Here is a 113169-nt window from a genome sequence, read left to right as displayed (position 1 = left end):
CAGTGCAGGGTGGTGGCGTGCGGGCCGGCCGCGGCGATGGTGCCGTAGCCGACGTCGTTGCCCTCGACGCGGGCGCGGCGCCAGAAGGTGCCCTCGATCCAGCGCTCGGAGGTGGCGACGGCCTGGCCGAGTTCGCGGACGACGTCGGTGAAGCCCTTGACGGTGGCGTCGCAGGCGGCGCGCAGCTCGCCGATCTCCCACTCGTCCTTGACCAGGCGCAGGCCGCTCAGGAACTCCTTCAGCTCGGCGTCCCGGTCGGCGTCCAGCACCTCGGCCAGCGCGGCCTCCAGACCGGCGTCGTAGCCGCGGACGATGCGGGTCGGCACGGCGGAGTCGGCGGCCCGCTCGGCCAGCTCCTCGGCGGCCTTGCGGACGTCGCGGGCGGCCAGGCCGAGCAGCTGCTCCTGCTCGGTGAGGCTGTGCCGGCGGCCGACCCACAGCTCGCCGTAGCCGTCGAGCCAGAACTCGCCGTTCTCGCGGTTCGAGCGGGGCAGCAGGTAGAGGGTGAACGCGTGGCCGGCGTCGCCGGTCGGCTCGGCGACGAGCACCGCGTCCTCGGTCTGGTCACCGGTGAGGTGCACGTACTCGCTGGCGGCACGGAAGCTGTAGTCGGTGTCGTTCGCGCGCACCCGCAGGTTGCCGGCCGGGACGACCAGGCGCTCGCCGGGGTAGGCGGCGGACAGCGCGGCGCGGCGCTCGGCGGCGTAGGGGGCCTGCGCGACCGGGGTGAGGCCGTGCAGCTCGGTGTCGGCCCAGCCGGACTGCATCGAGGCGGACAGCGCGTCGGAGATCTCGCCGTAGAGCCCGTTCTTGCGGCCCTTGAACTGCTGCGGCTCCTCGCCGCCCTCGGCCTCGGGGTTCTCGGCCACCGCGGGGGTGCGGTCCTCGGTCACGTGCAACGCCTCCTTGGGGGGTGGTACCGCCGCCCTCGGGGGAGGTGTCGGGTCGCGACACGCGCGGGCGGCCGTTCGTCCATGGTACGGACGCCCGGCCGCCCACCGGTTCGGGGTTCGTGCGCCTACTCGAACCGGGCCGCCAGCAGCATCAGGTCGTCGGTGGCCGGCGCGGTGTCCGGGCGGGGGCAGACGGCCAGCAGGTGGGCGCAGAGCCGGCCCGGGTCGATCCGCACGTCGCGCGGGGCGCCGGCGGCGGCCCGGCGCAGGTTGGCCTGCCCGGCGTGCAGGGTCGGGCCGCAGCGGCGGGCCAGGCCCTCGGTGTAGAGCAGCAGGGTGTCGCCGCGCTCGGCGGTGAACTCGACCCCGGGCGCCTCCCAGCAGGCGAGCATGCCGAGCGGCGCGGAGAGCGAGGTCTCGACGAACTCGGCGCCGTGCCGGCCGACCAGGACCGGCGGGCAGTGCCCGGCGCCGGCCAGGGTGATCCGGCGCTCCCCGGGTTCGACCCAGGCGTAGACGGCGGTGGCGGTGCGGGTCGGCTCGGTGGTCTTGAGCAGCAGTTCCAGGTCGCCGAGGACGGAGACCGGGTCCTCGCCCTCCAGCACCGCGTACGCCCGCAGCGCGGCCCGGACCCGGCCCATCGCGGCGGCCGCGCCGGGGGCGGAGCCGGGACCGGCCCCGGGGCCGTCGCCGGAGACCGAGCCCACGGTGAGGCCCATGGTGCCGTCCGGCAGCGGGATCGCGTCGTACCAGTCGCTGCCGCTGGAGCGCTCCAGGCCGGCCGGGACGAGCCGGGCGGCCAGCCGCAGTCCGGGGGTCTGCGGGAGGTGGTCGGGCAGCAGGCCGCGGCGCAGCGCCTCGGTGGTGCGCCGGGTGCGGTCGGCCTCCAGCTGCTTGGCGAGCAGCGGGGCGGCGATCTCGCAGTAGTGGCGGGCGAGTTCGCGCCGGCACTCGGTGGGCTCGGCGGGCTCGTCCCAGAACCAGACGACGGCGGCGAGCGGGCCGTCCTCCTCGGTGGCCAGCGGCAGGCCGTAGCAGCCGCCGAGGCCGAAGTGGCCGGCGAGCTCGCGCAGCCGCTCGCCGATGGCCGGGTCCGCGGTGAGGTCGGTGGAGTGCAGCCGGGCGGGCCGGTCCCGGTCGCGCAGCAGCCGGGCGAGCAGGCTCTGCTCGGGCGGGACGGTCTCCAGGGCGCCGAGGCTGGCCCGGTCGAGGCCGAGGCCGACCGGCTGGCCGGTGCCGCCGCCGGGCAGCCGGGTGACGAGGACGCCGCGGCGGGCGCCGAGCAGGGCGGCGCCGGAGGCGAGGACGGTGTCGAGGGTGGCGTCGAGGCCGCGGGCGCGGGCGAGCTGCTCGGTGTGCTCGTGCAGGCTGGTGATATCGGACAGGCGTCCGGCCAAACGGTCCTGCAGCGAGGCGGACTGCGCGGCGCGGTCGTCCGGCGCGCCCTCCGGCGTGTCGGCGGGGCCCGGGAGGCCCGGCGGGTCGAGGACGGTGAGCCCGCCGGCACAGCCCGGTTCAGCGGGCTCGGAGGGTGTCGTCGACGGGTGGGACTCGGTCATGCCGCCACTCCTGACGCGGTGCTACGTGCCATGCGAAACCCCCAGATAAGGCCAATGTGGAGCGAGCACGGCCTTAGGGCGCGTTTCGCCTCGATTCGCTACTACTCGTCATTGATCGACAGCAATGCCACCACTTCTACACAGGCCATTCGGGGCATGTCCAGATCCAGGACGACGCGGTGGCCGGTTCCACGGCGTTCGCGACCCGGTCGGAGGGCGCGCGCGGAACGCGGGCGCGCCGGTCGGGCCGCGAGGCATGGAGCGGGCATGGAGCGGGCATGGAGCGGGCAGAACCGGGAGGACGGACCGGGCGGCCGTCCGGATCGTATGTCCGCGCCGCCCGCGCACCGGGTCGGCCGGAACTCTCTCACTCGTACGGTGGAACCAATCGCGCCCGGGCGGCGTCCATCCGGTCGCATACGGGATTCTCGTTCCATGGGCTGTGCTGGTCCGCGGCCCTTCTCATGTCGTGCCCCACCCCGTGTCCCATCCCGTGCTCCACGTCGTGGCCGAGCCCGTCCGCAGTGCCGCCCGCCCCCGCAGTTCCGCGTCCGGGGCCGTGCCGCCGCAGGTCCGCGTGGTGAGTTCCGAGGGGCCGTCCCGGTGGGCGAACCGAGCGGTCAGGGAAAGGAACGAGCGCCATGCGTGAGAATCCGAAGGCCCGGTCGGACGATGACTCCGCCCGGCTGGCCGCGGCCCTGACGGCCGCCGTCGACCACCGCTGGCCCGTGGTGCCGGGCGCCGTGCTGTGCGGCGGCCGCTGCTCCTGCGGCGACCCGGACTGCACCGTCCCCGGCGCGCACCCGCACGACCCGTCCCTGCTGGCCGCCACCACGGACGCCCGGATGGTGCGCTGGTGGTGGGAGCGGCAGAGCCCGGACGCGCCGGTGCTGGCGGCGACCGGTACGGCGGTCTCGGCGGTCAGCCTGCCGGCGGCGGCCGGTGCCCGGGCGCTGGTCTACCTGGGCGCGCTGCGGCTGCCGCTCGGCCCGGTGCTGGCGATGCCGGGCCGCTACGCGCTGTTGGTGGCCCCCTACTCGCTGGACTCGCTGGGCGAGATGCTCGCTCAACTCCCGTGGGTGCCGGGCTCGTTGCGCTACCACGGGCCGGGCGGCTTCCTGCCGTTGCCGCCCGGCGGCGGGGCCGGCCGGGTGCGCTGGGTGCTGGCGCCCCGCCCGGCGGCGGACGGCGGCGTCCGGCTGCCCCAGGTCGGGCCGCTGCTGGGCGAGTTGGTGGAGGCGACGGTCCGTCTGGACAGCGGGCGCTCGGCGTACTGAGGGGTGCGCCGTCGTGCGCGGAGGTCCGGGGGCGCGTGGGCGGCGTGCGCGAAGGCCCGTTCCGGAAAACAAAAAGATCCGACCGCTGGCGACGGGGGATGCACCAGCGGCCGGACGCTTTAGACAGTAACAAGGATCGGCGCCCGCGCCAATTTCCAAGACGCCCTGTACGCCGGGAAATTGCGCTTCCCGGCGACAATGTGACGCGTATCACCCCGATCCTGCGAGGCTTTAGTTCAAGGTGACCTGACGGTTCACCAGGTTTGCGCGGGCGCGCCGCTCCTCGGCGGTGAGCGGCGTTCCGTCGGCGAGCGTGGCGGCGAGTCGCTCGGCGAACTCGGCGGCGGGCTTCTCGCAGTCGGCGGCGGTCATCGTGAGCGGCAGGTCCCACACCGGGACGGTCAGGCCGTGCGCGCGGAACGAGCCGACCAGCCGGGTGTCCGCGCCGAGCGAGGCCTCGCCGGCGGCGTTCAGCCGGGCCAGCGCGTCGAGCAGCTGCTCCTCGGGGACGGTCATCACCCAGCGCAGGTGGTTCTTGTCCGGGGTGCCGCACCAGTAGGCGGCGTCGACGCTGCCCAGCTTCTCGGTCGGGATGGCCGAGGCGTTGGCGCGCTCCAGCGAGGCGGCGACCTCGCCGGTGGCGGTCTCGGCGTCCTCCAGCCAGAACTCGAAGCCGGTGTGCACGGTGGGCGCGAACGCGGCGGAGGCGTCCAGCAGGTCCTGCAGGCGGCGCCCGCCGGGGACGGTCCGGCGCGCGGGGACGGGGCTGCCCGGCTCGGTGGCCAGGGCCAGCTCCAGGGCGTCCGCGAGGTCGCGGCTGAGGTCGCCGGAGGAGGACTGGGTCTGCAGGCCGAGCAGGATCGAGCCGTCCTGGCGGCGCAGCGCCGGCCAGGCCAGCGGCAGCACGGTGGCCAGGGTCACCGACGGGACGTCACCGGTGGCGCCCTCGGCCACCCCGGCGGCCAGCGTCAGCGGCACCGTGGCGGCGGGCACCAGCTCGCGCAGCGCGACCCAGTCGGCCTCGCCCGGCAGGCCCTCGAACGGGCGGTGCACCAGCTCCTGGACGGCGTGCGAGGCCTCCCGGCCGTGGCAGGCCTTGTAGCGGCGGCCCGAGCCGCAGGGGCAGGCCTCGCGGGCCCCCACCACGGGGACCTCGCCCGTGACGGCGGTGGTGGACTGGCGCTGCGGCGCCTTCTTGGCGGCCTTCTTGCCCATGCTGCGGCTCTCCCGGGGACGTGGTCCTGTTGCTCGGGAGAGCCTACTGACGTTCCCCGGGCGGGCGGGAACGCGCCGGGGCGGGCCCGGTGCGATCCGCCGCCCGGCCCGGGCGGCAGGGCCGGGCCGGCTGCCGCCCGCGCGGGAGACGGACCCTAGGCCGAACGGGCGTCGCCGCCGGTGCGCCGGGCGTGCCGGGCGCGCGCGGGCAGCGCGGCCCAGACCGTCACCTCGCCGGGCGCGTCGCGCACGCCCCAGTCGCTGGCCAGCTGGTCGACGATGCTCAGGCCGCGGCCGCCGCGCGAGGTCAGCGAGGGGCTGGCGGGCAGCGGCCGGGTGGCCGCGCCGCCGTCGGTGACCTCCAGGGTCAGCACGCCGTCCGTGTGCATCTGCCAGCGGACCAGCACGCCGCCGGCCGGCTCGTCCCGGTCCTCGCCGTGGCCGTCCGGTCTGCTCTCGCCCCGGCCGTCCTCGTGCTCGGTGGCGCCCGGTGCGGGGTGCTTCCCCGAGGGGACGCCGACCAGCACCTGGTCCACCACCTCCGCGCGGGCGCCGCGGCCGAGGGCCGTCAGCGGGCCGAGCGGACGGGCGTACCGGCAGGCGTTGCTCAACAGCTCGGAAAGGATCAGTACGGCATCATCAATGACCGGTTCCGGTATCTGCCGGTCACCCAGATCTCGACGCAGTCGGCGCCGTGCGACCCCGACACTCGCTGGGCCGTGCGGCACTGCCATGGTCGATGAAGTCGGCACTTCGCGCGCCACCATCAACGCCACCCCCGGACCTCCTTCAGCGTATGCCGAGGGAGAGATGCCCCTTGGTAATGCGTCGGAAACGACCGTCCGGCGATCCCGGCGGCCCATTTCCGGCGGCACGACGGACGGTGGACGAGAGGTCATTCCGCGCTCACCCTCCGTCGCCCGCGCGGAAGAATTCCGGCAATAACGTGCCCGGAAGGTTTGACTGCCGACCGAAACGTTCAGGTTGGCCGAGGACGTCGTTCCCGGCCCGGCGGATCACCGCCGGCGCGCGGGCCCGGACCACCCCCGCGCGGCCCGGCTCAGCGGCCGAGCTGCTTCAGCACCTCGGCCGGCCGGTTGGTGATGATCGCGGACACCCCGAGCTCCAGGCACAGCTCGACGTCGGCCGGCTCGTCCACCGTCCACACGTGCACCTCGTGCCCCAGCTCGCGCAGCCGCGGCACCAGGTCCGGCCTGGCCCGGATCAGGTCGATGCCCGGCCCGGCGATCCGCGCCCCGCCCGGCAGCGGCCTGCCCTCGCGCAGCCGGCCGAGCAGCGGCAGCATCCGCTCGATCAGGAAGACCCGGCGGTAGTCCGGCGCGGCCTCGGCCACCCGGGTCAGCGCGATCGAGGAGAAGCTCATGATCCGGGCGGACGGGCGGTCGCCCTCCCGCTCCGGGCCGATCTTGAACCGCTCCAGCATCGCCAGCAGTTCGGCCTCCACCCGGCCGCGGAAGCGCACCGGGTGCTTGGTCTCGATCGCCAGGTCCACCGGGCGGCCGCAGTCCACCACCAGCTCCAGCAGGCGCTCCAGCCGCAGCACGCCGCGCAGCTCCGGGTCGGTGCTGGGGCGGCCGGTCTTCCACGCGCCGAAGTCGTACGCCTCCAGCTCGGCGAGGGTCATCGCGGAGACGGTGCCGCGGCCGTTGGACACCCGGCCGATCCGGCGGTCGTGCACGCAGACCAGGTGGCCGTCCGCGGTGACCCGGACGTCGCACTCGACCGCGTCCGCGCCCTCGTCCAGGGCGCGCCGGTAGGCCGCCAGGGTGTGCTCGGGCAGGGCGTGGGAGGAACCGCGGTGGGCGATCACCTGGACGGGCGGCGCGGTGCGCGCCGCCGCCGAGGGCAGGTCTTTGCTGGTCACAGCGCTAACGATAGGCGGCGGAAGTGAAGCGGAGGCGAAGACGGTCCCAACCTGCGGGGCCGTCTTCGCCTCCGGACGCCGTGCCCGGGGTCAGCCCCGGCCGGTGCGGCGGGTGAGCGGGGTGAGCGCCCAGGTGGCCAGCGCGGGCACCAGGAAGGCGAACAGCGAGGCCGAGGTCCACTCCTGCGGCGTGAAGTGCAGCGTCTCCTGGGCCGAGGTCCAGAAGCCCGTCCACCAGTCGGCGACCTCGGTCGGCGCGAGGAACTGGTAGACCGCGAAGCCCAGCACCCACGGCAGCAGCATCAGCCAGCGGGACGGCGCGTCGGCCGCGAGGTTCCAGCCGGACCGGCCCGCGCCGAAGAAGTAGTCCACCGCCAGCACGGCCAGCAGCGGCACGAACACCGAGCCGATCAGGCCGAGGAAGTTGCTGTAGGTGTCGGTGAACCGGTCGATCCGCAGCGCCAGCACGGTGGTCAGCAGGCCGATCGCGCCGCTCAGCACCCGGCGGTCCACCCGCGGCAGCAGGTTCTGCACCGACATCGCCGTCGAGTAGACGTTGGCGAAGGACTGGTCGGTCTCGCGCAGCACCAGCACCAGCAGGAACAGCCATCCGAACGACACCCCGAGGAAGGAGTCGAAGATCTTGTTCGGGTCGCCGTCCGACTGCAGCAGCGCCATCAGGCCGAGCACGTAGCACCAGACCTGGGCGACCGTGTAGCCGGAGAAGCTGCCCCAGAAGGCCGACCGCGCGGTGCGCGAGTGCCGGGTGTAGTCGGCGGCCAGCGGGACGAAGGAGATCGACACCGCGATCATCGTGTCGGTCGCGTGCAGGAAGCCCGTCCAGTTCCCGGCGCCCGGGTCCGGCACGCCCTGGCGGCCCAGCTGGACGGTGAAGTACACCATCGCCACGGCCACCGCCCCGGCCACGAACCGGCGCAGCACCGCGATCGAGCCCAGCGGCCAGATGGTCAGCGCGGTGGTCAGTGCGCCGGCGAGCAGCACGAACAGCCAGCGGTAGCCGCTGGTGTGCGCGACGGTCTGCGCGCCGGCCGAGATGGTCAGCAGCTCGAACACGCCCCAGCCGACGCACTGGACGATGTTCAGCACGGTCGGCAGGTACGACAGCCGGGTGCCGAACAGCCCGCGCAGGTTCGCCATCGCGGGCGCGCCGGTGCGGGCGCCGATCAGCGCGGCCACGGCGAGCATCGCGGTGCCGACCGCCGTCCCGGCCACGATCGCGGTCACCGCGGCGGCCAGCGACAGCTCGCTGTCCTTGGCGCCGAGCACGGTGGCGGCGGTGGAGAAGCCGATCAGGCTGACGCCGAGGTTCATCCAGAGCGCGAAGTGGTCCCGGAAGCGCAGCGTGCGCGGCGGTTCGGTGTCCAGGACGAGCGGGGCCTCGGCCCGTCCCGGGTGGTCGAGCACGGCGGTCGGCGCGGCGGCCGGACCGGGGAAGTCCTTGGACGCGGGCGCGCCCTCGGAAGGGGATGGCGAAGCAGGCGGCACGGCCGATACTCCCTACGCCGGCATTACCCGGACAGGTTCCGGCGGTCAGCGCCCCCTCGACGGTTCGCCGTCAGTCCAGTGGCGTACCGTCGACATGCGCACTCTCAGCCTGGTGGGTCCAAGCTCCCGCGTGTCAGTTTGGAGCGACAGGCTAACCGGCGCCGGGGGGTGAACACCAAGGCCAGGGGTGCGCGACCCGCATTGCGGGACGCCCGCCGGGGTGGGGGAGCGGCCGGTCGCCCGAGGTCAGCGGGCCCGAACGTCGGTGGCGGCTAAGGATTCTTATGAGTTCTTCAGAGGGGTCCTTACGGCGATCGAATCGGCGGTGCGAAAAACTATGGTCCTTGGTCCTGTCAGCTATGGAGGTCGTCCGTGAGCACCGAGCGCGAGGTTGGGCCCACCGGGCCGCAGGGGGAGCAGCCCTCGGGCAGCCAGGGAGCGGACGCTCCCGCTGCCGACGCCCCTGCTCAGGGCGGCGGGCACAAGCCGACCATGGCGTTCAGCCGGATCCCGGACCCGGCGGCGAAGGCCGGGCCGGAGCCGGCGGCCGAGCCGGTCGAGGCCCCCGCGGCCGACGCCGCGGCCGCGGCCCCCGCTGACGGCGGGCACAAGCCGACCATGGCGTTCAGCCGGATCCCCGACCCGGCGGCGAAGGCCGAGCCGGCCGAGGCCGCTCCCGTCGCGGCCGCTCCCGTCGAGCCGGCGCCGGCCGAGGGCGGGCACAAGCCCACCGTCGCCTTCACCAAGGTCCCCGCGCCGGAGGCCCCGGCGGCGCCCGCCGCCGAGCCCGTCACCGCGGCGCCCGCGGCGGCCGAGTCGGCCGAGCCCGCCGTCGACCCCGTCACCGGCTACCTCGACGCGCCGCCGCCGGTCCTGCCGCCCGCGCCGCCCGCCGCCGCGTCGGCCGCCCCCGTCCCGGCCGCGCTGCCGCAGGGCGACAACCCGTACGCCACCCCGACCCACGGCGTCCCGGCCGCCGGCGCGCAGGACCCGTACGGCGCCGCGCCCGTCCCCGGCGCGGACCCGTACGGTGCGGCGCCCGCGCCGATGACCGGCGGCCCGGCCGCGCACGCCCACCACCCCTTCGGCGCCGGCCAGCCGCTCGGCGGCTGGGGCGCCCACGACGCCACCGGCGGCCCCGGCCACCCCGGCGGCCCGGCCGGCCCGCTCGGCTACCCGGCCGAGTACCCCGGCGGCCCGCAGGGCCCGTCCGGCCCGCGCAAGAAGCGCGGCGCCCTGGTCGCCCTGGTCGCCGCCGTCGCGCTGGTCGCCGGTGTGGCCGGCGGCGCGATCGGTGTGACCGTCGCGAAGAACGACGACAGCGGCAGCTCCGCGAACGACCACCGCAGCACCACCGTCCAGGCCAGCAACACCCAGAAGACCGAGCCCGCCCCCGGCTCGATCGCCGGCATCGCGCAGAAGGCGCTGCCCAGCGTCGTCACCATCAAGGCGCAGGGCAACGGCGAGTCCGGCACCGGCACCGGCTTCGTCTTCGACACCGAGGGCCACATCCTCACCAACAACCACGTGGTCGCGCCGACCCTCGGCGCCGGCGGCGGCAAGCTGACCGTCAAGTTCGCCGACGGCACCTCCTACAACGCCTCGGTGCTGGGCAACGCGTCCGGCTACGACGTCGCCGTGGTCAAGATCGAGAACCCGCCGAAGAACAAGCTGGCGCCGCTCCCGCTGGCCGACTCCGACAAGGTCAACGTCGGCGACACCACCATCGCGATCGGTGCGCCGTACGGCCTGGAGTCCACCGTCACCAGCGGCATCGTCAGCGCCAAGGACCGCCCGGTCGCCTCCGGCGACGAGACCGGCTCGCAGGCCTCGTACATGAACGCCCTGCAGACCGACGCCTCGATCAACCCCGGCAACTCCGGCGGCCCGCTGCTCGACGCCAGCGGCGCGGTGATGGGCATCAACTCGGCGATCCAGTCCAACGCCTCCGCCAACGGCCGGGCCGGCAGCATCGGCCTGGGCTTCGCCATCCCGATCAACCAGGCGAAGTGGGTGGCCGACACCCTGATCAAGACCGGCAAGCCCGTCTACGCCAAGCTCGACGTGCTGCGCAACGACGACTACAAGGGCGACGGCGCGCAGATCCAGACCCGCGACATCCAGGGTCAGCCGCCCGTCACCCCGGGCGGCGCCGCCGACAAGGCCGGCCTCAAGGCGGGCGACGTCATCACCAAGCTCGGCGGCGCGCCGATCGAGAACGGCCCCGCCCTGGTCAGCCGGATCTGGACGCACAAGCCCGGCGAGACCGTCGACGTCGAGTACACCCGCAACGGCCAGCCCTTCTCCACCAAGGTCACCCTCGGCTCGCGCGAGGGCGACCAGTGACCTCCGGCCACTGACCCCGGCCACCGGTGAAACCGTGTGCACCGAACCCCCGCGAAACCGTTAGGCTGACCTCCGCCTGGAGAGCTGCCCGAGCGGCCTAAGGGAACAGTCTTGAAAACTGTCGCATGGTGACCCCATGCCGTGGGTTCGAATCCCACGCTCTCCGCCGGTAGGAGAACACCTGCTCAGGGCGGGTGCCGAGAACATTCGGCACCCGCCCTCGGCGTTTGCGGGTGGGCCGGCCGCGAGCCTCCTGCGGGCCCGCCGCAGGCCGGAGTTGACCCTGACACCGTGGCAGGCGGTGGAGTGGAGACACCATGTTGACCATCGGAGACTTCGCCAGCCACGGCCGGGTATCGGTACGGATGCTGCGCCACTACGACGCGATCGGACTGCTGCGGCCCGCCCGGGTGGATCCGGTCAGCGGCTACCGCTCGTACGAGGCGGCCCAACTCACCCGGCTGAACCGGGTGATCGCGCTCAAGGAGCTCGGCTTCACGCTGCACCAGGTGAAGGCCGTGCTCGACGAGGAGCTGGGCGCCGCCGAACTGCGCGGGATGCTGCGCCTGCGGCGGGCCCAGCTCGCCGAGGCGATCGCGGCGGACGAGCAGCGGCTGACCCGGGTGGAGGCGAGGCTCCGAACGATCGAGAGCGAGGGACAGATGTCCGAGCACGATGTCGTGGTGAAGCCGGTGCCGTCCGTCCGAGTGGCCCAACTGACCGCCGTGGCAAGGAGTTACCAGCCCGAGGACATCGGGCCGGTGATCGGCCCGCTGTTCGCCGAGCTGTGCCGCCGGGTCGCCGAGGCCGGGATCGAGGAGACCGGCCCGTCCGTCGCCTGCTACCAGGACGGGCCGGACGGCGACGGCTCGGTCCTGGTCCGGGCCGCCGTACCGGTCGCGTCCTCGGTGCCGGGCGGCCGCGACGACTTCGAGGTCGTCGACCTGCCGTCGATCGCGGCGGCGGCGTCCGTCGTGCACCGCGGCCCGATGGACGCGGCGGTGGGCAGCTTCCAGGCACTGGCCCGCTTCATCGAGGAGAACGGCTACCGCTCGGCCGGCTACGCCCGGGAGCTCTACCTGGAGTGCCCCGAGGACCAGGCCGGGTGGGTGGTCGAGCTGCAGGAGCCGGTGGTCCGCCGGTAGCGGCGCGGCTTGCCCTCGACCTGGTCGAGGGTCCTAACGTCGCCCGGCGTGACCACCGCGACCGCTCCCGCCGGGGCCCCGCCGCACGCCGCGCTGCCCCGGCCGTACCTGCTCTGGCTGGTCGGCACCCAGGCCGGGCTGCTCGGCGACGCCGCGCTGTACTTCGCCCTCGGCTGGGCCGCCTCCGCGCACGGCGGCGGCGCGGCCGGGCTGGTGCTGACGGCGCTCACCGTGCCGCGCACCGCACTCGTCCTGCTGGGCGGCGCGGTAGCGGACCGGTACGGCGCCCGGCGGGTGATGCTCGTCGGGGACGCGGTGATGCTGGCCGCGACCGCCGCCCTGGCGGTCGCGGCCGGTGGCCGGGACGTGTCGCCGGCACTGCTGGTCGCGGCGGCGGCCGTGATCGGGACGGTCGACGCGTTCTACCTCCCGGCGAGCGGGTCGATGCCGCGCCGGCTGGTGCCCGCCGAACAGCTGCCCCGGGCGCTCGCGCTGCGGCAGGCCGGCGGGCAGAGCGCCGTGCTGCTCGGGGCGCCGCTGGGCGGCCTGCTGGTCGCCGCCGGCGGGCTGTCCGGCGCGGCGGCCGTGGACGCGGTCAGCTTCGGCGTCCTCCTGCTGGTCCTGCTGCGGGTCCGGCCGCCGATGCGCGCGGCGGGCCGGGAACCGTCCACCGGGCGTACCGGCGCTCTGCTGCGCGAGGCGGCGTCCGGGGTCCGGCTGGCGCTGCGCGACCCGCTGCTGCGGGCCGCGCTGCTGCTCACCGGCGCCGCCGCCGGGGGCGTCCTGCCGGTCGTGTCGCTGCTCGCACCGCTGCTCGCCCGGTCGCACGGCTGGGCGGCGGGAACGGCCGGGCTGGTCACCGGCGGACAGGCGGCCGGAGTGCTCGCGGTCGCGGGCCTGGTCGCCTGGCGCGGCACGCTGCCCCGCACGGGGGTCGGGGCGGCGGCCGGGCTCTGCGCGGCGTCGACGGGCATCGCGCTGCTGGCCCTGGCCTCGGCCCCGGTCGTCGCGGTGACGGGCGGCGCGGTGGCCGGCGCGGGATCCGGGCTGTTCGCGAGCCACCTCGGGCCGCTGGTGCTGGGTGGCGCCCCGGCGTCCCATCTCTCGCGCGTGCAGGCGCTGTTGACGCTGGTGCAGAGCCTCGCGCTGGTGCTCGCCAACGGCCTGCTCGGCCTGCTCGCCGACCGCACGGGCGCCGCCCTGCCCACCCTCCTGTGCGCCGTCGCCACCGCGGCCACCGGCCTCGCCGCCCTCGCCACCCCGGCCCTGCGCCGCGCCCGAGCCGGCGGCCGGGCGAGGCCCACTTGCCCGCCCCCTCCCCTCCGGGCAGAGTGCAGAGGCGGGGCGGCGGACGGTGAGCGGAGGCGGCGATGAGTGACCTGACGGACCGACTGGCGCAGGGCCTCCCGGCGGAGGCCGTGGTGGTGGATCCGGACGTGACCGCCGCGTACCGGCACGACATGGCGGGCTTCTGCGCCGCCGGCACGCCCGCCGTCGTCGTCTTCCCCGAGTCGGTCGAGCAGGTGCGGCACGTGATGCGCACCGCCACCGAGCTGCGCGTCCCGGTGGTGCCGCAGGGCGCCCGGACGGGGCTGTCCGGGGCCGCGAACGCCGTCGACGGTTGCGTCGTGCTGTCCACGGTGAAGCTGGACCGGATCCTGGAGCTGGACCCGGTGAACCGGATCGCGGTGGTCGAACCCGGCGTGGTGAACGCCGAACTGTCGCGCGCGGCGGCCGAGTTCGGCCTGTCCTACCCGCCGGACCCGTCCAGTTGGGAGTCCTGCACGATCGGCGGCAACATCGGCACCGGCGCGGGCGGGCTCTGCTGCGTGAAGTACGGCGTCACCGGCGAGTACGTGCTCGGCCTGGACGTGGTGCTGGCGGACGGGCGGCTGCTGTCCACCGGGCGCCGGACGGCCAAGGGCGTCGCCGGGTACGACCTGACCCGGCTGCTGGTGGGCTCGGAGGGGACGCTGGGCGTGGTGGTCCGGGCGGTGCTGGCGCTGCGTCCCGCGCCGGAGCCGCAACTGGCGCTGGCGGCGGAGTTCCCGAGCCCGGACGCGGCCGGGGAGGCGGTCTGCGCGGTGATGGCGAGCGGTCTGACGCCGTCGCTGATGGAGCTGATGGACGCGGTCTCGGTGCGGGCCGTCAACGAGCTGGCGCGGATGGGCCTGCCGGAGTCGACCCAGGCGCTGCTGCTGGTGGCCTTCGACGGGCCGGACCGGGCGGCCGAGTCGGCGCGGGTCGCGGAGCTGTGCCGGGCGGCCGGGGCGACGGAGGTGGTGCCGGCCGAGGACCAGGCGGAGTCGGACCTGCTGCTGGAGGCCCGACGGCTGGCGCTGCCCGCGATGGACCGGCTGGGCACGACGATGATCGACGACGTGGCGGTGCCGCGCTCCCGGCTGGCCGAGATGCTGAACGGGGTCGCGGCGATCGCCGAGCGGCACGCGCTGACCATCGGGGTGGTCAGCCACGCCGGGGACGGCAACACCCATCCGATCGTGATCTTCGATGCCTCGGACGAGGACCAGACGGTACGGGCGCAGCGCTCCTTCGACGAGATCATGGCGCTCGGTCTGGAGCTGGGCGGCACGATCACCGGGGAGCACGGGGTGGGGCTGCTGAAGCGGGAGTGGTTGGCGCGCGAGCTGGGGCCGGTGGCGCTGGACCTGCAGCGGCAGCTGAAGGCGGTCTTCGACCCGCTGGGAATCCTCAACCCGGGCAAGATGGTCTGATGTTCAACGCACCGGCGAAGCCTTCTTTTCGCACAGTCACACCCTCCCTTTCGGTATGACTTTCTGATCGTACAGAAATGGCTGGAAATATCGACACGGAAGGGTGATCGAACTTTTTGGGGGCGCATTCGCGAGGGCAGTGCGCCGGGGTGGTGCGCCCGGCGGCTTGCGCGGTGTCGGCGTGCCGCTCGGCGGGCGTCCCCGGCGTGGTCGCCGTTCGGGTGAAGTGCCAGCTCGGCGGCGGTGTGTCGGAGCGCTGTCCGTTCCCGTCGCCGTTGTTCGCCGGCCGGGTGGATATCACGCGAACGGGCGAAAAGAGTTCCGGGAACTCGCGCTTTGTCGATTTGTTGCGGAAGTCTGTCCCTCGGCGTCGCAGCCGTAGGCGTTCGTCTGGCCGGCGAACTCCCGCATATTCTGCTCGACCATTGCACGATTAACTGCTTCTTGGAGGCTTTCATGGATCGCATCCACACCCGCCGGGCGGCCGGGTTCCTGCTCGCCGCCCCGCTCGCGGCGGGGCTGCTGCTGGCGGGCCCCGGGGCCGCCGCCGCCGACAACGGCGCGGGCGCCGCCAGCGGCTCCAACGCCGGGGTGGTGTCCAACGTCGGCACCGGCAACGTCTTCGGCGGCGTCGACGGCAACTACGTCTCGACCCAGCAGACCGCGACCGGCTCGGGCGCCTCGAACCAGAACAACACCCTCGGGGTGAAGGACAACGCGGGGAACGTCCTGGCCGGCCAGGGCAACAAGAACATCAACGTCATCCTCGCCCCGGACTTCCACTGACCGCCCCGGGCACCACCGAGGGCGGGGGCGCCCGAGGTGGCGGGTCGCGGGTGAGCTGAGCACCCGCGGCGGGCCCGGAGCAGTCGCTCGGAGGACCGAGGACGAACCCAGGACGACCGTGGACCACGGAGGACGACCAAAGGACCTCGGAGGACACCGGAGGACGACAGCGGACGACGGAAAGACGACAAGCGCATGACCGGCCGGCGGAAAGGGTCTCCGCGAACCGGTTCCGTGGGCGGTGCCGACACCGGCACCGCCCGCCAGCGCGTTCCGGGCCCGCCCCACCCGCCCCCGCCTGCCCGGACGCGCCCAGCGAGGGCCCGGGCCCGGCGGCGTCGGCCCTCGGCGGTACGGTTGCGCTCCGACAGCGCACCGCGCGCCCGGGCCGACAGGACGGCCCGGCCGGGGTGGCGACCGCGGCGACCGGAGGGAAGGGGCACGCGATGGCTGAGGAGGAGGGCCTGACCGGCCCGCGCGCGGACCGGCCCGCACCGGAGCCGTACGCGCGACCGCTGCAGTCCGAGCGCACGTCCGGCCCGGGTTCCGTCCCCGAGCTGCTGCTCGGCCGCCCGCCGATGGCCCGCCCGCTGCCGAGCTTCGACCACGAGGCCGCCCCCGCCGAGCCCGGCCCGCTGTTCGTGCAGTGGCTCGCCACCGCGCTGGACGCCGGAGTGCTGGACCCGCAGGCCTTCACCCTCTCCACCGTCGACGCGGACGGCATGCCGGACGCCCGGGTGCTGGTGCTGCGCGACGTCGACGCGGTCGGCACCGGCTGGAACTTCTCGGCCACCGCGGACAGCCCCAAGGGCCGCCAGCTCGCCGACCACCCGGCCGCCGCGCTGACCGTCTACTGGCCGCAGCTGGGCCGCCAGGTGCGCGTGCGCGGCACCGTCGAGCGGGCCGCCGACCTGGTCGCCGCCGCCGAGTTCGCCACCCGCTCGCCCGCCGCCCGGGCCACCGCGATGGTCGGTCGGCAGAGTGAGCAGCTGGGCGCGCTCGGCGAGTTCGACGAGGCGATGGAGGCCGCCCAGCGCCGGCTGGAGGCCGCCCCGGACCTGGTCGCGCCGGGCCACGCGGTCTACACCCTGTGGGCGCACGAGGTGGAGTTCTGGCAGGGCGACACCCGGCGCCGGCACGTCCGGCTGCGCTACACCCGCACCGGCCCGGTCCGCACCCCGGAGTGGACCCGCACCCTGCTCTGGCCGTAACGCCGTAACGCCGTAACGCCGTAACGCCGTAACGCCGTAACGCCGTAACGCCGTAACGCCGCAGCGCCGCGGCGGCCCCTACCGCCGCCCGGTCAGCGTGGCGCCCACGCTGGCCGCCACCACGCAGCCGATCCCGGCCAGTTGCGGCAGCCCCAGCAGCTGGCCGAGCACCACCAGCCCGACCAGCGCGCTGACCGCCGGCTCCAGGCTGACCAGCACGCTGAACACCCGCTGCGGCATCCGGCGCAGCGCCGTCATCTCCAGCGCGTACGGGATCACCGGCAGCAGCACCGCGACCCCGGCCACCGCGGCGAGCAGCAGCGGCGGCGAGGCGCCGGGCGCGGTCAGCCCGTCCCAGGCCTCGCCGAGCCCGAACGGCGCCAGGGCGAGCGCGCCGACCGTCATCGACACGGCGAGCCCCTGGAAGCCCTCGAACACGGCGCCGACCCGGTCGGTGAACAGGATGTACGCCGAGTAGCAGGCGGCCGCCCCGAAGGCGTACAGCAGGCCGACCGGGTCCAGCGAGCCGCCGTCGCCGCCCTCGCCGAGCAGGGTCAGCAGGACGACCCCGGCCGCCGCGAGCAGCGCCCAGAGCAGGTGGCTGGCCCGCCGGGCGAAGAACAGGGCGACGGCCAGCGGGCCGAGGAACTCGATGGTCGCGGCGGTGCCCATCGGCAGCCGGTCGATCGCCCCGGCGAACAGGTAGGTCATCCCGGCCGAGGCCACGCCGAGCAGCGCGGCCGCGGCGAGGTCGCGCGGCCGCTTGCCGCGCAGCCTGGGCCGGGTGGCGGCGAGCAGGATGACGGCGGCGAAGCCGAGCCGCAGGAAGGTCGTGCCGCTGACCCCGAGCGGGCCGAACAGCGGCTTGGACAGCGCGATGCCGGTCTGCACCAGGAACATCGCGGCCAGACACAGCAGCGGCGCCGGGATCCTCTCCGGGCGCCGCAGGATCGTGCCGATCCGGCCGGTCGACCGGCCGGGGGCCGCCCCCGGGGGCGCCGCGGAGCCGGGCTCCCCGGCTCGTCGCCAGCTGCCCCGCTCGCCGGCGGGCTCGCCCTTGGGGGCGGGCGGCATGGCCAGGGCCTCGGCGACGGCGGCGGCCGACGTCGGGGCAGCGGTTTCGCTGGGACGGGAGGTGGGCATGCTGACGAGTTTGCCGTAAGGAGTGAGGGGCGAGCAAGCTCGTTACAAATATCGGGACGGATGCGGACGGGTGCGTCCGAAAGGGTGGACTCGCGGAGGCCCTGCGGCGTGGTTGCGGCGTTCGTCCGATGGTCCGTCAGTATCAAGGCCGGGTGCGCTATCTCCGCCCCGCGGCCCTGCTCGCCGCCTCCCTCGTGCTCCTGCTGGCCACCGGCGGGACGGGCGAGAGCGCCGAGGCCACCGCCCCGGCCGCCGCCGCCGTCCCGCGCATCCGGGCCGTCACCCTGCCCGACCGGGTCGGCCCGCCCAAGGTCCGCGACACCTGGTCCGGCCCCGCCTTCGACGCCTGCTCCGCACCCGCGCTCGACACCCTGCGGGCCTGGCGCGGCACCTCCCCGTACGGGGCGCTCGGCATCTACGTCAGCGGCGGCCAGCGCGGCTGCACCCAGCCCCGGCTCAGCGCCGACTGGGTCCGCCAGGCGCGGGCGATGGGCTGGCGCTTCCTGCCGGTGCACGTCGGGCTGCAGGCGCCCTGCGCCGACCCGACCCACAAGCCCAGGCGGATCGACCCGGCGAACGCCGCCCGCCAGGGCCGGGACGAGGCGGACGAGGCGGCGCACGCGCTCCGCTCGCTCGGCTTCGGCCGAGGCGCCCCGGTCTACCTGGACATCGAGTCCTACCCGGTGCGCGATCCGGCCTGCGGCCAGGCCGTCGTCGAGTTCACCCTCGGCTGGACCCAGGCCCTGCACGCGGCCGGCTACCGCTCCGGCTTCTACTCCAGCCTCGACTCCGGCGTCGCGGACCTGGCCGCCGCCGCCCGGGCCGGCAGCTCCCCGCTGCCCGACGCACTCTGGTACGCCCGCTGGGACGACCAGGCCGACACCGCCGGCTCCGGCCGGCTCGCCGCCGACCTCTGGGCCTCCCACCAGCGCGTCCACCAGTACCGGGGCAACGTCGAGGAGACCTACGGCGGCGCCGCCCTCACCATCGACCGCGACCAGGTGGACGGCCCGACCGCCGACTGACCGCCGGGCCGCGCCCGGATTGGGTGACTCCCCGTTCAGCGCAGACCGAAGGGGGACAGGCATGCCGCACGGCCGGGATCCGGGCGGCGCCGAGGGGTACGGCGCCGCACCGCGGCACAACCCGTACGCGCAGCCGGTGCCGAACAACCCGTACGCGCAGCCCGTACCGCCGCAGCCGTACGGCCAACAGTCTTACGTCCCACCGCAGTTCGACGCTCCGCCGGACCCGCGGCCGGCGCGGCCCGGCGGCTTCCCCGGCCCGCTGCCGCGCCGCAACCGCGCGCTCGTGCTGCTGCAGTTCGTCCTGCAGTGGATCTACGCCCCGCTCTGGATCCTCGGCCTGGTGCTGGTCTTCGTCGTCGTGCTCATCGCGGCCGTCGCGGACGCCGCGAGCATCGACGGCCCCAGCTCGGACGGCTGGCTCCGGGTCAACCGGAGCTTCATCCCGCCGCGCCGCCTCCGGGCCGAGCTCAGCGGCCGCCCGGAGGTCTGGGAGCGGTACGTCACGCCGGTCCTGGCGCGCCGGATCGCCGCCGCCGAGGCGAGGTACGCGGCCGGCGACGGCACCGTGCTGCCCGACCACGGCCGGGAGGTGCGGGTCGAGCTGGCGGTGCGGCTGTACCGGGGCCTCGGCGCGGCCGGCGTGGTCCGGCTCGCCGAGCGGCACGGCTGGCGCGGCGTCGAGTCCGGGGCCGACCCGCAGCACGTCCGGCTCGCCCGCGCCTTCCCCGCCCCGGCGGTGCCCCCGCCGTCGCCGCAGGATCCGCCGGCCGCCCCGGGCACCCCGTGGGGCCCGCAGCCGGTCCGCTTCGCGCCGCTGCTGCCGCTGATCGCGGTGGCGCAGCTCCTCTACGTCCCGGTGTTCGGCGTGCTGACCTGCTGGGTGAGCCACCCGGAGCCGGACTGGTGGGACCGCTGGGGCGCCCGCTGGACGGTCGGCCCGCGCGCCTTCCGTGCCGAGTTCACCAACAGCCCGGCCGCCTGGGAGCGCCACGTCCGCCGCATCCTCAAGCGCCACGCCAAGGCGCCGGACCGGCCCGCCGGCACCGCCCCGGACCCGGCCGCCCTGCAGCGGATCCGGCTCAGCCGGGCCACCTACCGGGGCATCGGCGCCCAGCGGGCCCTGCGCATCGCCGCCGAACAGGGCTGGCGGGTCGACCCGGCCTACCTCCCCGACCCCGCCCACAACCTCCACCTCGCCCGGCCGCTGTCGGGCGAAATCGGGGCGAATCCGTGATCCTCGCAACGAGGCCGGAGGGCTGACAGCGTGCGGGCGGAGCGGCACAATCGGGCACGTCCGCGCGCATTACCGCCCAGTAGGTGCCCGCAGGCGCAGCCGCCAGAGCCGCCCGGTCAAGGAGGACCCGTGTTCAGCACGATGCAGGACGTCCCGCTCACCGTCGCCAGGATCCTGGAGCACGGGTCCACCATCCACGCCCGGTCGACCGTCACCACCTGGGACGGCACCGGCCCGGTGGTCCGGACGTACGCCGAGGTCGGCGCCCGCGCCGCGCAGCTCGCGTACGCGCTGCGCGACGAGCTCGGGGTGCGCGCCGACGACCGGGTCGCGACCCTGATGTGGAACAACGCCGAGCACCTGGAGGCGTACCTGGCCGTCCCCTCGATGGGGGCGGTGCTGCACACCCTCAACCTGCGACTGCCCGGTCAGCAGCTGTCGTTCATCGTCAACCACGCCGCCGACCACGTGATCATCGTCAACGGCAGCGTCCTGCCGCTGCTCGCCGCCGTGCTGCCGGAGCTGGCGCCGACGCTCAAGCACATCGTGGTCAGCGGCCCCGGCGACCGCTCCCTGCTCGCCGGGTTCCCGGGCACCGTGCACGACTACGAGGAACTGATCGCGGGCCGGCCCACCGCCTACCCGTGGCGCACCGACATCGACGAGCGGCAGGCCGCCGCGCTCTGCTACACCTCCGGCACCACCGGGGACCCGAAGGGCGTGCTGTACAGCCACCGCTCGATCTACCTGCACTGCATGCAGGTCAACACCGGCGACAACTTCGCCTTCACCCCGCGCGACACCGCGCTGCCGGTGGTGCCGATGTTCCACGTGAACGCCTGGGGCATCCCGCACGCCGCCTTCATGTCCGGCGCCAACCTGCTGATGCCGGACCGCTTCCTGCAGCCCAAGCCGATGGCCGAGATGATCGCCGCCGTCCGCCCCACCGTCAGCGCCGCCGTCCCCACCATCTGGAGCGGCCTGCTGGACGAGCTGGACGCGGGCGACTACGACACCTCCAGCCTGCGCATGGTGGTCATCGGCGGCAGCGCCTGCCCGCCCTCGCTGATGAAGGCCTTCGACGACCGCCACGGCATCCGGGTGCTGCACGCCTGGGGCATGACCGAGACGTCCCCGCTGGGCTCCTTCGCCCAGCCGCCCGGCGGCCTCACCCCCGAGCAGGAGTGGCCGTACCGGATCACCCAGGGCATCTTCCCGGCCTCCGTCGAGGCCCGGCTGATCGGCCCGGGCGGCGAGCGGATGCCGCACGACGGCGTCGCGGCCGGCGAGCTGGAGGTGCGCGGCCCGTGGATCGCGGCGGCGTACTACGGCGGCGCCGGGCAGGACCCGGTCCGCCCGGACGACAAGTTCTCCGAGGACGGCTGGCTGCGCACCGGCGACGTCGGCACCATCACCGCGGACGGCTACCTGACCCTGACCGACCGGGCCAAGGACGTGATCAAGTCGGGCGGGGAGTGGATCTCCTCGGTCGACCTGGAGAACGCCCTGATGGCCCACCCCGAGGTGGCCGAGGCCGCCGTGGTGGCCGTCCCGGACGAGAAGTGGGGCGAGCGCCCGCTGGCCACCGTGGTGCTGCGCCCGGGCGCGACGGCGGGGCTGAAGGAGCTGCGGGCCTTCCTCGCCGAGCGGATCGCCTCCTGGCAGCTGCCGGAGCGCTGGTCGATCGTGGAGTCGGTGCCGAAGACCTCGGTCGGCAAGTTCGACAAGAAGGTGATCCGGGCCAGCTACGCGGCGGACGAACTGGACGTCACGGTGCTCGGCAAGGAGTAGCGGCGACGCGAGGGGGCCGGTTCCACGTGGAACCGGCCCCCTCGCGCGTTCGCGTGCTCAGCCCGCGGCGGCGACGCCCGCCTCGCCCATCGTGCCGATCCGCCCGAGCAGGTCGACGATCCGGGACTGCACGTCCGCGCTGGTCGAGCGCTCGGCGAGGAACAGCACCGTCTCGCCGGTGCGCAGCCGGGGCAGCTCGCGCGGGTCGAGGTCCACCGAGGTGTAGACCACCAGTGGGGTGCGGTGCAGCCGGTCGTTGGCGCGCAGCCAGTCCAGCAGGCCGACCCGGCGGCGGCGGATCTGCAGCAGGTCCATCACCACCAGGTTGGGCTGCACGCTGCTGGCCCGGGACACCGCGTCGTTCTCGTCCGCCGCGTGCTCGACGTGCATGCCACGCCGCTCCAGGCTGCTGATCATGGCGGCGGCGATGTCCGGGTCGCTCTCGACCAGCAGCACCCGCGGGGCGTGGTGCTCGCCGTCGCGCGGGGCGAGGGCGCGCAGCAGCACGGCCGGGTCGGCGCCGTACGCGGCGTCCCGGGTGGCCTGGCCGAGGCCGGCGGTGACCAGCACCGGGATCCGCCGGTTGAGCGCGGCGGTGCGCAGCGACTGCAGCGCGGTGCGGGTGATCGGGCCGGTCAGCGGGTCGACGAAGAGCGCGGCCGGGTCGGCGGTGGCCTGGGCGTCCACCTCCTCGCGGGAGCGGACGATCACCGGGTGGTAGCCGCGGGCCTGCAGCGCCTGCTGGGTGGCCGGGTCGGGCTCGGGCCAGACCAGCAGCCGGCGGGTGTCGGCCGGATCGCCGGGTGCGGCGGCCGGCGACTGCCGCTCACCGCCGCGGTCCGGGGCGGGAGGCAGCTCGGCCATCGGGCGCGCGGCGGGGCGGGCCTCGGCCGATGGGGGTCCCCCCGGCCGGAGGCTGGGGGAGGGCGACTGCGCCGGCAGCGCCGGGGGCCCGAGCGGGCGCGGCGGGGCCAGCTCGGCCAGGCCGGTGCCGACCGGGCGCGCGGCGGCCGGGGCCTCGGTCGTCGGCAGCGCGGGCCGGGCGGGCTCCAGCGCGGTGCCGGTGGCGGCGCCGCGGTCGGTCGGCTGCTGCTCCGGGCCGGGGCCGGGCGGGACGGCGAGGCGGCGCCGGCGGCCGGTGGGCGCGGCGGCGGCCGGTTCGGGCGGCGCGGGCGGCGGACCGGCGGGCAGGGCGTGCTCCAGGCCGGGGTAGACCGGCGCGTCGGGCAGTCCGGGCAGGGCGAGGCCGCCGCCGGAGGAGTCCTCGGCGGAGGGCAGGCCGCGGCGCCGGCGGGGCTTGGCCTCGCCGCCGTCGCCAGCCGGGGCGCCGGGCTGCTCGGGGGCGGCCTCGGCGGCGGTCGGGCCGGGGCCGAGCGCGAGCGGCTCACGGCCGCCGGGCCGGGCCTGCGGCGGGCGGCCGCCCTCGACGGGCACGGCGTAGGCGGGGCCGGAGCCCCCGTCGTCCTTGCCCCACGGGTCGTTCTGGGCGCCGTCCGGGCCGGGCAGGCCCTGGCGCCCGTACGCGGGGTCGTTGCCGGTGCCGTGCCACTGCTCGGGGACGTCCCGCTCGATCCGGGCGGGGGCGTTCGGCCACTGGTCGGCGGGCGTGGCGGGGGCCGGGGCCGCCGGGGTCTCGGCGGCGGGCCGGCCGCGGCGGCCGCGCCGCTCGGCGGGCGGCTCCTCGGCGGGCGCCGGCCGCGGTTCGGCGGCGTTGCGCTCCGGCTGCCCGCCCTTGGCGGCGTCCCGGGAGTTCCTGGAGTCCGGGGCGTTCGCGGCGGCCGCGCCGTTCGCTGCGGGCCGGTCCGGGTCGCCGCTGCTGGGCAGCTGCGGGATGCCGGGCAGCTCGGGCAGGACGGCGCTGTCGCTCTCCTTGGGCCGGTCCGAGCGGCCCTCGGCGGCGGCGCGTTCGGCGGCGGCCTTCGCGGCGACCGGGTCCAGCGGCAGCTCGACGACGTACGTGGTGCCGGCCTTGCCGGGCAGTTCGTGCGGCTGGAGGACACCGCCGTGGCGCTCGACCACCGCGCGGGCTATCGGCAGGTGGACGGGGCTGCCGCCGCGGCCGGGGCCGCGGATCTCCACCCGGGCGACCTCGCCGCGCTGCGCGGCGGCCAGCACGACGGTCGGCGGTTCGGCGGCGGCCGGCGCGGGGACCGGGCCGGGCAGTCCGGGGACGGCCAGGCCGGGGGAGGCGGGGGCGGGGGCGTCCAGCGCGAGGCCGATCCCGCTGACGTCGGCGACCAGGTGGGCCAGCGCCTGGGCGAGGCGCCGCTCGTCGGCGATCACCTCGACCGCGGCGGCGTGCACCGAGAACCGGACCCGGCCCGGGCCGGTCAGCTCGCCGGCCTCCTCGACGGCCCGCCGGACCACCCGGTCCAGGCCGACCGGGACGCGCTGCTCGGCCGGCTTCCGGCCGCCCTTGCCGTCCTTGTCCCCGCCCTCGGCCGGGGCGGCCTCGCCGGACTCGGCGCGCTGGTGGGCCAGCACGCCGTCGATCAGTTTCCCGTAGCGGCGGCACTCGTCGGCGAGCCGGCGCAGCGTCCAGTTGGCCTCCGGCCAGAGCTGCCCGGCCGGGTCGGCGGCGAGCGTCTCCAGCCGCTGGTTCAACGCGCTCAGCGCGCTGCCGAGTTCGCCCTCCAGGACGGCGGTGAGGTGCTCGTTGCGGGCGACCAGGGCGAGTTCGCGGCTGCGGTCGGTGAACGTCATCACCGCGCCGACCAGCTGGTCGCCGTCCCGGACGGGGGCGGTGGTGAGGTCGACGGTGACCGGCCGGCCGTCCTTGCGCCACAGCACGGTGCCGCGCACCCGGTGCTTGCGCCCGGAGGCCAGGGTGTCCAGCAGCGCGGACTCCTCCAGCGCCAGCGGGGTGCCGTCCGGCCGGGAGTGCTGGATCAGCGGGTGCAGCTCGCGCCCGCCCAGCTCGCTCGCCCGGTACTCCAGGATGTGCGCGGCGGCCGGGTTGACCAGTACGCAGCGCCCTTCGAGGTCCACCCCGAGCACGCCCTCGGCGGCGGCCCGCAGGATCATCTCGGTCTGCTTGTGCTGGCGGCGCAGCTCGGCCTCGACGCCGAGCCGGCCGGAGAGGTCGCGGACCAGCAGCAGGAGCAGGTCCGAGGAGGAGGGGGAGCGCGAGCCCTCGCGGTACGGGTCGTACGGGACGAGCGGGGAGAGCGCGTAGCCGCGGCCCTCGCTGCCGTCGTCGGTGAAGTCGTTGCCGGAGACCTCGACCGGGAAGGTGACGCCGTCGGTGCGGTGGGCGGTCATCCGGACCGGGCGTTCGAGCGGCTCGCCCTCGCGGGTGGCCGGGCGCATCGAGCCCGGGATGCGGCTCGGGTCGAACTCGGGCAGCAGGCCCAGCACGCCCATGCCGACCAGTGAGGTGCCCGGCGCCTGCAGCGCCTGGACGGCCGCGCTGTTGGCGTCCACGACGGTGCCGTTGCTGTTCACCAGCAACAACGCGTCGGGCAGGGCGTCGAGTATGGCGGCGAGGCGAGCAGCGCCTCGGATCGGCCTGCTGCTCACGTCGACAGGTCTCCTCGGCTCAGGGCAGCTCCTCCGGAGACGGCAGTATCTCATTCTTCTTTGCGGCGGGGACGACCCGCCTAGTAACGTGGGCGGTGGTTGGTGCCGAGCCCCCGGGTTGTGGCATCATCGCTGACACACGGAACGGCTCCGCTCGCGCGGGTACGGTCCCTGTGGGGAGGCTTCGCCTAGTCCGGTCTATGGCGCCGCACTGCTAATGCGGTTTCGGGGTTATTCCTGATCGAGGGTTCAAATCCCTCAGCCTCCGCCAGCCGGGGAGCCCCGTCGACGATCTCGTCGGCGGGGCTCTTCGCATGTCCGGGCCCGGTCGCGGCCCCCGTGGCTCCCGGCCCCGCCGGGCGGCCCCGCGGCCCCGGAGCAATCGATTTCGTCCCACGTCGCAGGTCATGTAATGTTGTCCTCGCACCGCCCCGGAGACAACGTTCACCAGGGCGAGCGCTCATAGCTCAACGGATAGAGCACTTGACTACGGATCAAGAGGTTGCAGGTTCGAATCCTGCTGAGCGCACCAAACTCCGCAAGATCGGGTTCGCCCGTTCCTTGCGCTCATAGCTCAACGGATAGAGCACTTGACTACGGATCAAGAGGTTGCAGGTTCGAATCCTGCTGAGCGCACCAGCAAGAAGCCCCCGGCCATCGGCCGGGGGCTTCTTTCGTTCCCCCTTTCGTCCCGGGCGGTTCGGCCCCCGGCCGTTTCGTTCCCGGGCCGTTCTCCTCGGCCGTTCGCGCGGTGGTCGATTGCCGCCTAATGGATGAAATACGGCTGTTTCGGGTACATCCCGTCCTGCCGCCCGAATCACCGCCAAACGGGTGGGAAGCGGGCAAAAGCGCAGGTGTCGCGGTATGACCGGCTCCGGATCGTGATTCCGTTTTGTCAGATCTTGTGCCCAGACTGCCCGGCACCCCGGCAGCCGACCGCGAAGGAGAGCCGGATGAGCCGACAGTTCCCCCGCACAGCTGCCGCCCTCGCCGTCCTCACGGCCGGGCTGCTGACCGGCTGGAACGCCCCGCTCTCGGTGGCCCAGCAGTCCCCCGACGCCTGGTCGGGCGAGCACCGGGCCGTCCTGCCCTCGGGCCTCGCCGTCCAGCTCGACTTCACCGGCGCGGCCGGCACCGCGGTCACCGCCTCCGCCGGGGAACTCGCCGACCGGCCCGGCGGGGGGCGCTCGGCCACGCCGTACGCGGACGGCATGCGCCCCGGAGATCCGGCGCAGGTCTACACCGTCACCGCGGACGGCCCCCGGACGGACGGCTCCTGGCAGCAGGTCGGAACGCTCCGGCTCACCTTCTCCCGGCCGGTCCGCAACCCCCGGCTCCACCTCAGCGGGCTCGCCGCGCTCGCCACCGGCAAGTCCGGCACCACCAGCACCGCGGCCCGGCTGACCCTCACCGGCGGCTCGCCCGCCACCGCCACCCTGATCGGCCGCACCGACTGGCCCGGCTGGAAGGTCGACGCCACCGGCCTCGCCCCCGCCGGCCCGGACGGCAGCGGCGACGCCGCGGCCGGCACCGCCGCCGAGGGCACCCTCGAACTCGCCGGGACGGTCCACACCGCGGAGTTCCGCGTCGAGCAGCGCTCCATCGCCCGGGCCGGCAGCACCACCGCCGCGCCCGCGCTGCACCAGGCCTACACCGTCACCGTCGACGAGGACCTCGGCACCGCCCCGCAGGACTACGGCAACGCCTCGCACGTCCTCACCGACCTCTTCCTCGGCCAGGACGCCGCCGGCTCCTCCCGCCGCACCCGGCCCGGCGCCGTCGCCGGCAGGCCCGGCGCCGAACCGCTGGTCCAGCTCGACCACGGCGCCGCCCGGCGCAGCCCCTTCGACCGGCCCGCCGCCAGCCCGCCCCCGCCCCGGCTGCAGCCCGGCCGCGGCGAGTACAAGGGCGCCGACCCGTCGATCAGCTTCCCGGCCGAGGCCGCCATCGGCCGCTACTACCGGCTCACCGTCCCGGTGGCCGTGGGCGACCAGCCCGCGACCCTGGCCGGCTGGATCGACTTCGACCACACCGGCCACTTCGAGCCCGCCGAGCGGGTCCAGACCGAGATCCCGGCCGGCGCCGACACCGCGACGCTGGAGTGGACCGTCCCGCCCGGCACAGTCAGCGGCGAGACCTGGGCCCGGCTGCGGATCGCCCGCGACACCAGCCAGCTCGTCCCCTCCGGCGGCTTCGCCGACTCCGGGGAGGTCACCGACCAGCGGGTCAAGCTCACCGTGGGCGCCGCCCGGCCCGAGATCGCCGAGCCCGTCGACGGCAGCACGCTCTCCGACGCCCGCCCGCAGATCCGCGGCGAGGGCGCCATCGCCGGCGCCACGGTGGAGGTCCGGGACGGCGACACCGCGGTGTGCAGGGCCCGCGTCGCGCGCGGCGGCGACTGGTCCTGCCGCCCCGACGCGGCGCTCGGCGCCGGGCCGCACGCCCTCACCCCGGTCGAGACCACCAGCGGCGGCGTCGTGCTGCGCGGCGAGGCCGTCAAGGTCCGGGTCAAGACGGCGCCGCCGAGCGCGCCCGTGCTCAGCCTCCCCGAGTACACCAACGACCCCGGGCTCTCCCTCACCGGCACCGGCGAGCCCGGCAGCACCGTCTCCGTCGCCGACCAGAACGCCGGCGCGGACCTCTGCACCACGGGCGTGCGGGCGGACGGCCAGTGGTCCTGCCTCCCGGTCGAGAACCTGGCGGACGGGCACCACGCGCTCACCCCGGTCGCGGTCGACGCCGCCGGGAACCGCACCCCCGGGCAGACGGCCGTGCTCGTCGTCGACACCGTCCCGCCGGACAAGCCCGTGCTCACCTCCCCGGCCGCCGGCGAGACCGTCCGGATCAGCCGGCCCAAGCTCACCGGGAAGGCCGAGCCCGGGACGAACGTGCTGGTCACCGCCCGGGCGGGCGGGGCGGACCAGACACAGACGACGGTGCTGTGCGGGGCCGCGGCGGCACTCGACGGCAGCTGGAGCTGCACCGCCAACCGGGATCTGACGGACGGGGAGCAACGGCTCGTCGTCACGGCCACCGACCGGGCGGGGAACACGGCCTCGGCGGATCCGGTGGCGATCCGGGTCACGGCGGCCACCGGCACGGGGACGCCTTCGGCCTCGGCCAGGGCGACGGCTTCGCCCGGGGCGGCGGCGCCGAGTCCCACGGCCACGGCCACGGCCACGGCGAGTCCCACGGCCACCGCGACGGCCAGTTCTGCGGCTTCGGCTTCCGCCTCGGTGAGCCCGGTGGCCTCGCCGAGTGCCGCACCTTCGGCGGTGGCCACTGCGACGGCGTCGGCGAGTTCGGCGGGTGGGGTGCCGGTGGTGGCGGTGCCGCCGGGGATGGTGCCGATCGTGGTGCCGCCGGTGACGGCTCCTCCGGTGCCGGTGCCGGTGCCGGTGCCAGTGCCGGTGCCGGTGGTGACCGGCCCGGTGGCCTCGCCGAGTGCCACGGCCACCGCGACGGCCTCGGCGTCGGCGCGCCCGGCGGCGGTCGGTTCGAACGCGGGTGCGGCGCGGACGGCGGCGGCCGAGGTGCCTGGAGCGGTACCGACGCAGGTGGCCTCCGGGAGCGCCTCGGTGGCGCCGGGTCAGACGGCCCCGGCCTCGGCGGCCCGCTCCGGCTCCGGTGCCGCGTCGCAGCCGAGCGGCGGGCCGTCCCCGGTGGTGTCGGCGGCGCCCGCCGTCTCCGCTCCGCCGCCCCCGGTCGCCCCGGCCTCGACCCCGGCCGCCGGGCGGGCGGAGGAGGCGGGGGAGGACGAGCCCGCCGGGGGAGCGGCGCGGCCGCAGGCGGCACCGCCGGCCGATGAGCAGGCGGCGGCCGCGCCGCACCGGGAGTCCGGCTGGCGCGCGGCGCTCGCCGGGATCCTGCTGGTGCTCGCCGGGATCGGGCTGATCACCCGCCGGGTGTTCGCCCGTGGTCCCGGCGCCAGGCGGCGCTGACCGGCGCCGAACTGTCCTGAACTGTCCCGACCATCCGTTCATGTGCCTGCGCGTCAGGTCCGGCTTTGGACGATTCGTCAGTAAATGTCGACACACCTCAGCTCAAATGTCGCATTTGATGACGTATGAACTTAGCCTGACTCTGGCACTGCCCGTCAGATCCGGGCCGCCCGTTGCGCGACACACCGACCCTGAGGACCCGTGCATGGACGTCACCCGCGATTCTTCGCAGCGACCCGACCACCTGCCCAAGGCGCTCCCGCCCGTACTGCCGGAACGTTCCGCCTCGGGCTCCAGCCCGCTGGCCAGAGCCGCGACCGCGAAGACCGGCAAGCCGGTCGGCCCGGTCGACGGCGGACCGGCGACCACCCCGCTGGCGGTCGTGCCGGGCCCGTCCGCGGCGAGCCCGGTCGACCTGCGCGACCCGCTGGAGGTCGCCGCCCCGGAGACCGTCGAGCTGCCCGAGGTCGGTGCGGTCGGCGCGACCGCGGCCGCCACCTCCCGCCGCCCCCCGCGCGCCGACCAGGCGCTGCGCGAGCACGGTGCCGCCGCGCTGCCCGGCTGGGTCGCCCTGCTGGCGGTGCTGCTCGGCGTGGCGGGCGTGCTGTACGTGCTGCTGCGCACCGGTGTGATCCCGCACTGGGACCGGCTGCCCGACCTGCGCGCCGGAGCCGCGCGGGGCAGCGGGCGGGCCGAGGTGGACGCCGTGGCGCTCACCGCGGTGAGCGCGGCCGGCCTGCTCGTGGTGTGCGCGCTCGCCGGCCTGCTCGCCAACGCGGGCGGCGAGACCCGGGTGCTGACCGGCTGGGGCCGCTACCGGGGCACCGTCCGGCGCACCGGCCTGGTCTGGGTCAACCCGCTGCTGCGCCGCCGCCGGGTGGACGTGCGGCTGCGGCACTGGCGCAGCGAGCCCGTGAAGGTGGTCGACCGGACCGGTACGCCGATCGTCGTCCGGCTGCTGATCGTCTGGCGGGTCAAGGACACCGCACGGGCGCTGCTGGCGATCGAGGACCACGAGGGCTACCTGCGCGAGCAGGTCCAGGCGGTGCTCACCCGCACCGCCTCCACCCTGCCGTGCGACAGCAACGCCGCCCCCGGGCCGGCGCTGCGCGACGGGCAGTGGTTCGCCGACGAGCTGACCCGGGCGCTGGCCGCCGAGGCGGCCCCGGCCGGGCTGGAGGTGTACTCGGCGCAGCCGCTCGCGCTGGACTACGCGCCCGAGGTCGCCGAGTCGATGCGCCGGCGCCGGCTGGCCGACCTGGACGCCGGGCTGCGCACGGTGCTCGTCGACGACGCGGTCGAGGCGGCCGCGCTGGCCGTCCGCCGGCTGGAGCGGGCCACCGCCCACGAACTGGACGAGGCCGCCCGCAGCGCGCTGATGGAGCAGCTGCTGGTCGCCTTCGTCGCCCCGGCCGGAGTGGCCGCCTCGGTACCGCCCCCGGCCGCCCGGGCCGGGCGGAAGGAAGGACGACCCGCATGAGGATAGCCACCGGCGCGTACGCCGAGCCCGACGTCGGGGCCGGGGCCGGTTCCGGCCTGATCGGCTTCGAGGAGAGCTTCGGCAGCGTCCCCGCGATCGCCGGTTGCGGCTGCCCGAACTGCGCGGCCCGGCCGCGCACCGCCCGTCCCGCGCAGTCGGCCGGTGGCAGCCGAATACACCGGGTCGTGCGGGGCACCTGCCTCGCCACCACCGTGCTGGCCGGGGCCGGTGCGCTCGGCCTGACGGCCGGTGCCGGGGCCGCGCACGCCGCGGCCGGCAAGCAGGGCTGGGACGGGTCGAAGTACTGGTTCAAGAACGGTGCCGGCGAGTGGCGGTGGACCAGCCACTACGACGTCTACGCGAGCCGCACCGGCAGCTCCGGCGGCACCTCGGTGTCCAACGGCTCGGCCTCCTCGTGGGGGCTGCGGCAGGGCTGGGACGGGTCGAAGTACTGGTTCAAGAACGGTGCCGGCGAGTGGCGGTGGACCAGCCACTACGACGTCTACCTGAACCGCACCGGCCAGTCCGGGGGCGGCCCGGCGCCGGAGGCCCCCCAGCCGGCCGAGGACCGCGCGTCCACCGGGAGCAACGAGGCGGCGGTCGACTACGCGCTCGCCCAGCTCGGCAAGCCGTACGTCTGGGGCGGCAACGGCCCGTCCGGTTACGACTGTTCCGGCTTGGTCCAGCAGGCCTACCGGCGCAGCGGGATCAGCCTGCCGCGGGTGGCCGACGACCAGTACGCGGCCACCACGCCGATCGGCGCGGGACAGCTGCGCCGCGGCGACCTGGTGTTCTGGTCGGACAGCGGCCGGGCCTCGGGGATCCACCACGTGGGGATCTACCTGGGCGGCGGCACGTTCGTCGAGGCGCCCCGGCCGGGCAAGACCGTCCGGATATCCACGCTCAACTCGGGCTACTACCCGACCCACTTCGGGCGGCCGTAGCGTCGGGCGAGCGGGTTCGGGCCCCTGGCAGAAACGTTCCTGCCAGGGGCCCGGCCGCGTCCGGCGCCGCTGCGCGGTGCTCAGGCGGAGGCGTCGTCCAGCAGGGCGGTCTGCGCCGGGGTGAGCTCCAGCGCGGCGGCGGCCAGCAGCGGGGGCAGCTGGTCGACGGTGCGGGCGCTGGCGATCGGGGCGGCCACCGTCGGGCGGGCGGTGAGCCAGGCCAGGGCGACCGCGGCGACCTCGACGTCGTGCTCGGCGGCGACGGTGTCCAGCGCCTCCAGCACCTTGGGGCCGCGCGGCTCGGCCAGGTAGCGGGCGGCGCCCTCGGCGCGGGCGCTCGCGACCTCCGCGCCGCCCGGGCGGTACTTGCCGGTCAGGAAGCCGGAGGCCAGGGCGTAGTACGGGACGGTGGCGAGGCCGTGCTCGGCGACCACCTCGGCCAGCGGGCCCTCGAAGGTGGCGCGCGAGACCAGGTTGTAGTGCGGCTGGACGGCCACGTACTTCGCCAAGCCCTCGCGCTCGGCGAAGGCCAGCGCCTCGGCCAGCCGCCCGGCGCCGATGTTGGAGGCGGCGACGGCCCGGACCTTGCCCTCGCGGACCAGCTCGTCCAGCGCCGTCACGAACTCCTCGACCGGGGTCTCGTCGTCCCGGTGGGTGTAGTAGAGGTCGATGTGGTCGACGCCCAGGCGGCGCAGCGAACCCTCCGCCGAGGCCTTGATGGTGGCCGCGCCCAGGCCGCTCGCCTCGGGGTGCATGCCGACCTTGGTGGCGATCACCACGTCGTCGCGGTTGCCGCGGCTGCGCAGCCAGGCCCCGATGACCGTCTCGGACTCGCCGCCGGTGTTGCCCGGGGCCCAGGCCGAGTAGACGTCGGCGGTGTCGATGAAGTTGCCGCCGGCGGCCGCGTAGGCGTCCAGGACGGCGAAGGACTGCTGCTCGTCGGCCGTCCAGCCGAAGACGTTGCCGCCGAGGGAGAGCGGGAAGACGGACAGGTCGGAGGAGCCGAGGCGCACCCGGCTGGGGGTTCCGGTCATGCCCGCAGTCAACCGGATCGCGGGACGGCGCATTCCGTTGGTCGCGCGGATTTCACGAGCCCGTCGCACCACCGTCGCACCACCGGGTGGTGTGACGCGGTGGGGGGTGGCCCGGGCTGTCCTGAGGTGGGCGGATTCGTTAGAGTCCGTGCCATGGCTGACAACGACTACGACCCCGCCGGCAGCACTCAGATGTTCCGGGCGTTCGTCGACGAGACCCCGGCGCCGCAGGCCCCGGGCACCGTTTCCACCTACGGCCGCAGCGGCGGCAACCGCACCGGCGTGATCGCGCTGGTCGCCGTCGTCGCCCTGGCCGTGCTGGGCGCCGTCATCTGGCTGGCGGTCAAGTGACCTTCACGCCGTGCGGGTGACCCGGACGAGGGTCGCCCGCACGGCGGGAGTGTTCAGCAGGGCTTGCGCCAGGCGTTCAGGTCGAGCTGCTTCTGCATCGAGCTGAAGCCGAGCGACTTCGTCTTGCCGCAGAACTGGTCGGTGTCGAGCTTGTACTCGACGTGGAACACGGCCTTGCCCGCCTTGATGAACGGCGAGACGCGGTCGCACTCGTCGAACTGCGAGCACTCCTCGTTGACCGCGAAGTCGAAGTCCGGCAGCAGCGCGGGGATCTGGTCCAGGTCGTTCTTCAGGCCGATGGCCAGGCCGCGCTCGTGCGCGAGGCCGGCGAGCATGCGGTTGTACGCCAGCTGGTCGTCCGGGGTGAGCGGGAAGCCGCTGTTCTGGTTGTACGCCTCGATGGTGTCAGGCTCGATGGCGTCGAAGCCCTTGCTCCTGCACATGTCGAAGCGGGTGGCCATCAGCGGCTTCAGCTGGTCCAACTTGCGGATGTCGAACCACTTCTCGCCCTTCCAGCCGGTGTCCGAGCCCTGCAGGCCCTTGGCGAAGGCGTTGGCGTCGGGGCGGAAGTTCTCCCAGGAGCCGGCGTTGATGTAGCAGATCACCTTGCGGCCCTTGGCGTGCAGCGCGGCCACCACCGAGGCGTCGTTCTCGAAGCCGTCGATGTCGTAGACCGGCACGTCCACCGACTGGTCGACGGTGCCGCCGAGTTGCCACTGCCAGGACAGGCCCGGGGTGGGCTGCCAGCGGGCGCCGGCCGGCGGCGGGGCGGTGCTGCCGGGCGCGGCGGTGCCGGGCGGGGTGGTGCCGGCGGGCGGGGCGGTCGTGGCGCCGGGCGTGCCCGGGGTGGCGGGCGTGGTGCCGGGGGCGGTGGTGCCGGGCGTGGCCGGCGCGGTGGCCGCGGGCGGCGTGCTCGGCGAATCGTCCGCCGAGTCGTGGTCGTCCTCCGAACCCGAGCTGCTGCACGAGGTGGCGAGCAGCGCGGTGGCGGAGGCGAGGGCGATGGCGGCCGGCAGCAGCCGGGTACGGCGGTTCACGGTTGTCGAACTCCGGATCGGGTCAGGTCAGTTCAGCGGCGGTCAGACCGTACGGCAGGGTGCGCCAGGGGTTCTCCCCGGCACCCGGGACGGCGCAGCCGACACCGGCCCGGCGGGCGGCGATCAGGGCGGCGGCATCCGCGGCGTGTTCGGGCGGGACGTCGTAGACCAGGTGGCAGAAGCGGGAGGCCGCGTGCCGGCCGGTCCACAGCGGGAGCGTCATCGCGCGGTACGCGTCCCAGTCTCCCTCGAAGGTCACCAGCAGGTCGGCCAGGCCGACTTCGGCGTACCCCGGGTCCGGGTGGTCGCCGTGGCCGAACACCACGGTGCCGCAGCCGGCCGCCCGGGCGGCCGTGGCCAGCCGCCGGTAGTGCGCCAGCGCGCCCGGGTGGCCGGCGACCTGGTCGAGGTAGACGCCGGTGATGCCGTGCCGCTGACGATACGTCAGGATGTCGGCGACGACGGCCGCGTGCGGCCTGCGGCCGTAGTCGGTGTCCGCGTAACCGACCAGCGGCATCCCGGCGGCACGGAGTTCTTCGGCGGCCTCGGCGAAGACGCCGTCCGGCGTCTCGCCCGGGCCGTCCGCGAGGTTGAGCACCACGGCGGCGATCCGGGCCGGGTCGGCGGCCGCGACCGCCTGCCAGGCCGCCCGGTCCACCGCGGGGTGGACGTAGAGCGGCACCAGCAGGCGGCCTTCGGGGGTGAGCCCGGCGGTCATGCGACCACCGGGGCGGGCTCGGCCGTGCTGAGCCACAGGTCGCGCAGGGTGGCGTCGAGGCCGGTCGTCGGCCGCCAGCGGAGCGCCCGGTCCGCGGCCGACACGTCGGCCTGCTGCCAGGAGACGGCGGCCGAACGCTCGGAGCCGGCCCCGCTCTCGTCGATCCGGCCGGTGAAGCCGGCCGCCGCGACCAGCCCGTCCGCGATCGCCCGCACCCGCTGCGCCCGCCCGGAGGCGAGGTTGAGCACCCGGGGCAGCGGGCCCTCGGCGGCGACGGCCAGGCCGACCGCCTCGGCGATGTCCCGGGCGTCCACGAAGTCGCGGTAGGCGGAGAGGTCCCCGACCGTCACCACGCCCTCGGGCCCCGCGGGCGCGGCCCGGCGCAGCTCGGCGGCCAGCCGGCCCGGCAGCGAGCCCGCCGGGGCGCCCGGGCCGACCGGGTTGAACACCCGCAGCACGACGGCGTCCAGCGGCGAGCCGGCCACCGCGAGGGAGCCGGCCAGCTTGGTCGCGCCGTACACGCCGACCGGACGGGCGTCGGCGTCCTCGGACAGCGAGTCGCCCTCCGCGCAGACGCCGTACTCGCCGGCCGAACCGATGTGCACCAGACGGGACTTCGGGGCACCGAGCTGCAGTGCCTCGCAGAGCACCGCCGGGCCGCGGGCGTTCACCTCGGCGAGCTTGACCGCGCTGCCGGCCACCGCGCCGGCGAAGTTGACCACGGCGTCGGGTGCCAGCGCGGCGAGTTCCTCGCCGAGCGGGCCGGCCTGGGCGGTGGCCAGGTCCAGCCGGAGGTCGTGGGTGGGCCGCCGGCCCGCGGTCAGCACGGTGGCACCGGGCAGGGACCGCAGGACGGCGGTGGCGTGACGGCCCAGGAAGCCGTCGCCGCCGAGCAGCAGGATTCTCACGCGGCCCGTCCGTCGCTCTCGACGCCCGCCGTGGCCTCCGCCGCGGCCGCCCCGTCCGGGGCGGTGCGGGCGGCCGGGACCGGCAGCTCCGCCACGCCCGGCACGGTGCCGGCCGACTCGAAGGGCATCAGGACCGGGCGGATGGTGGAGAACTCGGCGTTGGCCCGGTCGTAGTCGTCCGGGCGGCCGATGTCCAGCCAGTAGCCGTCGAAGTCGTAGGAGGACGGCGGGGTGCCGGCGGCGAGCAGGTCGAGCACCAGCTCGTCGAAGCCCAGCGGCAGGCCCGGGGTGTACTTGGCGAGCGCCGAGCGCGAGACGCCGTACACGCCCATCGAGACGCGGTAGTCGATGCTGGGCTTCTCCTGGAAGCCGGTGATGCTGCCGCCCGCGGTGGTCAGCACGCCGAAGTCGATCTTGACCTGGCGGGCGTAGGTGGCGATCGTCAGCGGGGCGCCGGACGACTCGTGGTGCCGGAGCACCCCGGAGAAGTCCAGGTCGGTGAGGATGTCGCCGTTCATCACCAGGAAGTGCTCGGGCAGGCGGTCCTGCATGGTGAGCAGCGGGCCCATGGTGCCGAGCGGGCTGTCCTCCACGGCGTAGCCGACCCGCAGGCCCCACTGGGAGCCGTTGCCGACGTACGCGCGGATGATGTGGCCGAGGTGGCCGATGGCCAGGGTGACGGTCTTGAAGCCCGCCGCGGCGAGCTGGCGCATCACGATCTCCAGGATCGCGTGCTGGTCGCCGATCGGGACGAGCGGCTTGGGAAGCGCGGTGGTGTACGGGCGGAGGCGGACGCCCTTACCGCCGGCCAGGATCACTGCGTGCATGGTGTTTCCCCCACGGAAAAGGTGTGCAGGACACGAACCTTGGTAACCAGGACGAGCATGATCGTTACGACGGCTCAGACGTTGTAGATGTCGGTCTTGTAGCGCGCCAGGTTGGCCGGGTCGCGGAAGAACTCGATGGTCTGCTCCAGGCCCTGCTCCAGCGTGAACTGCGGCGCCCAGCCGGTCGCCGTGCGCAGCCGGGTGGCGTCCGCGACGAGCCGCATGACCTCGGAGTTGGTCGGACGGATGCGCTGCTCGTCCTCCTTCACCACCAGGTCGACGCCCATCAGCTTGCCGACCAGGGTCACCAGGTCGCCGACCGAGATCTCGCCGCCGGTGCCGGCGTTGAAGGTCCGGCCGACCACCGTCTCGGCGGGCGCGGTGCCCACCGTGCGGAAGGCGTTGGCGGTGTCCTTGACGAACGTGAAGTCGCGGGTCGGGCGCAGGTCGCCGAGGGTGATCTCGGTCTGGCCGGCCGCGACCTGGGCGATCACGGTCGGGATGACGGCGCGCATCGACTGGCGCGGGCCGAAGGTGTTGAACGGGCGCAGCGTGACGACCGGGGTCTCGAAGCTGGCGTGGTAGCTGTCCGCCAGCCGGTCCCCGCCCGCCTTGGAGGCGGCGTACGGGGACTGGGTGTTGATCGGGTGGTCCTCGGTGATCGGCACGGTCTGCGCGGTGCCGTAGGTCTCGCTGGTGGAGGTGTGCACCAGGCGCGGGATCTCCAGGTGGCGCACCGCCTCCAGCACGTTCAGGGTGCCGGTGACGTTGGTGTCCACATAGGAGTGGGGGGCGCGGTAGGAGTACGGGATCGCGATCAGGGCGGCCAGGTGGTAGACCGCCTCGGTGCCCTTGACCAGGCCGTTGACCGAGCCCGGGTCCCGGACGTCGCCGAGGATGATCTCGACCGAGTCCAGCACCTCCTGCGGCAGGGTCTCCAGCCAGCCGAAGGAGGAGAAGGAGTTGTACTGCACCATCGCGCGAACGTGGTGCCCGTCGGCGACCAGGGTCTCGACGAGGTGGGAGCCGATGAAGCCCTCGGCTCCGGTGACCGCGACGCTGCTCATGCGGGATTCGCTTTCTCGATTGCGGGGGACGGCCGGGCCCGGTGTGGTCGGCGGCCGCCGGTGGTTCGTTCGGTGTGGGTCGGTGGTGGTGGATCAGCGGTGCTGGGTGGTGCGGCCGAGCGCGGGCCCGGCGATGGCGGTGAGGACGAGCGCGGCCGCCCCGCAGCCGATCAGCTGCAGGACGATCGGATCCGCACCGGTCAGCAGCCCGGCGCTCTCGGCGAGCGCGGCGGCCAGACAGATGAGGGCGGTGCTCCAGCTGAACCCGAAGGCGTTCAGCAGCAGCGCCAGCCAGAGCGAGCCGCCGAGGAGCAGCATCGCGCCGAGCTGCGGCACGCCCAGCGCGGGGGCGCCGGGCCACAGCACGGTCGCGGCGGCGTCCAGCGCGGCCACGGTGGTGAGGTAGATGAACAGGCAGCCGAGCAGGATGCCGCCGGTGCGGCGGCCGAACTGCCCGGTGGTGTGGCTGGTGCGCAGCGCGGCCACCGCCATCGCCCGGTAGCGGAAGAGCAGCCACTCGGCGAGGCCCAGGCTGAGCGTCAGCGCGATCATGGCGGGCCCGGTCAGCGCGGCCTTCGCCTCGTGCGCGACGGCGGCCGGGTGCCCGGCGCCGTGCGCGGCGGCCGTGTGGGCGGCGTGCGCGGCGCCGTGGACGGCGTGGCCGCCGGCCTGCACGGCCTGGTGGATGGTCTCGCCGAGGCCGGCGATCAGCGTGAGCGCGCCGCAGGCCAGGCCGAACAGCAGGTGCGGCAGCTCCTGGCGCAGCGGCAGCTTCAGCTCGACGGCCTCCGGCTCCACGCCGCGGATGCAGCGCACCAGCTCCCGGCCGGCCAGGCCGACCGCCAGCGCCACCGAGGCGAGCAGCACCACCGTCCGTACCGTCTGGGGGACGTCGACGGCGAGCACCACGCCCGCGCCGACCGAGGCCGGCGCGAGCGCGACCAGCAGGAACTTCTCCCGCCCGAGCACCAGCAGCACGGTGGCCGCGCCCAGGTACGCGGACTGCCCGGCGGCGAAGGCCAGCGCGCCGAGCGGCCCGCCGACCACGTACGCGGCGGCGGCCGCGACCAGTGCGCCGAGCGGCGCGCCCACGGCCAGGCAGCGGGCGGCGTCCCGGCGGCGCAGCCGGCCCAGCCAGCGGTACGCGCGGTGCGCCAGCGCCTGGTTGAAGCCCCAGCTGACCAGGGTGGCCACGGACAGCGCGAGCATGCCCGAGGGCAGGCCGAAGCGCATCCGGGCGGTCGCGAACAGGTTGGCGCCGAGCAGGTAGCCGAGCCCGGGCAGGGCGAACACCAGGCCGCGCACCACGCAGCGCCAGGGGTCGGCCCGCCAGGGGTTGGCGAACTCGGAGCTCGGGCCGGGGTAGCGGCGCTGGACCTTCTCGAACAGCTCCTCGGCGACGGTGAACGCGTCGGGGCGGCCGTACAGCAGCGCGGCCTGCTCGTCCGAGAGGCCGTCCGACTCCAGGATGGCGGCGATCTCGTAGGGGTGGACGGCGTCGGCGCAGATGTCGTTCAGGCGCTCGGCGAGTTCGTCCAACGGGTCGGCGGAGAGGCCGAGTTGCTCCTCGGGCTCGGGCTCGGCCGGGAGCGCGGGGCGGCGGCGCTTGAGCGGCAGCGTGCGCAGCTGCATCGTCCGCTCGGGGCCCTCGCCGGGAACAAGACGAAGCGGACCACTCACGCTCCCACCTCGCTCGTCTGCGCGGCGGGCTGGGCGCTGGCCAGCGGGCGGTCCGCCCAGTCGGGGCTGGGCGTCTGGTCGGTGACGGCGACCATGCCGCCGGGCATCCAGCGGGCGGTGCCGAGCAGTTCGGTGTAGATGCCGCGGAAGCCGTCGATGTTCTGCCGGAGCGTGAACTGCTCGATCACCCGCAGCCGGGCCTGCTCGCCGAGGCGGGCGCGCCGTTCGGGGTCGCGCAGCAGCTCGATCGCGGCGGCGGCCATCGGTTCGGGTTCGCGCGGGGGGACGACCAGGCCGGTGTCGCCCACGGCCTCGCGCACGCCGCCGACGTCGGTGGAGACGGTCGCGCGGCCGCAGGACATGGCCTCGATCAGGGTGAACGGGAAGCCCTCGCTGATGCTGGAGAGCATGACCACGTTGCCCGCCGCGTACGCGTCGGTGATGTCGGCGACGCGGCCTTCGAAGGCCACCGAGTCGGCGATGCCGAGCTCGGCGGCCAGGGCTATGCAGCCGTCCCGGTACGCCTCGCCGCCCTTGGGAGTGCCCCCGAAGAGCCGCAGCCGCGCCTCGGGGATCTCGCGGTGGACGATGGCGAAGGCCCGGATCAGCGTCTCCAGGTCCTTGATCGGGTCGACCCGGCCGGCCCAGCTGAGGGTCGGGGTCTCGGGTTCGGGGCCGGCCGGCGGGAAGGCCGCCGGGTCCACCCCGTTGTAGACGGTGCGGATGTGGCTGGACGGCGTGCCGCCGCGCTCCTCCCAGCGCCGGTTGTACCGGTTGCCGGGGGTGACCAGGGCGGCCTGCCGGTAGCTCTCCTCGGCGAGCATCCGGTAGAAGCCGAGCAGCAGCGCCTTGACGGGCCAGCGGTAGGGGCCGGTGCGGTAGCCGAGGTAGCGCTCGCGCAGGTAGATGCCGTGCTCGGTGAGCAGAAACGGTACGCCGTACTGCTGGGCGGCGATCAGCCCCGGCAGGGTGGCGAGGCCGCCGCTGGCCGCGTGCGCGACGCCGTCCTTCGGCGGGGCGACCGAGAGCGGCCGCAGGGCGTGCTCCAGCAGGTCGGTGGCGTTCAGCGCGTCGTGCAGGGTGGGCCGGGAGGCGGCGGTGGGCAGGTAGTCGCGGGTCCAGACGTGCTGGAGGGTGCGCAGGGCGCGCTCGCTGCGCAGGGCCGGGCTGAGCAGCCCGCTCCGGGCGAGGTCGGCGAAGCCGTACAGCTCGGTGCCGAAGTGGGTGGTGTAGACCGGGTCCAGGAGGGAGTGGAGGAACCGCTCGTAGGCGTTGAGGAAGCGGCGCATCTCCTTGCCGCGGGGCGGCCGGGCCTCGGAGGCCGGGCCCCACAGCGGAGCGGTGGTGACCGACCGTACGTTGGCGGGCAGCTCCCAGGCCAGTGACTCGTGGCCGGTTCCGGTGACGGCGATGACGTCGAAGTCGACGTCCGGCATGCCCTGAACGAGTTGGTCGCACCAGACGCTCACGCCGCCGTGCTGGTGCGGGTACGTCCCCTCGGTGAGCAGGGTGACGCGCATCTCCTGTCCCCCCTCCTGTTCCTGCGTCGGGTGTCCGGCCTGGGTGGCCGGACGGGGGTCGTGGCGGGGCCGGGCCGGGTCGTCGACCCGGCCCCGTCATCGGGTGGTTCGGCCTGCGACTATCCGGTCAGCGGGCGCCGGGGCGGCCGGTGGTTCCGCGGTGCGAGGCCGGCTCCCCGGAGGGCTTGCCGTGCTGCCCGTCACCGGCGCCGTTGCCGGTGTTGCCGTTCTTGTCCGCGGCGTCCTTGCTCGGCACCGGGGTGCCGCTGCCGGGGACGAGGGACGTGGCGGGCTTGCGGGTGGTGTCGCTCGGGCCCACCGGGACGGGGGTGGCGACGCCCTGCGGGACGACCTTCTTGTCCGCGGGGGCCGGAGCCGGGACGGACTTGGCCGCGACGCTCGGGGCGACTGCGGCCGGGGCGGCCGGAGCCGCGCCCGAGGGGAGCTGCAGGGTGACGCTGCTCTGCAGGGCGCCCGGGGACACCCAGCCCGAGAGCGTACCGGCGTAGGCCGAACCGAAGGCGGTCGTGCCGATGGCCAGCTGCTGAGCAGTTCCGGTCGGCATGGTGGCCTCGACCTGAACACCGGCCGGCGCGTTGACCGTCACGGTGTTCCCGACCCGGTAGGCGGTGACCTGACCGGCGGCGACGGCGTTGTTCCAGGCCGTGCGCTTCTGGAACTCCTGGCCGATCTGCCGCTCGCTGAGGTTCACGATCGGGGCGTTGTCGGCGTGCAGCGAGCGGTAGGTGCCGAGGATCTTCTCCAGCACCGGGTACGCGATCCGGCCCTCGGAGAGGTTCGACTGGTGGATGAAGTGCGGCCGCGGGTCGTTGCTCAGCACGTGGCCGAGGTCGATCCGGGCCTCCAGCGGCACGATGTACGACTGGTAGCCGGTGGTGGTGTCCAGCGGCTTGGGCAGGCAGGTGGAGTTGGGGTTGTTCTCGCAGACGCCGCTGCCGCCGTTGGCCTTGCTGGTGTAGATCCAGTTGTACTCGTCGGTCTCCTCGACGGCGGAGCCGGCGTTGTAGAAGACGTTCATCGGGTACCGCGGCACGGTCAGCGTGGACGAGCCCACGGGCCGCTGGGCGGCCTCGCGGGAGGCGTCGCTGCCGGTGAACTTGATGCCGTTGGCGGCCAGCGCCGGCGCCAGGTTCGGGTTGTCGCTGGTCTCCTGCGGGGCGGTCAGCAGACCGGAGTGCTCACCGGTGACGAGGACCTGCGGGTCGGCGTTCAGGCCGCTCTTGGCGGCCCAGTCGAAGTTGTTCTTGATCTGGCTGTAGATCGTGTTGTAGTCGACCCAGACGGTGTTGCCACCGGCGTCCGTGGTGCAGCGCCACGGCACCACGGTGACGTCCTGGACGCAGCCCAGGTACGGGTGGCTGTAGGTGTGGTTGACCCAGCGGTAGCTGTTCTGGTCGGCGATCATCTGGCTGGCGGTCGGGTCCACCGTGGTCTGGTGGTCGGCCTTCCAGTCCTCGCTGCCGTTGCCGTTGAACAGCATGTCGAGGGTGAAGTTGTTGGTGGCTTCCCACTGCTTCGCGTACTGCGCGTCCGCCTGGGTCATCCGGATCGGGGTGCCGGTGTCCGGGGTGCCGGGCGGGCAGGTGACGTCGCCGGGGGTGCACTTGAGCGTGGTCGACCAGCGGTCGTCGGCCAGGAACACGTCGTCGATGTGGGTCGCGAAGTAGTTCCGGTCGTAGCCGAGGTGGACGCCCTGGGTGATCCAGTCGACCATGCCGCGGGCCAGCAGCCGGTACTGCTGCTGGTACCGGTTGTAGACGAACGTGACGACCAGTTCCTTGCGGCCGTCGTGGGTGTATTCACCGACGAGGGAACCGCGGGTGGTCGAGTTGGGTATCGCGGCGTCGACCAGCGGGGTGAACGAGGCACCGGACGGGAGGTTGGCGAGCGGGGTCGCCAGGTATCCGTAACTCTCGCTGACGTTCGGGTCGTTGTCCTCGAACGGGACGCTGCCCTTGAGGTACCCGAACGGACCCGAAGTGCCGGCGGCCGTGGTGGCCGCCTGGAATCCGTCGAGGGTGCCGACGTATCCCGGATTCGACGCGTAGTTCAGCCCGACCGCAGGGTTGGCCCACGTGTAGGCGTCGATCTGGCGGACGTTGAAAGCGGCTTCGTAGCTCGCGATCGCGGCCATCTCGGTGGTGTTGCTGAACGGGTTTTCGTTGGGCATGACGATGCCCTGGAACTTCCCGCGCGGCTGGCCGTTCACCGTGTCGCTCAGGAAAGCGGTGGTGATGGTGGGCCGGCTCGCGTCACTCAGGCTGACGACCTGGTACGGGGTTCCCTGGCTCTTCAGCTCGGCGGTGATCGCCGCGACCGACGGCCCGCCGTCGTCGATGACCAGGATGGTGAGGTCGATCCTGGGCGGCGTGGTGTCGCCGAAAGCCAGGGTGGTCTGGAGGCCGCTGGCCAGCAGAACTGCCGCCGCGCAAGCGGCGACTCTTCGGGTCGCTCGACCCATGGTGATCCTCCCCTTGAGGCAGGCGCCGGGTGGCCCTCGCTCGCCTGCCCTGTAGCTGTTCGCGGGCAGCAGGCTGCCCGGCGCCCATCCTGGTCGAGGCGTGGCGGCGCGAGGGACCAATTGGGCGAGAGTGCAGCGAACCTGTTACCAACGTTCATGGCGAAGCCATGAAGGCGCTGATTGTGACCGGAACCGGACCGGTGATGCAAATAATGAATTGAAAATGAAAAACCGGAAGCCGGAGTGCTACACCTGGTTACCGACCGTAGATCGACGTGACCTTCCCCGGATGTCGGAACCGAAGTCGTCGCGCGTCACACTCTCGCACAACTCTCCGCCCCAATGGGCAGGTTCATGCAATATCTGACACCTTGTGTCACGACGCGGATCGAATATGCAATGCGGGCGCCGGTTCGTCCACCGCCCCCGGGCGCGGGGGGAATGCGGGCCGTCCGGAATGCGGCGTGCCGGGCCCCGAGGGGCCGGCGGCTCAGCCCTCGTTGATCAGGCCCTCGCGCAGCTGCGTCAGGGTGCGGGTCAGCAGCCGCGAGACGTGCATCTGGGAGATCCCGATCTCCTCGCCGATCTGCGACTGGGTCAGGTTGCCGAAGAAGCGCAGCATGATGATCCGGCGCTCGCGCGGCGGCAGCTTGGCCAGCAGGGGCTTCAGCGACTCGCGGTACTCGACGCCCTCCAGCGCGAGGTCCTCGTAGCCGAGCCGCTCGGCGAGCGGGCCGTCGCCCTCCTCCTCGCCGGGGCTGGAGTCGAGCGAGCTGGCGGTGTAGGCGTTGCCCACCGCGAGGCCCTCGACCACGTCCTCCTCGCTGACCCCCAGGCAGACGGCCAGCTCGGCCACGGTGGGGGAGCGGTCCAGCCGCTGGGCCAGCTCGTCGCCGGCCTTGGTGAGGGCCAGCCGCAGCTCCTGCAGGCGGCGCGGCACCCGCACCGACCAGCTGGTGTCCCGGAAGAAGCGCTTGATCTCGCCGACCACGGTGGGCATCGCGAAGGTGGGGAACTCCACCCCGCGCTCCGGGTCGAACCGGTCGATCGCCTTGATCAGCCCGATGGTGCCGACCTGGACGATGTCCTCCATCGGCTCGTTGCGGCTGCGGAAGCGCGCCGAGGCGTACCGGACCAGCGGCAGGTTGAGCTCGATCAGGGTGTCGCGGACGTAGGTGTGCTCGGCGCTGCCGGGCTCCAGCGAGGCCAGCCGCAGGAACAGCGAGCGGGAGAGCGTCCGGGTGTCCAGCCCGGCGCCGGGCGGGGCCTCGTGCGGCGTGGTCCGCTGGTGCGGGACGCCGCCCTCGGCGACGGCCGCGACCCCGGCCTGACCAGCGTGGATCTCCGCAGTGCCGAGCTCTCCGGACATGCGCCCACCCCCTCGTGACTGACGGTTGAACGGGGGCCGACGCACGGAGGTTCCCGGCGGGGGCCCAACCCCCTCCATACCGGCACACCGGCCACGGCAAACCCGAACGTCGCGAGAAGTCACACCGGGGTGACGCGCTGCGATGTCACTCTTCCCAGGAGTTGCCGGTCCGAAGCCTCGTCAGGATCCGCGACAGCAGTCGCGAGACGTGCATCTGGGACATCCCCAGCTCGGTGCTGATCTGCGACTGGGTGAGGTTGGCGAAGAACCGCAGCATCACGATCCGCCGTTCCCGTTCGGGGAGTTGGACCAGCAGGTGGCGGACCATGTCCCGGTGCTCGACCTCGGCCAGCGCCGAGTCCTCGTAGCCCAGCCGGTCGAGCAGGGCGAGCCCGCCCTCGTGCTCCTGCGCCGCCTCCAGCGAGGCCGCGTTGTAGGCCCGTCCGGCGTCCAGGCAGGCCCGGACGTCCTCCTCGGGGATCCGCAGGCTGGCGGCGATCTCGGGGACCTTGGGGGCCCGCCCGTGCAGCACCGTCAGCTCCTCCATCGCGCCGCTGACCTGGACCCACAGCTCCTGGAGCCGGCGCGGGACGTGCATGGTGCGGACGTTGTCGCGGAAGTAGCGCTTGATCTCGCCGAGGATGGTCGGCAGCGCGTAGGTGGGGAACTGCACGCCGCGGGTGGGGTCGAAGCGGTCGATCGCGTTGATCAGGCCGATGGTGCCGACCTGGACGACGTCCTCCATCGGCTCGCTGCGGCTGCGGAAGCGGGTGGCGGCGTAGCGCACCAGCGGGATGTTCACCTCGATCAGCGCGGCCCGGACCCGCTCCCGCTCGGGGGCGTCCGGGGGCAGCTCGGCGAGCCGCTCGAACAGCACCCGGGTCAGCGTCCGGACGTCCACGGCGGGTCGGCCGCCGGGGCCGCGCAGTCCGTCCGGGCGGAGTTCGCCGGCCGGGCTGATGATCGCAGCCAGCACTTCGTCCACGGACACGTCACCCCTCCCAAAGTCGTCTACGGCGGGCCCTGCGGATCGGGTGTCGCGGCTGGTTCTCCACCTCGCCATGTCCGGCAAAACCGGTCATAGCATCACAAGGTGGGCGTAGTTCGGGCAAGTACCCGGTGGAGGTGTGTTGGTGGGGTGTGCGACCTTCACCGGGCCCGGCGGCGAGGCGCCGCAAGGGTCGTTCCCGGACAGAGCAAGACGCCCCGCCCGGTGGCCGGGCGGGGCGGCGCGGGCCGTCCGGGGGACGGCCCGCGGGGGAGGGGGCCCGGTGCCGGGCCCCGCTGCGGTGCCGGGATCAGACCTCGATGTCCGCGATCACCCACGTGGCGAACTCGCGCCACAGGCCCGCCGCGGCCTGGTGCGCCGGGTGGGTCAGGTACGCCTGCAGGGCCTCGCGGTCCTCGACCAGGCTGTTGATCGCGTAGTCGTACGCGATGTCGCGCTCGGTGGTGTTCCAGGCGCACTCCCACTCGCGCAGCTCGGGGATCAGCGAGCCGAGCTCGGCGAAGGCCTCGGCGCCGGCGAGCGCGCGCGCGTCGTCCTTGCTGACGCCTTCGTTGAGCTTGAACAGGACCAGGTGCCGGATCACGATGCCGCTCCTCGCGGACGGGGACAGGAAGTGCCGCCCACGGTAGCCGGTGCGCCCGCGCCGCTCGCGGGCCGTCCGCCCGCTGCCCCGGCCGGGCCTACTTGAGCAGCCCGGTCATGAAGGTGCCGACCGCCTTGGCCGCGTTCGAGATGCCCTCGAAGCCCAGCTGGACGAGTTCGGCGGACCGGGCCGGCGAGGTGATGATCGAGTAGAGGACGAAGACGAGCAGGAGCACGATGCCGATCTTCTTCGCCTGCGCCATCGGTGACCTTCCTCCCTGCTGTGGGCCGCCGTCATCCGGCTCCCCGAGCGACCCTCAGGGGCAGCTTATCCACCGGACGGGCTATCAAGTGTGCGACGCGTTCGTCCGGCGGGACGAAGGTCCCCGCGAGTGGGGCCTTTCTCCGGGTGCCCGGGCGGGGCCCGGGCGGCAGGATGGAGGACGTACCGAGGATCTGGCAGGAATCCCCGGTGCGTGGACCGGAGTTCCCCGCTGTGGGACCGGGCGCCGCGGCTCTCCCCCGACGCGGACCCGGTGGTGGGAACTCCGCCGGGGGAGCGGTCAGTCCCCCCGAGCCGCTCCCCCTCAGGCTCCGCACGGACCGGGCACCGGTGGTCATCGGCCCGGGGTGCGGAGCCCTTTCCGCGTTCGAGGGTGCGCGGAAACGCCGAGGGCCCGTCCGGATCGGACGGGCCCTCGGGCTTTCCAGCGGTAGCGGTGGGATTCGAACCCACGGTGGAGTTGCCCCCACACACGCTTTCGAGGCGTGCTCCTTTGGCCGCTCGGACACGCTACCGAGGGGAACTCTACCGGACGGGTGGCGCGGTCACGAAATCCGTATCCGGGGACGCTCCCGGGCGGGGTCAGCGGTGGGTGTCGAAGAAGGTGCGCAGCTGCTCGCCGCACTCCTGCGCGAGGACGCCCCAGACCACCTCGGGGCGGTGGTTGAGCCGCCGGTCGCGCATCACGTCGAAGAGCGAGCCGGCCGCGCCGGCCTTCTCGTCGACGGCGCCGTAGACCACCCGGTCGATCCGGGAGAGCACGATGGCGCCGGCGCACATCGTGCAGGGCTCCAGCGTGACGACCAGGGTGCAGCCGGAGAGCCGCCACTCCCCGAGCGCGGCCGCGGCCTGCCGGATGGCGACCACCTCGGCGTGCGCGGTCGGGTCGCCGACCGCCTCGCGCTCGTTGTGGCCGCGCCCGACGACCTCGCCGTCCGGGCCCAGGACGAGCGCCCCGACCGGGACGTCACCGGTGGCCGGCGCCAGGGCGGCCTCGGCGATGGCGAGGCGCATCGGCGCCGCCCAGCGGTCACGGACCGGGTCGGGGCGGACGGGGGCGGGCAGGGGGGCGATGCGGAGTGCGGTCTGCGCGGCGGATGCGGGCTGCATGGCATCCAGTGTCGGGCATCCGGCCCGGGTGCCGGTGCGGGGCACCCGGCCGCTACCGGACCGCCTCCAGCACCTCGCCGCAGCCCAGGGCCTCGGCGATCTCCTCCAGGGCGTCGCCCGGCACCGCGCCCTCGCCGCTGAGGCCGAGCAGGTCCTCGGAGGCCAGGCCGAACTCGGTGAGCAGGTGGGAGTCGCCGAGCGGGCCGACCGGGACGTTGCCCCGCCCGTCCTCGTCCTCGTCGTCCTGGGCCTGGGTCTCCTCGCTCTCGTCGAGCAGGTGGTCGAGGTCGCCGAACTCGCTCTCGCCGGCCTGGTCGACCAGCTCGTCGGTGAGGACGGAGCCGTACGAGCTGCGGGCGGCGGCGGCGCCGTCCGACACGAAGATCCGCGGGTCCTCCTCGCCGTCCACCCGGACGATGGCGAACCAGGAGTCCTCCTGTTCGATGAAGATCAGGACGCTGTCGTCGTCCTGGGCACTGTCGCGGGCCAGGTCGACCAGATCGGCCAGGGTTTCGACGTCGTCGAGCTCGGCCTCGCTCACATCCCACCCGTCCTCGGTGCGAGCAAGCACTGCAGCGAAGTACGCCACCAGGGACACTCCCAAGATCATCGGTCTCGGCTGTCGGCGCGTACGGGCAACGCGGAATCCTGGCCGCCCCCGCGCCAGAGGCGGCCCGCTTGTTCGGACCGTCCCATCGGAATCGTGACAGAAAGCCCGCCCTTGCGGGGGGTGTTCGGCAGCGCGTCTTCGCAGGTCGTGTCGGAAGGCCCGGCCGCCGGGCGACGGCGCGCCACCGGGACGGTGCGGAGCGTGTCGGAGTGCGCCCGGACGGCCCCGGAAGGCCCGGTCAGATCCGGAATGTTCGCATCCGCATCGCTTCGCGCATCCGCCGCTCCTTGGTCCGCCGGGGCTGGACCCGCTCGCGCAGTTCGCGGGCCTCCGCGAGCTCGCGGAGGAAGACGGCCCGCCGCTTGCGGCGCTCCGCCTCGGTCTCCGGGGGGTCCTGCGGGGGGCCGGAGCGCCGGCCCGCCCCGATGACGGGCTCGTCCGCCGAGCCGTCCCCGGGCTTCGGGTTGCTCGTCATGGGTCGAGACATTCCCAGTTCGGCCCGGTTGATACCACGGGATCCGGTTCCGTCCGGACATTCGCCCCTTGTCACGGCGTGTCACCGCGGGGTGACCCGGCCCGGTCGGCGGCCCTGGCACGGCGTGTCGTACGGGCGTCCGGGAGCGGGCTAACCTCGATGCATGCGTCTCCACGTCGTCGACCACCCCCTGGTCGCCCACAAGCTCTCCACCCTGCGCGACGAGCGCACCGACTCGCCGACCTTCCGTCGCCTGACCGACGAGCTGGTGACCCTCCTCGCCTACGAGGCCACCAGGGACGTCCGCACCGACGAGGTGGAGATCACCACGCCCGTGGCGGTCACCCTCGGCACCCGGCTCAGCTACCCGCGCCCGCTGGTCGTGCCGATCCTGCGGGCCGGCCTCGGCATGCTGGACGGCATGACCCGGCTGCTGCCCACCGCCGAGGTCGGTTTCCTCGGCATGGTGCGCAACGAGGAGACCCTGGAGGCCTCCACCTACGCCACCCGGATGCCGGACGACCTCTCCGGCCGCCAGGTCTACGTGCTCGACCCGATGCTGGCCACCGGCGGCACGCTGGTCGCCGCGATCAGGATGCTGATCGAGCGGGGCGCCACCGACGTCACCGCCGTGGTGCTGCTGGCCGCGCCGGAGGGCGTCGAGGTGATGAAGCGGGAGCTGGCCGGGCTGCCGGTCACCGTGGTCACCGCCGCGCTGGACGAGCGGCTGAACGAGAACGGCTACATCGTCCCCGGTCTCGGCGACGCGGGCGACCGGCTGTACGGCACCGCCGGCTGAGTCCCGCCCCGAACGGACGAGAGCCCCCCGACCCGACGTCGGGGGGCTCTCGCGCGTTCCGGTGTCCGCCGGCCGGGGTCCGTCCGCCGGTGGGTCAGCAGCTGCCGGTGGCGGTCGGGGTGGGGGAGGGCTTGGTGGCCAGGGCGAGGGCGGCGGCCGCCTGGGTCTCGTCCAGCAGGGCGTTGTAGCTGTCGCCGATCACGAAGTCCACGGTGGCGTCGGTGCGGGCGTCGGCGGTGACGGTGGCCCCGGCGATCTGCGAGCCGACCAGGGTGCCCGCGCCGGCGCCGGCCGGGCCGGCGATCACCTGGGCGGGGCCGGGCACCTTCTTGTCCAGCTCGGCCGGGGCGTTGCCGACCTTGCCGATGGTGAAGCCGCGCTTCTTCAGCTCCTCGGCGGTCCGCCCGGCCAGGCCGGCCTTGGTGGTGGCGTTGTAGACGTTCACCGTGACGGTGGCCGGCTGCGGGATGGCGTGCGGGTCGCCCTGGCCGGCGGCCGGGGCGCCGGTGGCGGGTGCGCCGGTGGCGCCCGGGGTGGCGCCCGGCGCCGGGGCGGCCAGCGCCTTGCCGGACGGGGTCGCGCAGGCCTGTGCGGAGGCGTTCTTGTTCCGGCCGGTGAAGATGTCGTACAGCTGCACACCGCCGAGGGCGATCAGCGCCAGCGTGAGCAGGCCCGCGAGCGCCGCGATCACCTTGCGGCTCTTCTTCGGGGGCCGGCCCAGCCGCGGATAGGCGTTGCCGGTGACGCGGTACTGCTTCCCCTTGAGGCCTTGGGGAGTCAACATGCTCACGGTTTGTCTCCCCCTCGTGCCGGGGCGGGGTCGGGATGACGGGTCGGCCGGTGCGGGTGTCCGCCGGGTGCGGCGGAGTCCCAGGTCGTAGCCGTAGTCAGCAGCGTAGTGCCGTCCGGCTGCGAAGGTACTAAACGATCATCATCTGGAGTATCCCGGTACCCGAAAGGGGGTACCCGGCCGGGTACCCGGGTACGCGCGGACCGCCCTCCGCGGGGTGGCGGTCGGGCGGTCGACGCGGGAGGTCCGGATGCGGGGAGGGCGGCCGGGGAGGGCCGTCACTCCATTTCGAGGACGCGGGCGTGCAGCACCTGGCGCTGCTGCAGCGCGGCCCGTACGGCCCGGTGCAGCCCGTCCTCCAGGTAGAGGTCGCCGTGCCACTTCACCACGTGGGCGAAGAGGTCCCCGTAGAAGGTCGAGTCCTCGGCCAGCAGGGTTTCCAGGTCGAGTTGGCCCTTGGTGGTCACCAGCTGGTCGAGCCGCACCGGACGCGGGGCGACGTCAGCCCACTGGCGGGTGCTCGTCCGGCCGTGATCCGGGTACGGCCGCCCATTGCCGATGCGCTTGAAGATCACACGGAAAGCCTACCGTTCGGACGGCGAATGGCGCAGCAGCCGCGGTGCCGCCACGCCCCCGGGTGTGAGCTGCGGGCGGGTGAATGCGGCTGTTTGATGGGAAATGTCGCGAAGTTCGGTCACCGCTCGCCTTCTTCGCCACCCGTCGCCAGCCGTCAGCCGTCAGCCGTCAGCCGCCAGCCGTCCAGGAGTGTGCGCCGATGTCCTCCGCCCCCACCCCGCCGACCGTCCGCGAGATCGCCGACGGGTACGCCTTCACCGGGCCCGCGCTCGACCTCGGCGCGGTGCTGCTGGACGGCACCGCGTACCCCGAGGCCCAGGTGCGCATCCCGCTCGGCGTGCTCAACCGGCACGGGCTGGTCGCCGGGGCCACCGGCACCGGCAAGACCAAAACCCTCCAGCTGATCGCCGAACAGCTCTCCGCCCAGGGCGTGCCGGTGTTCCTCGCCGACATCAAGGGCGACGTCTCCGGCGTCTGCGCACCCGGCGCGCCGAGCGAGCGCACCGCCGCGCGGGCCGCCGAGGTCGGGCAGTCGTGGACGCCGCAGGGCTGCCCGACCGAGTTCTACGCCCTCGGCGGGCAGGGCGCCGGCATCCCGGTCCGGGCCACCGTCACCAGCTTCGGGCCGCTGCTGCTCGCCAAGGTGCTCGACCTGAACGAGACCCAGGAGTCCTCGCTCAGCCTGGTGTTCCACTACGCCGACCGGGCGGGCCTGGAGCTCTACGACCTCAAGGACCTCACCGCCGTGATCGGCCACCTCGCCTCGCCCGAGGGCAAGGAGGAGCTGAAGACCGTCGGCGGCCTCTCCGCGGCCACCGCGGGCGTCATCCTGCGCGCGCTCACCGTGCTGGAGAACGAGGGCGCCGGGGCGTTCTTCGGCGAGCCCGAGTACGACACCGCCGAACTGCTGCGGACCGCCCCGGACGGCCGGGGCGTCGTCTCGGTGCTCGAACTGCCCGCCGTGCAGGACCGGCCCCGGCTGTTCTCCACCTTCCTGATGTGGCTGCTCGCCGACCTCTACCAGGAACTGCCCGAAGTGGGGGACCCGGACAAGCCCAGGCTGGTGTTCTTCTTCGACGAGGCGCACCTGCTGTTCAAGGGCGCCTCCAAGGCCTTCCTGGAGGCGATCACCCAGACCGTCCGGCTGATCCGCTCCAAGGGCGTCGGCATCTTCTTCGTCACCCAGACGCCGAAGGACGTCCCGGCCGACGTCCTGGCCCAGTTGGGCAACCGGGTGCAGCACGCGCTGCGCGCCTTCACCCCGGACGACGCCAAGGCGCTCAAGGCCACCGTCTCGACCTTCCCGCACTCCTCCTACGACCTCAGCGCGGTGCTCACCTCGCTCGGCACCGGCGAGGCCGTGGTGACCGTCCTCTCCGAGAAGGGTGCGCCGACGCCCGTCGCGGCGACCAGGCTGCGCGCGCCGCAGTCGCTGATGGGGCCGGTCGAGGAGGCGGCGCTGCGGGCGGCCGTCGACGCCTCGCCGCTGACGGCGCGCTACCGGGACGCGATCGACCGGGAGTCGGCGTACGAGAAGCTGGCGGCGCGGGCCGCCGACGCCCGGCCCGGGCCCGCCGAGCCCGCGCGCCAGCCCGAACGCGGGCCCGCGCCGCGGCGGGAGGAGCGGGAGGAGGCGACGGGCGCGGGCGGGCTGCTCGGCTCGCTGCTGAGCAACCCGACCGTGAAGTCCTTCGCCCGCTCGGCCGGGCGGCAGCTCGGGCAGGAGATCTCGCGCAGCCTGTTCGGGACGTCCAGGAAGCGGCGGTAGGTCAGCCGGAGAGGGCGGCGCCGATCCGGTCCAGGGAGGACAGCCGCATCAGGCCGTAGTGGTAGAACTCGACCTCGGGCACGCCGAGTTCGCGCAGCACGGCGATCTTGGCGGCGAGGTTCTCCGGGCCGTCGCAGTCCGAGGCCATCGGGCGCAGGATCACCGCCATGTCCCGCGGGCGGACGCCGTGCAGGGCGAAGGCGGCGAGCTTCTCCCGGACGGCCTCCGGGGTCTTCGCGTAGCCGAGGGTCTCGATCTGGTCGACGACCCCGGTGAGGGCGGGCAGGTCGATGCCGGCCAGCCAGCCCTTGCCGGGGCCGCCGCCGTCCATGAAGCTCAGCCGCATGCCGTGCCGGCGGGCCTGCTCGGTGAGGTCGGCGGCGAGCGAGGTGACGGTGGCGGCGGAGGCGTCCACGTACGCGGCGAAGGCGCCGTCCGCGAGGGCGCTCAGGTCGGCGGGCTCGGCGGCGGCCCGCTCGTCGGCCAGCCGGCGGCGCAGTTCCGTCCGGACCGCCCCGGCGACCTCGTCGGCCGGGATGCCCGCGCGCCCGGCGGCGGTGCGGCAGTGCGGGCAGAAGCAGACGCCGAGCAGGGCCTCGGCGGTCGGGCCCAGCTCCTCGAAGTAGCGCTCGTGGTGGTAGCCGTGGCGCAGGCCGTGGAAGTGCGGGGACTCGGCGCGGACCGCGTCCACGCCGTACCGGGCGAGCTCGGCGACCAGGGTGAGGGCGTACTCGCGGACCTCCGGGTTGGCCGGGCAGAGCTCGGTGAGGTGGCGGTCGCCGAAGGCGTTGGCCGGGGAGCAGTCGGGGTGGGCGAAGCCGAGCCGGTCGTTGTGGCAGAACACCGTCCAGGCGTGCAGCTTCAGGCCGCGGCGGCCGGCCTGCGCGGCGGCCTCGGCGAAGGGGTCGCGCTCGCCGATCGCGGTGGACGGGACCGGCGCGAGGCGCCGGCCCCGCCAGGCGGCCGGGTCGGGGCGGAAGTACGCCGCGCCCGGCTCCAGGTAGCGGACCACCCGGCGGGGGTTGTGCGGGAAGACGTCGCGGGCCTCGTGGTAGACCGAGGCGAGGGTGACGCCGCCGACCCGGGCGCGGTCGGTGAGGTTGCCGAAGAAGGCGTCGGCGCCCTCGTCGAGCAGGTCGGTGGCGAAGGCGAGGACGGACGACTCCACGGTGCGGCTCCGGAGCGGGGGAGGGCTGGTGCGCCGCCCACGCTAGCCGCCGGGGTGGGAATGGTCTATACCTGGCGCGCGGGCCGGCGGGTCCTACAGGCCCAGGTCGTCGAGCTGCCTGAGCAGATCCGAGCGGGGGCCGTCCGCGGCCGGGGCCGCGGGGGCGGGCTTCGGCTTCGCCCCGTCACGGAGCAGGACGGCGGCGGCCAGTCCGCCGATCAGCCCGCCGAGGTGGCCCTGCCAGCTGACCCCGTGGGCGACCGGCAGCACGCCGATCAGGATCGTCCAGTAGGTGGCGGCGACGCCGAGGCCGACGACCGCGTCCAGCACGTTGCGGTCGAGGACCCCGCGCAGCACCACGTAGCCGAGGTAGCCGTAGACCATGCCGCTCGCCCCGGCCGTCACGGTGTTCGAGCCCGCCAGCAGCCAGACCGTGAGCCCGCCGGACACCGTGACCACCAGGCTGGCCAGCAGGAACTTCCGCATGCCCCGGTAGGCGGCCAGGAAGCCGAGCACGAACAGCGGCCAGGAGTTGGACAGGATGTGGCCCCAACTGAAGTGCAGGAACGGCATGGTGAACATCGCGGGCAGGTCGTCCACCTGCTCCGAGCGCAGACCGTAGTCGTAGGACAGGTCGTAGTCGTCCAGCCAGTTCACCAGCTGCACGGACCAGATGACGGCCTGGATCCCGAGCATGGTCAGCAGTGCCTGGCGGGAATCCGAGAGCAGGCGGGCGAGTTTGGAGGCCATGACGTCGACTGTAGGGGCGGCCGAATCGGTCGTGCACCCCATTACAGTGACCCGTGTCATTCCGACCGTGAGAGGTGCACACCATGAGTGTTCGTCCGCCGCTGCCGTACGAGTTCCTGCCGCAGGTGCCGTCCTTCCAGCTGAGCAGTGAGGACATCACCGAAGGCGGCACGCTGGCACCGGAGTTCATCCACGCCGGCGGCAACCTCTCCCCGCAGCTGGCCTGGTCGGGGCTGCCGGAGGGCACCAAGAGCATCGCCGTCACCTGCTACGACCCGGACGCGCCGACCGGCTCCGGCTGGTGGCACTGGCTGGCGCTCAACCTCCCCGCCGACACCACCGGACTGCCGCGCGGCGCCGGTTCGTCGGACGGGAGCCTGCCGGGTGCGGACTCCTTCCACGGCCGCAACGACTTCCCCGGCAACAAGTACGACGGCGCCGCCCCGCCGCCCGGCGCGCCGCACCGGTACGTCTTCGCGGTGCACGCGCTGGACGTCGCGAAGCTGGATGTCGCCGCCGACACCCCGCCGGCGCAGGTCGGGTTCAACCTGACCTTCCACACGCTCGGGCGCGCGCTGCTGACCGTCGAGTACGGGGTCTGAGGGCGGTGGCACCCGATCGTCCGGCCGAGGTCTGGCGGCTGCCCGAGGAGGACCGGCGGGCGGGCCGCCGGGCCCCGGCCTGGACGGTCGGGCCGGACGGCGAGTTGGCCGTCCTGCTGGTGCCCGAGCGGTACGCGGCGCCGGCCGGCTCGTGGCCGTCCGTGAAGCCGCCCTTCGACGGCGAGGTGGTGGTGCTCGGCCGGCACGGCGAGCGGCGGGTGCCGCTCGCCGGTGTCGGGGTGTCGCCGGACCACCTGGCGCTGCTGCCGGGCCGGCGGGTGCTGCTGGCCGAGCTCCGGGCGGACCAGGAGGGCGAGGACTGGCTGCCCAACGGCGTCGTGTTCGGCCCGGACGGGACACCGGCGGCGGAACTCGCCCTCGGCGACGACATGCCCGTGCTGGTGACCGACCGGGCCGGCCGGATCTGGATGGCCTACGGCGACGAGGGCATCTACGGCGACCACCCGATGGCCACCGCCGGACTGCGGGCCGCCGACACCGCGGGCCGGGCGGTGTGGAGCCCGAGCGACCTGCCGGCCCACCCGCTGGAGGGCCTGGCCGGGGCGACCGAGGGCGGGTGCGCCTGGCTGGCCTGGTACCCGGGTTCCTCGGCCAGCTACCTCACCCGGGTCGACCCGGCGGACGGGTCGTCGACCACGACGCGCAGCCCCGTCCGGCTGCCGCTCGGGTTCGCCGTCCGCGGCCGCGAGGGCGTCTTCCTCACCAGGGGCGGCGAGTTGACCTGGCAGCTGCTGGTCGGGAAGACCTGGAAGCAGACCGCGAAGCGCCAGGTCGGGCTGTCCGGCGAGCTGGACCAGCGGCGGGCGCACGGCCGCGACGGCGTGCTGTGGTTCCGCTGCGCCGACGCCTGGTACCGGGTGTCGGTCTAGCTTCCCTGCTCGGCCGCGTGGTTGGCCCGCTCCGCCAGGCCGCGCAGGTGCGCGCGCAGCTCCGGCGGCTCGTGCACCTCGAAGGCGCAGTCCAGCATCAGCAGCCGCATCGCCGTGTACTCCAGGGAGTCGGCGCGGGAGCGGAGGCGGCAGCTGTGCTCGTCGATCGGCTCGATCTGCGAGTCGTTCGGCTTGAAGCGGGCCCGGACGGCGCGGGCCGGGGCGTGCACGGTGGCGACCACGTCGACGGCGGCCGACGGCCGGCGCAGCTTGCTCGCCACGAACGCGGCGGCGTCCTCGGCGGGCAGCGGGCGCGGGGTGAAGCGGGCGCCGGTGGCGAAGGGCTCGCTCAGCCGGTCGACGCGGAACAGCCGCCAGTCGTCGCGGTCGAGGTCGTAGCCGACCAGGTACCAGCGGCGGCCGGCCGAGACCAGCCGCTCGGGCTCGACGTTGCGCCGGCTCTCGGCGCCGTCGTAGGCCCGGTAGGCGAAGCGCAGCCGCTCCCGGTTGGCGACGGCGTTCGCGAGCACCGTCAGGTCCTCCGGGTCGACGGTCGGGCCGTCGCCGGGGAGCGGGACGGTGGCGGTGTTGAGCGTGCCGACCCGGTGCCGCAGCCGGCTCGGCAGCACCTGGAGCAGTTTGCCGAGCGCCCGGACGGACGCCTCCTCGATGCCGACCACGGCGTGCCCGGCCGCCGCCCGCAGGCCGACCGCGATGGCCACCGCCTCCTCGTCGTCCAGCAGCAGCGGGGGCATCGCGGTGCCCGCGACCAGCCGGTAGCCGCCGACCGCGCCCAGCGTCGCCTGCACCGGGTAGCCGAGCTCGCGCAGCCGGTCGATGTCGCGCCGGATGGTGCGCGGGCTGACGCCGAGGCGTTCGGCGAGTTCGCTGCCGGGCCATTCGCGCGGGGTCTGCAGCAGGGACAGCAGGGTCAGCAGCCGGGCCGGGGTGTCGGTCATGCCTCCCAGCATGCCGGACCAACTGGGACAGGATCTGACCTAGATGGCCCCTACCGTCGTGGACGTGCAGCAGACGAGCGAGGCGGACGAGGAGTACCGGATGAGTACGGCGGGCGGAGACCGGCGGAGGTGGATCGCGCTGGCGATCGTGATGGTCGCCTCCTTCATGGACCTGGTGGACGTGACCATCGTCAACATCGCCATCCCGAGCATCCAGGCGGACACCGGCGCCTCCTTCAGCGCCGTCCAGTGGGTCACCGGCGGGTACGCGCTGGCCTTCGCGATCGGGCTGATCACCGGCGGCCGGCTCGGCGACGTCCACGGGCGCCGGCGGCTGTTCCTGATCGGCATCGGCGGCTTCACCCTGGCCTCCGCGCTGTGCGGGCTGGCCTCCGGGCCGGAGATGCTGGTCGCGATGCGGGTGTTCCAGGGCGGGACGGCGGCGCTGATGGTGCCGCAGGTGCTGTCGATCATCCACGCGAGCTTCCCGGCGGAGGAGCGCGGCAAGGTGTTCGGCATGTTCGGGGCGGTGGTCGGGCTGGGCGCGGTCTCCGGCCCGATGATCGGCGCGCTGCTCACCGAGGGCGACCTGTTCGGCCTCGGCTGGCGGCCGATCTTCCTGATCAACCTGCCGGTCGGCGTCGCCGGGCTGCTGCTCGGGCGCCGCTTCATCGACGAGTCCAAGGCCGAGCGGGCCCTGAAGCTGGACCTGGTGGGCGTGCTGCTCGCCAGCCTCGCGCTGCTGATGCTGATCTACCCGCTGACGCACGGGCGGGAGGCCGGCTGGCCGCTGTGGGGGTACCTGTCGATGGTCGGCAGCCTGCCGGTGTTCGCACTCTTCGTGGCGTACGAGAAGGTCAAGACGCGGCGGGACGGCTCGCCGCTGGTGGAGCTGTCGCTGTTCCGGGTGCGGTCGTTCGTGGCCGGCATCGCGGTGCAGACCGCCTTCAGCCTCGCGCTCGGCATCTTCTTCCTGGTCTGGACGCTGTACATGCAGCTCGGCCTGGGCTGGAGCCCGCTCAAGGCCGGCGCCACCGGCATCCCGTTCTCGCTCGCCGTCTCCACCGCCGCCGGCCTGTCCGTGCAGAAGCTGGTGCCGCGGTTCGGCCGGCGGGTCCTGCAGGCCGGCGCGCTGCTGATGCTGGCCGGCGTGCTGCTCTACCTCGGGGCGGCGGACCGGTACGGGACGGCCATCACGCCCTGGCAGATGGCGCTGCCGCTGATCGTGATGGGCCTCGGGATGGGCCTGGTGGTCGCGCCGATCACCGACGCGGTGCTGGCGCAGGTGCCGCGCGAGCACGCCGGATCGGCGTCCGGGCTGATCAACACCGTGCAGCAGGTGGGGAACGCGCTCGGGCTCGGGCTGGTGTCGGTCGCCTTCTTCGGGGCGATGGACGACCCGGTCGCGCCGGAGGCGGTCGGGTCGGCCTTCGGCGGGGCCTTCGTGCACGCGATGTGGTGGGTCGCGGGGGTGCTGGCGGTGGTGTTCCTGCTGATGTTCGCGCTGCCGAAGCGGCGGGCGGTCGCGGCCGCGGCCGTGGTCGAGGAATCCCCCGCGGACGAGCGCGAACCCGTCCTGGTCTGACGGACGCCCCGCCCGCCGAGGGCGCCGCCCGCCGAGGGCCCCGGCCGCGATGCGCGGCCGGGGCTCTCGGCGCACACTGGGGTGCCATGGACCGTACGGCGGTGGACTCCTCGGTGCTGCGCTCGGTCGGCTACGACCCGGTGGCGCGGCGGCTGGAGCTGGAGTTCGTCGGCGGCCGGGTGTACACCTACGCGGACGTACCGGACCGTGTGCACCGGGAGTTGCTGGCGGCGGAGAGCCACGGGCGGTACTTCGTCCGGCGGGTGCGCGGGCGGTACGCCTACCGGCGGGTGCGGTGACGGTCCTGCGCGTACCGGCGGGTGCGGCGGTTCCGTGCGCGGGGTCATCCGCGCGGGTCAGCGGAGCGCGGTGACGCCGGCGGCCGAGACGCGAGAGGTGGTGCGCGGCTTCGCCGCGGCCTTCGCCTCCTTCGCGGCGCGCTTCGCCTCCTGCTTGAACTCCCGGACCAGGGTGAGGGATTCGGGCCCGGTGATGTCGGCGACCGACCGGTGCGCGCCCTCCTCGCCGTAGGCGCCGGCGGCCTCGCGCCAGCCCTCCGGCCGTACGCCGTACTGCTTGCCGAGCAGGGCCAGGAAGATCTGCGACTTCTGCTTGCCGAAGCCGGGAAGGGCGTTGAGCCGGCTGAGCAGTTCCTTGCCGGTGCGGACGCCCTTCCACAGGGCGGCCGCCTCGCCGTCGTACTGCGCGACGAGGAACTGGCAGAGCTGCTGCACCCGTTTGGCCATCGCGGCCGGGTAGCGGTGGACGGCGGGCTTGGCGGAGAGGAGCGCGACGAACTCCTCGGGGTTGTAGGTGGCGATCTCGTGCGCGTCCAGGTCGTCCCGGTCGAGACGCTGGGCGATGGTCAGCGGGCCGGTGAACGCCCATTCCATCGGCACCTGTTGGTCCAGCAACATGCCGACGAGCACGGCGAGCGCGCTGCGTCCGAGCAGTTCGTCGGCCTCGGGCTGTTGGGCGAGCCGGACGGTGACGTTCATGCGCGTACCCTCCTCGGAGTTGACGTCGGGTCGGCGCCCAGTCTGGTGGACGCGGTGAGATCGGCAGCGGTCAACACGCCCGTATCTGGGGAACTCTTGGTGTTCTGTTCCCTTGCTGGAACTGCTTGGTTCGTCGGCGGATTGGTTTTTCGGGGGCATCGGTCCGGGTGCGGGATATTTTTTGCCCGTGTTTTTTCGTCCGGGCTGTCACATCCGGGGCGTGCGCCGGGTCAGTGCTGTGTCCGACCGACCGGCACCGACCGGCACCGAGCAGTCACCGAACGAGGAGCCCCCAATGTCCGTCGCCCACACCGTCGTCACCGTCCTCGGCGCCCTCATGGTCGGCTTCTCGGCGTACTCCGTCTTCGCGAAGGCCGAGTACGTCGTGGGGCCGCTCGCCGAGTACGGCGTCCCGCGTTCCTGGTGGACCTGGCTCGGTGTCGCCAAGGCCGCCGGCGCGCTCGGCATGCTGGCCGGCCTGGCCGTCCCCGTCATCGGCTACGCCGCCGAGGTCGGCGTGATCCTCTACTTCCTCGGCGCCGTCGTCACCGTCCTGCGCGCCCGGGCCTATGCGCACGTCCCCTTCCCCCTCATCTACCTCGCCCCGGCGGCCGCTTCCCTCCTCCTCGCGGCCTGAGCGGGCCGGCCACTCCCAGGCTTGGGTCATTTCATATGACTGTTTCGGTTGTGGCTGTGGGGGTGGTGGGGGCGGGTCATTCTTGCTTCAAACGACGCGTCCAGAAAGGCCCGCCGCCGTGACCCAGCCGTTCGAACTGCCGTCCTTCTACGTGCCGCACCCGGCACGGCTGAACCCCCACCTGGACGAGGCCCGGGCCCATTCCACCGTGTGGGCACGGGAGACGGGGATGCTGGAGGGGTCCGGGATCTGGGAGCAGGCCGACCTGGACGCCCACGACTACGGGCTGCTGTGCGCGTACACGCACCCCGACTGTTCGGCCGAGGCGCTGTCGCTGGTCACCGACTGGTACGTGTGGGTCTTCTTCTTCGACGACCACTTCCTCGACATGTACAAGCGCACCAACGACCGTGCGGCCGGCAAGGCCCACCTGGACCGGCTGCCGCTGTTCATGCCGGCCGACCCGGACGCGGAGATGCCCGAGCCGGAGAACCCGGTCGAGGCCGGGCTTGCGGACCTGTGGCGGCGCACGGTGCCGGCGATGGGCGAGGACTGGCGGAAGCGCTTCGCCGAGAGCACCCGCAACCTGCTGAACGAGTCGCTGTGGGAGCTCGCCAACATCGACGCCGGCCGGATCGCCAACCCGGTGGAGTACATCGAGATGCGCCGCAAGGTCGGCGGCGCGCCGTGGTCGGCGCAGCTGGTCGAGTACGCGGCGAACGCCGAGGTGCCGCAGGAGGTTTCGGGCTCGCGGCCGCTGCGGGTGCTGATGGACGCCTTCTCGGACGGCGTGCACCTGCGCAACGACATCTTCTCGTACCAGCGCGAGGTCGAGGACGAGGGCGAACTCAGCAACGGCATCCTGGTGTTGGAGACCTTCCTGGAGTGCTCCACGCAGCAGGCCGCCGAGGCGGTCAACGACCTGCTGACCTCGCGGCTGCAGCAGTTCGAGAACACCGTGTTCACCGAACTGCCGGTGCTGTTCGCCGAGTCCGGGCTGGACGCGGCGGGCCGGGCGCGGGTGCTGGCGTACGTCAAGGGCCTGCAGGACTGGCAGGCGGGCGGCCACGAGTGGCACATGCGGTCGAGCCGGTACATGAACGGCGGTGGCGCGGCGGCGGGTTCGGAGGCCGGGGTGGCGCCGGGCACCGGCGGCGGGCTGCCCGGCCTGCCCGGTCTGCCGGGTACGGGCGCCGGTGGCGGCAACTGGTGGGACGCGTACGCGATCGGCGGGATCGGCACCGCGGCGCTGGACGTCCTGCGCGGCGGGGCGAGCGGCCTCCCGGCGGCGCCGGTGGCGGACGGTGCGCACGGGCGGTCCGGCGGCCCGGCCCCGGCGGTGCGAAGGGCGCGGGCGCACAGCCACCCGCCGTTCCGGCCGGCCGACCCGTCCGAACTGCCGGAGCTCGCCCTGCCGTTCGAGCTCCGACTGAGCCCGCATCTGGACGGCGCGCGGGAGCGCGTGGTCGAGTGGGCCGAGCGGATGGGCCTGCTGGGCGAGCAGCCGGGCCTGCCCGGGCCGGGCATCTGGGACGCCGGGTCGATGCGCGACTACGACCTCGCGCTCTGCGCGGCCGGCATCGACCCGGACGCCACCGTCGAGGAACTCGACCTCTCCTCCGCCTGGTTGGCCTGGGGCACCTGGGCCGACGACTACTACCCGGCCGCCTTCGGCCCCTCCCGCGACCTGGCCGGGGCCAAGCACGCCAACGAACGGCTGTCGCTGTTCATGCCGCTGGACGGCGCCCCCGCGCCCGAGCCCGCCAACGGGCTGGAGCGTGGGCTCGCCGATCTCTGGGTGCGCACCGCCGGCCCGATGGCCGCCGAGGCCCGGGGCCGGCTGCGCGACTCCGTCGAGTCGATGACGGCCAGCTGGGTCTGGGAGTTGGCCAACCGGATCCAGAACCGCGTGCCGGACCCGGTGGACTACCTGGAGATGCGCCGCGCCACCTTCGGCTCCGACCTGACCACCGGCCTGAGCCGGCTCGCCCACGCCGGGACCCTGCCGCCGGAGCTGTACCGGCACGGCGCGATGCGCTCGCTGGAGAACTCCGCGATGGACTACGGGGCCCTGGTCAACGACCTGTTCTCGTACCGGAAGGAGACCGAGTACGAGGGCGAGCTGCACAACGCCGTCGTGGTGGTGCGGAACTTCTTCGACTGCGACTACCCGGCGGCCGCGCGGATCGTCGGCGACCTGATGCACTCGCGGCTGGACCAGTTCCGGCACGTCGTGCGGAACGAACTCCCCGTGATGTCCGAGGACTTCGGGCTGGGCGCGGAGGCCAGGGCCGGGCTCGACCGGTACGTGCGGGAGCTGGAGGACTGGCTCGCCGCCGTCCTGAACTGGCACGAGGGGTGCCGGCGCTACCGCGAGGAGGACCTGCGGCGGCACTTCGGCGAGGAGCGGGTGCTCGCGGCGCGCGGGGCCGGAGCCGGGGAGCCGGTGGCGGTGGCCTCGGGGGCCTCGGCGGCCGGGGTGGTGCCGCTCGGGCCGACCGGCCTGGGCACGTCCTCGCTTCGGCCGCCGCTGGCCGGGGCGGTGCCGTCGAGCTGAGCCCCTCGGCGGGCGCACCCGCGCGGGCCCGATCCCGCGCGGGTGCGCCGTGTCGTGGTTAGGCTGGCGGATCGGGGGCCGCGCACGCCCGCCGGTGTGCGCGCATCGCCGCACACGAGGGCAGGACCATGGCTGCGCTACCTGAGGGCACACCCTGTTGGACCGACGCGATGTTCACCGACCTGGAGGGCGCGAAGTCCTTCTACGGCGACGTCCTGGGCTGGACCTTCGGCGAGAGCTCGTCGGAGTACGGGAACTACACGCAGGCGTACTCGGACGGCAAGGCGGTCGCCGCGATCGTGCCGCCGATGCCCGGCCAGCAGGCGCAGTCCGCCTGGTGCCTCTACCTGGCCTCGCCGGACGCGGCCGCCACCGCGGAGCGGATCCGGACGGCCGGCGGCGAGGTGGTGATGGGCCCGATGGCGGTCGGCGACTTCGGCACCATGGTGATCGCCAGGGACCCGGGCGGTGTGGTGTTCGGCGTCTGGCAGGGCGGGGTGCACACGGGCTTCGAGAAGCAGGACGGGCCGGGCGCGTTCTGCTGGGCCGAGGTGATCACCCGCGAGCCGGCGAAGGCGGACGCCTTCTTCCCGGCGGTCTTCCCGTACGGCGAGCTGAAGATGGTCGGCGGGGACTTCGACTACCGGATGTTCAAGGTCGGCGACCGGCCGGTGCTGGGCCGGATGGCGGCGGTGGGCGACTTCCTGCCGCCCGAGGCGCCCTCGTACATCAGCGTCTACTTCGGGGTGGACGACACCGACGCGGCGATCGACCGGCTGACGGCGCGCGGCGGCAAGGTGTACTTCGGGCCGATGGACAGCCCGTTCGGCCGGTTCGCGGCGGTCGGTGACCCGCAGGGCGCGGCGTTCGGGATCATCGACCTCGCCCGCACGGAGGGGGAGCGGCCGGACACCGAGGACGCCTGACGGCCGATGCCTGACGCCTGACGTCCGATGCCTGACGTCCGGCGTCCGATGCCGGACGGCGGGGGCGGGTGCAGACGGCACCCGCCCCCGCCGCTCGTCGGTCAGCCCTGCTGCTGCCGGGCCTTCAGCGCCGCCTCGACCCCGTCCAGGACCAGCCGGACGCCGGTGAGGAAGCCGCTGTCCCGGCCGTCCGCGACCTCCTGCGGCACCGCCGTGTGGTACAGCCGGTTGAGGCGCGGATAGTCCTTGGTGGCCTCGATGACGGCGGGCAGCATCTCGTCCATCACCTCCTGCTCGTCGCGGCCGCTGCGCCGGAGCGCGCTGAGCCAGGCGGCCTCCACGCTGGCCGAGCCGATGGTGTAGCCGATGACGGCGCCCATCGCGTTGTTGGCGTCCTGGGGCTCGAATCCGGCCGTCTCCATCAGGGCCAGCACGGCCTCGGAGGTCCGCATCCAGTTGGGGCCGAAGTACACCATCCCGACGTCGCCCATGACGGCGACCATCCACGGATGGCGCAGCATGCAGGCGCGCATGTCCTCGGCGCAGCCCTCGACGCGCGCGCGCCAGACCGTCCGGTCCTCGGCGCCCTCCGGCTCCGGCACCGGCAGTTCGCCGAAGACCTGGTCGACGACCAGCGCCAGCAGCTCGTCCTTGTTGGCGACGTGGGTGTACAGCGAGGTGGCGCCGGCGTTGAGGCGGGTGCCGAGTTTGCGCATGCTCAGGGCCTCGACGCCCTGGGAGTCCAGCAGGGCCAGCGCCTCCTGGACGATCTGCTCGCGGCTGAGCACCGGCTGTTCGCGCCGGGGGCGCTGCGGGCGGGCCCACGGGTTGGTGATCCCCGGGGTGGCGTCCTTGCCCTTCCTGGGCGCGGGGCTCCGCCGGGTCGCCGGTTCGTCCTCCGACTTGGCCGTCATCCGGCCCTCCTTCTGGCCTCGTTCCGCCGGCCCGGCTGCTGCGCCGGGCCCGTCGCCGTCCAGCATAGGCCGGATCTCCGAACGGCGTACGGCCTTGCGCACACCGTTCGGAATCCGTGCGGCGTTCGCTGTTGCGCACGGCGTACGGTCTCCGTACAGTGTTCGGCGTAGCGCACACCGTTCCGGAGGGGACTGCGGACGGGGTGCTGACGACGGCTTCCGCACGGCACGGCCGGTGCGGCGACTACCAAGGGGGTACGCGGTGGAACGGCAACCGCAGCGCTGGCTCATCCTGATCGTGCTCTGCCTCAGCAGCCTGGTGCTGGTGATCGACAACATGGTGCTCACGGTGTCCATCCCGCCGATCGCGGCGGACCTCAAGGCCGGGGCACAGGACATCCAGTGGATCATCGACTCCTACATCCTGGTCTTCGCCGGCCTGCTGCTGACCTCCGGCAGCCTCTCCGACCGCTTCGGGCGCCGGAAGGTGATGATCATCGGACTGGCGCTGTTCGGCGCCGCCTCACTCGTCGCGGCCGTCGCCTCCAGCCCGGGCCAGCTCATCGCCGGGCGCGTCCTGATGGGCGTCGGCGGCGCCCTGGTCATGCCGAGCACCCTCTCGATCCTGATCACCGTCTTCGACGACGAGGAGCGCCCCAAGGCGATCGCCGCCTGGAGCGCGGTGGCCATGATCGGCCTGGTCGGCGGCCCGGTGCTGGGCGGCGCGCTGATCGCGCACTTCTGGTGGGGCGCCGTCTTCCTGCTCAACGTGCCGATCGCGGTGGTCGCGATCATCGCCGCCGTCGTCCTGATGCCGGAGTCCAAGGGCCCGTGGCGCAAGCCCGACGTGCCCGGCATGCTGCTCTCGATGGTCGGGATGACCGCCCTCGTCTGGTCCATCATCGTGCTGCCCCGCGACGGCTTCACCAGCACCGGGACGCTGGCCGCGCTCGTCGTCGCCGTCGCCTCGCTGGTCGCCTTCGGCATCCGTCAGGTCCGCACCGACTCGCCGATGGTCCCGCTCAAGCTCTTCCGCAACCGGGTCTTCACCGGCGCCAGCTTCTCGCTCGTCCTGCTCACCTTCGCCACCGGCGGCCTGATGCTGGTGCTCACCCAGTACCTGCAGTTCGTGCTGGAGTTCACCCCCACCGAGACCGGCCTGGCGTTCATCCCGCTGGCCGTCGCCTCGCTGGTGTTCAACGTCATCGGCGCCGCGCTCGGCAAGAAGGTCCCGCCGCGGGTGACCACCGCGGTCGGCATGCTGGTCATCGCCGGCGGCTTCGGCCTGCTCGCCACCCTCTCGGTCGGCGACGGCTTCACCAAGGTCGCCCTCGCCATGCTGGTGCTCGGCATCGGCTCCGGCCTCGGCATGCCGGCCGCCGCCAACGCCCTGATGGGCGCCATCCCCGGCGAGCACGCCGGCGTCGGCTCCGCCCTCAACGACACCATCCAGCAGTCCGGCGCCGCGCTCGGCGTCGCCATCCTCGGCACCGTGCTCTCCAGCACCTACACCGGCGAGATGCCCGCCGACGCCGCGGCCCCGGCCCGGCACGCCATCACCGACGCGCTCGCCCTCGCCGCCGAGCACGGGGACGGCGCGCTGGCCGGCGCCGCCCGGCAGGCCTTCAACACCGCGACCTCCACCACCTTCACGGTGGGCGGGATCGCCGTCCTGGTCGCCGCGGCGCTCACCCTGGTGCTGATGCGGGGCGGGGCGAAGGGCCAGGCCGAGCCGGCGGAGCAGGCCGCCGAGCCGGCCGCCGAGCCGGTCGCCCAGCCGGTGGGGTGACGCCCCGCTGAGCCGCGGTGCCGCTGACGGCCCCGGATCCGCTTCGGCGGCCGGGGCCATCGGCGTGTCCGGCCGGCGGCGTGTCCGGCCGCCGCGCGTAGCCTTCGGGCATGCCCCCGACACCCGCCGCCGACTACGCCGAGCGCCCGTCCCGGCTGCCCGGCGCGGTGGTGTGGACGAAACGGACCGCCGCGCCGGGCAGCGCCGCGGAGGCCGGAGCGGCCGGGCTCGTCCTGTCGGACGGCTGCATGGACCTGCTGTGGACCGGTGGCCGACTGCTCGTGGCCGGCCCGGACACCCGCGCCTTCCGCCCCGGCGCGGCCGGCTCCTGGGCGGGCGTCCGGCTCCCGCCCGGCGTCGCTCCTGCCCTGCTCGGCGTACCGGCCCACGAACTGCGCGACCGCCGGGCCGACCTGGCCGAGCTGCGGCCCGGCGCCGAGGTGCGCCGGCTCACCGAGCGGATCGACGCCGCCGCCGATCCGGCCGCGGAACTGGAGCGCTTGGCGCTGCGCCTGGCGGCCGAGGCCCCGCCGGAGGACCGGCTGGTCCGGGCCGTGGCCGACGCGCTCGCGGCCGGGTGCGGCGTCGCGGCGACGGCCGCGGCGGTCGGCCTCGGCGCCCGGCAGCTGCACCGCCGCTCGCTCGCCGCCTTCGGCTACGGCCCCAAGACGCTCGCCCGCGTCCTGCGGCTGCAACGGGCCCTGGCGCTGGCCCGGTCGGGCGTTCCGCTCGCGGCGACGGCGGACCGGGCGGGCTACGCCGACCAGGCGCATCTGGCGCGTGACGTAAGGGAGTTGGCGGGGGTGTCGGCCACCGTCCTGCTGCGCGGCTGAGCCACGGCCCGCCGGGCCGGGGCAAGGCCTACAGCGGCGCGAGCAGGTCCACCTCGTTGCCGTCCGGGTCGCGCACGACGGCGTACCGCTGGCCCCAGAAGGCGTCCCACGGCTTCAACTCCCCCTCGTGACCGGCGCCGACCAGCTCCTCGTACAGTGCGTCCACCTGCGCGGGGCTCTGGCAGCGGAACGCCAGCGCCGTCCGGCCGCCGCCGCTCGGCGCGCGCCAGGCGGGGTGGAAGGAGCGGATGGTGGACTCCGGGTCGAGCACCAGGAGCGGCCCGCCGCCCGGCGGTTGCGCCTCGACGTGCGGCTCCTGCTCGGCGCCCTCCGGGAACTCGACGCCGAGCCGCCGGTAGAAGGCGATCGAGGCGGGCAGGTCGGAGACGGCGAGGCCGACGAAGGCGAAGGTGACGGCGGGTGCGGGGTTGTCGTTCATGGCGGCCACGGTAGGCGGCGGCCGGGTCGGCGGTCTTGAACGAATCGGACGTGGTGCCCGGCGCTGCGCTCGGTGCTGGGCCCGGCGCTGTGCCCGGTGCACGCGCTACCCTCCCTGCCATGCCCGACGCGCCCGACCTCGACGAACCCGTCCACCTGGCCCCGTACGATCCGGCCTGGGCGGACGCCGGCCGCGCCCTCGCGGACCGGCTCGCGGCGGTGCTGCCGGCGCTGCCGGTGCTGTCGGCGCCGGCCGTGGTCGAGCACATCGGCTCGACCTCCGTGCCCGGGCTGGACGCCAAGCCGGTGCTCGACGTGCAGATCGGCTGCGCGCCGGGCGACACCGGCGCGGTGGTCGCGGCCGTCCGCGGGCTCGGCTTCGAGCACCTGGGCGAGTCCGGGGTCCCCGGCCGGCAGTACCTGCGGTGGCGCGGCGAGCGGCCGGCGAACGTCCATGTCGTCGCGCTCGGCGGGCCGTTGTGGACGGACAACCTGCTGTTCCGGGACTACCTGCGGGCCCGTCCGGGGGCCGCCGCCCGGTACGCGCGCGCCAAGCGCGAGGCCGCCCGGGCGGCTGGGCGGCTGCTCGCCTACTCCGACCACAAGGCCGCGACCGTCGCCGAACTCATGGCGCAGGCACGGGAGTTCGCCGGCTGATCCGGTACGGCCGGCGGCACTCGCGCCGCGCGGCCGGGCAGCAGCCGTGCCGCTCCGCCGTGCCGCTCCGCCGTGGCGTTCCGCCGTGCCGCTCCGCCGCCAACGGGCCGGCGGTGGAACGCGGTTGGCGCGCAGCCCCCGGTCCCGTTGCGAACGGCCGGGCGGGTCAGTCCTGCGCCGGTGCCGCCGTGTCCCGCAGCGGGAAGGCCATCAGGCTGAGCCCGATGGGCGCCGTGCCCGGTGTGTGCGGGGGCCGGGCGGCCTCGTGGAGTTCGACGGCGAGGTCGGCGAGCCGCCGGCGGGCGTCCTGCCAGGTGCGCTCGTCGACCCACAGCTCGGCGTCGACGGTCACCCCCTCGCCGCCCTCCAGTCGCCGTCCGGCGCGTTCCCGGAGGGTGTGCGCCATGGTCTCGGCGAGCAGCGGTGCGCCCTGCTGCTGGTCGGACAGCGGGGTGCCGCGGACGGCGCGGTAACGGCGCTCCTTGCCGCCGCGGCGGGTGCGTTCCTCGGCGAGTTCGACCAGGCCGACCGCGTCCAGGCGCCGCAGGTGCTGGCTGGCGAGCGCGTGTGAGACGCCGAGCTCGCGGGCGAGTTCGGCGGCCGACATCGGCCCTGGCCAGACGAGGCTGAGCATGCGCAGCCGCAGCGGGTGGGCGAGGGCGCGCAGGACGGGGTCGGTGTCGGTCACGCAGGCCAGTAAAGCGCATCCGGCGGGGTCGGATCCCTACCCCCAAGCATATGCTTGGGGGTAGGGTGACGCCGGTCCGTCCCGCCGACGGGCCCGGTTCGGCACGCGCGTCGAGGGGGACGGGGATGAGCTGGGGCATGGTCAAGGTCCTGCGGGACCGCAACGCGGGTCTCTACCTGGCCGGGGTGGTCGCCTCCGGCTTCGGCGACACGGCGATGGCGCTCGCCGCCGGGATCTGGGTCAAGACCCTCACCGGCTCGGACGGCCTCGCCGCCCTGGTCGGCTTCTGCCTCTGGCTGCCCACCTTCGCGGGCCCGGTGATCGGCACGGTCGCCGACCGGGTGCGCCGCCGCCCGCTGCTGGTCGGCACCAACCTGGCGCTGGCCGCCGTCATGACCGTGCCCGTCGCCGTGCGCACGGCGACGGACGTCTGGCTGCTGTTCGCCGTGCTGACCCTGGTGGGGGCGGGCATGGTGCTCACGGACGCGGCCCAGACCGCGCTGGTGGCCGCGGCCGTCCCGGAGGAACTGCGCGGCGACTTCAACGGCCTGGTGTACACCGCGATGGAGGGCATGAAGCTGCTCGCCCCGCTCGCCGGCGCCGGGCTGTTCACGGCGTACGGGGGGCCCGCGGTGGCCGTGCTGGACGCCGTCACCTTCGTCCTGGCCGCCGTCGTGTTCCGGTTCGTCCGGGTCCGGGAGGACCGGCCGGCCGTCCGGGCCCGGCGGGCCTGGCGGGCCGAGACGGCCGAGGGAGCACGACACCTGTGGCGGCACCCGGTGCTGCGGCCGCTGGTGCTCACCGGCGGGACGGCGATGGTGCTCTCCAGCCTGAGCAGCACGGCCACCTTCGCGCTGCTCGACACCGGTCTGCACCGCTCGGCCACGTACGCGGGCGTGTTGATGCCGGTCCAGGGTCTCGGCTCGGTGGTCAGCGGCCTGGCGGCCGGTGCGCTGATGCGCCGGGCCTCCGAACGGGCCTTCGCCGCCGCCGGGTTGGCCGTCTTCGCGCTGGGCGTGCTGGCCCGGGCGACCCCGTGGCTGCCGGTCGTGCTCGGCGGCAGCCTGGCGATCGGCCTCGGCCTGCCGTGCGCGCTGATCGCGGCGATGACCGCCGTGCAGCGGGAGACCCCGCGCGAGCTGCTCGGCCGGGTCGCGGGTACGGCCAACACCCTGATGTTCGCGCCCACCGGGCTCGCCCTGCTGCTCGGCACGGCCCTGGTGGCCACGCTCGACTACCGGGTGCAGCTGCTCGCCGCCGGGGGCGCGGGCCTGGCGTGGGCCGCTGCGCTCACCGTCCGGCGCCGCCCGGTCGAGGCCCCGGCCGAGCCGGCCCGGCCGGCCGACCTCGCCCGGTAGCCCGGGCCGCCGGCCGGCCGTCACCGCGTCGTCGACGGTCCGTCAGCGGGCCGTCAGCGGGCCATCGACTGGCCGTCGACGGGCCGTCACGGGGTCGGGCGGCTCGCGGCCAGCAGGTCGTGCAGCAGCGGCACCAGTTCGTCGGGCCCGGCCTTCGCGAGCTCGCCGAAGGCCCCGCTGGAGCGGGCCATGACGATCCCGGCGAAGGCCGCCGCCGCCAGCTCGGCCCGCAGCTGCGGCCGGTCCACCTGCTCGGCGGCGAAGCGCTCGCGCAGCGGCTCGACCAGCCGTTCGTACAGGTAGGCGCGGGCGGCCTGCTGCACCTCGGTGCTGTCCCCGGGCATCACCGCGGCCTGGAAGGACGGGCCGGGGCCGCGCCGGGACAGCCGCTCGACCAGGGTGCGCAGGCGGTCCTCCTCCAGCAGGTCGGCCGGGGCGGCGGTGCCCTGTTCCTCGCGGACGGTGGCCAGGTAGAGCTGGGTCTTGCCGCCGAAGTACCGGGCGATCAACGCCGGGTCCACACCGGCCCGTTCGCCGATCTCGCGGATGGTGGTGCGGTCGAAGCCACGCTCCGCGAAGAGTTCCATCGCCGCCCGGATCAGCAGCTCGCGGCTGCGGGCGGCGTCCCGGCGCCGGGGTGCCGGTTCGGTCACCGCTCGGCTCCGGTCCGCAGCACGGGCACGTCGCTCTCGCCGGCCACGCCGTCGGCGATGCTCTCTTCCACCATCAGCTCCTCGTCCACGCGCGCGCCCCGCCGGGCAGCGGCCGCGGCGGTGAACCGCGGCAGGACGATCGTAGTCAGCCCGATCACCACCCATACCGCGCAGCCGATCAGCGCGGCGTCCCGGTAGCCGCTGTCGGCGGGCAGCGTCCGCCCGGGCGCGGTGTGCGCCTGGAGGATGGCGCCGCACAGCGCGCTGCCGGTGGAGTAGCCGATGGTGCGCAGCAGTTGGTTGAAGCCGACCGCGCTGCCGACCTCGTGGGCGGGCACCGCGCCGACGATCAGCCCCGGCATCACGGCGAAGGTGCAGCCGACCCCGAGCCCGGCGATCGCCATGACCACCAGCAGCTCCCACAGGCTGCCGCGGGCGAACAGGAAGAAGAGCACCGAGACCAGCGAGACCGCGCAGCCCACCGGCAGCACCACGGCGGAGGAGGTGCGCCGGACGAGGACCGGCACCAGCTTGCTGGTCAGCAGGCTGGACACCGAGAACGGCAGCAGTGCGAGGCCGGCGACCACGACCGAGGCGCCCAGGCCGTAGCCCGTGCTGACCGGGGTCTGGACGTAGCGGATCACCAGCGACATCAGCAGGTACATCCCCACGCCGGCGACCAGCCCGGCCACGTCCGCGGTCAGCACGACCGGGTTGGCCAGGCTGCGCAGGTCCACCAGCGGGTGGGCGGTGCGCAGTTCGTGCCGGATCCAGCCGGCGAGCAGCAGCAGCGAGATTGCCGCCACCGTCCACAGCCGGGTGCTCGCCCAGCCCCAGGTCTCGCCCTCGCTGAGCACCATCAGCAGCCCGACCAGGGCCAGGCTGAGCAGCACCGTGCCCGGCGCGTCCAGCGGGCGGCGTTCGCGTCCCTCGGTCGAGGGCAGCACCAGGGCGGCCAGCACCAGGGCCACGGCGCTGATCGCGGCGCCGAACCAGAAGCCCGCGTGGAAGCCGAAGGACTGGGCGATCAGGCCGGTGATCGGGTAGCCGAGGCCGACCCCGGCGACGGTGGTGATCGAGAGCAGCGCGACGGCCGAACGGGACCGCTCGGCGGGCAGGCTGTCCCGCGCGGTGGCGATGGCCAGCGAGGTCAGGCCCACCCCGACGCCCTGCAGCGCGCGCCCGGTGACCAGCCAGCCGAAGCCGAGCGGCAGCGCCGCCAGCACGCTGCCGAGCACCACGACGGCGGCGGCGGTGAGGGTGGCCGTCCGGCGGTCCGGGCCGTCGCCCAGCCGGCCGAGGACCGGGGTGGCGACCGCGCCGACCAGCATCGTGACGGTCAGGGACCACTGAGCCTGGGACAGCGACACGTGGTCGACGGCGGCGATGGTCGGGATCATCGGCGCGCCGAGGCTGCTGATCACCGCCACCACGGCGCTGAGGAACACCAGCACGGGCACCAGGGCCCGTTCACGTCGCGTCGCCGGGCCCGTTCGAGTGTCCATGGGCGCGCCCCCCTTTGTCTCCGTTGCGACCGGCCGGGTTGTCATCGGTCGATGTCATCGAATGATGTCATCAGATGATGACATGCTTGGCCGGTCGTGCGGAACCCCGGGCGCGGGGCGCGCGGGTCCGCGGGCGGGCGCGCGGGGTTCTCGGGGGATTCGCGGGGCGCGGGTGGGCGCGCGGGGGTCGCGGGGGTCGCGGGCGGGCGCGGGGGTCTGTGGGTCCGCGGCTGGACGCGCGAAGGCCCGGACCGTACGGCGGTCCGGGCCTTCGTTCGTTCCGCAGGGGCCGTCAGGTCCGTCAGGGCCGGGCGGGCCCGCGGGCGGGCAGGGTCTGGCTGTACACGACGCTCGTCGTGGTGCTGCCGAGGTCGGCCAGCTCGCCCATGAGCACCTCCAGGTGCGCCATGGAGGTCGCGGCGACCTTCAGCGTGTAGCAGTCGTCGCCGGTGGTGCGCAGGCACTCCAGGATCTCCCGGCGCTCGGCGAGCAGCCGGTGCAGCGGCTGGTGGCGGTTGCCCGGATACTTCAGCCGGACGACGGCGAGCACGGGGTAGCCGACCTTGGTCAGGTCCACCGCGGCGTGGTAGCCGGTGATGACGCCCAGCGACTCCAGGTTCCGCACCCGCTCGGTGGTGGCCGAGGCGCTGAGTCGCACGCGCCGGCCCAGTTCGCTGAGGGAGATCCGGGCCTCCTGCTGCAGCTGCTCGATGATCGCCCAGTCGATGTCGTCGATATCCACGGCCATATCGCGATACTACCGGGAGAATCACGGCGAAAGGCGTTGATCGCCGGGAGGAATCTGTTCCGTTCGCCATGATCGCGGGGATAGCCTCGGGCCATGCAACTAGGCGTCAACGTACCGAACTTCGGGCCCGGGACGGATCCCGGCGTGCTGCGCGCATGGGCGCGCACCGTGGAAGGGCTCGGCTTCGACCTCCTCATGGTCTCCGACCACGTCGTGGTGACCCCCGACGTGGCCGAGCGGTACCCGGAGCCGTTCTACGAGCCGTTCACCACGCTGTCCTGGCTGGCCGGCGTCACCACCGGCCTGCGGCTGGGCACGACCGTGCTCGTGCTGCCCTACCGGGACCCGCTGCTGGTGGCGCGGATGGCCGACACCCTCGACCGGCTGGGCGGCGCCGGGTTCGTCCTCGGGGTCGGGGTCGGCTGGGCCCGTCAGGAGTTCGCCGCGCTCGGCGTGCCGTTCGGCGCTCGCGGCCGGCTCGCCGACGAGTACCTGGGCCGGCTGCGGGAGGCCCGGCACGCCGAGTGGGAGTCCGAGTCCGGCACCCGGGCGGTGCCCGTCTGGGTCGGCGGCCACAGCGCGGCCGCCATCCGGCGCACCATCGAGTACGGCGACGCCTGGCACCCGCTGAAACTCCCGGTGGACCGGATGCGCGCGATCCTGGCCGAGCACCCGATGCCCGGGTTCGCGCCCCGGATCGCCCTGCGGCTGACCGACGCCCCGGTCGAAGGCCCCGACCGCCCGGCCGGCGTGGGCACCGTCGAGCAGGTCCTCGACGACCTCCACTGGCTGGCCCGGCTCGGCGCCGAGACCGTCGTCTTCGACCCCTACCAGGGGGACCCGGAGGAGACCCGCCGGCCCGAGGCGGCCTGGCAGGCGCTCACCACCGTGACCACCCACTGGAAGGCCGCATCGTGATCACCCCCGCCGACGAGACCCTGCTGCGCCGCGCCATCGGCATCGCGGCCCGCGCCGTCACCCTGGGCGACGCCCCGTACGGCTCGCTGCTGGCCGGCCCGGACGGCACCGTCCTCGCCGAGGCCCACAACACCGTGCGGCGCGACGACGACATCACCGCCCACCCGGAACTGAAGCTCGCCCGCTGGGCGGCCCGCGAACTCGCCCCGGACGTGGCCGCCCGGACCACGCTCTACACCAGCTGCCAGCCCTGCGGGATGTGCGGCGGCGCGCTCGTCCGGTCCGGCATCGGCCGGGTCGTCTTCGCGCTCTCCACCGAGCAACTCGTCGGCCTCAACCCGGACTCGGGCGCCTGGCCGACCCTCGACCAGGACGGCCCGGCCCTGCTCGCCGAGGCCCGCGTCCCCATCGAGGCTTACTACCGGCGGAGTTGACCGCGCGTCCCGCCCGCCGCGCCTTCCCTTGCCGTGGCCCTCGCCCGCCGTGGCCCTCGCCCGCCGTGGTCCCCGTCAGACGAGGGCGGCGACCAGCAGGACGAACGCCGTGACGATGACGGCGACCCGGCCGTGGTGGAGGCGGTCCCAACGGCCGAGCTGCTCGCGCCAGTCCGCCGGGGCGTTCTCCGGAGTCCATTGCGCGGCCCGGGAGTTGATCGGGACGAGCAGGGCGACGGACATCAGCACGCTGAGCGCGAGCAGTCCGGCGGCGGTGGCGACCAGGCCGGCGCCGCCGTCGCCCCAGGCCGTCGCGGACCAGGCCGCGCCGAGCGCCATCGAGCCGATGTACCAGAACGGCATCACCCGGCCGAGCAGCCGGGCCCCCGCGCTGCGCGCCGCGAGGCCGCCGTTGTGCGGCAGCCCGTCGACGATCGGGTTGACGAAGACCGCCACCGCGAACTCCACGCCCACCAGCAGGCCGACGACCACGACCGTGACGACGGCGAGTGCGTTCTGCATGTTCCCTCCCGAGGATGTGATGCGAAGCGGCGCCCCTAGCGCCGCTAGCTTCTGACGCAATGCTAGATGTGCTGCCGCTCGCATGTCTAGCGCCGCTAGGAATTGTGTCGACCGCTATCGAGACGTCGGGCCGCACCGGGCCCGCTGGGCCGCACCGGGCCGCACCAGGTCGCGCCGGCTCCCCGTGCCGCTCGGGGGGAGCCGCCGGATACTGGGCACATGGGCGCCAAGGCGGCCGCGGCACTCGGCGGCGGCTTCCGCGGGCAGGTGATCGTGCCGGGCGATCCGGAGTACGACGCCGCCCGCGCGGTCTGGAACGGCGCCATCGACCGGCATCCCGACGTGATCGCCCGCTGCACCGGCGCCGCCGACGTCCGCCGCGCCGTGGCCGTCGCCCGGGACCACGGCCTGCTGGTGGCCGTGCGCGGCGGCGGCCACAACATCGCCGGCCTCGCGGTCTGCAACGGTGGGATGGTCATCGACCTCTCCCCGATGAAGGCCGTCCGGGTGGACGCCGGGCGCCGGATCGCCCGGGCCGGGCCCGGCGCCACCTGGGGCGGGTTCGACCACGCGACCCAGGCCTTCGGCCTCGCCACCCCCGGCGGCCTGATGTCCGGCACCGGGATCGCGGGCTTCACCCTCGGCGGCGGCTTCGGCTGGCTGAGCCGGGCGTACGGCCTGGCCTGCGACAACCTGCTGGAGGTCGAGCTGGTGACCGCGGACGGCCGCCAGGTCTCCGCCGGCCCGGCCGACCACCCCGACCTGTTCTGGGGGATCCGGGGCGGTGGCGGCAACTTCGGCATCGTCACCGCCTTCACCTACCGCCTGCACGAGGTCGGCCCGCGCGTGCTCTGCGGAGCGGTCTTCCTCCCGGCCGCCCGGCTGCCCGAGACCCTCGCCGCCGTCCGCGACCACTTGGCCGGAGCCCCGGACGAGCTCTTCGTCTCCTGCGTCCTCGGCCTCGCCCCGGCCGCGCCGTTCCTGCCGCCCCGGCTGCACGGCGCCCCGGTGGTGCGGGTGGGGATGTGCTGGGCCGGCCGCCCGGACGCCGGCGGGCCGGCCGTCGCCCCGCTCCGCGCCCTGCCCGGCGTCCTCGCGGACACCGTGCGGGCCCGCCCGTACGTCCAGTGGCAGCAGATGCTGGACCAGGGATGGGGCCCGGGCGCGCGGAACTACTGGAAGTCCGAGTACCTGGCCGTCCTGGACGACGGCGCCATCGCGGCGATCGCCCGCAACTTCGCCGCGCTCAGCTCCCCGCTGTCCGACGTCAAGGTCGTCTTCCTCGGCGGCGCGATCTCCCGGGTCGCCCCCCAGGACACCGCCTACACCCACCGCGCGGCGCCGTACCTGGTCAACATCAACAGCCGCTGGGAGCAGGGCAGTTCGGAACCCCACATCGCCTGGACCAGGCGCTTCTGGGCCGAGCTGCGCCCCTTCTCGGCGGGCGGGGTGTACGTCAACTTCCTCGGCCAGGAGGGCCGCGAGCGCGTCCTGGAGGCCTACGGCCCTGCCAAGTACGAGCGGCTGACCGCCCTCAAGGACCGCTACGACCCGGACAACTTCTTCCGCGTCAACCAGAACATCCCGCCCAGCCCCTGACCGCCCCGCCGCTGACCGTCCAGCCCGCGCCCGGTCGGTTTCGGGAGGGGCCGACCGGTCAGGAGAGCGCCGCGAATCCGGCGCAGAGCAGCCGGACGCTCCGCTCGAACTTCTCGTCCTGGCCCAGCCGCGGCATCAGCGGGCCCATGATCAGGGGAAAGCGTTCGCACAGCTCGGCGTACAGCTCGGCGCTGACGGGCGGCGGCGCCGCGGGCTGGTTCTCCTCCTGGAGGACGAAGCCGGTGACGTGGCTGAGCAGGGTGTCGGCGGCGATGCCGCAGCGGTCGGCGGGCAGCCCGCCGTCGAGCAGGGTGCGCAGCAGGCGTTCCATCAGGGAGAGGGCGCCGGTGCTGAGCATGCCGGGGCTCTCGGCGAGGAGTTGGGCGCCGCCGCGGTGCTCCTTGATGCTGCGGCGCAGGGCGGTGGCCTGGGCCTGGACGCGGTCCTGCCAGCCGGCGGTCGGTGGGAGGGATTCCAGGGCCGCGGTGCCGGCGTCGTACGCGCGGCGGCAGACCCGGTCGGCCATCAGGGCGAGCAGTTCGTTCTTGCCCCGCACGTGGTAGTAGAGGCTGCCCGCGTGGGTGTCGAGGCGGTCGGCGACCTGGCGCATGGACAGGTTCTGGTAGCCGAACTCGGCGAAGACGGCCATGCCCGCGTCGACGATGCGGTCCTTGGTGAGCTTCATGGTGCTCACCGTACCGCCTTTTCCAACACCGTTCGAAAACTGTGCTAGCTTGGCGTCATCAGGTTTTCGAACGGTGTTGGAAAGCGCCGTAGCCCGGGGGAGGAGCCAGTCATGGGGGCGATCGTCTTCAACGTGACCACGGCCGCGCTGATGGTCATGATGGTCAACTGCGGGCTCGGCGTGGTCGGCCGCGACACCCTCCGCGGGCGGCCGCTCCCATGGGCGGCGGTCGCGCTGACCGCGCTCGCGGTCGGCGGTGTCCTGCTCCAGCTCGCCTGGTCCGGCGCCATGGACGCGCTCGACGCGGACCCGGCCAGGTCCGGCTGGTGGCGCGAGTTCACCTCGGTGTTCATGCAGAACGGTGGCCTCTTCGGCGGCCTGTGGAACCTCCTCACCCTCGCCGCGGTCGCCGCGCTCGCCCAGTGGTACTGGGGCGGCACGCTGACCCTCGGCTTCTTCCTCGCCGGCATCCTGCTGCCCGGCCGCCTCGACTCCCTGCTCGGCCTCGGCGACGGCCCGAGCACCGACCCCCGCAACTTCGCCGGCAGCTCCGGCGCCACCTACTTCCTCGGCGCCACCCTCGCCCTCGCCTTCCTCACCCGCACCCGCCTCCCCAAGGAGCTCGCCCTGGCCGCCGGCGTCCCGGCGCTCGGCCTCGCGATGTGGATCGCCCAGGAGAACGGCCATGGCCTGGTGTCCGTCTACGGCTTCGCCCTCGCGGCGGCGGCCTGGGCGATCCGCACCCGCCTGCCCCGCCCGGCGCCCGGCTGCGCCGCCTGACCCGCGGAGTGCGACGAAGGGCCCCGACCGGTTCGCCGGCCGGGGCCCTTCGCGCGTCGGCCGGTTCAGTCGCCGGTGCCCTGCACCTTCCCGGCGATCGCTTCGAGGGCGGCGAGGTCCCCGGGGGTGAGCCGGTCGATGAAGTGCCGGCGCACGGAGGCGACGTGCGCCGGGGCGGCGGCGGCCAGCGTGTCGAAGCCGTGCTCGGTGAGGACGAGCAGGCAGCCCCGACCGTCCGCCGGGTCCGGTTCGCGCCGCAGCAGGCCGCGCTCCTCCATCCGGGTGGCGTGCCGGGAGAGGCGGCTGCGCGACCAGTCCATCTTCGCGGCCTGCTCGTGGAGGGTGCTGGTGCGGCCGGGGCGCTCGGACAGGGTGCTCAGCACCTCGTAGTCGGGCTCGGAGAGGCCGACCTCGGCCAGGTCCCGCACCGTACCGGCCTGGACGGCGGCCACGGTGCGGCGGAAGGCGCGCCACGCGCGCTCCTCGTCGGGGCTCAGCCATTTCGTTGACATGTCATCAATCTACCGGCTAATTTCATTTCCATGTCAACGAAGAGCCTGCGCGTCCTCGTCCTCGTCTGCAGCAACCGCCCCGGCGCCCTCGGCCCCGCCGTGGGGGAGTGGCTGACCGGAGCCCTCGCCCCCCGGGCCGGCGAACTCGGCGTCGAACTCGTGCCCGTCGCCCTCGGCGACCTCGGCCTCCCGTTCCTCGACGAGGAGGACCACCCGGCGGCGGGCGCGTACCGGAACGAGCACACCCGGCGGTGGAGCGCGATCGCGGACGCCGCGGACGGCTTCGTCGTCGTGACCCCCGAGTACAACCACGGGATGCCGGCGACGCTGAAGAACGCGCTGGACTACCTCCACCGGGAGTGGGCCTGGAAGCCGATCGGCTTCGTCGGCTACGGCAACACCTCGGCCGGCACCCGGGCCGTCCAGCACGCCAAGCAGATCGCGACCGCGCTGCGCCTGGTCCCGCTGGCCGCCACGGTGGCGATCCGCCTCGCCGACACCGTGGAGGGCGGCCGGGTCCGCCCCACCCCGGCCCTCGACGGAGCGGCCCACGGAATGCTCGACGAACTGGTGCGGGTGGCCCACGCCCTGCGCCCCCTGCGCGAACGCGAACGCCCCGGGACCGAGCCCGGCCCGCTGGCCGGCTCGTACGTCCGGCCGCTCACCCCCGACGACGCGCCCGAGGCCACCGTCCTCCAGCGCTGCTGCTGGGTGGACGAGGCCCTCGCGAACGACACCCTGGACGTCCCCGCCCTGCACGAGTCGCCGCAGCAGATCCGCGACTGGCTCGCGACCTGGCACACCACCGGCCTCTGGCGGGACGGCCGCCTCCTGGGCATGGCCCGGGCCCGCCGCACCGGAACCGACTGGCACCTGGGCCGACTCTGCGTCGCCCCCGACCTCCGCGGCCACGGCCTCGGCCGCTGGCTGCTCCGCACCGCCGAGTCCGCCGCCGACCCGGCCTGCACCCGGGCCGTCCTCTTCACCGGCGCCCGCAGCGAACGCAACATCGCCCTCTACACCGCCGAGGGCTACCGCCCGGCCCCGCACCTCGGGACCGACGACACGGTCTGCCTCACCAAGCCCCTGCCCTGACCCCCACCCCGCCGGCTCAGCTGGGGCCGGGGATGCGGTCCCAGGCGGTCCAGTCGCCGTCGTGGCCGCGGATGCGGTTCCACAGGTAGCCGTCGGTGCTCCGGACGGTGATGGATCCGGGACATAGTGGCTGCACTGGTGGAGGCCGCCGGATGACAGAGGACCCCAGAACTGCAACCCTGCAGCGGGTCAGTTGGCCGGCGTCCATCGCTTGATCACGACCGGAGAGTTGTGGGGAGCGGGCCAGACCTGGAGGTGAACCTGCTCGGTGTCTTCTGGTGCCTTGGGTCCGTCTTCGCCCGGCTGTCGGACGTTGGCCAGGTTCGAGCGCGACGCGCGGATGCGCACGAAGCCCTTGGGGACGTCGAACCGCGCGGCATCCGGTAGGTAGTCGGTGCATCCCAGGATTGCGATGCGACCGGAGGGCACCTCGACGCTTGCCTCGACCACGTGGTCGAAGGCTTCGCCGGCGTCGCCCGGCGGGTGGTCCAGAAGCTCGACCGTCACGTCGACGAATGTGTTGACCTCGGTGCCGATGCCGAGCGTCTGCTCCGAGACCGCGAGGGCGTCCGATACCGCATCGGCGGTCCAGGCGTCACCCAGATCATCTTCGGCGTTCTCGTCCATCACGTGGAGCTGGAAGTAGTCCGCGAACAGCCGCAGCTTGCTTGTCGTCACTGGGTCCCTGTGCTCTCTCGATCCTCGGTACTGGTCAACATGCCGCGTGCCTCGCTCAGCCGTTCGCCGCGAGACGCTGTGAGGCATCGGGCCAGGGCATGGGTTCCTGCACGTCCTCGGTCATCATGACCTCTTCCTCCCACCAGCCGGTTCCTTCCAGCCAGGAACTCAGCCACCGCACCAGGGACGGCGAGTCGAGAAACCATGCGTCGGCCCGGTCTTCGGGCCCGGCGTTCGGCTCGAAGAGCAGAACGGGCGCTGCGGGGTCGAGGCAGTCCACGGCGGCATACATGCCGCAGCCCCAGTCCAGGATCGGCAGCACGCCGTGCGGCCAGTACTCGGAAGCGGCCCTGCGGAGCGGTCCGTATTCGGCGCCGGCCAGGCACAAATGCCAGTCCCGTCGGCCTCGGCCTCCGCGATCTCGGTGGTCGGGACCAGCACCGGCGGAACACGATCGGCAGCATCCGGGACGTGCTCCCGGTCGCGGCCGGCGAACGACCGACGGCCGGAACCCACCAGGGCCCCGGCTGTCAGGGAGGAAGAGCTCATCCTGGGGCGTCACCTCCTGGGGAACACGGCGCTCAGGGCGGCACCGCGGGTGATGAAGGCGACGGCGACCAGTGCCAGGGCGGACAAGCCCTGCAGGACGGCGTACCAGGAGGGGCAGAGACCGGGGATCAGGTCGACGCCGATGAGGGCGATCGGCATGATCGTGGCCAGCGTGCGCACGCGGTCGAAGGCCCGGTAGGAGCCCTCCGACGCCTCGGTGACGTACCGGTGGAGTAGCGGGGTGATCGCGAGCAGGATGCCACCGCGGACCCACATGAACGAGGTCACATGGTGGTGGGTGAAGGCCATCACGGCTACCGTCCCGAGGACGATCGTGCTGACGACACCGAAGAGGGTGATGTACTTCTTGACGTCGTCGAAGGCCTCCCGGGCGGGGGATGTGCGAAGGCCCGCCGACGCAGCTGCGGTGATCTCCACCATGATCTTTCTCCTCCGTGTCGTTGTGATGTCAACGCTACGAAGCGCCCGATCGGCGCGGTATGGGTCTGGCCGTACGGGTGGGTGGGGCTGGACCCACTCCCGACCGGACCCGTGCTGCTGCAGGCTTTGGACGGCCACAGTGGGAGCCTCGGACCGGTGCGGGGGATCGAGAGATGAAGCAGTCGGGTGCGTGGGTGGCACGCGCCGGGGTGGGGTTCGGGCGGGCGTGCGTGGTGGCGGCCGTCTGCCTGCTGATCCCGGCGGTATGGGGCGGCGCGGTGGCGCTGGGGATCCGGTGGGGAGCAGGGAATCCGTGGTCGTGGCTCGCACCACTGCTGCTCGTGGTCGTGGGCACGCTCGCCCTCGCCCGTCCGGTCTGTCAGGTCATCCGTTTCCTGGTCACCCGCTGGACCGGGACCGTGGTCCCCGCCGGATACCGGCAGGCCGGGCCGGTGACGCGGATGTCCACCGGCTACTGGTGGAACGGGTTCTCCTACGAGCGCACCCGACGGGACGCCCTCATGGACCAGAGGTGGCGGGTCCGCTGGCGTGACCCCGCGAACTGGCGTGACCTGCGGTTCACCGCGATCGCGCCGCTCACCGCAGGCGCGGTCGCGTCCCTGCCGCCGGGCGGCGCCGCGGTGGCGGTGCTCGGGCTGGTGCGGCCGGAGCACGCTGCGCGCTTGGTCGGGGCGGTTGCCGTGGTCGTGGCAGTCGCCTCTGCACCGTACGCCTGGCGGTTGGTCGAGCCGGTGGCCGTCCGCTTCCTGCGTCCCTCGCCCGCGATGGCTCTTGCGGACAGGGTGGAGGAACTGACCGCGCAGCTGGCGGACGTGACGGTCGCCCAGGCCGCCGAGATCCGCCGGATCGAGCGGGACCTGCACGACGGGGCGCAGGCTCGTCTGGTCGGGCTCGGGTTGTCCCTGGCGACCGCCCAGAAGCTGATGGACACCGACCCTGACCGGGCCAGAGCGCTGATGCGTGACGCCCAGGCCGGCGCCGCGGCCTCGCTGTCCGAACTCCGGGAGCTGATCCGGGGCGTCGCCCCGCCGGTGCTGAGCGAGCGTGGGCTCGTCGACGCCGTCCGCGCCCTCGCCATGGACATCCCCCTCGATGTGGCCGTCGACGCGGACGCGCCGCTGCGTCTGGACCCGCCGATCGAGGCCGCCGTCTACTTCGGCGTTGCCGAGCTGCTGACCAATGCGGCCAAGCACGCACGGGCGACCCGGGCGCGGGTTTCCCTCCTGCGCAGTGGGACCGGCCTCGTCGTCGAGGTCCGGGACGACGGCCGAGGCGGGGCGGAAGTCCGCCCTCACGGCGGACTCGCCGGTCTGCGTCGCCGTCTCAGCGTCTTCGACGGCACCCTGGAGATCACCAGCCCGCCCGGCGGCCCGACCCAGGCGGTCATGATGATGCCATGCGAATCCTTGTAGCCGAAGACCTCTACCTCCTGCGCGACGGCCTGGTCCGCCTGATCGAGGCCTGCGGTCACAAGGTGGTCGCCACCGCGAGCACGGGCCCCGAGACGCTCGACGCGCTGCGCAGCGTACGCCCCGACGTATCCGTCATCGACGTCCGGATGCCGCCGAACCAGTCGGACGAGGGCCTGCGGGCTGCCCTCACCGCCCGCCGCGAAATGCCGGGATTGCCGATCCTCATCCTCTCCCAGCATGTCGAGCAGCTCTACGCCCGGGAGTTGCTGGCCGATGGCTCCGGCGGGATCGGTTACCTGCTCAAGGAGAGCGTCTTCGACGCCGACCAGTTCATCGACGCGCTGGAACGCGTCGCGGGCGGAGGCACCGCCATGGACCCGGCAGTCATCGCGAGGCTTCTGTCCACCAGTTCCCCGAGCAGGGGGTTGGACCGGCTCACCGAACGCGAGTCCGCCGTGTTGGGGCTCATGGCCGAGGGCCTGTCCAACCAGGCGATCGGCCGGCGCCTCTTCCTCAGCGAGAGCGCCGTGGGCAAGTACACCACCTCGATGTTCGGCAAGCTCGGCATCCTCGACGACGACGACACCAACCGCCGCGTTCGCGCCGTCCTCACGTACCTCGACAAGGCGTAGTCGTGCCGTCTCGCCATGGTCACAGCCCGTCCTGCGTTGCGGCGGAGTGAACCGGCGGACAGGCGCTGAACCCGGCCGGACGGGGGTGAATGAGACCAGAACTGAGACCACGCGTGGGATCGTCGAAGTGGTCGCGGAGTCAGCCGGGTGTCGGCGCGGGGCGTCAGGCCACGATGGCGAGGCGGGCGGCGGCTTCGGCGAGGTCGGCGGGTTCGGCTGTGCCGGCGAAGCCGAGGCGGAGGTGGGCGGCGGGCGGCTCGGCCGGGAAGTACTGGTGGCCGAGGTTGACGGTGACCCGATGTGCCGGGGCCGTGTCCGTGACGGCCGCCTCCGTGAGACCGGGGGGAAGCCGCAGCCAGAGGTGCAGGCCGCCCTGCGGGACGTGAGTGATCGTCCAATCGGGGAGTTCGCGGACCAGGGCGTCGGCCAGGACGGTGCAGCGGTGGCGCAGCGCGGTGGCCAGGTTGCGCAGGTGGCGGTCCCACGCGGGGGTGCTGAGCAGTTCGACCGCGGCTTCCTGGAGGGGGCGGGCGATGAAGAAGTCGTCGACCCGTCGCATGCCGAGCAGGCGCTGCATGACCAGGCCCCGGGCGATGACGGCGCCGATCCGCAGGCTGGGGGAGGCGGGTTTGGTCAGCGAGGTGAGGTGGATGACCGTGCCGTCGCGGTCGTCGGCGATCAGCGGGCGCGGTACCGGGCGGCCGTGGCCGAGATGGCGGGCGAAGTCGTCCTCGATCACGAAGGCTCCGGCAGCACGCGCGACGTCGACGATCTGTCGGCGTCGTTCGGGGGAGAGGACGGTGCCGGTCGGGTTGTGGAAGGTGGGCTGACAGTAGAGCAGCCGGGCGCCGGTCATGGCGAAGGCGTCGGCGAGCAGGTCGGGGCGCAGGCCCTGGTCGTCGATCGGTACGGGCACCGGTCGGAGTCCGGCGGAGCGCGCGGCGGCGAGCGCGCCGGGGTAGGTGGGCGATTCGACCAGGACCGGGTTGCCGGGCGCCGCGATGGCGCGGAACAGCATGGACAGCGCCCCCTGTCCGCCGCCGGTCACCAGGACGTCCTCGGGGCTCACGTCGCCGCCCACCTGTCGGGCGAAGATCGTGCGCAGTGTCGACAGACCGGCCGCCGGGGCGCGGTGCCAGGCGTCCGGGCGGCGGGCGGCCCGGGCGAGGGCACCGCCGAGCAGCCGGGTGGGCTGGAGGCTCTCGTGCAGGTAGCCGCCGGACAGCGCGATGGTGCCGACCGCCGGTGTGCCGGACTGCTCGGCGGAGGGTTCCGGGAGTGGCTGGCGGCCGGCCAGGGCGACCGCCTGCCAGGAGGTGTCCGGTTCGGCACCGGCGGCCGGCGGCCGCCGGGCGGCGACGTAGGTTCCGCTCCCCGGTCGGGTGACGACCGCCCCCTCGGCGGCGAGGAGTGCGATGGCCCGGGAGACGGTGACCGGCCCGACTCCGTGACGTGCGATCAGATCGCGGCTGCTGGGCAGGCGATCGGCCGGGGCGAGCCGGGCGATCTCGTTCCGGAGGATCGCCACCAGAGCCTCGGTACTGCTACCGTCATACATGAAGAATGAGAATAGCGCTTTCAGCCGCAGTGCGGAACCGCTCCTGGACCTCACCGCCCTCCGGGCCGACACCCCCGGCTGCGAGGCGGTGATCCACTTCAACAACGCCGGCGCCGGGTTGATGCCGCGTCCGGTACTCCAGGCGATGCTCGACCACCTCCACCTGGAAGCGGCCATCGGCGGGTACGAGGCCTCCGTCGCCCGGGCCACCGAGGTCGCCGACTTCCACGCCTCGCTCGCCGAACTCCTCGGCACCCGCCCGGACAACATCGCCTTCGCCGCGAGCGCGACCCACGCCTACACCAAGGCCCTCTCCGCGATCGACTTCCGCCCCGGAGACGTCATCCTCACCACCCGCAACGACTTCATCTCCAACCAGATCGCCTTCCTCTCCCTGCGCAAACGCCACGGCGTCCGGATCGTGCACGCCCCCGACCACCCGGACGGCAGCGGCGTCGACGTCGACGCCATGGCCGCGCTGATGCGCGCCCACCGCCCGCGCCTGGTCGCCGTCACGCACGTGCCCACCAACTCCGGCCTGGTGCAGCCGGTCGCCGAGATCGGCCGGCACTGCCGCGAGCTCGACCTGCTGTACCTGGTCGATGCCTGCCAGTCGGTCGGCCAGTACCCCGTCGACGTCGAGGAGATCGGCTGCGACCTGCTCACCGCCACCTGCCGCAAGTTCCTGCGCGGGCCGCGCGGTTCGGGCTTCCTCTACGTCTCCGACCGGGCGCTCGCCGCCGGGTACGAGCCGCTGCACATCGACATGCACGGCGCGCGCTGGGTCGCCCCCGGCTACTACCGTCCGGTCGCCAACGCGGCCCGGTTCGAGGAATGGGAGTTCCCGTACGCCACCGTGCTCGGCTGCGCCGCCGCCGTCCGCTACGCGCTGCGGGTGGGCCTCGAACCGATCGCCCGGCGCACCCCGGCCCTGGCCGGACAGCTGCGCGAGCAACTCGCCGCCGTACCCGGCGTCCGGACGCTGGACCGGGGGCCGGCCCCGGCCGCGCTGGTCACGTTCGCGATCGAGGGGTGGGAGGCGGAGCCGTTCAAGGCGGCGATGGACGCGCGCGGCATCAACTCCGCGCTCAGCTATCGGGAGTTCGCCCAGTACGACTTCGCCGACAAGGACGTGGAGTGGTGCCTGCGCCTGTCGCCGCACTACTACAACACCGAGGACGAGGTCGATGCGGTGGCCGGTGCGGTCGCCGAACTGGCGAGGGGAACCCGGTGACGCAGACCTCGACCACACCCGACGCCACGGTCGCACCGCACCAAAGCCTCTGGCACAACGGCGACTTCCTCCGGTTCTGGTTGGGCGAGACGATCTCCCTGCTCGGCACCCAGGTGACCAACCTCGCGCTCCCGCTGACCGCCATCGGCGCGTTCGGCGCGAGCGACGAACAGGTCGGGCTGCTGCGCTTCCTACAACTCGTCCCCTACCTCGGACTCGCCCTGGTGATCGGTGTCTGGGCGGACCGGCATCGGCGGCGGCCGGTCATGCTCGGCGCCAACCTGGTCCGGCTGCTCCTGCTCGGCCTGATACCGGTGCTGTACTGGTGCCACGCGCTCAACCTGCCCGTGCTGATGGTGATTGCCTGCGCGGCCGGAATCGCATCGGTGGTGTTCGACGTGAGCTGGATGTCGTACGTGCCGGTGCTGGTGAAGAGTCCCGAGCACTACGTCGAGGCCAGCGCCAAGATGGGCGCCAGCTCCTCCGCAGCCGACGTGGCCGGACCGGGACTGGCCGGGGTCCTGGTGTCCGCGCTCAGCGCCCCGGTGGCCCTGGTCGTCGACGCCTGCTCCTACGCGGTGTCCGTCGTCTCACTCCTGCTCATCAGCACACCTGAGCCGCGCCCCGAACCGGGCGTCGAGCGACACCTGTGGCGCGAACTCAAGGACGGCCTCGGCTGGGTCCTGCACGACGGAGTGCTGCGGGCCCTCGCGCTGATCGGATGCTGCTGCAACTTCTCGATGATCACGGTGTGGACGATGTTCCTTCTCTACGGCACCCACGACCTCCACCTCGGCTCGACGACCCTCGGCGCCGTCTTCGCGACCGCCTCCGTCGGAGGCCTGATCGGCGCGCTGATCTCGCGGAAGGTCATCGCCCGGTTCCCGCTCGGCCGGGTCTACCTGGTCGCCCAGTCCGCCCTCTTGCTCGGCCCGTCCCTGATCCCCGCCGCCGCAGGGCCACGACCGGTGATGATCGGGATGTTCGTCCTCTCCTTCTTCACCACCTACCTGGGCCTCGGAGTGGCCGGGGTCGTCATCGTCAGCCTCCGCCAGGCCGCGACGCCGCAATCGATGATGGGCAGGATGACCGCTGCGTTCCGCACACTGCTGTTCGGCGGCGGCGCCCTGGGCGGTCTCTCCGCCGGCCTGCTCACCGGCCAACTCGGCGCCCGAGGGGCCCTGACCGTGGCCGCCGCAGGCTCCGCCGCTGTCGTCATCGGCCTGACGCTCTCCCCGGTCAGCCGCCTCAAGGCCCTGCCGTCCGCACCGGAACAGGTGGCAGCGGCCCGCTGACCGAACGACGAAGGCGGAGGATACGAGATTCGAACTCGTGAGGGGTTGCTCCCAACACGCTTTCCAACTGTCCGTCCGGCTGTCCGTGAGCGGCCGCAGGCCTCCTGACCTGGGGCGGAGCGGCCTCACCTGCTGGCCCTGAACGTCGCTGGATGGGGGTGAACGCAACCAAAACTGCAACCGGAGTACGTGCGCAGCGGGATCAGGGACGTGACGATTCGGACGGTGCCGGACGGCAGCGGATGAGACTGCGGGAGCGTCGCTCAACCGCTGGTCAGCTCCGTATGGAGGACTCGAACCACCGGCCTTCCATTCTTCAGGCCGCTCAAGAGGGCCCGCTATCTGGGCGACGCGCAGGTGCGTCTGCCGTAGGAGGGTGAGAAGTTCCGTCGTAGTCCGCCGGGGTTGTCGTAAAGGTTGTCGTACGACAGCCCCGGTTGGATCGCATGAACTCGGATTCGGAACCGTGAACCACATTCAGCTCTGCTGCGGCCAGCGGTTGCGGCTCTGAAAGTACTCGAGAGCCGCGGGTTCCTCCGTGAACTCAAGCAAGCCGCCCACCCTGTCTGCCAATAGTGATCGGACCTCGGACGGTGTGGTGAAGAAGAACTCGCGTCGCGCGTTGACGAAGTTGACGCGTCGATCGGCGAACGCCCGATGGAGTTCGGACTCCAACGCCACAGCGTCCTCGGAGAAGAACAGGGCATGGACGTCGTACCGGAACGGCACGGAAGCGTCGCCGAGTTCCCGGACGCGGTCCATCGGATCGAGGCGACGGGTCATGCCGATCTTGACGACGTTCGGACCGAAGGCGCCGATGTTGGAGATGACATATACGTAGCCAGCGCGGATGTTCGCGATGCGGTAGTCGTTGGCCGCGATGGCTTTTTCGATGTCAGCAAGGCGGCTGGAGAGTTCGGTGGCAGCGGTGTCGTCGCCCTTGGCGCGGAGGGACGCAAGGACGCTTATGTAGTGCGCTCGTTCCTTCTCAAGCCGCTCCTTCTCGGTAGCCAACTCACGTTCAGCCTGGCGCTGTTCGCGAAGAAGCTGGCGCTCCTGGCGGGCGTGTTCGCGCTCTTCCTGCACCTTCATCTGGAAGTCGGCAGTCAACTCGAGTTCAGTGACTCGCAGAGCGTGATACTCGGGATTGATCCGCATCTCCACGATTGCCCCGAGCCTCTCGATCGCCGTGACCGCCGACTCCAGCCGCCTCTGTGCGGTGCGTACGTTCCCTGACCTCAACGAACGCACGCAGTTGTCGGCCTCGGCGTTGTAGGCCCGCAGCATCAGCTTGGACAGATCGCCGACAAGTTTCCGTCCTCGGGCTAGAGATCCGTCGAAGGTGAACATGTCGGCGGCGAGGATCGCGCGGCTGCTCTTGATGACGTCGTCGATCTGGCCTTCGAGACTGCGCAGCCGGTCTTTGTAGGCCGCCGCGTTCTCCAGAGGATGGTGGTAGCGGTAGATGCCAAGGTCCTGCAAGGCGCGCTGGTCGCTGAGATCGATCACGTCGGCGCCACTTTGTGTGGCGGCGAGCGCCGTTTCGAGATCGGCGATTCGGGCCAACAGCGGCGCGGGGTCGACTCCACGGAACGGTGGCGGAGTCGGCGGGTTGGCAGATGTCTGGTCTGGCCTAGTTGCCGGTGACCTTTGTGCCGGGACCGGGGAAGTCTCGGTAGTTGGCCTGGTCGCGGACCCGTCAACGTCGTCGTGCGATTTGGACTCGTCGTCGGGCACGAAGAGCTGCCAGCCAAGTGGTGGGGTCGGCCAGGCCGGGTCGGGCTTCCATCCTGGCGGGGGAGTCCAGCCTTCGGGCGGTGCAGGCCACCCTGGCGGTGGGTTGAATCGCATTGTCACTGCCCTCGAACGCGGATGCCGCGACTGGTGTTTGCCGGGACTAGGTCGAATGGCGACTTCGACAGTGCGGCACCTAGGTGCTGCAATGTGGCCTGCGGGACCACTTTGGCCAGATCGAAGGTGTTTAAGGTCTCGCGGTCTGCGGCGACGATGACAAGAGGAACGGCGGTTGGTCGGCCAGTGGCGGGGTCGATTGCATCGACGCCGACCGTCAGCGCGATCGAATGCACTTTGCCGGCGCGGTCACCTTCGAAGACTTCATGCAGACTGCGAACTGCGACCTGCCAGACAGCGTTCGCGTACCGCTCCTTTTTTTCGCGAATGGGCAGGTCAGTTGAGGCAATCTCGTCCTTCGTCTTCACGTATCGGTACCCCTTCACTGAGGGCATGGTTGAAGGCTCTGGGACGCTGACTGTAAGCGCGAGTTCGCGGGATGCGAGATTGAATGCGTGATCGTGCTCGACTGGGAAGACCTCGGGGTAGATCGAGTTGGAGAGGACGATGCCGACGTACTCCTGGATGGCGGATTCGACATCAAAGGCAAGGTCGTTGATGAGCTTGCTGACCTTGGCGTTGTGAGCCGACGCCTCAGCCTCGCGCTTTTCGCATTCCTGCTTGTATTTCTCCTCGGCGGCAGACAGTTCCGCCACGCGCTTGGCTTCCAACTTCTCGCGGTGGGCCATTTCCTTGAGGTATCTGTTGTGGGCAGCATGCCTGGTGCGCTCCCAGTAGCCATGCGCGTTTTCAAAGGCGGCTCGAGCTTTCTCGATGGCCTGGTGGTGCCGTTTTTTGCCGCCAAGCATGGCTGAGAGTCCGCTGGGTGCAGTCGGCTCCTGATACACGGGCTCAGGCGCGTAGTGCGGCTCTGTAACCTTGGGCGCAGGGACAGCCAGGCCACGAGGATTGAACGGAGGATGCTCGACCTTCGAGATCTTCAATGATTCGAGATCGACAAAGTCGTCTATGCCCAGAGTCCACGCGAGCAGACTGTCGATGTCGGCAAGATCGCTGGCCAGATCGGTGTTCATGGACTCGACTTCGGCGAGCCTGGACTCCACATGGAGTCGCGCAGCCTCACGCTCCGCGGCCTTCTTCTCGGCGGCAGAGGCTCTTGCCGCCGCCACCTGCGCGCGTTCGTATGCCCTCATGGCTTGTTCGGCTTGGCGCTGCGCTGCAAGATGAGCGCGATGGGCAGCGGCCTGCTCCTGGCGTCGGCGCTTCTCCGCCTGCTGCGCCTGGTAGTTCATCTCCGCGAAGAAGCCGCGACGTTTGCCCATGACATCCCCTACAAGACCCGGTACCGAGGATCAAACCTTGCGGGTTTCACCGTAGCGATGATCACTGCCGCTGGCGGGGTTAACCCAGGAATGAGGGCGGAGGTCGCCGCAGGTCCCGCGTAGGTAGCAGGACTGCGATAGCCCGGGCGAAGCGCTGGGCCTCGTTAGGCGCGGCGACTTACGCGAAGCCAAGGGACCTCTGATCCACGCTACCGGCGGTGCCCTGCTGCCTTCCCCGTCTCGTCTCTGCGCATGGCGGTCATCGACAACTCGGCGAGGCGCGGGAGGAGTTTTACGTCGAGCTGTTCGACCGGGTGAAGGAGACCTCCGCCTACCGCGACGCCTCCGAAGACGAGTGGGCCTTCGGTGACGAGGCCGGCGCCCAGACCGACCTCGCCCTCGCCCGCGTCGCCCGAGGCGAGGTCGAGGGAGCTGCCGAGGCCGTCCGCTCGGTGCTCGACCTCCCCATTGAGCAGCGGAACTTCGGCATCGTCAGCAGCGCCCAGCGCGTCCACGCCGCCCTGCACGGCGACGGTCGCCGCGGCGTCGGTGCGGCGGCCGACCTGCGCGAGGAGATCGAGGCCTTCACCGCCACCCCGACCTCGGTCCTCGTCCGGTGACCCCACGGATAGGCTCCGCAGCCATGACCCTAGTCCACCTGGCCGGCCCCCGCCTGGCCCTGCGCGAAGTCGAACCCGAGGACACCGACGACCTCCTGGCCATCTACGGCGACCCCGAGGCCACCCGGCACCTCAGCTTCGAACCCCGCACCCGCGAGCAGGTTCAGGCGATCACCGCCCGCTCCATCGCCTCCGCGAACGCCATCCCGCGAACCGAGTACTGCCTCGCCATCACCCGGCTCGACGAGCACCGGCTGATCGGCTACGCGCGTCTAGCCACCGAGCCGCAGCAGGCCGCCACCATCGGCTTCGCCCTCCACCCGGCCGAGTGGGGCAAGGGTCTCGGCACGGAAACCGTTCACCTGCTGTGCGCCCTCGGCTTCAACACCCTGGGCCTGCACCGCATCTGGGCGGCCCGCTCACCGCTCAACGAGGCATCGGCGCGCACCCTGTTGCGGGCCGGTATGACCGAGGACGGGCGGATTCGCGACCACGTCTTCGTCCATGGCGCCTGGCGCGACTCGATCACCTACTCGATCCTGGAGCACGAGTGGTCGCCGAACGGCGTGCTAGGGATCGCCGCCGAGCACGAGAGCTGAGTTCTGGGCCTGCGGGCCTGGCAACGCAGCACCTTCGCGACCTCCCCGCTGGCCTTGGCCCCGGGGTTTCCCTCGCACCCCTGGGCGAGGGCAGATGCGTGTGGCGGGCGGTAGGACCGTCCTATGCGACAACTTGCTCCGTCAGGAGCGGGCTGGGGTAAGGATGACTTACCCCACAACTTGCTCCGGCTTCCGGCGGTCTGACCTGGGTCCGGATCACAGGTGAACTCTTGTAGCCAGGGGCTGCCAATGCGCTGGCAGCGCTCTTCCTGGGCTTAGAAGTCATCTCATTTGGAAGGTCTGCAGTGGCCGATGAAAGGGGACAGCGCTGGCGAACCTGATCTCGTGTGTGAGGATCAGGCCAGGTGCGGCTGTGGACGGTGCTCGCCCTGAAAGATCGCCCGCAGAGGTAAGGAGAAGTGCTGGATGTTCGCCGGGGGAACCGCGCGGTTGCTGATCACGAACGACGGTGAAGCGCCGCTGGAGCTGACCGTGGAGCCCTGGGCGGACACCTACCAGCTCCAGCGGCAGCAGACCTGCGTCGTTGTCACCCACTCACAGACGGCGGACGGTTCCTGGTCAGGGACGCAGCGTGGGGATGAGCCCTTCCAGGTCGTGCATCGGCCGGATTCGGTGACGGTGTGGGCCAACGGCCAGTGCTTCCACCTCGCTGACATGGCGGGCCATGCGATCGACGCGGCCGACTGGCAGTGCCCAGCTCAGGATGCGGCCTCCTGAAGGTGCCTCTGGGCGGCGGCCAATCATGTGCTGACAGCTTTGAAGTTATCGCACTTGACGAGTTGCCGGTGGCAGATCACGGCTGCGGCGATGCTGGCGAATGCCGCGAAGTGGTCGGCCTTGCGTTCGTAGCGGCGGTGAAGTCGGCGGAAGCCGTTCAGCCAGGCCACGGTCCTCTCGATCACCCAGCGGTGCAGGCCAAGGCGCGTGGAGGACTCGACGCCTCGGCGGGCGATGCGGGCGGTGATCTGGCGTCGTCTCAGGTAGGTGCGGATGAAGCGGTGGTCGTAGGCCTTGTCGCCGTGCAGCTTTCCGGGCCTGCGTCGACGCGGGCCGCGCCTGGAGCGGATCGGCGGGATGGCTTCGGCGAGCGGGATCAGGGCCTGGCTGTCGTGGACGTTGGCGCCCGAGATCGCGAGCGACAGGGGTAAACCGGTACGTTCGGTGAGCAAGTGGATCTTCGAGCCGTACTTGCCCCGATCGACAGGATTCGGACCCGTCAGCTCCCCCTTTTCAGGGCCCGCATGTTGACCGAGTCGACCGCACAGCGGGACCAGTCCAGCTCACCCCTGGCGCCGAGCTCGTCCAGGAGGACCCGGTGGAGCTTGGCCCACACCCTGGCCTTGCTCCACTCGGTGAAGCGCCGGTGGGCCGTCGGGCCGGACGGCCCGAAGCACGGTGGCAGCTGGGCCCAGGTGCAGCCCGATGTCGCGACGAACACGATCGCCGCCAGCACCTCTCGATCCCCATGCCGTCGCCGACCACCGCCCTGCGGACGTGTCGGCGCAGCTGGCACCACCAACTGGAACAGCTCCCACAACTCATCCGGCACCAGCCGCTCCACGATCGTCACCCGCGGAGCCTACTCGGCCGTCCAAATGAGATGTCCTCTAGCGCCACGACCCTACGCAGGGCCCCGGTTACATGGTCGGGGCCCACAAGATCCCCAGGCAGGCTGGCTCTACGTGGCCGGAGAGCGGGTTTCGGCTGATGTTTCCTCAGTAGCGGTCTCTGGCGAGGTGCTCGGGCTTGAGGCGGCGGGTTGATCGGACCCCGACTTGAGGCGAGTGAAGAGCGACAACCCTCGGTCGATGCCAAAGAAGAGTACGAAGGCCAAGGCCGGGGCCATCGCGATGCTGAACGCCTGCGCCACGCCGGAAAGGTGCGCACTGATCCACCACACGGCGGCTGCGGCGCTTGTTACTGCCCCGATGACGCGAAGGCGCTCGTCCTGCAGCAGGTTGGACTCCGCTGGGAGTTCGCTTGCAGGAAGGAGACTGCGGGTGTTCCCCGCGCTGTAGTTCTCAGCCACGATGGCAAGCGCCTCGGCAAGACTGCGCAGCGCCTCCTTCGGATTGGCATCCAGCTCGGACTCCAACTGGAAGAGACGCTTGCGTACGCGCGACGCGTGCTTGCGTACTTCGCGGTTACGGGGAGAGAAGCGAGAACGTGCGCCGTCGCGCGCGTGGATCATCTGTAGCTCGAAGCCAACCTTCCGGCACCTCACTTCCACGGTGCGCAGGCATACCGCGCGCCGTATAGCTGGTGCGTTGTATGCATCGCCGCATGCGCTGACGGCTCGCACAATGATGTGAACAAGGCGGAAGCTCTGCCCATCGAACCTGTCTACGAACCACAAGGAGACGATCTCGGGGACGAGGCAGAGGGCGTCGACGAGCAACTGGAATGTGCTGGGCGTTGCTGACTGACCCGGGCGGCCGATCCAACCAGGCCCGTGGGCTCCTAGAAGTCCCAGAAGAATCAGAGACAGTACCGAGCCGAGCACCATGGCCGGGCCGCTGCGGAGCCGGGCGCGATGGTGCGCCCGTAGAAAGCCGGCGGTCTCGGTTGTCTGAGCCTGTATTCCGAGTGTCCGCAGCGCGTTGTCCATGGCGGCTACAGCGCGCTCGCCCCGCCGTACTCCCCGCCGCCGCCAGGCTGCGTAGAGCCCTAACGGGGTATAGGCAGCTACCAGTCGCATGAGCCCCCCTCAGAACCACTGCCGTCCGACGATACTGCTCCTACACGTCAGGGTTAACCGAGTGAGTCGCTGCCCGATCAGACGATCGACGGGCACCATGGCAGCGCTCTGGATCGCGCTTCGACCTTAGGTGGGCCTGCCTTGCTGCGTCATCGTTCGAGTAGCGGTGGACGGCGCGGGCGAGAGCCTGGGGGTGAGTCCTGCGGATCTTGGCGGTGCGAGGCCCGTGGGGGCCAGATCACAACTGAGACCAAAACTGAGACCACACAACGCCGAGGGCCCCGACCGCTGAGCGGTCGGGGCCCTCGCTTGCCCTGGCGGGCGAAGGCGGAGGATACGAGATTCGAACTCGTGAGGGGTTGCCCCCAACACGCTTTCCAAGCGTGCGCCCTAGGCCTCTAGGCGAATCCTCCGTGGGAGAGCTTAGTACATGTTTCGGGGTGCTCGCGACCAGCTATCCCGAGGTGAGGGGGCGGGGGTGGCCTGTGGATCGTCGGGGCGGGAATCCGGTAGTGTGGGGGTCAGCCCCTCGTGTGGCGTCATCTCTCTGAACCCCCCCAGGGCCGGAAGGCAGCAAGGGTAGGAGGGCTCTGGCGGGTGCACGGGGGGTCTTTGCGTTCCCGGGAGTGGGTGGGCGGGACGAGGGGCGACGCGTTTGTCGGTCCGTCCCGATATCGTCGGGGGTGTGTCCCTAGCCCTGTACCGCCGCTACCGCCCCGAGACCTTCGCGGAGGTCATCGGGCAGGAGCACGTGACCGCTCCGCTCCAGCAGGCCCTGCGCAACAACAGGGTCAACCACGCGTACCTGTTCAGCGGGCCGCGCGGCTGTGGCAAGACGACGAGCGCGCGCATCCTGGCCCGCTGCCTGAACTGTGAGCAGGGCCCGACGCCGACGCCCTGCGGGGAGTGCCAGTCCTGCCGGGACCTGGCGACGGGCGGGCCCGGCTCGATCGACGTGATCGAGATCGACGCCGCCTCGCACGGTGGTGTGGACGACGCGCGCGAGCTGCGCGAGCGGGCGTTCTTCGCGCCGGTGCACAGCCGGTACAAGATCTTCATCCTGGACGAGGCGCACATGGTGACCTCGGCCGGGTTCAACGCGCTGCTCAAGGTGGTGGAGGAGCCGCCGGAGCACCTCAAGTTCATCTTCGCGACCACCGAGCCGGAGAAGGTGATCGGGACGATCCGGTCCCGGACGCACCACTACCCGTTCCGGCTGGTCCCGCCCGGCACGCTGCGCGACTACCTGGCGGAGGTCTGCGGGCGGGAGGGCATCCAGGTCGAGGACCCGGTGTTCCCGCTGGTGGTGCGGGCCGGCGCGGGCTCGGTGCGTGACTCGATGTCGGTCATGGACCAGCTGCTGGCCGGTGCCGGGGACGAGGGCGTCACCTACACGATGGCGACGGCACTGCTCGGGTACACCGACTCCGCGCTGCTGGACGAGGTGGTGGACGCCTTCGCCGCGCAGGACGGGGCGACGGTGTTCCAGGTGATCGACCGGGTGGTCGAGGGCGGGCACGATCCGCGCCGCTTCGTCACCGACCTGCTGGAGCGGCTGCGCGACCTGGTGATCCTCGCCACCGTTCCGGAGGCGGGGGAGAAGGGGCTGATCGACGCGCCGGCCGACCGGATCGCCGTGATGCAGGCCCAGGCGGACGGCTTCGGCGCGGCCGAGCTGAGCCGGGCCGCCGACATCGTCAACACCGGGCTGACGGAGATGCGCGGCAACGCGGCTCCCCGGCTGCAGCTGGAGCTGATCTGCGCCCGGGTGATGCTGCCGGGCGCGTACAGCGACGAGCTGTCGCTGCAGGCGCGCCTGGACAAGCTGGAGCGGCGGGCGACGGCGGGTGGCTTCGCCGCGCCCGTGATGGGGATGCCGGCCGCGCCCGTGCCGATGGCCGCACCCGTGGAGGTGCCGGCCGCGGCTCCCGCGCCCGCTCCCGCCCCCATGGCCGCCCCCGCCCCCGCCCCCGCCCCCGCGCCCGTGGCGATGCCGGAGGCCGCACCACCTGCGGCCCCTGCGGCCCCCGCAGCCCCCGCCGGCCCGGCGCCGGGCGCCTGGCCGATCCCGCGCAGCTTCCCGCCCGCCGGCGGCGCTCCGGCGGCGGCCCCCGCCGCACCCCCGGCCGCCCAGGCCCCGCCGCAGCAGCCGGCCCCCGTCCACACCCCGCCGCCCGCGCCGGCCCCGGCGCCGGTCCCCGCCGCCGCCCCCGGCGGCCAGCCCTCGGCCTCCGCGCAGCAGGGCGCCGCGCAGGTCCGCCAGCTGTGGCCGCAGATCCTGGAGGCGGTGAAGAACCGCCGCCGCTTCACCTGGATCCTGCTCAGCCAGAACGGCCAGGTGGCGGGCTTCGACGGCAGCGTGCTGCAGGTGTCGTTCATCAACGCGGGCGCCCGGGACAGCTTCGTCGGCAGCAACAGCGACGACGTGCTGCGCCAGGCGCTGACGGACGCGCTGGGCGTGGACTGGCGGATCGAGTGCATCGTCGACCCGTCCGGTGGCGCGGGCGCGGGCGCGGCCCAGAGCGCCGCCCCGGCCGGTGGTGGTGGCTGGGGGGCTCCGGCCCGTCCGGCGGCCGCCGCGCCGCCGATGGCCGCGCCCGCGCCGGTGCCCGCACCGGCACCCGTCCAGCCGCAGGCCCCCGCGGCCCCGGTCCAGTCGGCGCCCCGGCCGCAGGCCCAGGCTCCGGCGCCCGCCCCGGTGCCGCGCACGCCCCCGCCGCCGCCCGTCGCGGCGCCGCCGGCGGTGGCTCCGGAGGACGACATCCCGGAGGAGGACGACCCGGACCTCACCGAGGAGGCGTTCTCCGGCCAGGAGCTGATCATCCGCGAGCTGGGTGCCACCGTCCTGGAGGAGATCCACCACCGCGGGAACTGAGCGGGAACCGGGCGGGAACCGGGCCGAGCACCGGGCGGGAACCGGGCCGAGCACCGGCCGAGCGCGGAGCCGAGCGCTGGACGGGGACCGGACGGGGACCGTAGTCACCGCCGAGCCCGTAGGCTCGGCGGTGACGAGAGAACGACCGTGTGACAGCAAGGAGTGAGCCGTGTTCCCCGGTGGTGGCCAGCCCAACATGCAGCAGTTGATGAAGCAGGCGCAGAAGATGCAGCAGGCCCTCGCCCAGGCGCAGCAGGAGCTGGCCGAGGCGAAGGTGAAGGGTTCGGCGGGCGGTGGCCTGGTCGAGGCCACGGTCACCGGTTCCGGTGAGCTGGTGGCGCTGACCATCGCTCCCGCGGCCGTCGACCCGGAGGACACCGAGACGCTGGCCGACCTGGTCCTGGCGGCCGTGCGGGACGCCAACCAGGCCGCGCAGAAGATGCAGGCGGAGCGGATGGGCCCGCTGACCCAGGGCATGGGTGGCGGCATCCCCGGTCTGCCCTTCTGACCTCCGCTCTTCCGGCCGAAGGCGCTGCCCGCCGGCTGGTGGCCGGCGGAACGGGTCCGATGGTCGGAAGTTCAGGCGATGGACCCATGTGATTTATGTGGGAGTCGGGCGTCGGGCGGTGTGTCCGGCGCCCGATTCGTTGGATGATGGCACCGGAGCACACGGACCATCCGAGCACGAGGGAAGGCGCGACGTTGTACGAGGGCGTGGTTCAGGACCTGATCGACGAACTGGGCAGGCTGCCCGGCGTCGGGCCCAAGAGCGCCCAGCGGATCGCGTTCCACGTGCTGCAGGCCGACCCGACCGACGTGCGCCGCCTCGCGCACGCGCTGCTGGAGGTCAAGGACAAGGTCCGCTTCTGCGCGGTCTGCGGCAACGTCGCGGAGGCCGAGCACTGCCGGGTCTGCCTGGACCCGCGCCGCGACCTCGGCGTCATCTGCGTGGTCGAGGAGCCCAAGGATGTCGTCGCCATCGAGCGCACCCGCGAGTTCCGCGGCCGCTACCACGTGCTGGGCGGCGCGATCAGCCCCATCGAGGGCGTCGGCCCGGACGACCTGCGCATCCGCGAGCTGCTCGCGCGCCTCGCGGACGGCACGGTCACCGAGCTGATCCTGGCCACCGACCCCAACCTGGAGGGGGAGGCGACCGCCACCTACCTGGCCCGGCTCTGCAAGCCGATGGGCCTGAAGGTGACCCGTCTGGCGAGCGGTCTGCCCGTCGGCGGGGATCTGGAGTACGCGGACGAGGTCACCCTCGGCCGCGCCTTCGAAGGGAGACGACTGCTCGATGTCTGACCGGACCCCCAACCAGCAGCCCCACGCCCCGCACACCGGAGCGGCCCCGCACACCCACGGCCACGGCTCGGAGCCGGACGACTTCGCCGTCCAGATCGCCGACTCGGTGGAGAGCTTCGTACTCGCCGTCACCGAGGTCGCCAAGGGCGACGAGCCGGGCAGCGCGGTCTCGCTGCTGCTCCTGGAGGTCTCGCAGCTGCTGCTGGCGGGCGGCCGGCTGGGCGCCATCGAGGACGTCGTCCCGGACGACCGCTTCGAGCCCGACGCCGGGCCGGAGCCGGACGGCGAGCAGCTGCGCGAGCGTCTGGCCGCGCTGCTGGCGCCGATCGACGTCTACCACGAGGTCTTCGACCCGTACGGTCCGCCGGAGAAGCCGAACGCCTTCCGGATCTCGGACGACCTGGCCGGGGTGGTCGGCGAGCTGCAGCACGGCCTGACGCACTACCGCGAGGGCCGGGTCAGCGAGGCGCTGTGGTGGTGGCAGTTCTCGTACCTGTCGAACTGGGGCACGACCTGCTCGGCGGTGCTGCGGGCGCTGCAGTCGCTGATCGCGCACGTCCGGCTGGACAGCCCGATCGGTGCGGTGCCGGACGGTGCGGACACCGACGACGACGGGCTCACCGACGAGCAGCTGGAGCAGCAGGCCGGCGACCTGATGGCGGCCGAGCTGGGTCTCGGGCGCTGAACGGTCCGCGCGGCGGCGGGTCGCGGCGGGTCGTGGCGGGTCGTGGCGGCCGGGCCGGGCCGGGCGGAATTGTGATGCACGCCTCAGCGGTCCGCCCGGAAGGGAAATCCGGCCGGGGCCCCGTCCTCCCCGGCGCCGATTCTTCGGAGCGGTGCCGGATTCCCCGCAGACCTGCCGGTGCGGGCCCCCGCACCGCCGCCCACGTGCTGAAACGCCCGTCTCATCATATGGAAAGCCCCGGTCGGGGCAGGACCGCTCGGTAGACTGACGCGGACCGCACACCCCCCTCCACCCGGTGGGGTGCGGGGGCCTGGCGCCCCCGGAAACGACCTAGTCGAGGAGCGCACGTGGGCCTTGTCGTGCAGAAGTACGGCGGCTCATCCGTTGCGGATGCCGAAGGCATCAAGCGCGTGGCCCGTCGAATCGTTGACGCCAAGAAGGCCGGCCATGAGGTCGTCGTCGTGGTGTCCGCGATGGGCGACACGACGGACGAGCTCATCGAACTCGCGGAGCAGGTGTCACCGCTCCCTGCCGGCCGTGAGTTCGACATGCTGCTGACCGCTGGAGAGCGCATCTCCATGGCACTGCTGGCCATGGCGATCAAATCCCTGGGGCACGAGGCGCAGTCCTTCACGGGCAGCCAGGCCGGTGTCATCACGGACTCCGTCCACAACAAGGCGCGCATCATCGACGTGACGCCGGGTCGCATCCGCACCGCCCTGGACGAGGGCAACATCGCGATCGTGGCCGGCTTCCAGGGCGTGTCGCAGTCCAGCAAGGACATCACCACGCTGGGCCGCGGCGGTTCGGACACCACCGCGGTCGCGCTGGCGGCCGCGCTCAAGGCCGAGGTCTGCGAGATCTACACCGACGTGGACGGCGTGTTCACCGCCGACCCGCGCGTGGTGAAGAAGGCCCGCAAGATCGACTGGATCGCCTACGAGGACATGCTGGAGCTGGCCTCGTCGGGTTCCAAGGTGCTGCTCGATCGGTGTGTTGAGTACGCCCGTCGCTACAACATCCCGATTCACGTACGCTCGTCCTTCTCGGGTCTTCCCGGGACGATCGTCAGCAACGACAACCCGAACAAGCCCGAAGGGGGCGAGATGGAGCAGGCCATCATCTCCGGAGTCGCCCACGACACCTCCGAGGCGAAGGTCACCGTCGTCGGTGTGCCCGACAAGCCCGGCGAGGCGGCGCGCATCTTCCGTGCCATCGCCGACGCCGAGGTCAACATCGACATGGTGGTGCAGAACGTCTCCGCCGCGTCGACCGGTCTGACCGACATCTCCTTCACCCTGCCCAAGACCGAGGGCCAGAAGGCCATCGACGCGCTCGGCCGGGTCAAGGAGGGCATCGGCTACGAGTCGCTGCGCTACGACGACGCGATCGGCAAGATCTCGCTGGTCGGCGCGGGCATGCGCTCCAACCCGGGTGTCACGGCGACCTTCTTCGAGGCGCTGTCCGCCGCGGGCGTCAATATCGAGCTGATCTCCACCTCGGAGATCCGCATCTCGGTGGTCACCCGCGCCGACGACGTGCCGGAGGCGGTCCGCGCCGTGCACAGCGCCTTCGGCCTGGACAGCGAGAGCGACGAGGCCGTCGTCTACGGCGGCACCGGCCGATGAGCCGCCGGGCGGCCGGGGGCCGCGGGCGATGACCCGGCGGCCGAACCTCGCCGTCGTCGGCGCCACCGGCGCGGTCGGTGAGGTGCTGCTCGGTCTGCTCGCGCTCCGTCAGGACGTGTGGGGCGAGATCCGCCTGATCGCCTCTCCGCGCTCGGCCGGCCGTACGGCGGTCGTGCGCGGGGAGGCCGTCGAGGTCGTCCCGCTGACGGAGGAGGCGTTCGCCGGCGTCGACGTCGCCGTGTTCGCCGTGCCCGAGCCGGTCTCCGCCCAGTGGGCGCCGATCGCGGCGGCCAAGGGCGTCGTGGTGGTCGACGACTCGGCCGCCTTCCGGGCCGCCGAGGACGTGCCGCTGGTCGTCCCCGAGGTCAACGCCGCCGCGGTGCGGATCCGCCCGCGCGGCATCGTCGCCAGCCCGGCGAGCACCACCCTCGCGATGATCGCCGCCCTCTGGGCGCTGCACGCCGAGTACGGGCTGGCACAGCTGGTCGTCGCCTCCTACCAGGCCGCCACCGGCGAGGGCCGGGCCGGCGAGACGGCGCTGCGCGGGCAGACCGCGCTGGTCACGGGCACGACGGCCGGCCGCAAGACCGGCGACCTGCGCGCGGTGATCGCCGACCACGGGCCGTTCGCGGCCCCGCTCGTGTACAACGCGGTGCCCTGGTCCGGGTCGCTGCGGGAGGGCGGCTGGTCCTCCGAGGAGCTCGGCATCCGGGACGAGTCGCGCAAGATCCTCAGCCTGCCCGCGCTGCGGGTCTCCGCGACCTGCGTGCGCGTGCCGGTCGTCCGCACCCACGCGCTGGCCGTGCACGCGCGGTTCGAACGCGAGGTCACCCAGGAGCACGCGCAGGAGATCCTGCGGGACGCCCCCGGCGTCGTCCTCTACGACGACCCGGCGGCCGGCGAGTTCCCCACGCCGAACGACGTGGTCGGGACGGACCCGGTGTGGGTCGGGCGGGTGCGCCGCGCCCTGGACGAGCCGGAGGCCCTCGACCTGTTCCTCTGCGGCGACAACCTGCGCAAGGGCGCCGCGCTCAACCTGCTCCAGATCGCCGAACTGGTGGCCCGCGAGCTGCAACCTGTCTAGCGTCCGTACGGTCTCCCCCCACAATCTGTCCGGAAACCCTCTCGAATTCCCTGGAGGGCACTTCCGCCGATGCGGAAGAATGTCCCTCGGGCTGGGCAACCATGACAGGGGATCGAGTGTCCAACGGGCGTGGCGAACGTGATGGTGGGGGCAGGGGCGGGCATCTCGGCGACGACCGCGGTGACGTTCCCCTCGCGCGTCCAGTGGCCTGCGAGTAGGCCGGAAGAAAGCCAGATGACCGCGGTCGCACCCGGTGCGGCGGACTCCGGCGCCGGTACCGACGCGGGTACCAGCGAGGACCTGCTGACCGAGACCTACCAGGCGCACTACAGATCCCTGCTGCGCCTCGCCGCGCTGCTCCTGGACGACCTCTCGACCTGCGAGGACGTCGTGCAGGAGGCGTTCATCCGGGTGCACGCCGCCCGCCGCCGGGTGCGCGAGCCCGAGAAGACCCTGGCCTACCTGCGGCAGACCGTCGTCAACCTGTCCCGCTCCACGCTGCGCCGCCGGATCCTCGGCCTGAGGCTGCTGCAGAAGCCCATGCCTGACATGGCCAGTGCAGAAGAAGGCGCCTACGATGCGCTGGAGCGCGACCAGTTGAAGGCCGCGCTGCGTGGTCTGCAACGCCGTCAGCGGGAGGTTCTGGTGCTGCGTTACTTCGTGGACATGACGGAGGCGCAGGTCGCCGAGACCCTGGGCATCTCGCTCGGATCGGTGAAGGCCTACGGCTCGCGCGGGCTCGCCGCGCTGCGGGCCCAGATGGAGGCCGGCCATGGCTGACGGCGCGGAGCTGCCGGGCGCCGGACTCCCGGCGGACGGGCCGTCGCTCGGGCAGCTGTCCGGCGGGGGGCCCTCCGTGGGCGAGTTGTCCGGCGGGGGGCTGTCCGGCGGGGGGCTGTCCGCGGACGAGCGGGCCGTCCGCGCGCTGATGCACCACGCCGTCGCCGGCATCCAACCCGTCCCCGGCGGACTGCCCCGCATCCAGCGGGCCGTCCCCCGGCGGCGGGCGGCCCGGCGCGGCGCCTGGACCGGCGCCGCCGCGCTCGCCCTGGCCGTCGCGGTCGTCCTGCCCGCGCTGCACGACGGTGAACACCTCGGGCTCTCCGGCGGCCCCGGGGACTCCGCCAAGGCCTCGACCTCCGCCGCCACCGGCAGTGCCACCGGCACCACCGGCGGCTCCACCGCCCCGCACACGGGCCCGGACGGCTGGGGCTCCTCCGCCTCGGCGTCCGGCACCGCCGTCGCCTCGCCCAGCGCCGACGCCGGCACGGCCCGCCCGGACGGCTCCGCCCCGGCGCCGGCCGGGGCCAGCAACTCCGTCCTCGTCCCGCTGTGCTCCCGCGCCGACCTCGGCCAGGGCACCGCACAGGTCGGCACCGCCGACGCCGCCGGGCGGGTGTACGGCTCGTTCACCGTCTACAACGTCTCCGCGAGCACGTGCCGCCTCGGCGGGCCCGGCGCGGTCTCCGTCACCGCCGTCTCCGGGGTCGACCGCAGCCGCGTCCGGATCGTCGACCACAGCCCCGGCGACCCGGCGGACGGCCTGCCCGCGATGGACACCGAACCACCCGTCCTGGCCCCGCAGGCCGGCTACCGGGTGCCCTTCGCGTGGATCCCCGACCAGAGCTGCGGCACCACCGGGACGGGCGGCGGCTCCGGCACCACCGGCGGGACCGGCACCGGCACCGGGAACACCGGCGCCGCCGGGTCGGCCCGCCCCAACCAGGCCGCCGGCGCCTCCCAGGAGCAGGCACCCGCCGCCTCGGCCGCCCCGGCGGCCGGCGCCTCCGTCGCACCCACCGCCAACCCGCAGCCGACCACCACCCCGACCACCGGACCCACCGGCGCGCCCAGCCCCACCGCCACCCCCACCGCCGGCCCCACCGGCGGACCGGCCACCGTCACCATCGCCCACACCCCGGCGCCCGGCAGCCCCGCGGCGGCCACGACCACCGTCCCGCTCGGCTGCACGGGCGGCACCGTCTACCGGGGCGGCGTCCAGGCGGCGGGCACCACCGCCCCGGCACAGCCGGGCTCACCGGCGGCGGGCTGAGGCACCCCCGGGCCGACCGCGGCGGTGCGCCGCGGCCCCCGGCGGCGGCTCCGCCGGCGCCGGCCGCCCCTCCCGGCGGGACCCCTGTGGTCGGGAAGGGTGTGAAGAGTGGTTACCGTGGGGGTGTGTACCGGTTCCTCCTCACTCCCCGCTGGCTGAGCGGCACCGCGCTGGCCGTGGCGGCCGTGGCGGTGTGCGTCTGGCTGGGCTCCTGGCAGCTCGGCCGGTTCGAGGACCGGGCCTCCGCGCACGAGAAGAACAAGCAGGCCGTCACCGCTTCGGGTGAGGCCAGACCGATCGACTCGCTGCTCGGCCAGGCCACCCCGGAAGTGACCACCGAGACCGTGGGCAAGCCCGTGACGGTGGCCGGCAGCTACGACGGGGAGCACCAACTCCTCGTGCCCAACCGGGTGTTGGACGGCAAGCAGGGCTACTACGTGCTGACCCCGCTGCGCACCGCGGACGGCCACGCCGTCGCCGTCGTCCGCGGCTGGGCCCCCGGGGCACCCGCGGCCGGTGCCGCCCCCGCCGCCCCGCCGAGCGGCCCGGTGACCGTGACCGGCCGGCTGCAGGCCAACGAGTCGGTCGGCAGCAACGGCGCCGTCGCGGGCGGGCTGCCGCCCGGCCAACTCGGCATGATCAACCGGGCATCGCTGCTCAACGTGCTGGAGTACGACGGCTGGTACGACGGCTGGGTCGCCGCCGACGAGGTGCCCGCCGGGCTGACCACGGTGCCGACCGTCCAGCCGCAGGGCGGGGACGGGCTCACCCTGCGCGCGTTCCAGAACCTCGGCTACACCCTGGAGTGGTTCGTCTTCGCCGGGTTCGTCGTCTTCATGTGGTTCCGCCTGGTGCGCCGCGAGGCGGAGGCGGAGCAGGACCGGGCCCTCGGGCTGGACCCGGTCCTGACCTGACCTCCGCACCGCCACGCGGGGCCGTGCCGCTTCGCTGGCGCGGGCTGGGCCGCGGCGCTTCGCTAGCGCGTGGGCTTGGCGGGCGCCGCCGGCACCGTCGCCGGGCCGCCGGGCGCGCCCGGCAGTGCGGGCCTGGCCGGCGTCGTCGGCGCAGTCGGCCTCGGTGTGTGCGCGAGTGCCGGTGCGGTCGGGCTGGTCGCCCCCGGGGCCGGGGTCGGCGGGACGGTGACCACCGGCTCGCCGTGGCAGTGGCCGCGGCCCTCGTCGTCCGAGTCGTAGTGGTCGATGTGGTGGTGGACCGTCCGCCCGGGCTTCGACCCCTTGGTACCGGAGCCGTGCGAGCCCGAGGAGCCCTTGCCGTCGCCGGACCCCTTCGATCCGCCCTTGGCCGGCAGCGCCGCCTCGGCGGCCGCCGAGGCGGCGCCTCCCGGGTACACGGCCGGCCGCACGGCGCCCGTCCCGGCCGCGGCCGCCTTCGTCGGCGTGGCCGCCGCACCGGGCTTCGCGGTCGCGGTCGCGGTCGCCGTCGTGGCCGGCGCGGGCTGGGCCGGAGCCGCCGGGGGCGACGCACTGGCGGCACCCGGCCCGGCCGACCCGAGCGGCGCCGGCGGGGGCGGGCAGGCGGCCGCCGCCCCGTGCCGGCCCGCGCAGCCGGTGAGCACCAGGGCCCCGGCCACCGCCGCGCCGGCGAGGATCAGTCCCCGCCTCACGTCGTCTCCCCGCCGGCACCGCTGCCGCCGTCCGCCGCGTCCAGGTGCCGCCGGACGAAGTCGATCTCCAGCCGCAGCTGCCGGATCCGCTCCTCGACCACCAGCGAGCCGTGCCCGGCGTCGTAGCGGTACACCTCGTGCGGCTTGCCGAGCTGCTCCAGCCGCTCGACGTAGTTCTCGATCTGCCGGATCGGGCAGCGCGGGTCGTTGACCCCCGCGCTGATGTAGACCGGCACCCGCACCCGCTCGACGTACGTCAGCGGCGAGGAGGCCGAGAAGCGCTCCGGCACCTCCTCCGGCGTGCCGCCGAAGAGCGTGCGGTCCAGCGACTTGAGCGCCTCCATCTCGTCGGCGTAGGCGGTGTGGTAGTCGGCGACGGGCACGGCGGCGACGCCGAGCGCCCAGTCCTCCGGCTGCACGCCGAGGCCGAGCAGGGTCAGGTAGCCGCCCCAGCTGCCGCCGGAGAGCACCAGCCGCCGCGGGTCGGCGAGGCCGCTCTCCACCGCCCACGCGCGGACGGCGGCGATGTCCTCCAGCTCGATCAGGCCGACCCGCTCGCGCAGCGCGTCCGTCCAGGCCTGGCCGTAGCCGGTCGAGCCGCGGTAGTTGACCCGGACGACGGCGAAGCCGTGGTCCAGCCAGGCGGCCGGGCCGGCGGCGAAGGAGTCGCTGTCGTGGTGGGTCGGGCCGCCGTGGATCTCGAACACGGTCGGGTACGGGCCCGGTCCGGCGGCCGGCCGCTGCACCAGGGCGTGCACCCGCCCGCCGGGCCCGTCGACCCAGACGTCCTCGACCGGGACGGAGCCCGGCGGCACCGGGCCGGGCGCCCGCAGCACGACCGTCCCGGTGGTGGAGCGGACGGCGGACGGCTCGGCGGCCGAGGACCACAGGTACTCGACGGTGCCGTCCGGGCGCGGGGTGGCACCGCCCACGGTGCCGCGCGGGGTGTCCAGGCGGGTCAGCCGGCCGTCCGCGAGCGTGTACGAGAACAGCTCGCTGCGCGCCTCGTACTCGTGCTCGACCAGCAGCTCCGCGGCGCCCGGCCGCCACTGCGCGGAGACGTCGCCGGGCAGTTCGCGGCCCTGCTCGTCGCGCAGCAGTAGCGCGGTCTCGGCGCCGGTGGCGACGTCCCAGATCATCGGCTCCCAGCGGCCGGTGCGCTGGTGCGCGACCAGCATCCGGGTGTCGCCCTCGACCGGGGCGAAGCCGAGGCAGGCGACGCCGCGAGGCTCGTCCCGGCCGGTGACCTCGTCCAGCTCGGCGACGGTCTCGACGCTGTCCGCGGTGAGCCGGTAGACCCGGAGCGCGGAGTGCATGGCGTCGCCGTGCTCGGTGTGGTCGAGGGCGAGCAGGGTGCCGTCGTGGCTGAGGTCGGCGACCCCGCCGTACTCCTCGTGCCGGTAGATCTCGACCGGCTCGGCGGCGCCGGCGCGGCGCAGGTGCAGGGTGGTGCCGTCCTCGTCGGTGGAGCGGCCGACGACGACCGTGCCGTCGCGGCCGAGCGCCAGACCGGCCGAGTAGGAGGCGGCGAGGCCGGGCACGGCCTCCTCGTCGGGGCCGCCCGCGAACGGCTGCCGGCGCCACACGCCGAACTCGTCGCCGTCCTGGTCGTCGAACCACCAGATCCACCGGCCGTCCGGGGACAGCTCGGCGTCGGTGGTGCCGTTCGGCCGGTCGGTGACCCGGCGGTGGGCGCCGGTGGCGCGGTCCCAGGCGTAGACCTCGTAGGTGCCGGTCGCGTTGGACACGTACAGCGCCCGGTCGGGGGCGTCCTCCGCCCAGTCCGGCAGTGACACCCGCGCGGCCCTGAACCGCTGCTCCCACGCCGGTACGGCGCTCTTCTCCTCGCTCATCCGACCATCCAACCCGATCGGGGGGACGGAGGGGAACGGGCGGGTGTACTTCGGGGCCCCGCCCGTCGGTTCGCCCGCTGCCGACCGGCGCCGGTCCGGGCCGGTCCGGGCCGGTCCGGGCCGGTCCGGGCCGGTCCCTGCCGCCTATCAGTGCTGACGGGGCGTGCCGTGACGGCGCGGCAGCAGCCCAGTCCGGTACGTCGGCACCGCATCCCGTGACACCTGGCGCCGTGACACCGCACCCCGCGGAACCTAACCCCGCGGCTTCTAACCCCGCGGCACCGAGCGCCGCGACACCGAGCGCCGCGACACCGCACCCGGCAGCACCACGCCCACCAGCACCAGCTCCAGCACCGCCAGCGCCAGCACGCTGCGCCCGAAGGCGGCGGTCGGCGTGCCGGCGCCGTAGTAGACCAGCCCGATCAGCGCGACCCCCAGCGCCCCGCCGACCTGCTGCACCGTCGACACCACCCCCGCCGCCGAACCGGCCAGCCGCGGCTCGGCGGCCGCCAGCGCCGCCGCCGTCACCGGGGCGATCACCAGGCCCATGCCGACGCCGTCCACGAACAGTCCGGGCGCCAGCCACCACACGCTCCCGGCCGGCACCCCGTACGCCGCGAGCGCGAGCAGCACCAGCCCGGCGGCCATCAGCAGCCCGCCGGCGGCGATCGTCCGGGGGCCGCCGAACCGGGCGGTGACCCGGTGGGTGGCGTGGGAGGTCAGCAGGTAGCCGAGCCCGATCGCGGTGAACACCAGCCCGGCGCCGAGCGCGTCCAGGCCCCGGCCGAACTGCAGGTGCAGGGCGAGCACCAGGAAGAACGAGCCCTGGCCGAGCACGAAGGCGAACTGGGCCAGCAGGCCGGTGCCGAAGGCCCGGCTCCGGAACAGCCGGGTGTCGACCAGCGGCGAGCCGCCGGCCCGGGTGGCGCGGTGCTGGTGGGCGGCGAAACCGGCCAGCAGGGCGAGCGAGCCGCCCAGGCAGCACCACGTCCACAGCGGCCAGCCCAGCGCCGGGCCCTGGATCAACGGCAGCACCAGGCCGGTCAGCGCACCGGACACCAGCAGCACGCCGACCGGATCCAGCCCCGGCCGGTGCGGCGCGCGGGACTCCGGCAGGCAGCGGCGGACCAGCCCCAGGGCGGCCAGGCCGACCGGAAGGTTGATCAGGAAGCAGCTGCGCCAGCCCAGACCGAGGACGTCCGCCCGGATCAGCAGCCCGCCGATCAACTGGCCGAACACCGCGCCGAGCCCCATCGTCAGCCCGTACCGGGCGAACGCCCGCGCCTGCGCCGCGCCGCTGAACGCCGTCCGCAGCATCGCCAGCACCTGCGGGCCCATCAACGCCGCCGCCAGGCCCTGCGCCACCCGGGCGCCGACCAGCGCCGCCGCGGTGGGGGCGAGGCCGCAGCCCGCGGAGGCCAGCGTGAACAGGGCCAGGCCGAGGCCGAACACCCGGCGGCGGCCGTACCGGTCGCCCAGGCGGCCGGCGGTGACCAGCCCGGCGGCCAGCGCCAGGCCGAAACCGGCGACCACCCACTGGACGGCGGCCGGGCCGGCGCCCAGGTCCGCCTGGACGGACGGGACGGCGACGTTGACGACGAAGACGTCGAGGGCGGTCATGAAGGTCGCGGTCAGGACCACCGGCAGCAGGCCGCGGGGGGCGGGCTCGTCCGTGACCGGCCGTGTTCTGTCGCATTCGAGGACGGTGCTCATCTCGGGCTCTCCTCAAGGGGGTTGTCGGGCCGGTGGGGAGCGGGCGCGGCACGGGGGCCGGCCGCCCGCTCCCCACCGTGCGGACCGGCGGCTCAGACGCCCGGGACGCGGTCCAGGAAGCCGTACACCGCGCCGATCCGGCCGTCCGGCGTGGCCGTCAGCACGTCGAAGCCGATCACCACCGGCTCGGCGCCGGCCGGCCCGAGGTTCCAGGTGAACCGGGCGATGTCGTGGTGCGCGTCCACCGGCCCGAGGGTGAACCGCAGGCCCGGGAACTGCGCCTGGGCCGCGCCGATCAGGCCGTCGATCGCGTCCCGGCCGGCGACGGCGGCCAGCGGGTCGGTGTAGCGGCCGTCCTCGGCCCACACCTCGTCGACCAGCTTGCGGCGGGCGGCCGGGTCGGTCTCGTTCCAGACCGCGAGGTAGCGCTCGGCGAGCTGCTGGAGGGCGGTGGCGGTCAGCTCGGTCATGGTCGACTCCCATGTCGTGGTGGGGTGTTGGCCGGGGCGTTTCCCGGTGCTCACCACGTTAGGGACGGGCCGGCGCGGGCGAATCCGTCACGTATCCGCAGGGGGTGCGTACGTAGCGGACGGCGGTACGTAGCCGGACTCGGGCGGCGGCTGGGTAGGGTCGGGGCATGCTGTACGGGAGGGAAGACGAACAGGCCGCCTTGGACGGCCTGTTGGCGGCGGCTCGGGACGGGCGCAGCGGCGTGCTGCTGCTCCGGGGCGAGCCCGGCATCGGCAAGACCGCGCTGCTGGACGGCGCGGTCGCGCGCGCCGGGGACGGGTTCCGGGTGATCCGGGCGGCCGGCGTCGAGTACGAGGCCGAACTGCCCTTCGCCGGGCTGAGCATGCTGCTCGCGCCCGGCCTGGACCGGCTGGCCGCCCTCCCCGGTCCGCAACGGCGGGCCCTGGAGCGGGCGTTCGGCCTGGCCGAGGAGTCGTCGTCGCCCGCCGACCGGCTCCTCGTCGGCCTCGCCACCCTCGGACTGCTCGCCGAACTCGCCTCCGACCGGCCGCTGTTGTGCGTGGTCGACGACGTTCAGTGGCTGGACGGCGCCTCCCTGGACGCCCTGCTGCTGGCCGCCCGCCGCCTCCAGGCCGAGGGCGTCGTGCTGCTCCTCGCCGCCCGCACCGGAGGTGCCACCGGCACCAGCGCCGAAGCCGCGACCGACCGGCCGCTCGGCCTGCCCGAACTGCACGTCGCCGCCCTGTCCGAGGCCGACGCCACCCGGCTGCTGGCCGACCGGGCCGGCGCCGAGCTGCCCGCCGCCGTCCGGAACGGACTGCTCGCCGAGGCCGCCGGGAACCCGCTCGCGCTCACCGAACTGCCCATCGCCGCGGCGGCGTTCACGGCCGGCTCGCAGCCGCCCGGCGGGCCCGGCGCGCTACCGCTCACCAGCCGGCTGCTGATCGCCTTCCACGGCCAGGTCACCGGCCTGCCCGCGGCCACCCAGACCCTGCTGCTGGTCGCCGCCGTCGAGGAGAGCGGCGAGCTGGCCGTCGTCCTGCCCGCCGCCGCCACCCTCGGCGTCGACGCCGAACACCTCGCTCCCGCCGAGAAGTTCGGCCTCGTCACGGTCACCTCCGAGCGCGGGCTCGCCTTCCGGCACCCGCTGCTGCGCGCCGCCGTCCTCCAACGCGCCCCGCACCACCAGCGGCTGGCCGCGCACCGGGCCGTCGCCGCGGCCCTGCCGGACGGCGACCGCCGCACCTGGCACCTCGCCCTGGCCGCCACCGCCCCCGACAGTGACCTGGCCGACGCCCTGGAACGAGCCGCCGTCCACGCCGAACGCCGCGGCGGCCGTGGCGGCGCCGCCGCCTACGAGCGCGCCGCCCGACTCACCCCCGACCACGACGGCGCCACCCGGCGCCTCGTCCTCGCCGCCGAAGCCGCCACCGAGGAAGGCGAGTTGGCCCGGGCCGAAGCGCTCGCCGACGAAGCCGCCGCCCGCACCGACGACGCACTGGCTCACGCCCTGCTCGACCAGGTACGGGCCACCGCCCACTTCTGGCGCGGCTCCTACCCGACCGCCCACCGCCTGCTGCTCGACGCCGCCGCCGCGGACATCGAACCGGCGCACGCCGCCCGGATGCTGTTCCAGGCCTTCCACGCGGCCTGGTACGCGGGGGAGCAGCCGGTGGCCGCCGTACTGGACCGGCTCGCCGCCCTCCCGCTGTCCGCGGACGACCCGCTCGCCCCACTCGCCCGCCACCTGCCCGCGGCCGTCCTGCCCGCCCTCGGACGGCCCTCCGGGCCCCTCCCGGCCGTCCGGGAACCCGCCGAGGCCGCCCGCAGGGCCGGGGCCGAGAGCCCCGTCGACCTCGTCCAGCTCTGCGGCGCCACCCTCATCCTCGGCCGCGACGAGGAGACCGCCGAACTCGCGGCCGAACTCGTCGCCGAAGCCCGGGCCAAGGGCACCATCGGGGTCCTGCCCACCCTGCAGTTCTTCCTCGCCGAGGCCGAACTCTTCCACGGCCGCCACCAGGACGCCGAAGTCACCGCCACCGAGGCCCTCGCCCTCGCCCGCGACACCGGCCAGCACCAGTGGGTCAGCCAACTCACCGCCCTGCTCGCCTACCTGGCCGCCCTCGACGGCCGCACCGAACCCTCCGCCGCGTCCCTGGCCGGCACCGCCCTGGCCACCACCGGCCCGCAGACCGCCGCCCCCGCCGCCGGCCTCCCCTGGGCCCACTGGGCCCTCGCCCTGGACGACCTCGGCCAGGGCCGCGCCGGCGCCGCCGCCGACCGCCTGCACACCCTCACCACCGGCCCGCACCGCCACCACGTCAGCGCCACCCGGGCCGTCCCCGACCTGGTCGAGGCCTGCGTCCGCCTAGGCACCCCGGACCGCGCGGCCGAACCGTACGAACGCTTCGCCCGCTGGACCGCCGCCGCCGACCGTCCCTGGGCCGAGGCCCTCCGCCTCCGCTGCCAGGCCCTCCTCGGCCCCGACGAACTCGCCGAATCCGCCTACCGCGCCGCCCTCGACCTGCACGCCGCCACCAACCGCCCCTTCGAACAGGCCCGCACGGCGCTCCTCTACGGCGAGTGGCTGCGCCGCACCCGCCGCCGCACCGACGCCCGCCCCCACCTCACCGCCGCCCTGGAGACCTTCGACCGCCTCGCCGCCCACCCCTGGTCCACCCGCGCCCGCACCGAACTCGCCGCCACCGGCACCCCCGCGACCCCCACCACCACGTCCCCCCGGACCCCGCAGACCCCCCTCACCCCACAAGAACTCCAGATCGCCCGCCTCGCCGCCCGAGGCCTCACCAACCGCGACATCGCCGCCCAGCTCTACCTGAGCCCCCGCACCGTCGCCCACCACCTCTACAAGGCCTACCCCAAACTCGGCATCACCTCCCGCACCGACCTCCCCACCACCCTCTGACCCCGCCACCCCGCGGCGCCCCGCTACGCGAGGAGCCTCGCGCAGCCTCCCGACCACCGCACCCGAAGTCGAACAGGGTGTGGTGGTCGGGACAGACCTGGACTCGGCACCGGAGTCCTCGGTCCCGCGAAACTCGGGCGTGTAAGCGATCTCGTGTAAGTGCCTTGTGGTTATCGGATGCTGAGCCGGTCCTCGAAGAAGAGTGAGAACTGGTTCAGCGCCTCCTTCCA

Annotated in this window: 99 protein-coding genes, 6 tRNA genes, 1 other RNA gene, 1 pseudogene and 1 riboswitch (1 of these 108 only partly in view); of the genes and pseudogenes, 54 read left to right on the top strand and 53 right to left on the bottom strand. The window is 73.7% G+C overall.

The features are described 5' to 3' along the window. A protein-coding gene (locus tag ACPC54_RS03535) for an aminopeptidase P family protein (protein WP_498960753.1) crosses the window boundary here: on the bottom strand, positions 1 to 893 show its 5' portion. The gene continues 607 nt to the left of window position 1, outside the view; only the first 893 of its 1500 coding nucleotides appear in the window; its start codon is at positions 891 to 893; its stop codon lies beyond the left edge, outside the window. Positions 894 to 1018: 125 nt separating this feature from the next. Beyond that, complete coding sequence (locus tag ACPC54_RS03530; protein WP_498960751.1) at positions 1019 to 2452, bottom strand: PP2C family protein-serine/threonine phosphatase; 1434 nt, start codon at positions 2450 to 2452, stop codon at positions 1019 to 1021. A 641-nt stretch (positions 2453 to 3093) separates the two neighbouring features. Between ACPC54_RS03530 and ACPC54_RS03525 the strand changes: the two genes are divergently transcribed. Beyond that, complete coding sequence (locus ACPC54_RS03525) at positions 3094 to 3729, top strand: bifunctional DNA primase/polymerase (RefSeq protein ID WP_498960749.1); 636 nt, start codon at positions 3094 to 3096, stop codon at positions 3727 to 3729. Between the two features lie 231 nt (positions 3730 to 3960). Here ACPC54_RS03525 and ACPC54_RS03520 read toward each other — a convergent pair whose 3' ends face one another. The 4 genes from ACPC54_RS03520 to ACPC54_RS03505 form a co-directional block, all read right to left on the bottom strand. Beyond that, complete coding sequence (locus tag ACPC54_RS03520; protein WP_498960747.1) at positions 3961 to 4944, bottom strand: DUF5926 family protein; 984 nt, start codon at positions 4942 to 4944, stop codon at positions 3961 to 3963. A gap of 155 nt (positions 4945 to 5099) precedes the next feature. Then, positions 5100 to 5555: an ATP-binding protein gene (locus ACPC54_RS03515; RefSeq protein WP_498960745.1), complete on the bottom strand. Its 456-nt coding sequence runs from the start codon at positions 5553 to 5555 to the stop codon at positions 5100 to 5102. A 449-nt stretch (positions 5556 to 6004) separates the two neighbouring features. Beyond that, positions 6005 to 6829: a glycerophosphodiester phosphodiesterase family protein gene (locus tag ACPC54_RS03510; RefSeq protein ID WP_498960743.1), complete on the bottom strand. Its 825-nt coding sequence runs from the start codon at positions 6827 to 6829 to the stop codon at positions 6005 to 6007. A 90-nt stretch (positions 6830 to 6919) separates the two neighbouring features. Beyond that, positions 6920 to 8335 carry a purine-cytosine permease family protein gene (locus ACPC54_RS03505; RefSeq protein WP_498960741.1) on the bottom strand — a complete coding sequence of 472 codons (1416 nt, stop codon included), beginning with the start codon at positions 8333 to 8335 and terminating at the stop codon, positions 6920 to 6922. Further along, positions 8328 to 8475: riboswitch (TPP riboswitch) on the bottom strand. (Overlaps the previous gene by 8 nt.) A gap of 232 nt (positions 8476 to 8707) precedes the next feature. Between ACPC54_RS03505 and ACPC54_RS03500 the strand changes: the two genes are divergently transcribed. From ACPC54_RS03500 to ACPC54_RS03470, 7 genes are all read left to right on the top strand, one after another. Further along, positions 8708 to 10681: a S1C family serine protease gene (locus tag ACPC54_RS03500; protein ID WP_498960739.1), complete on the top strand. Its 1974-nt coding sequence runs from the start codon at positions 8708 to 8710 to the stop codon at positions 10679 to 10681. A gap of 78 nt (positions 10682 to 10759) precedes the next feature. Continuing rightward, a tRNA-Ser gene (locus ACPC54_RS03495) sits at positions 10760 to 10847 on the top strand. Positions 10848 to 10998: 151 nt separating this feature from the next. Next, entirely contained in the window at positions 10999 to 11826 is an 828-nt protein-coding gene (locus tag ACPC54_RS03490; protein ID WP_498960737.1) for a MerR family transcriptional regulator, read from the top strand. A 48-nt stretch (positions 11827 to 11874) separates the two neighbouring features. Continuing rightward, complete coding sequence (locus tag ACPC54_RS03485) at positions 11875 to 13200, top strand: MFS transporter (protein WP_498960735.1); 1326 nt, start codon at positions 11875 to 11877, stop codon at positions 13198 to 13200. After that, positions 13197 to 14561 (top strand): FAD-binding oxidoreductase, encoded by a 1365-nt coding sequence (locus ACPC54_RS03480; protein ID WP_498960733.1) that lies wholly within the window; start codon positions 13197 to 13199, stop codon positions 14559 to 14561. The genes ACPC54_RS03485 and ACPC54_RS03480 overlap by 4 nt, the downstream gene beginning before the upstream one ends. A 456-nt stretch (positions 14562 to 15017) precedes the next feature. Then, a complete protein-coding gene (locus ACPC54_RS03475; RefSeq protein WP_498960731.1) occupies positions 15018 to 15347 on the top strand; it encodes a hypothetical protein in 330 nt (109 codons plus the stop codon). Between the two features lie 446 nt (positions 15348 to 15793). Then, on the top strand, positions 15794 to 16558 hold the full coding sequence (locus ACPC54_RS03470; protein ID WP_498960729.1) for a pyridoxine/pyridoxamine 5'-phosphate oxidase: 765 nt from the start codon (positions 15794 to 15796) through the stop codon (positions 16556 to 16558). A 78-nt stretch (positions 16559 to 16636) separates the two neighbouring features. On the opposite strand, the gene ACPC54_RS03465 is transcribed toward ACPC54_RS03470, so the two are convergent. Further along, positions 16637 to 17701, bottom strand: a complete 1065-nt coding sequence (locus ACPC54_RS03465; protein ID WP_498960727.1) for an EamA family transporter — start codon at positions 17699 to 17701, stop codon at positions 16637 to 16639. Between the two features lie 152 nt (positions 17702 to 17853). On the opposite strand from ACPC54_RS03465, the gene ACPC54_RS03460 reads away from it, so the two are divergent. The 3 genes from ACPC54_RS03460 to ACPC54_RS03450 all read left to right on the top strand — a co-directional run bounded on the left by ACPC54_RS03460 (position 17854) and on the right by ACPC54_RS03450 (position 21754). Beyond that, complete coding sequence (locus ACPC54_RS03460) at positions 17854 to 18726, top strand: DUF1906 domain-containing protein (protein ID WP_498960725.1); 873 nt, start codon at positions 17854 to 17856, stop codon at positions 18724 to 18726. Between the two features lie 61 nt (positions 18727 to 18787). Further along, a complete protein-coding gene (locus tag ACPC54_RS03455) occupies positions 18788 to 19963 on the top strand; it encodes a hypothetical protein (RefSeq protein ID WP_498960723.1) in 1176 nt (391 codons plus the stop codon). A gap of 129 nt (positions 19964 to 20092) precedes the next feature. Next, positions 20093 to 21754, top strand: a complete 1662-nt coding sequence (locus ACPC54_RS03450; RefSeq protein WP_498960721.1) for a long-chain fatty acid--CoA ligase — start codon at positions 20093 to 20095, stop codon at positions 21752 to 21754. Positions 21755 to 21811: 57 nt separating this feature from the next. Here the strand turns inward: ACPC54_RS03450 and ACPC54_RS03445 are convergent, their stop codons facing one another. Further along, entirely contained in the window at positions 21812 to 25273 is a 3462-nt protein-coding gene (locus ACPC54_RS03445; protein ID WP_498960719.1) for a hybrid sensor histidine kinase/response regulator, read from the bottom strand. A 177-nt stretch (positions 25274 to 25450) separates the two neighbouring features. Between ACPC54_RS03445 and ACPC54_RS03440 the strand changes: the two genes are divergently transcribed. The 6 genes from ACPC54_RS03440 (at position 25451) to ACPC54_RS03415 (ending at position 31638) form a co-directional block, all read left to right on the top strand. Then, positions 25451 to 25544: transfer RNA gene (locus ACPC54_RS03440), tRNA-Ser, on the top strand. Positions 25545 to 25729: 185 nt separating this feature from the next. Next, positions 25730 to 25805, top strand: a tRNA-Arg gene (locus tag ACPC54_RS03435). Between the two features lie 31 nt (positions 25806 to 25836). Further along, positions 25837 to 25912: transfer RNA gene (locus tag ACPC54_RS03430), tRNA-Arg, on the top strand. A gap of 314 nt (positions 25913 to 26226) precedes the next feature. Beyond that, the gene (locus tag ACPC54_RS03425; protein ID WP_498960717.1) at positions 26227 to 29214 is read left to right on the top strand and encodes an Ig-like domain-containing protein; all 2988 of its coding nucleotides are present in this window, start codon (positions 26227 to 26229) and stop codon (positions 29212 to 29214) included. Positions 29215 to 29419: 205 nt separating this feature from the next. Further along, the gene (locus ACPC54_RS03420; protein WP_498960715.1) at positions 29420 to 30694 is read left to right on the top strand and encodes an SPFH domain-containing protein; all 1275 of its coding nucleotides are present in this window, start codon (positions 29420 to 29422) and stop codon (positions 30692 to 30694) included. Beyond that, entirely contained in the window at positions 30691 to 31638 is a 948-nt protein-coding gene (locus ACPC54_RS03415; RefSeq protein WP_498960714.1) for a C40 family peptidase, read from the top strand. The genes ACPC54_RS03420 and ACPC54_RS03415 overlap by 4 nt, the downstream gene beginning before the upstream one ends. Before the next feature lie 80 nt (positions 31639 to 31718). Here ACPC54_RS03415 and ACPC54_RS03410 read toward each other — a convergent pair whose 3' ends face one another. Beyond that, on the bottom strand, positions 31719 to 32672 hold the full coding sequence (locus tag ACPC54_RS03410) for an aldo/keto reductase (protein WP_498960712.1): 954 nt from the start codon (positions 32670 to 32672) through the stop codon (positions 31719 to 31721). A 153-nt stretch (positions 32673 to 32825) separates the two neighbouring features. Here ACPC54_RS03410 and ACPC54_RS03405 point away from each other — a divergent pair, with 153 nt between their 5' ends. Further along, the gene (locus tag ACPC54_RS03405; RefSeq protein ID WP_498960710.1) at positions 32826 to 33023 is read left to right on the top strand and encodes a hypothetical protein; all 198 of its coding nucleotides are present in this window, start codon (positions 32826 to 32828) and stop codon (positions 33021 to 33023) included. 53 nt (positions 33024 to 33076) lie between these two features. Here the strand turns inward: ACPC54_RS03405 and ACPC54_RS03400 are convergent, their stop codons facing one another. The 16 genes and pseudogenes from ACPC54_RS03400 to ACPC54_RS03325 all read right to left on the bottom strand — a co-directional run bounded on the left by ACPC54_RS03400 (position 33077) and on the right by ACPC54_RS03325 (position 48700). Continuing rightward, positions 33077 to 34060, bottom strand: a complete 984-nt coding sequence (locus tag ACPC54_RS03400) for an endo alpha-1,4 polygalactosaminidase (RefSeq protein WP_498960708.1) — start codon at positions 34058 to 34060, stop codon at positions 33077 to 33079. Between the two features lie 22 nt (positions 34061 to 34082). Further along, positions 34083 to 34778 carry a spherulation-specific family 4 protein gene (locus ACPC54_RS03395; RefSeq protein WP_045698559.1) on the bottom strand — a complete coding sequence of 232 codons (696 nt, stop codon included), beginning with the start codon at positions 34776 to 34778 and terminating at the stop codon, positions 34083 to 34085. Beyond that, entirely contained in the window at positions 34775 to 35686 is a 912-nt protein-coding gene (locus ACPC54_RS03390; protein WP_498960706.1) for an NAD-dependent epimerase/dehydratase family protein, read from the bottom strand. Before ACPC54_RS03390 ends, ACPC54_RS03395 begins: the two co-directional genes overlap by 4 nt. A gap of 125 nt (positions 35687 to 35811) precedes the next feature. After that, a pseudogene (locus ACPC54_RS03385) lies at positions 35812 to 36513 on the bottom strand (nucleotidyltransferase family protein); the annotation flags it as partial. A gap of 74 nt (positions 36514 to 36587) precedes the next feature. Further along, on the bottom strand, positions 36588 to 37580 hold the full coding sequence (locus ACPC54_RS03380; protein WP_498960704.1) for an SDR family NAD(P)-dependent oxidoreductase: 993 nt from the start codon (positions 37578 to 37580) through the stop codon (positions 36588 to 36590). Between the two features lie 93 nt (positions 37581 to 37673). Beyond that, the gene (locus ACPC54_RS03375) at positions 37674 to 39260 is read right to left on the bottom strand and encodes a hypothetical protein (RefSeq protein ID WP_498960702.1); all 1587 of its coding nucleotides are present in this window, start codon (positions 39258 to 39260) and stop codon (positions 37674 to 37676) included. After that, positions 39257 to 40780, bottom strand: a complete 1524-nt coding sequence (pelF, locus tag ACPC54_RS03370; RefSeq protein ID WP_498960700.1) for a GT4 family glycosyltransferase PelF — start codon at positions 40778 to 40780, stop codon at positions 39257 to 39259. The genes ACPC54_RS03375 and pelF overlap by 4 nt, the downstream gene beginning before the upstream one ends. Positions 40781 to 40907: 127 nt before the next feature. Next, positions 40908 to 43262, bottom strand: coding sequence for a hypothetical protein (locus ACPC54_RS03365; protein WP_498960698.1), 2355 nt, complete (start codon positions 43260 to 43262; stop codon positions 40908 to 40910). 490 nt (positions 43263 to 43752) lie between these two features. After that, positions 43753 to 44631, bottom strand: a complete 879-nt coding sequence (locus ACPC54_RS03360; protein ID WP_498960696.1) for an RNA polymerase sigma factor SigF — start codon at positions 44629 to 44631, stop codon at positions 43753 to 43755. Between the two features lie 145 nt (positions 44632 to 44776). Next, a complete protein-coding gene (locus ACPC54_RS03355) occupies positions 44777 to 45622 on the bottom strand; it encodes an RNA polymerase sigma factor SigF (RefSeq protein ID WP_498960694.1) in 846 nt (281 codons plus the stop codon). Between the two features lie 307 nt (positions 45623 to 45929). Continuing rightward, on the bottom strand, positions 45930 to 46223 hold the full coding sequence (locus ACPC54_RS03350; RefSeq protein ID WP_498960692.1) for a Dabb family protein: 294 nt from the start codon (positions 46221 to 46223) through the stop codon (positions 45930 to 45932). A 97-nt stretch (positions 46224 to 46320) separates the two neighbouring features. Then, complete coding sequence (locus ACPC54_RS03345; RefSeq protein ID WP_498960690.1) at positions 46321 to 46485, bottom strand: hypothetical protein; 165 nt, start codon at positions 46483 to 46485, stop codon at positions 46321 to 46323. 448 nt (positions 46486 to 46933) lie between these two features. Next, positions 46934 to 47020, bottom strand: a tRNA-Ser gene (locus ACPC54_RS03340). Between the two features lie 67 nt (positions 47021 to 47087). After that, positions 47088 to 47615 carry a tRNA adenosine(34) deaminase TadA gene (gene tadA / locus ACPC54_RS03335; protein ID WP_498960688.1) on the bottom strand — a complete coding sequence of 176 codons (528 nt, stop codon included), beginning with the start codon at positions 47613 to 47615 and terminating at the stop codon, positions 47088 to 47090. A gap of 52 nt (positions 47616 to 47667) precedes the next feature. After that, complete coding sequence (locus ACPC54_RS03330; protein WP_498960686.1) at positions 47668 to 48225, bottom strand: tRNA adenosine deaminase-associated protein; 558 nt, start codon at positions 48223 to 48225, stop codon at positions 47668 to 47670. 238 nt (positions 48226 to 48463) lie between these two features. Continuing rightward, positions 48464 to 48700 carry a hypothetical protein gene (locus ACPC54_RS03325; protein WP_498960684.1) on the bottom strand — a complete coding sequence of 79 codons (237 nt, stop codon included), beginning with the start codon at positions 48698 to 48700 and terminating at the stop codon, positions 48464 to 48466. Between the two features lie 163 nt (positions 48701 to 48863). On the opposite strand from ACPC54_RS03325, the gene upp reads away from it, so the two are divergent. Then, on the top strand, positions 48864 to 49499 hold the full coding sequence (gene upp, locus ACPC54_RS03320) for a uracil phosphoribosyltransferase (protein ID WP_391555022.1): 636 nt from the start codon (positions 48864 to 48866) through the stop codon (positions 49497 to 49499). A 94-nt stretch (positions 49500 to 49593) separates the two neighbouring features. Here upp and ACPC54_RS03315 read toward each other — a convergent pair whose 3' ends face one another. Both ACPC54_RS03315 and ACPC54_RS03310 read right to left on the bottom strand, forming a co-directional pair. Beyond that, positions 49594 to 50283: a LytR C-terminal domain-containing protein gene (locus ACPC54_RS03315; protein ID WP_498961537.1), complete on the bottom strand. Its 690-nt coding sequence runs from the start codon at positions 50281 to 50283 to the stop codon at positions 49594 to 49596. 284 nt (positions 50284 to 50567) lie between these two features. Next, entirely contained in the window at positions 50568 to 50864 is a 297-nt protein-coding gene (locus ACPC54_RS03310) for a type II toxin-antitoxin system VapB family antitoxin (RefSeq protein WP_030061387.1), read from the bottom strand. Positions 50865 to 51064: 200 nt separating this feature from the next. Between ACPC54_RS03310 and ACPC54_RS03305 the strand changes: the two genes are divergently transcribed. Further along, positions 51065 to 52633 carry a helicase HerA-like domain-containing protein gene (locus tag ACPC54_RS03305; RefSeq protein ID WP_498960681.1) on the top strand — a complete coding sequence of 523 codons (1569 nt, stop codon included), beginning with the start codon at positions 51065 to 51067 and terminating at the stop codon, positions 52631 to 52633. A gap of 1 nt (position 52634) precedes the next feature. Here ACPC54_RS03305 and ACPC54_RS03300 read toward each other — a convergent pair whose 3' ends face one another. Both ACPC54_RS03300 and ACPC54_RS03295 read right to left on the bottom strand, forming a co-directional pair. After that, entirely contained in the window at positions 52635 to 53801 is a 1167-nt protein-coding gene (locus ACPC54_RS03300) for a hypothetical protein (protein WP_498960679.1), read from the bottom strand. Positions 53802 to 53894: 93 nt separating this feature from the next. Beyond that, positions 53895 to 54551 carry a rhomboid family intramembrane serine protease gene (locus tag ACPC54_RS03295; protein ID WP_498960677.1) on the bottom strand — a complete coding sequence of 219 codons (657 nt, stop codon included), beginning with the start codon at positions 54549 to 54551 and terminating at the stop codon, positions 53895 to 53897. A gap of 83 nt (positions 54552 to 54634) precedes the next feature. On the opposite strand from ACPC54_RS03295, the gene ACPC54_RS03290 reads away from it, so the two are divergent. Together ACPC54_RS03290 and ACPC54_RS03285 are read left to right on the top strand one after the other, a co-directional pair. Continuing rightward, positions 54635 to 55153: a YbhB/YbcL family Raf kinase inhibitor-like protein gene (locus ACPC54_RS03290; RefSeq protein ID WP_498960676.1), complete on the top strand. Its 519-nt coding sequence runs from the start codon at positions 54635 to 54637 to the stop codon at positions 55151 to 55153. 5 nt (positions 55154 to 55158) lie between these two features. Further along, positions 55159 to 56043: a hypothetical protein gene (locus tag ACPC54_RS03285; protein ID WP_498960674.1), complete on the top strand. Its 885-nt coding sequence runs from the start codon at positions 55159 to 55161 to the stop codon at positions 56041 to 56043. On the opposite strand, the gene ACPC54_RS03280 is transcribed toward ACPC54_RS03285, so the two are convergent. Then, on the bottom strand, positions 56040 to 57002 hold the full coding sequence (locus tag ACPC54_RS03280) for a helix-turn-helix transcriptional regulator (protein WP_498960672.1): 963 nt from the start codon (positions 57000 to 57002) through the stop codon (positions 56040 to 56042). The genes ACPC54_RS03285 and ACPC54_RS03280 overlap by 4 nt on opposite strands. Before the next feature lie 100 nt (positions 57003 to 57102). Here ACPC54_RS03280 and ACPC54_RS03275 point away from each other — a divergent pair, with 100 nt between their 5' ends. Both ACPC54_RS03275 and ACPC54_RS03270 read left to right on the top strand, forming a co-directional pair. After that, entirely contained in the window at positions 57103 to 58587 is a 1485-nt protein-coding gene (locus ACPC54_RS03275) for an MFS transporter (RefSeq protein ID WP_498961535.1), read from the top strand. Between the two features lie 86 nt (positions 58588 to 58673). Continuing rightward, on the top strand, positions 58674 to 58886 hold the full coding sequence (locus ACPC54_RS03270; protein ID WP_498960670.1) for a KTSC domain-containing protein: 213 nt from the start codon (positions 58674 to 58676) through the stop codon (positions 58884 to 58886). A gap of 57 nt (positions 58887 to 58943) precedes the next feature. Here the strand turns inward: ACPC54_RS03270 and ACPC54_RS03265 are convergent, their stop codons facing one another. Continuing rightward, complete coding sequence (locus ACPC54_RS03265; RefSeq protein ID WP_498960668.1) at positions 58944 to 59585, bottom strand: HhH-GPD-type base excision DNA repair protein; 642 nt, start codon at positions 59583 to 59585, stop codon at positions 58944 to 58946. 295 nt (positions 59586 to 59880) lie between these two features. On the opposite strand from ACPC54_RS03265, the gene ACPC54_RS03260 reads away from it, so the two are divergent. From ACPC54_RS03260 to ACPC54_RS03250, 3 genes are all read left to right on the top strand, one after another. Beyond that, a complete protein-coding gene (locus ACPC54_RS03260) occupies positions 59881 to 60222 on the top strand; it encodes a DoxX family protein (protein ID WP_498960666.1) in 342 nt (113 codons plus the stop codon). Positions 60223 to 60340: 118 nt separating this feature from the next. Then, positions 60341 to 62779, top strand: a complete 2439-nt coding sequence (locus ACPC54_RS03255; RefSeq protein ID WP_498960664.1) for a terpene synthase family protein — start codon at positions 60341 to 60343, stop codon at positions 62777 to 62779. A 128-nt stretch (positions 62780 to 62907) separates the two neighbouring features. After that, positions 62908 to 63705, top strand: a complete 798-nt coding sequence (locus tag ACPC54_RS03250; RefSeq protein ID WP_498960661.1) for a VOC family protein — start codon at positions 62908 to 62910, stop codon at positions 63703 to 63705. A gap of 101 nt (positions 63706 to 63806) precedes the next feature. Here ACPC54_RS03250 and ACPC54_RS03245 read toward each other — a convergent pair whose 3' ends face one another. Next, on the bottom strand, positions 63807 to 64619 hold the full coding sequence (locus ACPC54_RS03245; protein ID WP_498960659.1) for a TetR/AcrR family transcriptional regulator: 813 nt from the start codon (positions 64617 to 64619) through the stop codon (positions 63807 to 63809). A 262-nt stretch (positions 64620 to 64881) separates the two neighbouring features. Here ACPC54_RS03245 and ACPC54_RS03240 point away from each other — a divergent pair, with 262 nt between their 5' ends. After that, a complete protein-coding gene (locus ACPC54_RS03240; RefSeq protein WP_498960657.1) occupies positions 64882 to 66408 on the top strand; it encodes an MFS transporter in 1527 nt (508 codons plus the stop codon). Between the two features lie 110 nt (positions 66409 to 66518). After that, the gene (locus ACPC54_RS03235; RefSeq protein WP_498960655.1) at positions 66519 to 67241 is read left to right on the top strand and encodes a helix-turn-helix domain-containing protein; all 723 of its coding nucleotides are present in this window, start codon (positions 66519 to 66521) and stop codon (positions 67239 to 67241) included. A gap of 28 nt (positions 67242 to 67269) precedes the next feature. On the opposite strand, the gene ACPC54_RS03230 is transcribed toward ACPC54_RS03235, so the two are convergent. After that, positions 67270 to 67680, bottom strand: coding sequence for a VOC family protein (locus tag ACPC54_RS03230; protein WP_498960653.1), 411 nt, complete (start codon positions 67678 to 67680; stop codon positions 67270 to 67272). Between the two features lie 119 nt (positions 67681 to 67799). On the opposite strand from ACPC54_RS03230, the gene ACPC54_RS03225 reads away from it, so the two are divergent. Next, positions 67800 to 68336, top strand: a complete 537-nt coding sequence (locus tag ACPC54_RS03225; RefSeq protein WP_498960651.1) for a GrpB family protein — start codon at positions 67800 to 67802, stop codon at positions 68334 to 68336. A 166-nt stretch (positions 68337 to 68502) separates the two neighbouring features. On the opposite strand, the gene ACPC54_RS03220 is transcribed toward ACPC54_RS03225, so the two are convergent. Further along, entirely contained in the window at positions 68503 to 69024 is a 522-nt protein-coding gene (locus ACPC54_RS03220) for an ArsR/SmtB family transcription factor (protein ID WP_498960649.1), read from the bottom strand. A gap of 125 nt (positions 69025 to 69149) precedes the next feature. Between ACPC54_RS03220 and ACPC54_RS03215 the strand changes: the two genes are divergently transcribed. Next, complete coding sequence (locus tag ACPC54_RS03215) at positions 69150 to 70382, top strand: MFS transporter (protein ID WP_498960647.1); 1233 nt, start codon at positions 69150 to 69152, stop codon at positions 70380 to 70382. An 86-nt stretch (positions 70383 to 70468) separates the two neighbouring features. Here ACPC54_RS03215 and ACPC54_RS03210 read toward each other — a convergent pair whose 3' ends face one another. The 3 genes from ACPC54_RS03210 to ACPC54_RS03200 all read right to left on the bottom strand — a co-directional run bounded on the left by ACPC54_RS03210 (position 70469) and on the right by ACPC54_RS03200 (position 73288). Beyond that, entirely contained in the window at positions 70469 to 71035 is a 567-nt protein-coding gene (locus ACPC54_RS03210) for a TetR/AcrR family transcriptional regulator (RefSeq protein WP_498960645.1), read from the bottom strand. Next, a complete protein-coding gene (locus ACPC54_RS03205; protein ID WP_498960643.1) occupies positions 71032 to 72540 on the bottom strand; it encodes an MFS transporter in 1509 nt (502 codons plus the stop codon). The genes ACPC54_RS03210 and ACPC54_RS03205 overlap by 4 nt, the downstream gene beginning before the upstream one ends. Positions 72541 to 72841: 301 nt before the next feature. Continuing rightward, positions 72842 to 73288 carry an Lrp/AsnC family transcriptional regulator gene (locus ACPC54_RS03200; protein WP_498960641.1) on the bottom strand — a complete coding sequence of 149 codons (447 nt, stop codon included), beginning with the start codon at positions 73286 to 73288 and terminating at the stop codon, positions 72842 to 72844. A gap of 93 nt (positions 73289 to 73381) precedes the next feature. On the opposite strand from ACPC54_RS03200, the gene ACPC54_RS03195 reads away from it, so the two are divergent. Next, a complete protein-coding gene (locus ACPC54_RS03195; protein ID WP_498960639.1) occupies positions 73382 to 74206 on the top strand; it encodes an LLM class flavin-dependent oxidoreductase in 825 nt (274 codons plus the stop codon). After that, positions 74203 to 74640 (top strand): nucleoside deaminase, encoded by a 438-nt coding sequence (locus tag ACPC54_RS03190; protein WP_498960636.1) that lies wholly within the window; start codon positions 74203 to 74205, stop codon positions 74638 to 74640. Before ACPC54_RS03195 ends, ACPC54_RS03190 begins: the two co-directional genes overlap by 4 nt. Positions 74641 to 74715: 75 nt before the next feature. Here ACPC54_RS03190 and ACPC54_RS03185 read toward each other — a convergent pair whose 3' ends face one another. After that, the gene (locus tag ACPC54_RS03185; protein ID WP_498960634.1) at positions 74716 to 75162 is read right to left on the bottom strand and encodes an anthrone oxygenase family protein; all 447 of its coding nucleotides are present in this window, start codon (positions 75160 to 75162) and stop codon (positions 74716 to 74718) included. Positions 75163 to 75381: 219 nt separating this feature from the next. Here ACPC54_RS03185 and ACPC54_RS03180 point away from each other — a divergent pair, with 219 nt between their 5' ends. Then, positions 75382 to 76761, top strand: coding sequence for an FAD-binding oxidoreductase (locus tag ACPC54_RS03180; protein ID WP_498960632.1), 1380 nt, complete (start codon positions 75382 to 75384; stop codon positions 76759 to 76761). 58 nt (positions 76762 to 76819) lie between these two features. Here the strand turns inward: ACPC54_RS03180 and ACPC54_RS03175 are convergent, their stop codons facing one another. Then, a complete protein-coding gene (locus ACPC54_RS03175; RefSeq protein WP_498960630.1) occupies positions 76820 to 77446 on the bottom strand; it encodes a TetR/AcrR family transcriptional regulator in 627 nt (208 codons plus the stop codon). Between the two features lie 111 nt (positions 77447 to 77557). On the opposite strand from ACPC54_RS03175, the gene ACPC54_RS03170 reads away from it, so the two are divergent. After that, positions 77558 to 78226 (top strand): hypothetical protein, encoded by a 669-nt coding sequence (locus tag ACPC54_RS03170; RefSeq protein ID WP_498960628.1) that lies wholly within the window; start codon positions 77558 to 77560, stop codon positions 78224 to 78226. Positions 78227 to 78291: 65 nt separating this feature from the next. Here the strand turns inward: ACPC54_RS03170 and ACPC54_RS03165 are convergent, their stop codons facing one another. Beyond that, positions 78292 to 78738 carry a MarR family winged helix-turn-helix transcriptional regulator gene (locus ACPC54_RS03165; RefSeq protein ID WP_498960626.1) on the bottom strand — a complete coding sequence of 149 codons (447 nt, stop codon included), beginning with the start codon at positions 78736 to 78738 and terminating at the stop codon, positions 78292 to 78294. 30 nt (positions 78739 to 78768) lie between these two features. Here ACPC54_RS03165 and ACPC54_RS03160 point away from each other — a divergent pair, with 30 nt between their 5' ends. After that, complete coding sequence (locus tag ACPC54_RS03160) at positions 78769 to 79833, top strand: GNAT family N-acetyltransferase (protein WP_498960624.1); 1065 nt, start codon at positions 78769 to 78771, stop codon at positions 79831 to 79833. A gap of 189 nt (positions 79834 to 80022) precedes the next feature. On the opposite strand, the gene ACPC54_RS03155 is transcribed toward ACPC54_RS03160, so the two are convergent. The 3 genes from ACPC54_RS03155 to ACPC54_RS03145 form a co-directional block, all read right to left on the bottom strand. After that, positions 80023 to 80511 (bottom strand): hypothetical protein, encoded by a 489-nt coding sequence (locus ACPC54_RS03155; RefSeq protein ID WP_498960622.1) that lies wholly within the window; start codon positions 80509 to 80511, stop codon positions 80023 to 80025. Between the two features lie 55 nt (positions 80512 to 80566). Next, on the bottom strand, positions 80567 to 80833 hold the full coding sequence (locus tag ACPC54_RS03150; protein WP_498960620.1) for a hypothetical protein: 267 nt from the start codon (positions 80831 to 80833) through the stop codon (positions 80567 to 80569). A gap of 236 nt (positions 80834 to 81069) precedes the next feature. Then, a complete protein-coding gene (locus ACPC54_RS03145) occupies positions 81070 to 81501 on the bottom strand; it encodes a hypothetical protein (protein WP_498960618.1) in 432 nt (143 codons plus the stop codon). A 173-nt stretch (positions 81502 to 81674) separates the two neighbouring features. Between ACPC54_RS03145 and ACPC54_RS03140 the strand changes: the two genes are divergently transcribed. Further along, positions 81675 to 82934: a sensor histidine kinase gene (locus tag ACPC54_RS03140; RefSeq protein WP_498960616.1), complete on the top strand. Its 1260-nt coding sequence runs from the start codon at positions 81675 to 81677 to the stop codon at positions 82932 to 82934. Further along, entirely contained in the window at positions 82919 to 83566 is a 648-nt protein-coding gene (locus tag ACPC54_RS03135; protein WP_498960614.1) for a response regulator transcription factor, read from the top strand. The genes ACPC54_RS03140 and ACPC54_RS03135 overlap by 16 nt, the downstream gene beginning before the upstream one ends. A 163-nt stretch (positions 83567 to 83729) precedes the next feature. On the opposite strand, the gene ACPC54_RS03130 is transcribed toward ACPC54_RS03135, so the two are convergent. Next, positions 83730 to 85124, bottom strand: a complete 1395-nt coding sequence (locus ACPC54_RS03130; protein WP_498960612.1) for an aminotransferase-like domain-containing protein — start codon at positions 85122 to 85124, stop codon at positions 83730 to 83732. Between ACPC54_RS03130 and ACPC54_RS03125 the strand changes: the two genes are divergently transcribed. After that, positions 85123 to 86358, top strand: coding sequence for an aminotransferase class V-fold PLP-dependent enzyme (locus ACPC54_RS03125; RefSeq protein WP_498960610.1), 1236 nt, complete (start codon positions 85123 to 85125; stop codon positions 86356 to 86358). The two genes, ACPC54_RS03130 and ACPC54_RS03125, sit on opposite strands and share 2 nt — an antisense overlap. After that, on the top strand, positions 86355 to 87653 hold the full coding sequence (locus ACPC54_RS03120; RefSeq protein ID WP_498960608.1) for an MFS transporter: 1299 nt from the start codon (positions 86355 to 86357) through the stop codon (positions 87651 to 87653). The genes ACPC54_RS03125 and ACPC54_RS03120 overlap by 4 nt, the downstream gene beginning before the upstream one ends. Positions 87654 to 88130: 477 nt before the next feature. Here the strand turns inward: ACPC54_RS03120 and ACPC54_RS03115 are convergent, their stop codons facing one another. Both ACPC54_RS03115 and ACPC54_RS03110 read right to left on the bottom strand, forming a co-directional pair. Continuing rightward, positions 88131 to 89219: an SNIPE associated domain-containing protein gene (locus ACPC54_RS03115; protein WP_498960606.1), complete on the bottom strand. Its 1089-nt coding sequence runs from the start codon at positions 89217 to 89219 to the stop codon at positions 88131 to 88133. Positions 89220 to 89506: 287 nt separating this feature from the next. Next, positions 89507 to 90787: a hypothetical protein gene (locus ACPC54_RS03110; protein ID WP_498960604.1), complete on the bottom strand. Its 1281-nt coding sequence runs from the start codon at positions 90785 to 90787 to the stop codon at positions 89507 to 89509. 314 nt (positions 90788 to 91101) lie between these two features. Here ACPC54_RS03110 and ACPC54_RS03105 point away from each other — a divergent pair, with 314 nt between their 5' ends. The 3 genes from ACPC54_RS03105 (at position 91102) to ACPC54_RS03095 (ending at position 92744) form a co-directional block, all read left to right on the top strand. After that, the gene (locus ACPC54_RS03105; RefSeq protein ID WP_498960602.1) at positions 91102 to 91407 is read left to right on the top strand and encodes a hypothetical protein; all 306 of its coding nucleotides are present in this window, start codon (positions 91102 to 91104) and stop codon (positions 91405 to 91407) included. 23 nt (positions 91408 to 91430) lie between these two features. Next, complete coding sequence (locus ACPC54_RS03100) at positions 91431 to 92006, top strand: GNAT family N-acetyltransferase (protein WP_498960600.1); 576 nt, start codon at positions 91431 to 91433, stop codon at positions 92004 to 92006. Between the two features lie 426 nt (positions 92007 to 92432). Further along, positions 92433 to 92744, top strand: a complete 312-nt coding sequence (locus tag ACPC54_RS03095) for a hypothetical protein (protein WP_498960598.1) — start codon at positions 92433 to 92435, stop codon at positions 92742 to 92744. 23 nt (positions 92745 to 92767) lie between these two features. Here ACPC54_RS03095 and ACPC54_RS03090 read toward each other — a convergent pair. From ACPC54_RS03090 to ACPC54_RS03080, 3 genes are all read right to left on the bottom strand, one after another. Continuing rightward, a protein-coding gene (locus ACPC54_RS03090) for an IS5 family transposase (RefSeq protein WP_498961533.1) occupies positions 92768 to 93588 on the bottom strand; the annotation gives its coding sequence in 2 pieces (ribosomal slippage) (positions 92768 to 93256 and positions 93259 to 93588; 819 coding nt in all). A gap of 117 nt (positions 93589 to 93705) precedes the next feature. Then, positions 93706 to 94425 carry a hypothetical protein gene (locus ACPC54_RS03085; RefSeq protein ID WP_498960596.1) on the bottom strand — a complete coding sequence of 240 codons (720 nt, stop codon included), beginning with the start codon at positions 94423 to 94425 and terminating at the stop codon, positions 93706 to 93708. Between the two features lie 628 nt (positions 94426 to 95053). Next, positions 95054 to 95138: transfer RNA gene (locus ACPC54_RS03080), tRNA-Ser, on the bottom strand. Between the two features lie 107 nt (positions 95139 to 95245). Between ACPC54_RS03080 and ffs the strand changes: the two genes are divergently transcribed. From ffs to ACPC54_RS03030, 10 genes are all read left to right on the top strand, one after another. After that, positions 95246 to 95342: signal recognition particle sRNA small type (ffs, locus tag ACPC54_RS03075), an RNA gene on the top strand. A 68-nt stretch (positions 95343 to 95410) separates the two neighbouring features. Continuing rightward, positions 95411 to 97600 (top strand): DNA polymerase III subunit gamma and tau, encoded by a 2190-nt coding sequence (locus tag ACPC54_RS03070; protein WP_498960594.1) that lies wholly within the window; start codon positions 95411 to 95413, stop codon positions 97598 to 97600. A 169-nt stretch (positions 97601 to 97769) separates the two neighbouring features. Then, positions 97770 to 98108, top strand: coding sequence for a YbaB/EbfC family nucleoid-associated protein (locus tag ACPC54_RS03065; RefSeq protein WP_498960592.1), 339 nt, complete (start codon positions 97770 to 97772; stop codon positions 98106 to 98108). Between the two features lie 194 nt (positions 98109 to 98302). Further along, positions 98303 to 98902 carry a recombination mediator RecR gene (gene recR, locus ACPC54_RS03060; protein ID WP_498960590.1) on the top strand — a complete coding sequence of 200 codons (600 nt, stop codon included), beginning with the start codon at positions 98303 to 98305 and terminating at the stop codon, positions 98900 to 98902. Beyond that, a complete protein-coding gene (locus tag ACPC54_RS03055) occupies positions 98895 to 99587 on the top strand; it encodes a DUF5063 domain-containing protein (protein ID WP_498960588.1) in 693 nt (230 codons plus the stop codon). Before recR ends, ACPC54_RS03055 begins: the two co-directional genes overlap by 8 nt. Positions 99588 to 99934: 347 nt before the next feature. Continuing rightward, positions 99935 to 101215 carry an aspartate kinase gene (locus tag ACPC54_RS03050; protein WP_030288196.1) on the top strand — a complete coding sequence of 427 codons (1281 nt, stop codon included), beginning with the start codon at positions 99935 to 99937 and terminating at the stop codon, positions 101213 to 101215. Positions 101216 to 101243: 28 nt separating this feature from the next. Next, entirely contained in the window at positions 101244 to 102299 is a 1056-nt protein-coding gene (locus tag ACPC54_RS03045; RefSeq protein WP_498960586.1) for an aspartate-semialdehyde dehydrogenase, read from the top strand. A 234-nt stretch (positions 102300 to 102533) separates the two neighbouring features. Then, positions 102534 to 103079 carry a SigE family RNA polymerase sigma factor gene (locus tag ACPC54_RS03040; RefSeq protein WP_498960584.1) on the top strand — a complete coding sequence of 182 codons (546 nt, stop codon included), beginning with the start codon at positions 102534 to 102536 and terminating at the stop codon, positions 103077 to 103079. After that, positions 103072 to 104352, top strand: a complete 1281-nt coding sequence (locus tag ACPC54_RS03035; protein WP_498960582.1) for a hypothetical protein — start codon at positions 103072 to 103074, stop codon at positions 104350 to 104352. The genes ACPC54_RS03040 and ACPC54_RS03035 overlap by 8 nt, the downstream gene beginning before the upstream one ends. Before the next feature lie 125 nt (positions 104353 to 104477). Next, on the top strand, positions 104478 to 105266 hold the full coding sequence (locus ACPC54_RS03030) for an SURF1 family protein (protein WP_498960580.1): 789 nt from the start codon (positions 104478 to 104480) through the stop codon (positions 105264 to 105266). Positions 105267 to 105328: 62 nt separating this feature from the next. Here ACPC54_RS03030 and ACPC54_RS03025 read toward each other — a convergent pair whose 3' ends face one another. The 4 genes from ACPC54_RS03025 to ACPC54_RS03010 form a co-directional block, all read right to left on the bottom strand. Further along, complete coding sequence (locus tag ACPC54_RS03025) at positions 105329 to 105976, bottom strand: hypothetical protein (RefSeq protein WP_498960578.1); 648 nt, start codon at positions 105974 to 105976, stop codon at positions 105329 to 105331. Further along, positions 105973 to 107829 carry a S9 family peptidase gene (locus ACPC54_RS03020; RefSeq protein ID WP_498960576.1) on the bottom strand — a complete coding sequence of 619 codons (1857 nt, stop codon included), beginning with the start codon at positions 107827 to 107829 and terminating at the stop codon, positions 105973 to 105975. The genes ACPC54_RS03025 and ACPC54_RS03020 overlap by 4 nt, the downstream gene beginning before the upstream one ends. A 267-nt stretch (positions 107830 to 108096) precedes the next feature. Beyond that, the gene (locus tag ACPC54_RS03015) at positions 108097 to 109542 is read right to left on the bottom strand and encodes an MFS transporter (protein WP_498960574.1); all 1446 of its coding nucleotides are present in this window, start codon (positions 109540 to 109542) and stop codon (positions 108097 to 108099) included. Between the two features lie 92 nt (positions 109543 to 109634). Further along, the gene (locus ACPC54_RS03010) at positions 109635 to 110012 is read right to left on the bottom strand and encodes a nuclear transport factor 2 family protein (protein ID WP_498960572.1); all 378 of its coding nucleotides are present in this window, start codon (positions 110010 to 110012) and stop codon (positions 109635 to 109637) included. Between the two features lie 167 nt (positions 110013 to 110179). On the opposite strand from ACPC54_RS03010, the gene ACPC54_RS03005 reads away from it, so the two are divergent. After that, positions 110180 to 112939: a helix-turn-helix transcriptional regulator gene (locus tag ACPC54_RS03005; RefSeq protein WP_498960570.1), complete on the top strand. Its 2760-nt coding sequence runs from the start codon at positions 110180 to 110182 to the stop codon at positions 112937 to 112939. Positions 112940 to 113169 lie beyond the last annotated feature (230 nt).

Origin of the sequence: Kitasatospora sp. NPDC094028, from assembly GCF_049543595.1 — a bacterium.
Lineage (GTDB): Bacteria > Actinomycetota > Actinomycetes > Streptomycetales > Streptomycetaceae > Kitasatospora.
Note: the sequence above shows the minus strand (reverse complement) of the source record. Positions and strands in the feature narration are given on the sequence as shown.

Bases quoted from the DNA above. Each gene is read 5' to 3' on its own strand.
- ACPC54_RS03530 (WP_498960751.1), bottom strand. From the start codon at position 2,452: ATGACCGAGTCCCACCCGTCGACGACACCCTCCGAGCCCGCTGAACCG.
- ACPC54_RS03525 (WP_498960749.1), top strand. From the start codon at position 3,094: ATGCGTGAGAATCCGAAGGCCCGGTCGGACGATGACTCCGCCCGGCTG.
- ACPC54_RS03520 (WP_498960747.1), bottom strand. From the start codon at position 4,944: ATGGGCAAGAAGGCCGCCAAGAAGGCGCCGCAGCGCCAGTCCACCACC.
- ACPC54_RS03490 (WP_498960737.1), top strand. From the start codon at position 10,999: ATGTTGACCATCGGAGACTTCGCCAGCCACGGCCGGGTATCGGTACGG.
- ACPC54_RS03480 (WP_498960733.1), top strand. From the start codon at position 13,197: ATGAGTGACCTGACGGACCGACTGGCGCAGGGCCTCCCGGCGGAGGCC.
- ACPC54_RS03475 (WP_498960731.1), top strand. From the start codon at position 15,018: ATGGATCGCATCCACACCCGCCGGGCGGCCGGGTTCCTGCTCGCCGCC.
- ACPC54_RS03470 (WP_498960729.1), top strand. From the start codon at position 15,794: ATGGCTGAGGAGGAGGGCCTGACCGGCCCGCGCGCGGACCGGCCCGCA.
- ACPC54_RS03465 (WP_498960727.1), bottom strand. From the start codon at position 17,701: ATGCCCACCTCCCGTCCCAGCGAAACCGCTGCCCCGACGTCGGCCGCC.
- ACPC54_RS03455 (WP_498960723.1), top strand. From the start codon at position 18,788: ATGCCGCACGGCCGGGATCCGGGCGGCGCCGAGGGGTACGGCGCCGCA.
- ACPC54_RS03425 (WP_498960717.1), top strand. From the start codon at position 26,227: ATGAGCCGACAGTTCCCCCGCACAGCTGCCGCCCTCGCCGTCCTCACG.
- ACPC54_RS03420 (WP_498960715.1), top strand. From the start codon at position 29,420: ATGGACGTCACCCGCGATTCTTCGCAGCGACCCGACCACCTGCCCAAG.
- ACPC54_RS03415 (WP_498960714.1), top strand. From the start codon at position 30,691: ATGAGGATAGCCACCGGCGCGTACGCCGAGCCCGACGTCGGGGCCGGG.
- ACPC54_RS03410 (WP_498960712.1), bottom strand. From the start codon at position 32,672: ATGACCGGAACCCCCAGCCGGGTGCGCCTCGGCTCCTCCGACCTGTCC.
- ACPC54_RS03405 (WP_498960710.1), top strand. From the start codon at position 32,826: ATGGCTGACAACGACTACGACCCCGCCGGCAGCACTCAGATGTTCCGG.
- ACPC54_RS03395 (WP_045698559.1), bottom strand. From the start codon at position 34,778: ATGACCGCCGGGCTCACCCCCGAAGGCCGCCTGCTGGTGCCGCTCTAC.
- ACPC54_RS03380 (WP_498960704.1), bottom strand. From the start codon at position 37,580: ATGAGCAGCGTCGCGGTCACCGGAGCCGAGGGCTTCATCGGCTCCCAC.
- pelF (WP_498960700.1), bottom strand. From the start codon at position 40,780: ATGCGCGTCACCCTGCTCACCGAGGGGACGTACCCGCACCAGCACGGC.
- ACPC54_RS03365 (WP_498960698.1), bottom strand. From the start codon at position 43,262: ATGGGTCGAGCGACCCGAAGAGTCGCCGCTTGCGCGGCGGCAGTTCTG.
- ACPC54_RS03360 (WP_498960696.1), bottom strand. From the start codon at position 44,631: ATGTCCGGAGAGCTCGGCACTGCGGAGATCCACGCTGGTCAGGCCGGG.
- ACPC54_RS03345 (WP_498960690.1), bottom strand. From the start codon at position 46,485: ATGGCGCAGGCGAAGAAGATCGGCATCGTGCTCCTGCTCGTCTTCGTC.
- tadA (WP_498960688.1), bottom strand. From the start codon at position 47,615: ATGCAGCCCGCATCCGCCGCGCAGACCGCACTCCGCATCGCCCCCCTG.
- ACPC54_RS03330 (WP_498960686.1), bottom strand. From the start codon at position 48,225: ATGATCTTGGGAGTGTCCCTGGTGGCGTACTTCGCTGCAGTGCTTGCT.
- ACPC54_RS03325 (WP_498960684.1), bottom strand. From the start codon at position 48,700: ATGACGAGCAACCCGAAGCCCGGGGACGGCTCGGCGGACGAGCCCGTC.
- upp (WP_391555022.1), top strand. From the start codon at position 48,864: ATGCGTCTCCACGTCGTCGACCACCCCCTGGTCGCCCACAAGCTCTCC.
- ACPC54_RS03315 (WP_498961537.1), bottom strand. From the start codon at position 50,283: ATGTTGACTCCCCAAGGCCTCAAGGGGAAGCAGTACCGCGTCACCGGC.
- ACPC54_RS03305 (WP_498960681.1), top strand. From the start codon at position 51,065: ATGTCCTCCGCCCCCACCCCGCCGACCGTCCGCGAGATCGCCGACGGG.
- ACPC54_RS03295 (WP_498960677.1), bottom strand. From the start codon at position 54,551: ATGGCCTCCAAACTCGCCCGCCTGCTCTCGGATTCCCGCCAGGCACTG.
- ACPC54_RS03290 (WP_498960676.1), top strand. From the start codon at position 54,635: ATGAGTGTTCGTCCGCCGCTGCCGTACGAGTTCCTGCCGCAGGTGCCG.
- ACPC54_RS03280 (WP_498960672.1), bottom strand. From the start codon at position 57,002: ATGACCGACACCCCGGCCCGGCTGCTGACCCTGCTGTCCCTGCTGCAG.
- ACPC54_RS03275 (WP_498961535.1), top strand. From the start codon at position 57,103: ATGAGTACGGCGGGCGGAGACCGGCGGAGGTGGATCGCGCTGGCGATC.
- ACPC54_RS03270 (WP_498960670.1), top strand. From the start codon at position 58,674: ATGGACCGTACGGCGGTGGACTCCTCGGTGCTGCGCTCGGTCGGCTAC.
- ACPC54_RS03265 (WP_498960668.1), bottom strand. From the start codon at position 59,585: ATGAACGTCACCGTCCGGCTCGCCCAACAGCCCGAGGCCGACGAACTG.
- ACPC54_RS03260 (WP_498960666.1), top strand. From the start codon at position 59,881: ATGTCCGTCGCCCACACCGTCGTCACCGTCCTCGGCGCCCTCATGGTC.
- ACPC54_RS03250 (WP_498960661.1), top strand. From the start codon at position 62,908: ATGGCTGCGCTACCTGAGGGCACACCCTGTTGGACCGACGCGATGTTC.
- ACPC54_RS03245 (WP_498960659.1), bottom strand. From the start codon at position 64,619: ATGACGGCCAAGTCGGAGGACGAACCGGCGACCCGGCGGAGCCCCGCG.
- ACPC54_RS03235 (WP_498960655.1), top strand. From the start codon at position 66,519: ATGCCCCCGACACCCGCCGCCGACTACGCCGAGCGCCCGTCCCGGCTG.
- ACPC54_RS03230 (WP_498960653.1), bottom strand. From the start codon at position 67,680: ATGAACGACAACCCCGCACCCGCCGTCACCTTCGCCTTCGTCGGCCTC.
- ACPC54_RS03225 (WP_498960651.1), top strand. From the start codon at position 67,800: ATGCCCGACGCGCCCGACCTCGACGAACCCGTCCACCTGGCCCCGTAC.
- ACPC54_RS03215 (WP_498960647.1), top strand. From the start codon at position 69,150: ATGAGCTGGGGCATGGTCAAGGTCCTGCGGGACCGCAACGCGGGTCTC.
- ACPC54_RS03205 (WP_498960643.1), bottom strand. From the start codon at position 72,540: ATGGACACTCGAACGGGCCCGGCGACGCGACGTGAACGGGCCCTGGTG.
- ACPC54_RS03200 (WP_498960641.1), bottom strand. From the start codon at position 73,288: ATGGCCGTGGATATCGACGACATCGACTGGGCGATCATCGAGCAGCTG.
- ACPC54_RS03195 (WP_498960639.1), top strand. From the start codon at position 73,382: ATGCAACTAGGCGTCAACGTACCGAACTTCGGGCCCGGGACGGATCCC.
- ACPC54_RS03185 (WP_498960634.1), bottom strand. From the start codon at position 75,162: ATGCAGAACGCACTCGCCGTCGTCACGGTCGTGGTCGTCGGCCTGCTG.
- ACPC54_RS03180 (WP_498960632.1), top strand. From the start codon at position 75,382: ATGGGCGCCAAGGCGGCCGCGGCACTCGGCGGCGGCTTCCGCGGGCAG.
- ACPC54_RS03175 (WP_498960630.1), bottom strand. From the start codon at position 77,446: ATGAAGCTCACCAAGGACCGCATCGTCGACGCGGGCATGGCCGTCTTC.
- ACPC54_RS03170 (WP_498960628.1), top strand. From the start codon at position 77,558: ATGGGGGCGATCGTCTTCAACGTGACCACGGCCGCGCTGATGGTCATG.
- ACPC54_RS03165 (WP_498960626.1), bottom strand. From the start codon at position 78,738: ATGTCAACGAAATGGCTGAGCCCCGACGAGGAGCGCGCGTGGCGCGCC.
- ACPC54_RS03160 (WP_498960624.1), top strand. From the start codon at position 78,769: ATGTCAACGAAGAGCCTGCGCGTCCTCGTCCTCGTCTGCAGCAACCGC.
- ACPC54_RS03145 (WP_498960618.1), bottom strand. From the start codon at position 81,501: ATGGTGGAGATCACCGCAGCTGCGTCGGCGGGCCTTCGCACATCCCCC.
- ACPC54_RS03140 (WP_498960616.1), top strand. From the start codon at position 81,675: ATGAAGCAGTCGGGTGCGTGGGTGGCACGCGCCGGGGTGGGGTTCGGG.
- ACPC54_RS03135 (WP_498960614.1), top strand. From the start codon at position 82,919: ATGCGAATCCTTGTAGCCGAAGACCTCTACCTCCTGCGCGACGGCCTG.
- ACPC54_RS03125 (WP_498960610.1), top strand. From the start codon at position 85,123: ATGAAGAATGAGAATAGCGCTTTCAGCCGCAGTGCGGAACCGCTCCTG.
- ACPC54_RS03130 (WP_498960612.1), bottom strand. From the start codon at position 85,124: ATGTATGACGGTAGCAGTACCGAGGCTCTGGTGGCGATCCTCCGGAAC.
- ACPC54_RS03110 (WP_498960604.1), bottom strand. From the start codon at position 90,787: ATGGGCAAACGTCGCGGCTTCTTCGCGGAGATGAACTACCAGGCGCAG.
- ACPC54_RS03100 (WP_498960600.1), top strand. From the start codon at position 91,431: ATGACCCTAGTCCACCTGGCCGGCCCCCGCCTGGCCCTGCGCGAAGTC.
- ACPC54_RS03095 (WP_498960598.1), top strand. From the start codon at position 92,433: ATGTTCGCCGGGGGAACCGCGCGGTTGCTGATCACGAACGACGGTGAA.
- ACPC54_RS03055 (WP_498960588.1), top strand. From the start codon at position 98,895: ATGTCTGACCGGACCCCCAACCAGCAGCCCCACGCCCCGCACACCGGA.
- ACPC54_RS03045 (WP_498960586.1), top strand. From the start codon at position 101,244: ATGACCCGGCGGCCGAACCTCGCCGTCGTCGGCGCCACCGGCGCGGTC.
- ACPC54_RS03040 (WP_498960584.1), top strand. From the start codon at position 102,534: ATGACCGCGGTCGCACCCGGTGCGGCGGACTCCGGCGCCGGTACCGAC.
- ACPC54_RS03035 (WP_498960582.1), top strand. From the start codon at position 103,072: ATGGCTGACGGCGCGGAGCTGCCGGGCGCCGGACTCCCGGCGGACGGG.
- ACPC54_RS03020 (WP_498960576.1), bottom strand. From the start codon at position 107,829: ATGAGCGAGGAGAAGAGCGCCGTACCGGCGTGGGAGCAGCGGTTCAGG.
- ACPC54_RS03015 (WP_498960574.1), bottom strand. From the start codon at position 109,542: ATGAGCACCGTCCTCGAATGCGACAGAACACGGCCGGTCACGGACGAG.
- ACPC54_RS03010 (WP_498960572.1), bottom strand. From the start codon at position 110,012: ATGACCGAGCTGACCGCCACCGCCCTCCAGCAGCTCGCCGAGCGCTAC.
- ACPC54_RS03005 (WP_498960570.1), top strand. From the start codon at position 110,180: ATGCTGTACGGGAGGGAAGACGAACAGGCCGCCTTGGACGGCCTGTTG.